The organism is Pseudomonas sp. BIGb0381, from assembly GCF_024809815.1.
Classification (GTDB): Bacteria; Pseudomonadota; Gammaproteobacteria; order Pseudomonadales; family Pseudomonadaceae; genus Aquipseudomonas.
Genome location: NZ_JANUEN010000001.1, coordinates 169,952 through 281,517 on the forward strand (window position 1 = coordinate 169,952; position 111,566 = coordinate 281,517).

112 protein-coding genes, 1 other RNA gene and 1 riboswitch (2 of these 114 running past the window's edge) are annotated in these 111,566 nt (G+C 59.9%); of the genes, 65 read left to right on the forward strand and 48 right to left on the reverse strand.

Features of this window, described 5'->3' with window-relative positions; translation table 11 throughout:
* The 8 genes from M2397_RS00845 to M2397_RS00880 all read right to left on the reverse strand — a co-directional run.
* On the reverse strand, nucleotides 1–767 hold the 5' portion of the coding sequence (locus tag M2397_RS00845) for an ABC transporter permease subunit (protein ID WP_131698460.1). 145 nt of this gene lie to the left of the window's left edge; only the first 767 of its 912 coding nucleotides appear in the window; the start codon lies at nucleotides 765–767; its stop codon lies beyond the left edge, outside the window.
* A 10-nt stretch (nucleotides 768–777) separates the two neighbouring features.
* Complete coding sequence (locus M2397_RS00850) at nucleotides 778–1,788, reverse strand: ABC transporter permease subunit (RefSeq protein WP_003171721.1); 1,011 nt, start codon at nucleotides 1,786–1,788, stop codon at nucleotides 778–780.
* Nucleotides 1,789–1,864: 76 nt separating this feature from the next.
* On the reverse strand, nucleotides 1,865–3,460 hold the full coding sequence (locus tag M2397_RS00855) for an ABC transporter substrate-binding protein (RefSeq protein ID WP_131698459.1): 1,596 nt from the start codon (nucleotides 3,458–3,460) through the stop codon (nucleotides 1,865–1,867).
* A gap of 80 nt (nucleotides 3,461–3,540) precedes the next feature.
* The gene (locus M2397_RS00860; protein WP_131698458.1) at nucleotides 3,541–4,938 is read right to left on the reverse strand and encodes an OprD family outer membrane porin; all 1,398 of its coding nucleotides are present in this window, start codon (nucleotides 4,936–4,938) and stop codon (nucleotides 3,541–3,543) included.
* A 171-nt stretch (nucleotides 4,939–5,109) separates the two neighbouring features.
* Nucleotides 5,110–6,714: an ABC transporter substrate-binding protein gene (locus M2397_RS00865; RefSeq protein WP_259242145.1), complete on the reverse strand. Its 1,605-nt coding sequence runs from the start codon at nucleotides 6,712–6,714 to the stop codon at nucleotides 5,110–5,112.
* A 304-nt stretch (nucleotides 6,715–7,018) separates the two neighbouring features.
* Nucleotides 7,019–8,647 carry an ABC transporter substrate-binding protein gene (locus M2397_RS00870; RefSeq protein WP_131698456.1) on the reverse strand — a complete coding sequence of 543 codons (1,629 nt, stop codon included), beginning with the start codon at nucleotides 8,645–8,647 and terminating at the stop codon, nucleotides 7,019–7,021.
* Between the two features lie 258 nt (nucleotides 8,648–8,905).
* Nucleotides 8,906–10,507: an ABC transporter substrate-binding protein gene (locus tag M2397_RS00875; protein WP_259242146.1), complete on the reverse strand. Its 1,602-nt coding sequence runs from the start codon at nucleotides 10,505–10,507 to the stop codon at nucleotides 8,906–8,908.
* Between the two features lie 92 nt (nucleotides 10,508–10,599).
* A complete protein-coding gene (locus tag M2397_RS00880; RefSeq protein ID WP_145335359.1) occupies nucleotides 10,600–11,313 on the reverse strand; it encodes an SIMPL domain-containing protein in 714 nt (237 codons plus the stop codon).
* Between the two features lie 204 nt (nucleotides 11,314–11,517).
* On the opposite strand from M2397_RS00880, the gene M2397_RS00885 reads away from it, so the two are divergent.
* The 3 genes from M2397_RS00885 to M2397_RS00895 all read left to right on the forward strand — a co-directional run bounded on the left by M2397_RS00885 (nucleotide 11,518) and on the right by M2397_RS00895 (nucleotide 15,158).
* Nucleotides 11,518–12,780: an ATP-binding protein gene (locus M2397_RS00885; protein ID WP_259242147.1), complete on the forward strand. Its 1,263-nt coding sequence runs from the start codon at nucleotides 11,518–11,520 to the stop codon at nucleotides 12,778–12,780.
* Complete coding sequence (locus tag M2397_RS00890; protein WP_003171731.1) at nucleotides 12,773–13,333, forward strand: response regulator transcription factor; 561 nt, start codon at nucleotides 12,773–12,775, stop codon at nucleotides 13,331–13,333. Before M2397_RS00885 ends, M2397_RS00890 begins: the two co-directional genes overlap by 8 nt.
* Before the next feature lie 100 nt (nucleotides 13,334–13,433).
* Complete coding sequence (locus M2397_RS00895) at nucleotides 13,434–15,158, forward strand: ABC transporter ATP-binding protein/permease (protein WP_145335357.1); 1,725 nt, start codon at nucleotides 13,434–13,436, stop codon at nucleotides 15,156–15,158.
* A gap of 68 nt (nucleotides 15,159–15,226) precedes the next feature.
* On the opposite strand, the gene M2397_RS00900 is transcribed toward M2397_RS00895, so the two are convergent.
* A complete protein-coding gene (locus M2397_RS00900) occupies nucleotides 15,227–15,664 on the reverse strand; it encodes a YhcB family protein (RefSeq protein WP_003171734.1) in 438 nt (145 codons plus the stop codon).
* Between the two features lie 147 nt (nucleotides 15,665–15,811).
* Between M2397_RS00900 and M2397_RS00905 the strand changes: the two genes are divergently transcribed.
* The 3 genes from M2397_RS00905 to zapE all read left to right on the forward strand — a co-directional run bounded on the left by M2397_RS00905 (nucleotide 15,812) and on the right by zapE (nucleotide 18,995).
* On the forward strand, nucleotides 15,812–16,441 hold the full coding sequence (locus tag M2397_RS00905) for an alpha/beta hydrolase (RefSeq protein WP_184744659.1): 630 nt from the start codon (nucleotides 15,812–15,814) through the stop codon (nucleotides 16,439–16,441).
* A 24-nt stretch (nucleotides 16,442–16,465) separates the two neighbouring features.
* Nucleotides 16,466–17,821 (forward strand): tryptophan--tRNA ligase, encoded by a 1,356-nt coding sequence (locus M2397_RS00910; protein WP_259242148.1) that lies wholly within the window; start codon nucleotides 16,466–16,468, stop codon nucleotides 17,819–17,821.
* Nucleotides 17,822–17,900: 79 nt separating this feature from the next.
* The gene (gene zapE / locus M2397_RS00915) at nucleotides 17,901–18,995 is read left to right on the forward strand and encodes a cell division protein ZapE (RefSeq protein ID WP_053131627.1); all 1,095 of its coding nucleotides are present in this window, start codon (nucleotides 17,901–17,903) and stop codon (nucleotides 18,993–18,995) included.
* Nucleotides 18,996–19,106: 111 nt separating this feature from the next.
* On the opposite strand, the gene M2397_RS00920 is transcribed toward zapE, so the two are convergent.
* Nucleotides 19,107–20,027: a GlxA family transcriptional regulator gene (locus tag M2397_RS00920; RefSeq protein ID WP_178116718.1), complete on the reverse strand. Its 921-nt coding sequence runs from the start codon at nucleotides 20,025–20,027 to the stop codon at nucleotides 19,107–19,109.
* A gap of 220 nt (nucleotides 20,028–20,247) precedes the next feature.
* Here M2397_RS00920 and M2397_RS00925 point away from each other — a divergent pair, with 220 nt between their 5' ends.
* Nucleotides 20,248–21,384 carry an acyl-CoA dehydrogenase family protein gene (locus tag M2397_RS00925; RefSeq protein ID WP_131698450.1) on the forward strand — a complete coding sequence of 379 codons (1,137 nt, stop codon included), beginning with the start codon at nucleotides 20,248–20,250 and terminating at the stop codon, nucleotides 21,382–21,384.
* Nucleotides 21,385–21,461: 77 nt separating this feature from the next.
* On the opposite strand, the gene M2397_RS00930 is transcribed toward M2397_RS00925, so the two are convergent.
* Nucleotides 21,462–22,502 carry an NADP(H)-dependent aldo-keto reductase gene (locus M2397_RS00930; RefSeq protein ID WP_131698449.1) on the reverse strand — a complete coding sequence of 347 codons (1,041 nt, stop codon included), beginning with the start codon at nucleotides 22,500–22,502 and terminating at the stop codon, nucleotides 21,462–21,464.
* A gap of 248 nt (nucleotides 22,503–22,750) precedes the next feature.
* On the opposite strand from M2397_RS00930, the gene rplM reads away from it, so the two are divergent.
* The 7 genes from rplM (at nucleotide 22,751) to M2397_RS00965 (ending at nucleotide 27,639) form a co-directional block, all read left to right on the forward strand.
* Nucleotides 22,751–23,179 (forward strand): 50S ribosomal protein L13, encoded by a 429-nt coding sequence (gene rplM / locus M2397_RS00935; RefSeq protein ID WP_003171742.1) that lies wholly within the window; start codon nucleotides 22,751–22,753, stop codon nucleotides 23,177–23,179.
* A 14-nt stretch (nucleotides 23,180–23,193) separates the two neighbouring features.
* A complete protein-coding gene (gene rpsI / locus M2397_RS00940) occupies nucleotides 23,194–23,586 on the forward strand; it encodes a 30S ribosomal protein S9 (protein ID WP_003171743.1) in 393 nt (130 codons plus the stop codon).
* Between the two features lie 266 nt (nucleotides 23,587–23,852).
* Nucleotides 23,853–24,446, forward strand: coding sequence for a ubiquinol-cytochrome c reductase iron-sulfur subunit (petA, locus tag M2397_RS00945; protein WP_027604843.1), 594 nt, complete (start codon nucleotides 23,853–23,855; stop codon nucleotides 24,444–24,446).
* A complete protein-coding gene (locus M2397_RS00950; RefSeq protein ID WP_003171746.1) occupies nucleotides 24,446–25,657 on the forward strand; it encodes a cytochrome bc complex cytochrome b subunit in 1,212 nt (403 codons plus the stop codon). Before petA ends, M2397_RS00950 begins: the two co-directional genes overlap by 1 nt.
* A complete protein-coding gene (locus M2397_RS00955) occupies nucleotides 25,657–26,436 on the forward strand; it encodes a cytochrome c1 (RefSeq protein ID WP_027604842.1) in 780 nt (259 codons plus the stop codon). Before M2397_RS00950 ends, M2397_RS00955 begins: the two co-directional genes overlap by 1 nt.
* Before the next feature lie 148 nt (nucleotides 26,437–26,584).
* Nucleotides 26,585–27,202: a glutathione S-transferase N-terminal domain-containing protein gene (locus M2397_RS00960; RefSeq protein WP_027604841.1), complete on the forward strand. Its 618-nt coding sequence runs from the start codon at nucleotides 26,585–26,587 to the stop codon at nucleotides 27,200–27,202.
* A 17-nt stretch (nucleotides 27,203–27,219) separates the two neighbouring features.
* Nucleotides 27,220–27,639 carry a ClpXP protease specificity-enhancing factor gene (locus tag M2397_RS00965; protein WP_131698448.1) on the forward strand — a complete coding sequence of 140 codons (420 nt, stop codon included), beginning with the start codon at nucleotides 27,220–27,222 and terminating at the stop codon, nucleotides 27,637–27,639.
* 60 nt (nucleotides 27,640–27,699) lie between these two features.
* On the opposite strand, the gene M2397_RS00970 is transcribed toward M2397_RS00965, so the two are convergent.
* The gene (locus M2397_RS00970; protein ID WP_259242149.1) at nucleotides 27,700–29,289 is read right to left on the reverse strand and encodes a glucan 1,4-alpha-maltotetraohydrolase domain-containing protein; all 1,590 of its coding nucleotides are present in this window, start codon (nucleotides 29,287–29,289) and stop codon (nucleotides 27,700–27,702) included.
* A gap of 278 nt (nucleotides 29,290–29,567) precedes the next feature.
* On the opposite strand from M2397_RS00970, the gene M2397_RS00975 reads away from it, so the two are divergent.
* Nucleotides 29,568–30,314: a FadR/GntR family transcriptional regulator gene (locus M2397_RS00975; RefSeq protein ID WP_259242150.1), complete on the forward strand. Its 747-nt coding sequence runs from the start codon at nucleotides 29,568–29,570 to the stop codon at nucleotides 30,312–30,314.
* A gap of 37 nt (nucleotides 30,315–30,351) precedes the next feature.
* Here M2397_RS00975 and M2397_RS00980 read toward each other — a convergent pair whose 3' ends face one another.
* Entirely contained in the window at nucleotides 30,352–30,594 is a 243-nt protein-coding gene (locus tag M2397_RS00980; protein WP_259242151.1) for a hypothetical protein, read from the reverse strand.
* A gap of 274 nt (nucleotides 30,595–30,868) precedes the next feature.
* Nucleotides 30,869–32,023, reverse strand: a complete 1,155-nt coding sequence (locus M2397_RS00985) for a phospholipase (RefSeq protein ID WP_259242152.1) — start codon at nucleotides 32,021–32,023, stop codon at nucleotides 30,869–30,871.
* 242 nt (nucleotides 32,024–32,265) lie between these two features.
* On the opposite strand from M2397_RS00985, the gene kdgD reads away from it, so the two are divergent.
* From kdgD to M2397_RS01010, 5 genes are all read left to right on the forward strand, one after another.
* Nucleotides 32,266–33,177, forward strand: coding sequence for a 5-dehydro-4-deoxyglucarate dehydratase (kdgD, locus tag M2397_RS00990; RefSeq protein WP_027604837.1), 912 nt, complete (start codon nucleotides 32,266–32,268; stop codon nucleotides 33,175–33,177).
* Between the two features lie 54 nt (nucleotides 33,178–33,231).
* Nucleotides 33,232–34,677 carry an aldehyde dehydrogenase family protein gene (locus M2397_RS00995; RefSeq protein ID WP_027604836.1) on the forward strand — a complete coding sequence of 482 codons (1,446 nt, stop codon included), beginning with the start codon at nucleotides 33,232–33,234 and terminating at the stop codon, nucleotides 34,675–34,677.
* A 98-nt stretch (nucleotides 34,678–34,775) separates the two neighbouring features.
* Nucleotides 34,776–36,140: an MFS transporter gene (locus M2397_RS01000; RefSeq protein ID WP_131698442.1), complete on the forward strand. Its 1,365-nt coding sequence runs from the start codon at nucleotides 34,776–34,778 to the stop codon at nucleotides 36,138–36,140.
* A gap of 11 nt (nucleotides 36,141–36,151) precedes the next feature.
* Nucleotides 36,152–37,705, forward strand: coding sequence for a galactarate dehydratase (garD, locus tag M2397_RS01005; RefSeq protein WP_065924307.1), 1,554 nt, complete (start codon nucleotides 36,152–36,154; stop codon nucleotides 37,703–37,705).
* Between the two features lie 163 nt (nucleotides 37,706–37,868).
* Entirely contained in the window at nucleotides 37,869–38,810 is a 942-nt protein-coding gene (locus tag M2397_RS01010; protein WP_131698440.1) for an AEC family transporter, read from the forward strand.
* On the opposite strand, the gene M2397_RS01015 is transcribed toward M2397_RS01010, so the two are convergent.
* From M2397_RS01015 to gatC, 6 genes are all read right to left on the reverse strand, one after another.
* On the reverse strand, nucleotides 38,807–39,187 hold the full coding sequence (locus tag M2397_RS01015; protein ID WP_065924306.1) for a carboxymuconolactone decarboxylase family protein: 381 nt from the start codon (nucleotides 39,185–39,187) through the stop codon (nucleotides 38,807–38,809). The genes M2397_RS01010 and M2397_RS01015 overlap by 4 nt on opposite strands.
* Nucleotides 39,184–40,230 carry a calcium/sodium antiporter gene (locus M2397_RS01020; RefSeq protein ID WP_145335656.1) on the reverse strand — a complete coding sequence of 349 codons (1,047 nt, stop codon included), beginning with the start codon at nucleotides 40,228–40,230 and terminating at the stop codon, nucleotides 39,184–39,186. Before M2397_RS01020 ends, M2397_RS01015 begins: the two co-directional genes overlap by 4 nt.
* 58 nt (nucleotides 40,231–40,288) lie before the next feature.
* Nucleotides 40,289–40,660 (reverse strand): septal ring lytic transglycosylase RlpA family protein, encoded by a 372-nt coding sequence (locus M2397_RS01025; protein ID WP_259242153.1) that lies wholly within the window; start codon nucleotides 40,658–40,660, stop codon nucleotides 40,289–40,291.
* A gap of 159 nt (nucleotides 40,661–40,819) precedes the next feature.
* Entirely contained in the window at nucleotides 40,820–42,265 is a 1,446-nt protein-coding gene (gatB, locus tag M2397_RS01030) for an Asp-tRNA(Asn)/Glu-tRNA(Gln) amidotransferase subunit GatB (RefSeq protein ID WP_131698438.1), read from the reverse strand.
* A gap of 10 nt (nucleotides 42,266–42,275) precedes the next feature.
* A complete protein-coding gene (gatA, locus tag M2397_RS01035) occupies nucleotides 42,276–43,727 on the reverse strand; it encodes an Asp-tRNA(Asn)/Glu-tRNA(Gln) amidotransferase subunit GatA (RefSeq protein WP_131698437.1) in 1,452 nt (483 codons plus the stop codon).
* Between the two features lie 16 nt (nucleotides 43,728–43,743).
* Entirely contained in the window at nucleotides 43,744–44,031 is a 288-nt protein-coding gene (gatC, locus tag M2397_RS01040; RefSeq protein ID WP_003171764.1) for an Asp-tRNA(Asn)/Glu-tRNA(Gln) amidotransferase subunit GatC, read from the reverse strand.
* A gap of 210 nt (nucleotides 44,032–44,241) precedes the next feature.
* Here gatC and mreB point away from each other — a divergent pair, with 210 nt between their 5' ends.
* From mreB to tldD, 8 genes are all read left to right on the forward strand, one after another.
* Nucleotides 44,242–45,279, forward strand: coding sequence for a rod shape-determining protein MreB (mreB, locus tag M2397_RS01045; protein WP_002555108.1), 1,038 nt, complete (start codon nucleotides 44,242–44,244; stop codon nucleotides 45,277–45,279).
* 138 nt (nucleotides 45,280–45,417) lie between these two features.
* Complete coding sequence (gene mreC, locus M2397_RS01050) at nucleotides 45,418–46,539, forward strand: rod shape-determining protein MreC (protein ID WP_145335341.1); 1,122 nt, start codon at nucleotides 45,418–45,420, stop codon at nucleotides 46,537–46,539.
* Nucleotides 46,539–47,027 carry a rod shape-determining protein MreD gene (gene mreD, locus M2397_RS01055; protein ID WP_131698435.1) on the forward strand — a complete coding sequence of 163 codons (489 nt, stop codon included), beginning with the start codon at nucleotides 46,539–46,541 and terminating at the stop codon, nucleotides 47,025–47,027. Before mreC ends, mreD begins: the two co-directional genes overlap by 1 nt.
* A 51-nt stretch (nucleotides 47,028–47,078) precedes the next feature.
* Nucleotides 47,079–47,675: a nucleoside triphosphate pyrophosphatase gene (locus tag M2397_RS01060; RefSeq protein ID WP_259242154.1), complete on the forward strand. Its 597-nt coding sequence runs from the start codon at nucleotides 47,079–47,081 to the stop codon at nucleotides 47,673–47,675.
* Between the two features lie 70 nt (nucleotides 47,676–47,745).
* Nucleotides 47,746–49,203 (forward strand): ribonuclease G, encoded by a 1,458-nt coding sequence (rng, locus tag M2397_RS01065; RefSeq protein WP_010213134.1) that lies wholly within the window; start codon nucleotides 47,746–47,748, stop codon nucleotides 49,201–49,203.
* Nucleotides 49,204–49,279: 76 nt separating this feature from the next.
* Nucleotides 49,280–53,095 (forward strand): YhdP family protein, encoded by a 3,816-nt coding sequence (locus M2397_RS01070; protein ID WP_259242155.1) that lies wholly within the window; start codon nucleotides 49,280–49,282, stop codon nucleotides 53,093–53,095.
* Between the two features lie 48 nt (nucleotides 53,096–53,143).
* The gene (locus M2397_RS01075; RefSeq protein ID WP_259242156.1) at nucleotides 53,144–53,992 is read left to right on the forward strand and encodes a carbon-nitrogen hydrolase family protein; all 849 of its coding nucleotides are present in this window, start codon (nucleotides 53,144–53,146) and stop codon (nucleotides 53,990–53,992) included.
* 16 nt (nucleotides 53,993–54,008) lie between these two features.
* Nucleotides 54,009–55,451, forward strand: a complete 1,443-nt coding sequence (gene tldD / locus M2397_RS01080) for a metalloprotease TldD (protein ID WP_131698431.1) — start codon at nucleotides 54,009–54,011, stop codon at nucleotides 55,449–55,451.
* Between the two features lie 45 nt (nucleotides 55,452–55,496).
* Here the strand turns inward: tldD and yjgA are convergent, their stop codons facing one another.
* Nucleotides 55,497–56,018, reverse strand: coding sequence for a ribosome biogenesis factor YjgA (gene yjgA, locus M2397_RS01085; protein WP_017138246.1), 522 nt, complete (start codon nucleotides 56,016–56,018; stop codon nucleotides 55,497–55,499).
* 108 nt (nucleotides 56,019–56,126) lie between these two features.
* Here yjgA and pmbA point away from each other — a divergent pair, with 108 nt between their 5' ends.
* The 6 genes from pmbA (at nucleotide 56,127) to M2397_RS01115 (ending at nucleotide 61,381) form a co-directional block, all read left to right on the forward strand.
* Nucleotides 56,127–57,473 (forward strand): metalloprotease PmbA, encoded by a 1,347-nt coding sequence (pmbA, locus tag M2397_RS01090; RefSeq protein WP_259242157.1) that lies wholly within the window; start codon nucleotides 56,127–56,129, stop codon nucleotides 57,471–57,473.
* 147 nt (nucleotides 57,474–57,620) lie between these two features.
* Nucleotides 57,621–58,016: a FagA protein gene (locus M2397_RS01095; protein WP_131698429.1), complete on the forward strand. Its 396-nt coding sequence runs from the start codon at nucleotides 57,621–57,623 to the stop codon at nucleotides 58,014–58,016.
* Complete coding sequence (locus M2397_RS01100; RefSeq protein WP_259242158.1) at nucleotides 58,009–59,385, forward strand: aspartate ammonia-lyase; 1,377 nt, start codon at nucleotides 58,009–58,011, stop codon at nucleotides 59,383–59,385. The genes M2397_RS01095 and M2397_RS01100 overlap by 8 nt, the downstream gene beginning before the upstream one ends.
* Nucleotides 59,386–59,412: 27 nt before the next feature.
* A complete protein-coding gene (locus M2397_RS01105) occupies nucleotides 59,413–59,841 on the forward strand; it encodes a hypothetical protein (protein ID WP_131698427.1) in 429 nt (142 codons plus the stop codon).
* Between the two features lies 1 nt (nucleotide 59,842).
* Nucleotides 59,843–60,454 carry a superoxide dismutase gene (locus M2397_RS01110; RefSeq protein WP_259242159.1) on the forward strand — a complete coding sequence of 204 codons (612 nt, stop codon included), beginning with the start codon at nucleotides 59,843–59,845 and terminating at the stop codon, nucleotides 60,452–60,454.
* A gap of 33 nt (nucleotides 60,455–60,487) precedes the next feature.
* On the forward strand, nucleotides 60,488–61,381 hold the full coding sequence (locus M2397_RS01115; RefSeq protein ID WP_259242160.1) for a ZIP family metal transporter: 894 nt from the start codon (nucleotides 60,488–60,490) through the stop codon (nucleotides 61,379–61,381).
* Nucleotides 61,382–61,417: 36 nt separating this feature from the next.
* On the opposite strand, the gene M2397_RS01120 is transcribed toward M2397_RS01115, so the two are convergent.
* The 10 genes from M2397_RS01120 to M2397_RS01165 all read right to left on the reverse strand — a co-directional run bounded on the left by M2397_RS01120 (nucleotide 61,418) and on the right by M2397_RS01165 (nucleotide 68,427).
* On the reverse strand, nucleotides 61,418–61,690 hold the full coding sequence (locus tag M2397_RS01120; protein WP_131698424.1) for an HPr family phosphocarrier protein: 273 nt from the start codon (nucleotides 61,688–61,690) through the stop codon (nucleotides 61,418–61,420).
* 16 nt (nucleotides 61,691–61,706) lie between these two features.
* The gene (gene rapZ / locus M2397_RS01125; protein ID WP_027604814.1) at nucleotides 61,707–62,564 is read right to left on the reverse strand and encodes an RNase adapter RapZ; all 858 of its coding nucleotides are present in this window, start codon (nucleotides 62,562–62,564) and stop codon (nucleotides 61,707–61,709) included.
* A gap of 2 nt (nucleotides 62,565–62,566) precedes the next feature.
* Complete coding sequence (ptsN, locus tag M2397_RS01130) at nucleotides 62,567–63,031, reverse strand: PTS IIA-like nitrogen regulatory protein PtsN (RefSeq protein WP_131698423.1); 465 nt, start codon at nucleotides 63,029–63,031, stop codon at nucleotides 62,567–62,569.
* A gap of 10 nt (nucleotides 63,032–63,041) precedes the next feature.
* Entirely contained in the window at nucleotides 63,042–63,347 is a 306-nt protein-coding gene (gene hpf / locus M2397_RS01135) for a ribosome hibernation-promoting factor, HPF/YfiA family (protein WP_090409416.1), read from the reverse strand.
* Between the two features lie 75 nt (nucleotides 63,348–63,422).
* Nucleotides 63,423–64,916, reverse strand: a complete 1,494-nt coding sequence (locus tag M2397_RS01140; protein ID WP_065924292.1) for an RNA polymerase factor sigma-54 — start codon at nucleotides 64,914–64,916, stop codon at nucleotides 63,423–63,425.
* 185 nt (nucleotides 64,917–65,101) lie between these two features.
* Nucleotides 65,102–65,827: an LPS export ABC transporter ATP-binding protein gene (gene lptB / locus M2397_RS01145; RefSeq protein WP_027604810.1), complete on the reverse strand. Its 726-nt coding sequence runs from the start codon at nucleotides 65,825–65,827 to the stop codon at nucleotides 65,102–65,104.
* The gene (gene lptA, locus M2397_RS01150) at nucleotides 65,827–66,360 is read right to left on the reverse strand and encodes a lipopolysaccharide transport periplasmic protein LptA (RefSeq protein WP_027604809.1); all 534 of its coding nucleotides are present in this window, start codon (nucleotides 66,358–66,360) and stop codon (nucleotides 65,827–65,829) included. Before lptA ends, lptB begins: the two co-directional genes overlap by 1 nt.
* Nucleotides 66,347–66,919, reverse strand: coding sequence for an LPS export ABC transporter periplasmic protein LptC (gene lptC / locus M2397_RS01155; protein WP_131698422.1), 573 nt, complete (start codon nucleotides 66,917–66,919; stop codon nucleotides 66,347–66,349). Before lptC ends, lptA begins: the two co-directional genes overlap by 14 nt.
* An 8-nt stretch (nucleotides 66,920–66,927) precedes the next feature.
* Nucleotides 66,928–67,452: an HAD family hydrolase gene (locus M2397_RS01160; protein WP_131698421.1), complete on the reverse strand. Its 525-nt coding sequence runs from the start codon at nucleotides 67,450–67,452 to the stop codon at nucleotides 66,928–66,930.
* Nucleotides 67,453–68,427: a KpsF/GutQ family sugar-phosphate isomerase gene (locus tag M2397_RS01165; protein WP_131698420.1), complete on the reverse strand. Its 975-nt coding sequence runs from the start codon at nucleotides 68,425–68,427 to the stop codon at nucleotides 67,453–67,455. It abuts the gene before it with no gap.
* A gap of 311 nt (nucleotides 68,428–68,738) precedes the next feature.
* Between M2397_RS01165 and M2397_RS01170 the strand changes: the two genes are divergently transcribed.
* The 10 genes from M2397_RS01170 to hisC all read left to right on the forward strand — a co-directional run bounded on the left by M2397_RS01170 (nucleotide 68,739) and on the right by hisC (nucleotide 76,769).
* A complete protein-coding gene (locus M2397_RS01170) occupies nucleotides 68,739–69,548 on the forward strand; it encodes an ATP-binding cassette domain-containing protein (protein ID WP_003171811.1) in 810 nt (269 codons plus the stop codon).
* Entirely contained in the window at nucleotides 69,548–70,345 is a 798-nt protein-coding gene (gene mlaE, locus M2397_RS01175; protein ID WP_131698419.1) for a lipid asymmetry maintenance ABC transporter permease subunit MlaE, read from the forward strand. Before M2397_RS01170 ends, mlaE begins: the two co-directional genes overlap by 1 nt.
* Nucleotides 70,345–70,812, forward strand: a complete 468-nt coding sequence (mlaD, locus tag M2397_RS01180) for an outer membrane lipid asymmetry maintenance protein MlaD (protein WP_131698418.1) — start codon at nucleotides 70,345–70,347, stop codon at nucleotides 70,810–70,812. Before mlaE ends, mlaD begins: the two co-directional genes overlap by 1 nt.
* Nucleotides 70,813–70,823: 11 nt before the next feature.
* Nucleotides 70,824–71,471 (forward strand): phospholipid-binding protein MlaC, encoded by a 648-nt coding sequence (locus tag M2397_RS01185; protein ID WP_131698417.1) that lies wholly within the window; start codon nucleotides 70,824–70,826, stop codon nucleotides 71,469–71,471.
* A complete protein-coding gene (locus tag M2397_RS01190) occupies nucleotides 71,468–71,773 on the forward strand; it encodes a lipid asymmetry maintenance protein MlaB (protein ID WP_259242161.1) in 306 nt (101 codons plus the stop codon). The genes M2397_RS01185 and M2397_RS01190 overlap by 4 nt, the downstream gene beginning before the upstream one ends.
* 114 nt (nucleotides 71,774–71,887) lie before the next feature.
* A complete protein-coding gene (locus M2397_RS01195) occupies nucleotides 71,888–72,127 on the forward strand; it encodes a BolA family protein (protein ID WP_027604803.1) in 240 nt (79 codons plus the stop codon).
* Nucleotides 72,128–72,150: 23 nt separating this feature from the next.
* Entirely contained in the window at nucleotides 72,151–73,416 is a 1,266-nt protein-coding gene (gene murA / locus M2397_RS01200; protein WP_024073479.1) for a UDP-N-acetylglucosamine 1-carboxyvinyltransferase, read from the forward strand.
* A gap of 213 nt (nucleotides 73,417–73,629) precedes the next feature.
* On the forward strand, nucleotides 73,630–74,265 hold the full coding sequence (gene hisG, locus M2397_RS01205; RefSeq protein WP_027604802.1) for an ATP phosphoribosyltransferase: 636 nt from the start codon (nucleotides 73,630–73,632) through the stop codon (nucleotides 74,263–74,265).
* Between the two features lie 128 nt (nucleotides 74,266–74,393).
* Nucleotides 74,394–75,713, forward strand: coding sequence for a histidinol dehydrogenase (gene hisD / locus M2397_RS01210; RefSeq protein WP_131698415.1), 1,320 nt, complete (start codon nucleotides 74,394–74,396; stop codon nucleotides 75,711–75,713).
* A 3-nt stretch (nucleotides 75,714–75,716) separates the two neighbouring features.
* On the forward strand, nucleotides 75,717–76,769 hold the full coding sequence (hisC, locus tag M2397_RS01215; RefSeq protein WP_131698414.1) for a histidinol-phosphate transaminase: 1,053 nt from the start codon (nucleotides 75,717–75,719) through the stop codon (nucleotides 76,767–76,769).
* 68 nt (nucleotides 76,770–76,837) lie between these two features.
* Here hisC and M2397_RS01220 read toward each other — a convergent pair whose 3' ends face one another.
* Both M2397_RS01220 and upp read right to left on the reverse strand, forming a co-directional pair.
* Entirely contained in the window at nucleotides 76,838–78,112 is a 1,275-nt protein-coding gene (locus M2397_RS01220) for a uracil-xanthine permease family protein (RefSeq protein WP_131698413.1), read from the reverse strand.
* Between the two features lie 2 nt (nucleotides 78,113–78,114).
* Nucleotides 78,115–78,753 carry a uracil phosphoribosyltransferase gene (gene upp, locus M2397_RS01225; RefSeq protein ID WP_027604798.1) on the reverse strand — a complete coding sequence of 213 codons (639 nt, stop codon included), beginning with the start codon at nucleotides 78,751–78,753 and terminating at the stop codon, nucleotides 78,115–78,117.
* Nucleotides 78,754–78,916: 163 nt separating this feature from the next.
* On the opposite strand from upp, the gene M2397_RS01230 reads away from it, so the two are divergent.
* The 4 genes from M2397_RS01230 to M2397_RS01245 all read left to right on the forward strand — a co-directional run bounded on the left by M2397_RS01230 (nucleotide 78,917) and on the right by M2397_RS01245 (nucleotide 80,886).
* A complete protein-coding gene (locus M2397_RS01230; RefSeq protein WP_131698412.1) occupies nucleotides 78,917–79,474 on the forward strand; it encodes a hypoxanthine-guanine phosphoribosyltransferase in 558 nt (185 codons plus the stop codon).
* A 3-nt stretch (nucleotides 79,475–79,477) separates the two neighbouring features.
* A complete protein-coding gene (locus M2397_RS01235; protein WP_259242162.1) occupies nucleotides 79,478–79,945 on the forward strand; it encodes a WbuC family cupin fold metalloprotein in 468 nt (155 codons plus the stop codon).
* A 35-nt stretch (nucleotides 79,946–79,980) separates the two neighbouring features.
* Nucleotides 79,981–80,466, forward strand: coding sequence for a hypothetical protein (locus tag M2397_RS01240; RefSeq protein WP_259242163.1), 486 nt, complete (start codon nucleotides 79,981–79,983; stop codon nucleotides 80,464–80,466).
* A 132-nt stretch (nucleotides 80,467–80,598) separates the two neighbouring features.
* Nucleotides 80,599–80,886 (forward strand): PA4642 family protein, encoded by a 288-nt coding sequence (locus M2397_RS01245; RefSeq protein ID WP_145335328.1) that lies wholly within the window; start codon nucleotides 80,599–80,601, stop codon nucleotides 80,884–80,886.
* Between the two features lie 130 nt (nucleotides 80,887–81,016).
* On the opposite strand, the gene mqo is transcribed toward M2397_RS01245, so the two are convergent.
* Complete coding sequence (mqo, locus tag M2397_RS01250; protein ID WP_131698408.1) at nucleotides 81,017–82,543, reverse strand: malate dehydrogenase (quinone); 1,527 nt, start codon at nucleotides 82,541–82,543, stop codon at nucleotides 81,017–81,019.
* 729 nt (nucleotides 82,544–83,272) lie between these two features.
* Nucleotides 83,273–83,506 carry a hypothetical protein gene (locus M2397_RS01255; RefSeq protein ID WP_131698407.1) on the reverse strand — a complete coding sequence of 78 codons (234 nt, stop codon included), beginning with the start codon at nucleotides 83,504–83,506 and terminating at the stop codon, nucleotides 83,273–83,275.
* Nucleotides 83,507–83,700: 194 nt separating this feature from the next.
* Between M2397_RS01255 and M2397_RS01260 the strand changes: the two genes are divergently transcribed.
* Nucleotides 83,701–84,288, forward strand: a complete 588-nt coding sequence (locus tag M2397_RS01260) for a YajG family lipoprotein (protein ID WP_131698406.1) — start codon at nucleotides 83,701–83,703, stop codon at nucleotides 84,286–84,288.
* Between the two features lie 57 nt (nucleotides 84,289–84,345).
* On the opposite strand, the gene M2397_RS01265 is transcribed toward M2397_RS01260, so the two are convergent.
* Nucleotides 84,346–84,555, reverse strand: a complete 210-nt coding sequence (locus tag M2397_RS01265) for a hypothetical protein (RefSeq protein ID WP_090409383.1) — start codon at nucleotides 84,553–84,555, stop codon at nucleotides 84,346–84,348.
* A 183-nt stretch (nucleotides 84,556–84,738) separates the two neighbouring features.
* On the opposite strand from M2397_RS01265, the gene M2397_RS01270 reads away from it, so the two are divergent.
* Nucleotides 84,739–84,996, forward strand: a complete 258-nt coding sequence (locus M2397_RS01270) for a hypothetical protein (RefSeq protein ID WP_131698405.1) — start codon at nucleotides 84,739–84,741, stop codon at nucleotides 84,994–84,996.
* Nucleotides 84,997–85,030: 34 nt separating this feature from the next.
* Here the strand turns inward: M2397_RS01270 and M2397_RS01275 are convergent, their stop codons facing one another.
* Nucleotides 85,031–86,194 carry a 1-acyl-sn-glycerol-3-phosphate acyltransferase gene (locus M2397_RS01275; protein WP_178116709.1) on the reverse strand — a complete coding sequence of 388 codons (1,164 nt, stop codon included), beginning with the start codon at nucleotides 86,192–86,194 and terminating at the stop codon, nucleotides 85,031–85,033.
* Between the two features lie 133 nt (nucleotides 86,195–86,327).
* Here M2397_RS01275 and M2397_RS01280 point away from each other — a divergent pair, with 133 nt between their 5' ends.
* The 4 genes from M2397_RS01280 (at nucleotide 86,328) to M2397_RS01295 (ending at nucleotide 88,408) form a co-directional block, all read left to right on the forward strand.
* A complete protein-coding gene (locus tag M2397_RS01280; protein ID WP_027604787.1) occupies nucleotides 86,328–86,510 on the forward strand; it encodes a CPXCG motif-containing cysteine-rich protein in 183 nt (60 codons plus the stop codon).
* Between the two features lie 11 nt (nucleotides 86,511–86,521).
* A complete protein-coding gene (locus M2397_RS01285) occupies nucleotides 86,522–86,782 on the forward strand; it encodes a putative signal transducing protein (protein ID WP_131698403.1) in 261 nt (86 codons plus the stop codon).
* A gap of 36 nt (nucleotides 86,783–86,818) precedes the next feature.
* Nucleotides 86,819–87,439: an SOS response-associated peptidase gene (locus tag M2397_RS01290; protein ID WP_184744637.1), complete on the forward strand. Its 621-nt coding sequence runs from the start codon at nucleotides 86,819–86,821 to the stop codon at nucleotides 87,437–87,439.
* Between the two features lie 150 nt (nucleotides 87,440–87,589).
* Nucleotides 87,590–88,408 (forward strand): M48 family metallopeptidase, encoded by an 819-nt coding sequence (locus tag M2397_RS01295; RefSeq protein ID WP_131698401.1) that lies wholly within the window; start codon nucleotides 87,590–87,592, stop codon nucleotides 88,406–88,408.
* Nucleotides 88,409–88,489: 81 nt separating this feature from the next.
* Here M2397_RS01295 and M2397_RS01300 read toward each other — a convergent pair whose 3' ends face one another.
* From M2397_RS01300 to M2397_RS01310, 3 genes are all read right to left on the reverse strand, one after another.
* On the reverse strand, nucleotides 88,490–89,074 hold the full coding sequence (locus M2397_RS01300; protein WP_092487038.1) for a TMEM165/GDT1 family protein: 585 nt from the start codon (nucleotides 89,072–89,074) through the stop codon (nucleotides 88,490–88,492).
* Nucleotides 89,075–89,163: 89 nt separating this feature from the next.
* Nucleotides 89,164–89,283, reverse strand: a riboswitch (yybP-ykoY riboswitch).
* Nucleotides 89,284–89,334: 51 nt separating this feature from the next.
* On the reverse strand, nucleotides 89,335–90,333 hold the full coding sequence (locus M2397_RS01305) for a class I SAM-dependent methyltransferase (RefSeq protein ID WP_184744635.1): 999 nt from the start codon (nucleotides 90,331–90,333) through the stop codon (nucleotides 89,335–89,337).
* Nucleotides 90,334–90,363: 30 nt separating this feature from the next.
* Nucleotides 90,364–91,329: a 2-hydroxyacid dehydrogenase gene (locus M2397_RS01310; protein WP_131698399.1), complete on the reverse strand. Its 966-nt coding sequence runs from the start codon at nucleotides 91,327–91,329 to the stop codon at nucleotides 90,364–90,366.
* 84 nt (nucleotides 91,330–91,413) lie between these two features.
* On the opposite strand from M2397_RS01310, the gene M2397_RS01315 reads away from it, so the two are divergent.
* From M2397_RS01315 to M2397_RS01335, 5 genes are all read left to right on the forward strand, one after another.
* Complete coding sequence (locus M2397_RS01315) at nucleotides 91,414–92,046, forward strand: LysE family translocator (RefSeq protein WP_131698398.1); 633 nt, start codon at nucleotides 91,414–91,416, stop codon at nucleotides 92,044–92,046.
* Between the two features lie 131 nt (nucleotides 92,047–92,177).
* Nucleotides 92,178–93,860 (forward strand): fatty acid--CoA ligase, encoded by a 1,683-nt coding sequence (locus M2397_RS01320; protein ID WP_131698397.1) that lies wholly within the window; start codon nucleotides 92,178–92,180, stop codon nucleotides 93,858–93,860.
* Nucleotides 93,861–94,190: 330 nt separating this feature from the next.
* Nucleotides 94,191–96,065: a DUF1302 domain-containing protein gene (locus M2397_RS01325; RefSeq protein ID WP_131698396.1), complete on the forward strand. Its 1,875-nt coding sequence runs from the start codon at nucleotides 94,191–94,193 to the stop codon at nucleotides 96,063–96,065.
* Between the two features lie 29 nt (nucleotides 96,066–96,094).
* Nucleotides 96,095–97,459 (forward strand): DUF1329 domain-containing protein, encoded by a 1,365-nt coding sequence (locus tag M2397_RS01330; RefSeq protein ID WP_131698395.1) that lies wholly within the window; start codon nucleotides 96,095–96,097, stop codon nucleotides 97,457–97,459.
* A gap of 242 nt (nucleotides 97,460–97,701) precedes the next feature.
* Entirely contained in the window at nucleotides 97,702–100,431 is a 2,730-nt protein-coding gene (locus M2397_RS01335; RefSeq protein ID WP_259242164.1) for a LuxR C-terminal-related transcriptional regulator, read from the forward strand.
* 12 nt (nucleotides 100,432–100,443) lie between these two features.
* On the opposite strand, the gene M2397_RS01340 is transcribed toward M2397_RS01335, so the two are convergent.
* From M2397_RS01340 to M2397_RS01355, 4 genes are read right to left on the reverse strand one after another with little or no spacing between them, the layout of a single operon-like run.
* Nucleotides 100,444–101,004 carry a membrane integrity-associated transporter subunit PqiC gene (locus tag M2397_RS01340; RefSeq protein WP_131698393.1) on the reverse strand — a complete coding sequence of 187 codons (561 nt, stop codon included), beginning with the start codon at nucleotides 101,002–101,004 and terminating at the stop codon, nucleotides 100,444–100,446.
* Between the two features lie 17 nt (nucleotides 101,005–101,021).
* Nucleotides 101,022–102,677, reverse strand: coding sequence for an intermembrane transport protein PqiB (locus M2397_RS01345; RefSeq protein ID WP_131698392.1), 1,656 nt, complete (start codon nucleotides 102,675–102,677; stop codon nucleotides 101,022–101,024).
* Nucleotides 102,658–103,302 carry a paraquat-inducible protein A gene (locus M2397_RS01350; RefSeq protein ID WP_131698391.1) on the reverse strand — a complete coding sequence of 215 codons (645 nt, stop codon included), beginning with the start codon at nucleotides 103,300–103,302 and terminating at the stop codon, nucleotides 102,658–102,660. Before M2397_RS01350 ends, M2397_RS01345 begins: the two co-directional genes overlap by 20 nt.
* A complete protein-coding gene (locus M2397_RS01355) occupies nucleotides 103,299–103,889 on the reverse strand; it encodes a paraquat-inducible protein A (protein WP_131698390.1) in 591 nt (196 codons plus the stop codon). Before M2397_RS01355 ends, M2397_RS01350 begins: the two co-directional genes overlap by 4 nt.
* Nucleotides 103,890–104,033: 144 nt before the next feature.
* Between M2397_RS01355 and M2397_RS01360 the strand changes: the two genes are divergently transcribed.
* Together M2397_RS01360 and M2397_RS01365 are read left to right on the forward strand one after the other, a co-directional pair.
* Nucleotides 104,034–104,678: an MBL fold metallo-hydrolase gene (locus tag M2397_RS01360; protein WP_167654741.1), complete on the forward strand. Its 645-nt coding sequence runs from the start codon at nucleotides 104,034–104,036 to the stop codon at nucleotides 104,676–104,678.
* Between the two features lie 215 nt (nucleotides 104,679–104,893).
* Nucleotides 104,894–105,667 (forward strand): OmpA family protein, encoded by a 774-nt coding sequence (locus tag M2397_RS01365; RefSeq protein ID WP_131698388.1) that lies wholly within the window; start codon nucleotides 104,894–104,896, stop codon nucleotides 105,665–105,667.
* A gap of 68 nt (nucleotides 105,668–105,735) precedes the next feature.
* On the opposite strand, the gene M2397_RS01370 is transcribed toward M2397_RS01365, so the two are convergent.
* The 4 genes from M2397_RS01370 to M2397_RS01385 all read right to left on the reverse strand — a co-directional run bounded on the left by M2397_RS01370 (nucleotide 105,736) and on the right by M2397_RS01385 (nucleotide 109,182).
* Nucleotides 105,736–106,317, reverse strand: coding sequence for a BON domain-containing protein (locus M2397_RS01370; protein ID WP_027604770.1), 582 nt, complete (start codon nucleotides 106,315–106,317; stop codon nucleotides 105,736–105,738).
* Nucleotides 106,314–106,907, reverse strand: a complete 594-nt coding sequence (locus M2397_RS01375) for a phosphoheptose isomerase (RefSeq protein WP_007904374.1) — start codon at nucleotides 106,905–106,907, stop codon at nucleotides 106,314–106,316. The genes M2397_RS01370 and M2397_RS01375 overlap by 4 nt, the downstream gene beginning before the upstream one ends.
* Before the next feature lie 92 nt (nucleotides 106,908–106,999).
* Nucleotides 107,000–107,371, reverse strand: coding sequence for a YraN family protein (locus M2397_RS01380; protein WP_074843924.1), 372 nt, complete (start codon nucleotides 107,369–107,371; stop codon nucleotides 107,000–107,002).
* Entirely contained in the window at nucleotides 107,371–109,182 is a 1,812-nt protein-coding gene (locus M2397_RS01385; protein ID WP_131698387.1) for a penicillin-binding protein activator, read from the reverse strand. The genes M2397_RS01380 and M2397_RS01385 overlap by 1 nt, the downstream gene beginning before the upstream one ends.
* Nucleotides 109,183–109,391: 209 nt before the next feature.
* On the opposite strand from M2397_RS01385, the gene rsmI reads away from it, so the two are divergent.
* The 4 genes from rsmI to rsmH form a co-directional block, all read left to right on the forward strand.
* Entirely contained in the window at nucleotides 109,392–110,264 is an 873-nt protein-coding gene (rsmI, locus tag M2397_RS01390) for a 16S rRNA (cytidine(1402)-2'-O)-methyltransferase (RefSeq protein WP_078731724.1), read from the forward strand.
* Between the two features lie 96 nt (nucleotides 110,265–110,360).
* Nucleotides 110,361–110,714, forward strand: an RNA gene (gene rnpB, locus M2397_RS01395) — RNase P RNA component class A.
* A gap of 354 nt (nucleotides 110,715–111,068) precedes the next feature.
* Nucleotides 111,069–111,524 carry a division/cell wall cluster transcriptional repressor MraZ gene (gene mraZ / locus M2397_RS01400; RefSeq protein WP_003171868.1) on the forward strand — a complete coding sequence of 152 codons (456 nt, stop codon included), beginning with the start codon at nucleotides 111,069–111,071 and terminating at the stop codon, nucleotides 111,522–111,524.
* Nucleotides 111,521–111,566 carry the 5' portion of a 16S rRNA (cytosine(1402)-N(4))-methyltransferase RsmH gene (gene rsmH / locus M2397_RS01405; RefSeq protein WP_010213048.1) on the forward strand. It continues 902 nt past the right edge of the window, so 46 of the gene's 948 nt are visible here — the first part of the coding sequence; its start codon is at nucleotides 111,521–111,523; the stop codon falls past the right edge of the window. Before mraZ ends, rsmH begins: the two co-directional genes overlap by 4 nt.

A 111,566-nucleotide genomic window follows, 5' to 3' on the forward strand; every position in this document is an offset into this window, starting at 1 on the left:
AGCATGGTGCCCCACTCAGGCGTTGGCGGTTGTACGCCCAAGCCGAGGAAGCCCAACGCGGCGGCATCGAGGATCGCGGAAGAGAAACTCAAGGTGGCCTGAACGATCAGCGGTGCCATGCAGTTAGGCAGCACGGTGATGAACATCAGGCGGGGCAGGCCGGCGCCGGCGAGGCGGGCGGCAGTTACGTAGTCGCGGTTCAGTTCGCCCATCACCGCAGCGCGGGTCAGACGTACATAGGACGGCAGTGACACGATAGCGATGGCGATCACGGTGTTGATCAGGCCAGGGCCGAGGATGGCGACAATGGCAACCGCCAGCAGCAGCGACGGCAGGGCCAGCATGATGTCCATCAGGCGCATGATGGTCGGGCCAAGCAGGCGCGGGAAGAACCCGGCGAACAGGCCCAGCAGGATGCCCGGGATCAGCGACATCACTACCGACGACAAGCCGATCAGCAACGAGAGGCGCGAGCCCTGGATCAGGCGCGAGAGCAGGTCGCGGCCCAGCTCATCGGTGCCGAGCAGGAACTGGATCTGCCCGCCTTCCAGCCACGACGGCGGGGTCAGCAGGAAATCACGGTATTGCTCGGTGGGGTTATGCGGCGCTACCCAGGGGGCGAAGATCGCGCAGAACACGATCAGCAACATGAACAGCAGGCCGGCAACCGCGCCTTTGTTCTTGGAGAAGGCTTGCCAGAATTCTTTGTACGGCGACGGGTACAGCAGGCTTTGATCGACTGCTGACACTTGAGTAGGTGTGGTCATGGTCATGATCTCAGCGCTGGTGACGGATGCGTGGGTTGGCGAAGCCGTAGAGGATGTCCACCACGAAGTTCACCAGGATCACCAGACAGGCGATCAGCAGGATGCCGTTTTGCACCACCGGGTAGTCCCGCGCGCCAATGGCTTCGATCAGCCATTTGCCGATGCCGGGCCACGAGAAGATGGTTTCGGTCAGGACCGCACCGGCCAGCAGGGTGCCGACTTGCAGGCCGACCACGGTGAGTACCGGGATCAACGCGTTACGCAGGCCGTGCACGAACACCACGCGCGCCGGCGACAGGCCTTTGGCCTTGGCGGTACGGATGTAGTCTTCACGCAGCACTTCGAGCATGGATGAACGGGTCATCCGCGCGATCACTGCCAACGGGATGGTGCCGAGCACGATGGCCGGCAGGATCAGGTGGTGCAGCGCATCCCAGAACGCGTCCGGCTCGTCAGCCAGCAGGGTGTCGATCAGCATGAAGCCGGTGCGCGGCTCAATGTCGTAGAGCAGGTCGATACGCCCGGAAACCGGGGTCCAGCCCAGGCTCACGGAGAAGAACATGATCAGGATCAGGCCCCACCAGAAGATCGGCATCGAATAGCCCGCCAGGGAGATGCCCATCACCCCATGGTCGAACAGGGATCCTCGTTTGAGTGCCGCGATCACCCCGGCCAACAGGCCCAGGATGCCGGCGAACAGCAGGGCGGCCATGGACAGCTCCAGGGTCGCCGGGAAGAGGGCGGTGAACTCGGTCCACACGCTGGTGCGGGTGCGCAGCGATTCGCCAAGGTCGCCCTGGGCGAGCTTGCCGACATAGTCCAGGTATTGCGCATACAGCGGCTTGTTAAGGCCAAGGCGTTCCATTGCCTGTGCGTGCATCTCGGGGTCGACGCGCCGCTCGCCCATCATGACTTCGACAGGGTCGCCAGGGATCATGCGTATCAACGCAAACGTGAGCAACGTGATGCCGAAAAACGTGGGGATCAATAACCCCAGTCGGCGGGCAATAAAACTAAACATCTTGTGGTGTACCTCAATCAGCCGGTTAGGCAGGTTCGGCACCGTCCTGGTGGGCGGTGCCGAGCGTTTCTCTTATTTACTTCACCTGGGTAGTGGCGAAGTTATTGTTCGTCAGAGGACTTTGGGTATAACCCTCGACGTTCTTGCGCATGGCGGTGAACATTTTCGGGTAAGCCATGGGAATCCATGGTTGGTCCTTGTCGAAAACGTCCAGTGCTTGTTCATAGAGTGCGGCGCGTTCAGTGGGTTCAGCGATAGCACGGGCCTTATCGATCAAGTCCTGAAACTCTTTGTTACACCAGCGTGCGTAGTTTTCGCCGTTTTTGGCTGCATCGCAACTCAGGTTCGGCGTGAGGAAGTTATCCGGGTCGCCGTTATCACCGGCCCAGCCAGCAGAAACCATGTCGTGCTCGCCGGCTTTGGCGCGCTTGAGCATCTCGCCCCATTCCATGACCTTGATGTTCACTTTCAGGCCGATTTGCGCCAGGTCCGCCTGCATGCGCTGGGCGCCGAGCATTGGGTTAGGGTTGGTCGGGCCGCCGCCGTTACGGGTGAACAGGGTGAACTCGGTGCCTTCCGGTACGCCGGCTTCCTTGAGCAGGGCACGGGCCTTGTCCAGGTCGCGCTCAGGGTTTTTCAGCTTGTCGTTGAAGCCCAGCAGGGTCGGCGGATACGGACCGGTGGCATCAACGGCGTTGCCTTTGCCATACAGGGATTCGTTGTAGCCTTTCTTGTCGAACGCGATGTTGATCGCGTGGCGCACCCGCGCGTCGCTCATGTACTTGTGGGTGGTGTTCAGGGCGGTGTAGGCGGTGGTCATCGCCGCCAGTTCGGCGACCTTCAGGTTCGGGTCTTTCTTGATGCTGGGAAGGTCATCGGGCTTGGGATACAGCGCGATCTGGCATTCGTTGGCCTTGAGCTTCTGCAGGCGCACGTTGTTGTCGACCGCAATGGCCAGGATCAACGGATCGGCCGGAGGCTTGCCACGGAAGTACTCCGGGTTGGCCTTGAAGCGCACCTGAGCATCCTTCTGGTAGCGCGTGAAAATGAACGGGCCGGTGCCGATCGGCTTGCTGTTGAGCTCTTCGGTCTTGCCAGCGGCGAGTAGCTTGTCGGCGTACTCGGCGGAGTGGATGGCGGTAAACGGCATCGCGACATCGGCCAGGAACGGTGCCTCAGGGCGGGTCAGGGTGAAGACCACGGTATGGTCATCGGTCTTCTCCACGCTCTTGAGCAGTTCCTTGAAGCCCATGCTTTCAAAGTACGGGTAGCCCACGTTGGATTTGTTGTGCCACGGGTGTTTTGGGTCCAGCTGGCGCTGGAAGCTCCAGAGTACGTCGTCGGCATTCATGTTGCGCGTGGGTTTGAAGTAGTCGGTGGTGTGGAACTTGACGTCGTCGCGCAGATGAAATGTATAGGTCAGGCCGTCGTCACTGATTTCCCAGGAAGTGGCGAGCGCTGGCACGATCTCGGTGGTGCCGGGCTTGAAGTCCACCAAACGGTTGAACATGGTTTCAGCGGCGGCATCGGCGGTGACTGCGGTGGTGTACAGGACCGGATCGAAGCCTTCCGGACTGGCTTCGGTGCAGACCACCAGGGGTTTGGCCGATACGCCGATAGCGACGCTTAACAGCGCAGCGGCAACGGCAGCTTGTAGCGGGAGCATTTTCATTCAGAGCCCTCTGCAATCGATGGGACCAGACAAGCGTAGACGGCGGGCTCGTCCTGAGCCCGCCGTCTACCTGGCGCTAATTAAAGAATGTTGAACGGGATGGTGGTGACCAGACGGAACTCTTTGATGTTGCCGTCAGCCTGTTGTGCGCTGGCGCGGTGAGTCACGTAGGTGCCACGGATGGTGGTGGCCTTGAGTGGGCCGCTCTGAATCGCGTAGGAGGTGCCAACGCCGTATTCCTGGTGTTTCTCACCGTCCATCAGGCGCAGGTCGCTGCGGCTCTCACCGGCAGTGCCGTAGGCGGTACCGTTGTAGTGAGTACCGTCGATGCCCCAGCCGCGCGCCGAGTAGACGTTGAACTTCAGGCCTGGCACGCCGTATTCGGCCATGTTGATGGCGTAGGCGACCTGGAAGGACTTCTCGTTCGGGCTGTTGAAGTCGGAGGTCAGGGAGTTGGCCAGGTAGATGCCGTTGGTTTCGTGCAGGTAGTCGAAGTACTCGTCACCGTTAACTTCCTGGTACGAGAAGGTCAGGCTGTGGGCCTGGTGGGTCAGCCCCAGGGACAACGAGTAAGTGTCGTTGTCGATGTTGCCCATCTTCTTGCTGCCGGTGTCGGTGGTTTTGTAGTAGTTCAGGCCGGTGGTCAGTGCCAGGGTCTGTGCATCACCCAATTCGTGGGTGGCACCGAAGTAGTACTGGTTCCAGAAGTCTTCGACGTTAGCGGCGAACACGCTGGTTTTCAGGCTCTTGAACGGCTGGTAGTTGAAGCCCAGGGTTTTGACCTTGTCGGTTTCCTGGCCATTACCGTACTCGGAACGGAATTTCGACAGGCTCTGCTCGGTACGCGGCGAAACGCGATCGAAAATACCGCCTTGGAACGACAGGTTGCTCAGCTCTTCGCTGTTGAAGCTCACACCTTCGAAGCTCGACGGCAGGGCACGGTTGCCGATGGTGTCGACGATGCCGCTGCTGAAGTTCTGGCGACCGGCGGTCAAGGTGGTGTTGGACACGCGGAACTTGACGTTAGCCAGGCCCAGCTTGCTCCATTGGCCTACTGCATCACCGTCGGAGTCAGCCAGGGTACGGTTGGAACCGCCCTTGATATCTCGCTTGCTGCGGTCCAGGACCACGGCGTTGTAAGCCGCGACTTCGGTCGCCACACCTACGGTGCCTTGGGTGAAGCCCGAGGAGTAGTTGAGGATGGTGCCTTGTACCCAGTTGGTGCGGTTTGCGTCGGTGCGCGTCTGATTGTGTTTCTCGTAGGAGAAACGCTGGCCACGGAATCTCTTCTCGGTGGAGTACCAGTTACGGGTAGTACCGCCCAGGCTTTGACCGTCGATAAAGCCTTTGGCCTCGCTTTGAGCGCTGGTGCCGGCCAACGTGGTAGGAACGAAGTCCTGACTTTGGGTTTCAGCGTAGGCGGTTGCCGTGATGGTGCTGATGGCCAGGGCCAGAAGCGCTTTGCTGCTCAGTTTCATGGGTTGAAGCTCCTTTGGTTCTCTTTTTAATGCCGGTCTTTTTTGGTGATCCGGCTATTGGGTGTGTAACTCGATCAAGCTGGTGCAAACGTTTGCTGTAGGAAAAATCCCAACAAAAGGCTGCGCGTTTGCGAGAGAGCCAACTTCGCTCCCTGCAATCCGGTTATTTTCTTATGGGGTAATACTGACGCCCGAGAACACGTTGCGGCCGAAGGGGCTTACTTTGAATCCTTCGACTTTGACGCTTAACGGCTGATTGACCGTCGAGTGGGCTACGGGCGTGATCGGCACCTGCTGCTTGAGCAGTTGCTGCGCCTGTTTGTACAGAACAGTCCTTTGTTCTCGGTCGGTGACGACCTTGGCTTGCTTGATCAGCTTGTCGTACGCCGGGTCACACCACATGGAGTAGTTGTTCCCACCGATGGCGTCGCAGCTGTAGAGGGTGCCCAGCCAGTTGTCCGGGTCACCGTTGTCGCCGGTCCAGCCGATCAGGCTGACATCGTGCTCACCGTTCTTGGTGCGCTTGATGTATTCGCCCCACTCGTAGCTGACGATCTTGACCTTCAGTCCGATCTTGGCCCAGTCGCTTTGCAGCATCTCGGCCATCAGCTTGGCGTTGGGGTTGTACGGCCGTTGCACCGGCATCGCCCACAGGGTGATCTCGGTACCTTCCTTCACGCCGGCGGCCTTGAGCAGTTCCTTGGCTTTTTCCGGGTTGTAGGCGGCGTCCTTGATGGTGTCGTCGTAGGACCATTGCGTTGGCGGCATGGCATTGACTGCCAACTGCCCCGCGCCCTGGTACACGGCGTTGAGGATGCTCTGCTTGTTCACCGCCATGTCCAGCGCCTGGCGCACTTCGAGCTGATCGAACGGCTTGTGGCGCACGTTGTAGGCGATGTAGCCGAGGTTGAAACCCGGCTTGGTCAGCAGTTGCAGCTTCGGGTCGGCCTTGAGCGCGTCGACGTCGGCCGGGCGTGGATGCAGGGTGACCTGGCATTCGCCGGCCTTGAGCTTTTGCACGCGCACCGAGGCGTCGGTGTTGATGGCAAAAATCAGCTGGTCCAGCTTGACCTTGCTCGGGTCCCAGTACTGTTTGTTACCCACATAGCGGATCTGCGAGTCTTTCTGGTAGCGCTGGAAGACAAAGGGGCCAGTGCCGATCGGCTTCTGGTTGATGTCGCTGGGCTTGCCTTCCTTGAGCAACTGCTCGGCGTATTCGGCCGACAGGATGGCGGCAAAGCTCATGGCGATGTTCTGCACGAACGCAGCGTCGACCGAGTTGAGCGTCATCACCACGGTATGCGGGTCGGTTTTTTCGACCTTGGCGATGTTCTTGTTCAGGCTCATCCCGTTGAAATACGGAAACTCGGTGGGGTAGGCCTTGCGAAACGGGTGGTCGGGGTCAAGCATGCGGTTGAAGGTGAACAGCACGTCGTCGGCGTTGAAGTCCCGCGTCGGCTTGAATTCCTTGTTGCTGTGGAATTTCACCCCTTCACGCAGGTGAAAGGTGTAGGTCAGGCCGTCTTCGGAAATATCCCACTTGGTCGCCAGTCCAGGTACGACGTTGGTCGCGCCCTTTTCAAACTCAACCAGGCGGTTGTAGAGCGGCTCGGCCACATCGTTATCGGTGGCGGTGGTGTATTGCGCGGTGTCGAACCCCGCCGGGCTGCCTTCGGAGCAGAACACCAGGCTCTTCTTGTCGGCCGCCTGGCCCATCGTGGCTATGGCCAGCAGGCTGGAGCCAAAAATTGCGGATAGAACGGTGGTATGGCGCATGACGATCCCGATCCTTGTTTGTAGTTGTCATCAGCAAGCAATCACCCTGGCGTATGGCCAGGGAGACATTACTGATCCCACACACAGCAAGTGCCTTTTCCAGGTTGGAGCCTCTGCTGTCCTACGACGGTATGGGTCGCTGACTTCGCAGTAAATGCGCCAAATCGGACTGACCTTGTAGGCAAAAGAGCTGCTTGTCGCAGTTCGCAGCTGTAGGACGCGGCGATTGCTAGCGTGGTCTATTTCCTACGGTCCAGGCGGATGCAATAACGGCGACGTTATGAAACGCCACCGTCATTGGTCCTTACTTGCCGCTTACGCTCACGCCATAGAAGGAGTTCAGGCCAAACGGGCTGATCTTGAAGTCCTGTACGGTGTTGCGCATGGGTTGATACACCGTCGAGTGCGCGATAGGTGTCATCGGGACTGCATCTTTGAGGATATGTTGCGCCTGCTTATACAGCTCGGTGCGTTTGGCGACGTCCGACGTAGCCTTGGCTTCTTTCACGACGCCGTCGAATTTCTTGTCGCACCACTTGGAGAAGTTGTTGCCGGCCAGCGAGTCGCAGCCGAACAGCACGTTCAGCCAGTTGTCCGGGTCACCGTTGTCGCCGCTCCAGCCAATGATCATGGCCTGGTTCTCGCCGCCTTTAGAGCGCTTGATGTACTCGCCCCACTCGTAGCTGGTGATCTTGACCTTCAGGCCGATCTTGGACCAGTCGTTTTGCAGCATTTCAGCCATCAGCTTGGCGTTCGGGTTGTACGGACGCTGAACGGGCATCGCCCACAGAACGATCTCGGTACCTTCCTTGACACCCGCTTCCTTGAGCAGCGCCTTGGCTTTCTCGGGATCGTACTTGGCGTCCTTGATGGTGTTGTCGTAGGACCATTGGGTTGGCGGCATGGCGTTGACCGCCAGTTGACCTGCGCCCTGGTAGACGGAGTCGATGATCTGCTGCTTGTTCACCGACATGTCCAGCGCCTGGCGTACGCGCAGGTCAGCCAGTGGGTTTGGCTGGTCGCTGCCCTTGATCTTGTCCATGACGTTGTAGGCGACATAGCCCAGGTTGAAACCGGCCTGGTGCGGCAGTTTCAGGTCCTTGTCTTCACCCAGCGCCTTGAGGTCGGCCGGACGTGGGAACAGGGTGATCTGGCACTCGTTTTTCTTCAGCTTCTGGATACGCACCGACGGGTCGGTGGTGATGGCGAAGATCAGGTTATCGATCTTCACGTCTTCAGGTTTCCAGTAGTCCTTGTTGCCGGTGTAGCGAATGTTCGAGTCTTTCTGGTAGCTCTTGAATACGAACGGGCCAGTACCGACCGGTTTCTGGTTGATGTCCGCAGGTTTGCCTTCCTTCAACAGTTGGGCTGCGTATTCAGCCGACTGGATGGAAGCGAAGCTCATTGCCAGGTTCTGGATGAAAGCGGCGTCCACGGTGCCAAGGGTGAACTTGACGGTGTGGGCATCGACCTTCTCGATGTTCTTGATGTTGGTGTCCATCCCCATGTCCGTGAAGTACGGGAACTCAGTGGGGTAAGCCTTACGGAATGGATCGTCTTTATTGATCATCCGGTTGAAGGTGAACAGTACGTCGTCAGCCGAGAACTCACGGGTGGGCTTGAAGTACGGGGTGGTATGGAACTTGACGCCTTCGCGCAGGTGGAAGGTGTAGGTCAGGCCATCCGGGGACACGTCCCAGCTGGTGGCAAGGCCAGGAACAACGGCGGTGCCGCCTCGTTCGAACTGGCTCAGACGGTTGAACATGGTTTCGGCCGAGGCATCGAAGTCTGTTCCGGTGGTGTACTGGCCTGGGTCAAAACCGGCCGGGCTCCCTTCGGAGCAGAACACCAGGTTAGTCGCCGCTTGGGCGAAAGGGGCCGCGGCCATAAGGCCAGCGCTCACTAATAACGGAAGGACTGCGTGTTTAAGCATGTTGGCCTCATGATTTGTTGTCATTTTTGGTGGTGAGGGCGACCTCGTGAGTCGGCCTGCGGATACTTATGCAGGCGCCATACCCATTGCAAGATGCTGAACCGTTGGAAGGTAGAAAGAGTGGTACGAACGTACAGGAATGTCGCAATTATGAAAGTTTTGACATATTTGAGCATATTTATAGGTTTTTTTCGGTGCATGGCGCGCACCATGAAGGGTCAACCGAGGCGTCTGGCGCACTCGGTTGGGGCGTTGCTGTTACTTATCTAGACTCACGCCGTAGAACGGTGTCAGCCCGAAGGGGCTGATCTTGAAGTCCTTCACTTCCCTGCGCAGCGGTTGGAAAACCGTCGAGTTTGCAATAGGCGTTATAGGTACTTGTTCCTTAAGGATTTTCTGTGCCTGTTGATACCACTTGATGCGCTGCTCACGGTCACTGCTGACTTTGGCCTGCTGCACCAGCTTGTCATAGGCGGGGTTACACCATTTGGCGTAGTTGCTGCCCTTGACCGCAGCACAACTGTAGAGCACACCGAGCCAGTTATCCGGGTCGCCGTTGTCGCCGGTCCAGCCATAAATCATCGCATCGTGCTCGCCATTTTTGGCGCGCTTGATGTATTCGCCCCACTCATAGCTGACGATATTGGCCTTGATGCCGACTTTCTCCCAATCCTGCTGGATCATTTGTGCCGACATGCGTGCATTCGGATTGGAGGCGCGTTGCACGGTCATCGCCCACAGGTTGATGGTGGTACCTGGTGCAACCCCTGCTTCTTTTAGTAGCGCGCGGGCCTTGGTCGGATCGTGCGGGGCATCCTTGATGGACGGGTCATAAGACCACTGCGCCGGTGGCAGTGCGTTCTGCGCCAATTGTCCGGCGCTCTGGTACACGGCCTTGATGATCGCCGGCTTGTCGATGGCCATGTCCAGGGCCTGGCGGACCTTGAGTTGATCCAGCGGTGGATGGGTCACGTTGTAGGCCAGAAAGCCCAGGTTGAAACCGGCTTGCTGCAGCACGCGCAGGTTGGGGTCCTGCTTCATCACCTCGATGTCCGACGGGCGCGGGTAGCCGCTGACCTGGCATTCGCCGGTCTTGAGCTTTTGCAGGCGCGAGGCGGCGTCCGGGGTGATGGCGAACACCAGGTTGTCGAGCTTCACATCCTCGGGTTTCCAATACTGTTTATTTGCCACGTAGCGGATCTGCGAGTCCTTCTGGTAACGCTTGAACACGAACGGCCCAGTGCCCACCGGTTTCTGGTTGATGTCTTCGGCCTTGCCTTCCTTCAATAGCTGGGCGGCGTACTCGGCCGATTGCACGGAGGCGAAACTCATGGCCAGGTTCTGCACGAACGAGGCATCGACGTTGTTCAGGTTGAAACGCACGGTGTGCTCGTCGAGTTTGTCGACGCTCTTGATCGTGGTGTTCAGGCCCATGTCGGTGAAGTACGGCGATTCGGAAGGGTAGGCCTTGCGGAACGGGCTCTCGGCATCCAGCAGGCGATTGAAGGTAAACAGCACGTCATCCGCGTTGAAATCGCGGGTGGGTTTGAAGAAGTCAGTGGTGTGGAACTTGACGCCATCGCGCAGGTGGAAGGTGTAGGTCAGGCCGTCTTTGGACACCTCCCAGCGGGTGGCCAGGCCTGGTTCCACTTCGGTGCCGCCACGCTTGAACTGGGTCAAGCGGTTGAACACGGTTTCGGCGGACGCATCGAAGTCGGTGCCGCTGGTGTACTGGCTGGGGTCGAAACCGGCGGGGCTGGCTTCGGAGCAGTAGACCAGGGTGCTGGCTGCGTGGGCCATCGGCATAAAGGCCAGCAGGCCGGCGGTAAAGAGGAGTGGTTTGAAGGTGGTTCTTTCCATGGAGACCCCTAAAAGTGGCAGGCATATAAAAGCTGCCCAAACAAAAACGGCGGTCACCGAGGTTACCGCCGTTCAGGTTTGTCGGGTAGGGGTTACGGCATCTGCACTTCGATCACCCCATCGGCGCTCATGCTGACCTGGCTGGTACCTGCCTCCACTTCCGGCGTCGGTGCTGAATCCATCATGGCCGCCTTCATCATCATTCCGCCACGGGCATAAGGTTGTGGGTAGCCATTGGTGTTGAAGTTCAAGTTGACGATCTTGTAGCCCTTGCCGCCTAACGCATCGGTGGCCAGTTGCGCGCGTGCTTTAAAGGCGGCAACCGCGTCCTTGAGCAGGGCGTCTTCGCTGGTCTTGCGCGTGGTGTCGGCGATGGCGAAGTCCATGTTTTCCATTTTCAGGGTGTTGAGCAACTCGCCGGTGAGTTTGGACAGCGCCGGGAAGTCCGCGCTTTCCAGGCGCAGTTCGGCGCGTTCGCGCCAGCCGGTGATCTTCTGGTTCTTGTTGTCGTAGATCGGGTAGCTGTTACGGCTGCCCTGGCGCAGGGTCACGCCTTGGACTTCGCGCGCCTGGCCCAGGGCCTTGTTCATGGTGGTGGTGATTTCGGCCGCGAGCTTGGCCGGGTCGGGGTTCTGGGACTCGGTGTAGAGGGTGACGATCATCTTGTCCCGGGCCACTTCCTGGCTGACCTCGGCGCGCAGGGATATCTGGTTGTAATTCAGTGCATCGGCGGCCAGTGCCGGAAGGCTGGCCAGGGCGCTGGCACTGAGGGTGAGAACAACTGCACTGCGAGTGAAACGAGACATGGAAGCTCCTTAGGGTGTTCGTATCGGTATGACTGTAGACGGTGGTATCGGGTTCTTCGGGTTTACATATTCGCTACACATCGTGCGGACGCCGACGAACGGTTGTTCGCTCGGCCTGCGGCAAAGAGCCACACGCGCCATGCCAGCGCGCTTGCTTCGTTTATACTCCTGCCGATCCGCCTGCAGCGCTCATCGGGAGAGCTCATGCTCGCCGCCGTAAAACTGACTTCCGCCACCCGCCAGAACCTTTGGCGCCTGACGTTCATCCGTACCCTGGTACTGGCCGCACAGGCCGGTTCGGTCGGGCTTGCCTATTGGTTCGACCTGCTGCCGCTGCCGTGGCTGCAATTGGGCGTGACCCTGGGTTTCTCCATCGTGCTGTGTGTATTTACCGCCATTCGGTTGCGTACCACATGGCCGGTGACCGAGCTGGAATACGCCCTGCAATTGGCCTGCGACCTGTTTATCCACAGTGTGTTGCTGTATTTCTCCGGCGGTTCCACCAACCCGTTCGTTTCTTATTACCTGGTGCCACTGACCATCGCCGCGGTGACCTTGCCGTGGCGCTACTCGGTGGTGCTGTCGGGCATCGCCCTGACCCTGTACACCTTGCTGCTGGCGCAGTTCTATCCGTTGCAAACGTTCCCCATCGCCCGCGAAAACCTGCAGATCTACGGGATGTGGCTGAGCTTTGCCCTGTCTGCCGCCGTGATCACCTTCTTTGCCGCGCGCATGGCCGAAGAGCTGCGCCGCCAGGAAGAACTGCGCGCCATTCGCCGCGAAGAAGGCCTGCGTGACCAGCAACTGCTCGCCGTCGCCACCCAGGCCGCCGGTGCGGCTCACGAATTGGGCACGCCGTTGGCGACCATGAGCGTGCTGCTCAACGAAATGACCCAGGACCACCACGACCCGGCGCTGCAAGAGGATCTCGGCGTGCTGCGCGAACAGGTCAAGCAATGCAAGCAAACCTTGCAGCAACTGGTACGCGCGGCTGAAGCCAATCGCCGCCTGGCGGTCGATATGCAGGACGTGACCCAGTGGCTCGACGAAGCCCTGAACCGCTGGCATTTGATGCGCCCCGAGGCCAGCTACCGTTTCCATCTGCTGGGGCAGGGCACTGTGCCGCGCCTGGCGCCACCGCCGGACCTGACCCAAGCCTTGCTCAACCTGCTGAACAACGCCGCCGACGCCTGCCCCGAAGGCCTGGAAGTCCGGCTGGATTGGGATGTGGATGACCTGACGATCAGCATCCGCGATCACGGCGCAGGCGTGCCGCTGGCCATTGCTGAGCAGATCGGCAAACCTTTCTTTACCACCAAGGGCAAAGGCTTCGGCCTGGGCCTGTTTTTGAGCAAGGCCAGCGTGACCCGCGCGGGCGGCTCAGTGAAGCTCTATAGTCATGAGGAAGGCGGCACGCTCACCGAGCTGCGCCTGCCCCGTGTCGCACGAGGAGATATCGATGAGTGACGAGATCCAAGTCGAAGGCGAAGAACTGCCGCATCTGTTGCTGGTAGATGATGACGCCACGTTTACCCGCGTGATGGCGCGCGCCATGAGCCGTCGCGGCTTTCGCGTGAGCACCGCAGGCTCCGCCGAAGAAGGCCTGACCATCGCCCAGGCCGACTTGCCGGACTACGCCGCGCTCGACCTGAAAATGGACGGCGACTCCGGCCTGGTGCTGTTGCCCAAACTGCTGGAGCTCGACCCGGAAATGCGCGTGGTGATCCTCACCGGTTACTCCAGCATCGCCACGGCCGTCGAAGCAATCAAGCGCGGTGCCTGCAACTACCTGTGCAAGCCGGCGGATGCCGATGACGTGCTGGCTGCGTTGCTGTCCGAGCACGCCGACCTCGACACCCTGGTGCCTGAAAACCCGATGTCGGTGGACCGCCTGCAGTGGGAACACATCCAGCGCGTCCTCACCGAACACGAAGGCAATATCTCTGCCACTGCCCGCGCCCTGGGCATGCACCGGCGCACCCTGCAACGCAAGCTGCAGAAGCGTCCGGTACGCCGCTGAACCTAAGCTGAACAACCCGCTTCAGGCCGCACGGAGCCCTGAACCGATCATCTATGATCGGTTCAAACGCCTGTCACCACCCTCCTATCGAGCCTGAACGATGAATCAGAACGCTGAGTATTCCGCGGTCAACGACGCGGTGCGTGGGCAGTTTTTTCGCCGAACGTGGGCGATGATCACGCCCTATTGGCGCAGTGAAGAGAAGGGCAAGGCCTGGTTGTTGCTCGCAGTCGTGATCGGCCTGTCGCTGTTCAGCGTGGCCATTTCCGTGTGGCTTAACCACTGGTACAAGGATTTTTATAACGCTCTGGAAAAGAAGGACACCGCCGCCTTCTGGCAGCAGATCGTTTATTTCTGCGGTATCGCCACGGTGGCGATTCTCGGTGCGGTCTACCGTCTCTACCTCACTCAGATGCTGACCATTCGCTGGCGCGCATGGCTGACCGAAAAACACTTCGCCCGCTGGCTTGGCAACAAGAACTACTACCAGCTGGAGCAGGGCGGCTACACCGATAACCCGGACCAGCGAATTTCCGAAGACCTCAATAGCTTTACCCTGAACACGCTGAGTCTTGGCCTTGGGCTGCTGCGCAATGTGGTCAGCCTGGTGTCGTTCTCCATTATCCTGTGGGGCGTGTCGGGCAGTATTGAAGTGTTCGGTATCACCATCCCCGGCTACATGTTCTGGTGTGCTTTGGTCTATGCCGGTGTCGGCAGTTGGCTGACCCATCTGATCGGTCGTCGTTTGATCGGTTTGAGCAACCAGCAACAACGCTTCGAAGCGGACTTGCGTTTCTCCATGGTGCGGGTGCGGGAGAATGCCGAGAGCATCGCCCTGTACAACGGCGAGCCCAATGAGAATCAGCGTTTGAGTGCGCGGTTCGGGAAGGTCTGGCATAACTACTGGGACATCATGAAGGTGTCCAAGCGCCTGACGTTCTTCACTGCCGGCTATGAACAGATTGCGATCGTCTTTGCGTTTATCGTGGCTGCCCCGCGCTACTTTTCCGGCACGATCGAACTGGGCGAGCTGATGCAAATCAACTCGGCGTTCGGCAACGTGCAGGGCAACTTCAGCTGGTTTATCAGTGCGTACGCTGACCTGGCCGGCTGGCGCGCGACCAGTGACCGTCTGCTGAGTTTTCAGCAGGCTATGAGTGAAAACGAGCAGCGCTCAGCCACCATCGACGTCAGCGCAGAGGGCGAGCGTCTTGTGGTGCAAGGGCTGGGCTTGAGCCTGGTGGATGGTCGCCACTTGCTGACCGACGCCAACATGATCGTTGAACCGGGTCAGCGCGTCATGCTCAGCGGCCGCTCCGGCAGCGGCAAAAGTACCTTGCTGCGCGCTATGGGCCATCTCTGGCCTGCTGGTCACGGCAGCATTCGCCTGCCGGCCAGGCGTTACCTGTTCCTGCCGCAGAAGCCCTACCTGCCGATCGGCACACTCAAGGCGGTGTTGAGTTATCCACAGGACGACAGCGTCTATTCGGCAGAGCGTTATGCACAGGTGCTGGAAACCTGTCGCCTGCCGCACCTGGTGGGGCGTCTGGATGAAGCCAACCATTGGCAACGCATGCTCTCGCCGGGCGAACAACAGCGCCTGGCCTTTGCCCGTGCCTTGTTGTTCGCGCCGCAATGGCTGTACATGGACGAGGCCACCTCGGCCATGGATGAAGAGGATGAGGCGACGCTGTATCAAGCGTTGATCGATGAGCTGCCGGGGTTGAGCATTGTCAGCGTCGGGCATCGCAGCAGCCTCAAGCGCTTCCATGGGCGGCATGTGCGGATCGAGGGCGGTTGGTTGCAGGAACAGACCATGTCCTGAAGAGTGAGGCCCAATAAAAAGCCCGGCTGATCATCGATCAGCCGGGCTTTTTATCGCTTGAAAATAACTTACTTCTTCAAGCCGTAATGCTCATCCAGCATGCCCGGGGCGTTTGGCGTTTTTGGCGCGTAGTCCCGTGGCGGCTCCTGGTTTTCCCGGGGTGGGGTCAGGCGTTCCCGTGGAGTTTGCGGTGCATCGGAATGCAGCGCGGCCAGCAGGCGTTGACGGGTGATGTCGTCGAGGGCCAGGCGGTTTGCGCCATCGGCGAGGTGATCCTGTACTTCCTGGTAGCTCTGGGTGAGTTTCTTGACCAGGGTCGCGGTGCTGTTGAAGTGGGTAACAACCTCGTTCTGATAACTGTCAAAACGTTCCTGAATGTCATCCAACTGACGCTGCGTGCGGTTAGGCGCGGCATTCGGCAGCAGGCGGGCAACCAGGAATCCAATGGCGACACCGGCAACCAAGGCGAGAGTCGGCAACAACCAAACTAAGAGCGAGTGTTCCACGAGTCCTTCCTCTATAAACGGCTTTGCTTTACGTTAACGGCTCAAACCTGCGCTGTATACCGCGATTAAGCTCGCAATGATGCCATGCACAGACTTTTAGCTAGACGAGTCGACCCTTTGAGAGGTCACGGAGTTCATTCCTTGCTCATGCGTGAAACCCCCGTTTTGATCGATGGCCCGGTAGGCCAATTGGAAGCACTGTACCTGGATCACCCCGAGCCACGTGGCCTGGCGCTGATCTGCCACCCTAATCCGGTGCAGGGCGGGACCATGCTCAATAAAGTCGTTTCGACCCTGCAACGCACAGCTCGCGATGCCGGGTTGATTACTTTGCGTTTCAATTACCGTGGCGTCGGCGCGAGTGCCGGCACCCACGACATGAGCACCGGTGAAGTGGACGATGCCGAAGCGGCTGTTACCTGGCTGCGTGAAAAACACCCCGACCTGCCGCTCACCCTGCTCGGTTTTTCCTTTGGTGGCTACGTGGCGGCAAGCCTCGGCGGCCGCCTGGAAGCCAAAGGCGAAAAGCTCGCGCACCTGTTTATGGTCGCGGCCGCCGTGATGCGTCTGAGCAATAACGACGTGCTGCCCCAGACCTGCCCATTGACCTTGATTCAACCGGAAACCGACGAAGTGGTCGATCCGCAATTGGTCTACGACTGGTCTGCCGCCTTGAAACGCCCCCATGAGCTGCTGAAAGTGGCAGAATGCGGGCACTTTTTTCATGGCAAGCTCACCGACCTCAAGGATCTGGTGCTGCCGCGCCTCTCGAATTGATAGCAGTCTGATAAGCGATTACCCATGACGACTCGTACCCGCATCCTCACCGGCATCACCACCACCGGCACGCCGCACCTGGGCAACTACGCTGGTGCGATCCGCCCGGCGATCCTTGCCAGCCAGGACGTCAATGCTGACTCCTTCTACTTTCTGGCCGACTACCACGCCCTGATCAAATGCGATGACCCGCAGCGCATCCAGCGTTCGCGTATGGAAATCGCCGCGACCTGGCTGGCCGGTGGCCTGGATGTGAACCGGGTGACCTTTTATCGCCAGTCCGACATCCCGGAAATCCCCGAGCTGACCTGGCTGCTGACCTGCGTCGCCGCCAAGGGCCTGCTCAACCGCGCCCATGCCTACAAGGCCTCGGTGGACAAGAACGTGGAAACCGGCGAAGACCCGGATGCGGGCATCACCATGGGCCTGTACAGCTACCCGGTGCTGATGGCGGCGGACATCCTGATGTTCAACGCGCACAAGGTGCCGGTGGGCCGCGACCAGATCCAGCACGTTGAAATGGCCCGCGACATCGGCCAGCGCTTCAACCACCTGTTCGGCAACGGTAAAGAATTCTTCACCATGCCCGAGGCGCTGATCGAAGAAAGCGTTGCCACCTTGCCGGGCCTGGATGGCCGCAAGATGTCCAAGAGCTACGACAACACCATCCCGTTGTTCACCAGCGCCAAGGACATGAAGGACGCCATCTCGCGGATCGTCACCGACTCCCGCGCGCCCGGCGAAGCCAAGGACCCCGACAACTCGCACCTGTTCACCCTCTACCAGGCGTTTGCCAGCAAGGCCCAGGAAGAAGAGTTCCGCGGCGAGCTGCTGCAAGGCCTGGGTTGGGGCGAGGCGAAGAGCCGTCTGTTCCAACTGCTGGACAGCCAACTGGGCGAAGCGCGCGAGCGTTACCACCAGTTGATGTCGCGCCCGTCGGACATGGAAGACCTGTTGCAGGTCGGGGCCAGGAAAGCCCGTGCCGTAGCCGCGCCATTCCTGGCCGAGTTGCGTGAAGCGGTGGGCCTGCGTTCGTTCGTCGAGCAGGCTGCAGCGCCGATCGCCACCAAGAAGAAGGCCGCCAAGGCCGCGCGTTTCGTGAGCTTCCGTGAAGATGACGGCAGCTTCCGCTTCCGCTTGTTGGCCGCCGATGGCGAGCAATTGCTGCTGTCGCGCAACTTTGCCGATGGTAAAGCGGCCGGCGCAGTCACCAAACAACTGCAAAGTGGCGCTGCGCTGGACGTACGCACCGAAGCCCTGAGCTTCAGCGTATGGCTGGACGGTGCCGCAGTAGCCGACAGCGCCGAGTTCGCCGATGGTGCATCGCGTGATGCCGCCATCGAAGCCTTGCGCACTGCGTTGACCCCAATCGAGGATTAACCCGACCAAGGGTTGATTGCCATTATCCAGGGCCGTCGTTACAGTGACGGCCCGTTTTTGTTGCCTTGCTAACGAAATTATGACGCCCCTAGAACGATACCAAGCTGATCTGAAACGCCCTGAATTCTTCCATGACGCGGCCCAGGAAACGGCGGTGCGTCATTTGCAGCGCCTGTACGACGACTTGGTTGCGGCCTCGCAAAGCAAGCCGGGGATGCTCAGCAAGCTGTTTGGCAAGAAAGACCACACGCCGGTCAAGGGCTTGTATTTCTGGGGCGGTGTAGGCCGGGGTAAGACCTACCTGGTCGATACGTTCTTTGAAGCGCTGCCGTTCAAGGAAAAGGTCCGCACCCACTTCCACCGCTTCATGAAGCGCGTGCACGAAGAAATGAAGACCCTGCCGGGTGAGAAAAACCCGCTGACCATCATCGCCAAGCGTTTCTCCGATGAAGCGCGGGTCATCTGCTTCGATGAATTCTTCGTCTCCGACATCACCGATGCCATGATCCTCGGCACCCTGATGGAAGAGCTGTTCAAGAACGGCGTGACCCTGGTCGCCACCTCGAACATCGTGCCCGACGGCCTGTACAAGGACGGCCTGCAGCGCGCTCGCTTCCTGCCGGCCATCGCGCTGATCAAGCAGAACACCGAGATCGTCAACGTCGACAGCGGCGTCGACTACCGTCTGCGTCACCTCGAGCAAGCGGAGTTGTTCCACTTCCCGCTGAACGAAGCGGCGCACGAAAGCCTGCGCAAAAGCTTCCGCGCCCTCACGCCGGAATGCACCCAGGCGGTGGAAAACGACAAGCTGATGATCGAGAACCGCGAGATCATCGCTCTGCGTACCTGCGATGACGTGGCCTGGTTCGAATTCCGCCAGTTGTGCGACGGCCCGCGCAGCCAGAACGACTACATCGAACTGGGCAAGATCTTCCACGCGGTGATCCTCAGCGGCGTGGAGCAGATGAGCGTCACCACCGACGACATCGCACGACGGTTTATCAACATGGTCGACGAGTTCTACGACCGTAACGTCAAGTTGATCATCTCGGCGGAAGTCGAACTCAAGGATCTGTATACCGGCGGGCGCTTGAACTTTGAATTCCAGCGCACCCTGAGCCGCCTGTTGGAAATGCAATCCCACGAGTTCCTGTCGCGCGGGCACAAGCCTTAAGAGCGATGTAGGTCAAATGTGGGAGGGGGCTTGCCCCCGATAGCGGTCTTTCAGTAACAGATGCACTGACTGATCCACCGCTATCGGGAGCAAGCCCCCTCCCACATTTGCTTACGCGGCTTGTTGGAACTGTTGCCGATATTGGTTTGGTGACAGCTCCGTGTGCTGCCTGAACAACCGCGCAAAGAAACTCGCATCGTCGTAACCCACCTCATAACTGATGGTCTTGATGCTCTTGCGGCTGCCCGAGAGCAGGCCCTTGGCCGTCTCGATACGCAAGCGTTGCAGGTAGTGCAGCGGCTTGTCGCCGGTGGCGGTCTGGAAGCGGCGCATGAAGTTGCGAATGCTCATGCCGTGTTCCCGGGCAACGTCTTCGAAGCGGAATTTGTCGGCGAAATGCTCTTCGAGCCAGTGCTGGATCTGCAGGATGATCACGTCCTGGTGCAGCTTCTGGCCGCCAAAACCGATGCGTCCGGGTGAATAGCTGCGCTGTACTTCGTAGAGGATGTCGCGGGCCACGGCCTGGGCGATGTTGGCGCCGCAGAAGCGTTCGATCAGGTAGATATACAGGTCGCACGCCGAGGTGGTACCGCCGGCGCAATACAGGTTGTCGGCGTCGGTGAGATGTTTGTCCTGATTGAGCTGGACTTTGGGGAAGCGTTCGCTAAAGGCGTTGAAGAAGCGCCAGTAGGTGGTCGCCTCCTTGCCGTCGAGCAGTCCGGCTTCGGCCAGCCAGAACACCCCGGTGGCTTCGCCGCAGAGTACCGCGCCGCGTGCATGTTGCTCGCGCAGCCACGGCAGCACTTGCGGGTAGCGCACACACAGGGCATCGAAGTCATCCCAGAAGGCCGGTAGCACGATGATGTCGGCGTCTTCCAGGCCGCCGTCCACCGGCATGATCACATCACTGAAGCTGCGCACCGATTTTCCGTCGGGGCTCACCAGGCGTGTTTCGAACGCTGGGGTCAGGCCCAGGCCTTGCTGTTTGCCATAACGCAGGCTGGCGAGATGGAAGAAATCCTTGGCTTGCATGAGGGTAGAAGCGAATACCCGATCAATGGCCAAAATGCTGACGCGCCGCAACGGCGTGGAGATTTGGTTAGACATAATTTCATTTATTCTTATAGGGGAAAGTGGTCACCAGACGGCTGGATCGTCTTATTTTTTGTCGCATGTGTCCAGTGTCCTGTGACGCCATCGGGGCATAGGCTCTGTGGGCTCGTCCTTGTCCGACAATCCACGCAGGTGACCCATGATTCCGAGAACCTTGTTCAGCCCGGAGCACGAACTCTTCCGTCAGAGCGTGCGCACCTTTCTTGAAAAAGACGCTGCACCGTTTCACGGGCAATGGGAGAAGCAGGGCTACATCGACCGTAACCTGTGGAGCAAGGCGGGGGAGGCGGGGATGTTGTGTTCCCATCTGCCGGAGGAATACGGCGGGCTGGGCGCGGACTTTCTCTACAGCGCGGTAGTGATCGAGGAGATCAGCCGCCTGGGCCTGACCGGCATCGGCTTTTCCCTGCATTCGGACATTGTCGCGCCCTACATCCTGCATTACGGCAGTGAGGCGCTGAAGCACAAGTACCTGCCCAAGTTGATCTCCGGTGAGAGGGTCACGGCCATCGCCATGACCGAGCCGGGTGCCGGGTCCGACTTGCAAGGGGTCAAGACCACAGCCGTGCTGGACGGTGATGAGTACGTGATCAATGGCTCCAAGACCTTTATCACCAACGGGTACCTGGCTGAGCTGGTGATCGTGGTCGCCAAGACCGATCCCAAGGCGGGGGCCAAGGGCACCAGCCTGTTTCTGGTGGACGCCGATACGCCCGGCTTCGCCAAGGGCAAGCGCCTGGAGAAGGTCGGCATGAAGGCCCAGGACACGTCAGAGCTGTTTTTCCAGGACGTGCGCGTACCCAAGGAAAACCTGCTGGGCCAGGCCGGCATGGGCTTCGCCTATTTGATGCAGGAATTGCCGCAGGAGCGTTTGACTGTCGCGATTGGCGCGCTGTCGTCTGCCGAGGCGGCGTTGCAGTGGACCCTGGAATACACTCGTGAGCGCAAGGCGTTCGGCAAGGCGATTGCCGACTTTCAGAACACCCGGTTCAAGTTGGCGGAGATGGCCACTGAGATTCAGATCGGCCGCGTGTTCGTCGACAAATGCATGGCGTTGCACCTGGAAGGCAAGCTGGATGTGCCCACTGCCGCGATGGCCAAGTACTGGGCCACGGACCTGCAATGTAAGGTGCTCGATGAGTGCGTGCAGTTGCACGGCGGCTACGGGTTCATGTGGGAGTACCCGATTGCACGGGCGTGGGCGGATGCGCGGGTGCAGCGGATTTATGCGGGGACCAACGAGATCATGAAGGAGATCATTGCGCGGGCGCTTTGAGTGCTGTGTTGTTTGTGAGGGCCCTATCGGGGCGGTGCGACGATTCGACTTGCCCCCGATAGCGGCCTACAGATCGATCAAGGCGCCGGATTCGGATGATCCTTCTGAATCGCCTCAATCCCTTCCAGTACTTCCTTCGACAGCTTCAGATCAGCACTGGCGATGTTGCTGTCCAGTTGCTCCAGCGATGTTGCGCCAATAATGTTGCTGGTCACGAACGGCTGTTGTGTCACAAACGCCAATGCCATCTGCGCAGGATCCAGGCCATGCTCCCGCGCCAGTGCCACATAACGGCTGCACGCCGCCTCCGACTGCGGGTTGAAGTAGCGGCTGAAACGGCTGTACTCCGTCAGGCGCGCCTTGGCCGGGCGTGCGCCACCTTCGTACTTGCCGCTGAGCATGCCGAATGCCAGGGGCGAGTAAGCCAGCAGGCCACACTGCTCACGAATGGCGATTTCCGCCAGGCCAACCTCAAAGCTGCGGTTGAGCAGGTTGTAGGGGTTCTGGATCGATACCGCGCGGGTCCAGCCGCGGGCTTCGGCCAGGGCCAGGAACTTCATGGCGCCCCACGGGGTTTCATTGGACAGGCCAATGTGGCGGATCTTGCCAGCCTTCACCTGCTCATCCAGCGCTTCGAGGGTTTCCTCCAGCGGGGTCAGGTCGTCTTCGTCCTTGTGTTTGTAGCTCAATTGGCCGAAGAAGTTGGTGCTGCGCTCCGGCCAGTGCAGCTGGTAGAGGTCGATCCAGTCGGTTTGCAGGCGCTTGAGGCTGGCGTCCAGGGCTTCGACGATGTGCTTGCGGTTGTGGCGCAGGTGGCCGTCGCGGATGTAGTCGATGGTGTTGCCGGGGCCGGCGATCTTGCTGGCGAGGATCCAGTCGGCACGGTCACCGCGGCTTTTGAAGTAATTACCGATGTAACGCTCGGTGGTGGCATAGGTGTCGGCCTTGGGCGGCACCGGGTACATTTCTGCGGTGTCGAGGACGTTAATCCCCGCCGCCTTGGCCCGTTCGATCTGCGCGAAGGCCTCTGCCTCGCTGTTCTGCTCACCCCACGTCATGGTGCCCAGGGCTATCGCGCTCACGTTCAGATCCGTACGGCCCAGCTGTCGATAATCCATCGGGTGCTCCTTCAGGGAAAACAATCATAAAAGCAGGTTGAATTTTTTTTCGCAATCTGCATAATTGCCCACCTCTTTCTGCAGTGGAAGTGATGCGCCGCCTGCCGAAGAATCTTGCCGTTGAACGGACGCGCCGACCCGAGCCCCCGATAGCGTCTGTATCCGGCTGCCTTTGACTTGTCAAAGTAAGCACTATTCAGTAAGATCCGCCGTCTAATTTACAGGGCGGCCCCTGAGGCTATTAAAGAATGACAACTTTTACTGCAAAACCGGAAACAGTTCAGCGCGACTGGTTTGTCGTCGACGCCGCTGGTCAGACCCTGGGTCGTCTGGCCACTGAAGTCGCCAGCCGTCTGCGTGGCAAGCACAAGCCTGAGTACACCCCTCACGTTGACACCGGTGACTACATCGTGATCATCAACGCTGAGCAGGTACGTGTTACCGGCAACAAAGCGCAAGACAAAATGTACTACCGTCACTCCGGTTTCCCAGGCGGTATCAAGTCTTCCAACTTTGAAGGCCTGATCTCCAAGAAGCCTGAAGCCCCGATCGAAATCGCGGTCAAAGGCATGCTGCCGAAGGGCCCACTGGGTCGCGATATGTTTCGCAAGCTGAAAGTCTATGCGGGCGCTGTACACCCTCATGCTGCTCAGCAGCCCCAAGAACTGAAGTTTTAACGGAATAGTTCATTATGTCGGCGACTCAAAATTACGGCACTGGCCGTCGCAAAACCGCAACCGCACGCGTTTTCCTGCGTCCGGGCACTGGTAACATCTCGATCAACAACCGCACTCTGGACAACTTCTTCGGTCGCGAAACTGCCCGCATGGTAGTTCGTCAGCCGCTGGAATTGACCGAGACTGTTGAAAAGTTCGACATCTACGTCACCGTTATCGGTGGCGGTGTAAGTGGTCAAGCTGGCGCAATCCGCCACGGTATCACTCGCGCTCTGATGCAGTACGACGAAACCCTGCGTGGCGCTCTGCGCAAAGCTGGCTTCGTGACTCGTGATGCCCGTGAAGTTGAACGTAAGAAAGTCGGTCTGCGTAAAGCGCGTAAGCGTCCGCAGTACTCGAAGCGTTAATTCGCTTTACGTTCCACAAAAACGCCCAGCCTCCTTACGGAGCTGGGCGTTTTTTATTGCCTGCGATTTATGCACATTTTTCACCGTGACAACTTGCCACATCCGTAGACCCCCTATACTACAAGGCTTGGAGGCGGAGCCCCGGGCAATTCCCTTGTCATACGTGGGGCTTTTCATTACCATTCGGCAAAATTTTTATAAGTTCAGATTTAATACTTAGTAGACGCCTGATTTAACAGGCCAAAAAGCTGATGGGAGAGGACTGAATGAGCAATGACGGCGTGAATGCAGGCCGGCGTCGCTTCTTAGTAGCAGCCACATCCGTGGTGGGTGCTGCAGGAGCGGTGGGGGCTGCGGTCCCGTTCGTGGGGTCATGGTTTCCCAGTGCCAAGGCGAAAGCCGCAGGTGCACCGGTGAAGGTGAATATCAGCAAGATCGAACCAGGCCAGCAGATGATTGCTGAGTGGCGCGGCCAGCCGGTATTCATTGTTCGTCGTACTGAGGAAATCCTGGGAAATCTGAAAAAGATCGAAGGCCAGTTGTCTGACCCCAAATCTGAGAAATCCGACCAACCCGCCTACGCCAAAAATGAAGCACGTTCGATCAAGCCAGAGATTCTGCTGCTGGTTGGCCTGTGTACCCACTTGGGATGCTCGCCCACCTTCCGCCCCGAAGTCGCCCCGGTCGATCTGGGTAAAGACTGGGTCGGTGGTTATTTCTGTCCCTGCCACGGCTCCCACTACGATCTGGCGGGGCGCGTCTACAAGTCCCAGCCCGCTCCCTTGAACCTGCCCGTGCCTCCGCATACCTACGAAACTGACGACCTCATTGTCATTGGCCTCGATAAGGAGAACGCGTGATGAGCAAGTTCATGGATTGGGTGGATGCACGCTTCCCCGCCACTAAGATGTGGGAAGACCATCTCAGCAAGTATTACGCGCCAAAAAACTTCAACTTCTTCTACTTCTTTGGTTCTCTGGCACTGCTGGTGCTGGTTAACCAGATCGTCACCGGTGTCTGGCTGACGATGAGCTACACCCCGTCGGCGGAAGAAGCGTTTGCCTCCGTCGAATACATCATGCGTGACGTCGAGTACGGCTCGATCCTGCGCCTGCTGCACTCCACCGGCGCTTCAGCGTTCTTTATCGTGGTCTACCTGCACATGTTCCGTGGTTTGCTCTACGGTTCGTACCAGAAGCCACGGGAGCTGGTGTGGGTGTTCGGTATGCTGATCTACCTGGCGCTGATGGCGGAAGCCTTCATGGGCTACCTGCTGCCATGGGGCCAGATGTCGTACTGGGGCGCCCAGGTGATCATCTCGCTGTTCGGTGCCATTCCCGTCATCGGCAACGACCTGACCCAGTGGATCCGTGGTGACTACCTGATCTCCGGTATCACCCTGAACCGCTTCTTCGCTTTGCACGTCGTAGCGCTGCCGATTGTGATCCTGGGCCTTGTGGTGCTGCACATCCTGGCGCTGCACGAAGTGGGTTCCAACAACCCGGATGGCGTGGACATCAAGAAACACAAGGACGAGAACGGCATCCCGCTGGATGGCATCCCGTTCCACCCGTACTACACCGTGAAAGACATTGTCGGCGTGGTCGTGTTCCTCTTCGTGTTCTGCTCGATCGTGTTCTTTTTCCCGGAGATGGGTGGTTATTTCCTCGAGAAGCCTAACTTCGAACAGGCGAACGCCTTCAAGACACCTGAGCACATTGCCCCGGTCTGGTACTTCACGCCGTTCTACGCGATCTTGCGGGCGATCCCCGACAAACTCATGGGCGTCATCGCCATGGGCGCGGCCATTGCGGTGCTGTTCGTGTTGCCGTGGCTCGACCGAAGCCCGGTCAAGTCCATGCGCTACAAAGGCTGGCTGAGCAAAATCTGGCTGTGGGTGTTCTGCATTGCATTCGTGATTCTGGGCGTGTTGGGCGTATTGGCGCCGACCCCTGAGCGTACGCTGCTGTCGCAGGTCTGCACCTTCCTGTACTTCGCCTACTTCATTCTGATGCCGTTCTACACCCGGCTCGAGAAGACCAAACCGGTTCCGGAAAGGGTGACTGGCTGATGAAAAAATTATTCGTTGCATTGATGCTTGCGGCGCTGCCGCTACTGTCCTTCGCTGCCGAGCACGGCGGCCCGGAACTGGAAAAAGTCGATATCGACGTGTCTGACAAGGCGGCTATGCAAGACGGCGCGCGTACGTTCGCCAACTACTGCATGGGCTGCCACAGCGCCAAGTTCCAGCGTTACGAGCGGGTGGCCGATGACCTCGGTATCCCCCATGAAATGATGCTGGAGAAGCTGGTGTTCACCGGTGCCAAGATCGGCGACCACATGAATATCGGCATGAAGCCTGCCGACGCCAAGACCTGGTTCGGCGCAGCGCCTCCTGACCTGACTCTGGTGGCACGTGTACGCGGCACCGACTGGCTCTACGGCTACCTGAAATCCTTCTACGAGGACCCGGCGCGCCCTTATGGCGTGAACAACCGTGTGTTCCCGAACGTCGGCATGCCTAACGTTCTGGTCGGCCTGCAAGGCAAGCAAGTGGTAGGATGCAAGCAGGTTCAGGTCGTCGAAGACGGCAAGAAGCAATATGATCCGTTGACCGGTACGCCTTTGACTCATGAAGCGTGCGATCAACTGAAGATAGAAACCCCTGGTTCGTTGACTGACGAGCAGTTTGACGAGAAGGTCAAGAATCTGGTGACCTTCCTGGCCTATTCCGCCAACCCGGTCAAACTGCAACACCAGCGCATCGGGACGTATGTCTTGCTGTATCTGGCTTTCTTCTTCGTATTCGCTTATCTGCTTAAACGCGAATACTGGAAGGATGTGCATTGATCCAACCGTAAGCAATTGCTGTTAATCTTGCGCGCCCAGCGGCATCTCTAACCCGTAGCGATCTGGACTTTCCAGAGGCTGCAGAGATGCTTTCTGGGCGCGCTCGTTTTTGAGCTTTCCATAATTTCAACAAGCGAGGAGGACCGCCATGGGCGTGACCAATCGGTTGGCCTGTTACTCCGACCCCGCCGACCACTATTCCCACCGAGTACGCATCGTACTCGCAGAGAAGGGTGTCAGCGCCGAGATCATCAGTGTGGAGGTGGGTCGTCATCCGCCGAAACTGATCGAAGTGAACCCTTACGGCAGCTTGCCCACCCTGGTCGATCGTGACCTGGCGTTGTGGGAGTCAACCGTGGTGATGGAATATCTGGATGAGCGTTACCCGCATCCGCCTTTGCTGCCGGTGTATCCGGTGGCCCGTGCCAACAGCCGCCTGCTGATCCATCGGATCCAGCGAGATTGGTGCGGGCTGGTGGATTTGATTCTGGATACCCGCAGCAAAGAAGCTGCTCGGGTGCAGGCGCGCAAGGAATTGCGCGAGAGCCTGACCGGTGTTTCGCCGTTGTTCGCCGATAAACCTTTTTTCCTCAGTGAGGAACAAAGCTTGGTGGATTGCTGCCTATTACCCATACTCTGGCGCTTGCCGATTCTGGGCATTGAACTGCCACGGCCGGCCAAGCCGTTGCTTGATTACATGGAGCGCCAGTTCGCGCGTGAGGCTTTCCAGGCGAGTCTGTCTGGTGTCGAACGCGATATGCGCTAAGGCTTAAGGAGCCGTTGATGAACTCCAGTCGACCTTACCTGGTCCGCGCGCTCTATGAGTGGATTGTGGATAACGATTGCACCCCGCACATGCTGGTCAATTCCGAATTTCCTGCGGTTCAGGTACCGCAGGGGTTTGCCAGTGACGGGCAGATTGTGTTGAACGTATCACCCAGTGCCGTGCGCCACCTGCACATGGACAATGAAGCGGTCAGCTTCGAAGGGCGTTTCGGCGGTGTGCCGCATACGCTGTTCGTGCCGATTGGCGCTATCCTCGGCATCTATGCCCGGGAGAACGGCCAAGGCATGGTGTTCGATCTGGAGTCGCCTTTCGAGGACGACGAAGCGATTGAAAACGAAGACGGCGATGATGTGCCGCCACCGGAGACCGAGCCGCCGCGTCCGAGCGGTCGGCCGAGCCTGAAAGTGGTGAAGTAAAGTGCGTAAGTCTTCGGGCCTACGTTAAAAAATGCCTCGGCTCTGCCGGGGCTTTTTTTGTCAAAAATTCCCCGCTGCTTCGCTGGCGGCCCCCGTGGTGAACTGATTGTTGAGGCCGTCTTGCCAGTAGACCTCGTTGATATTGCTCAGGCTGCGGATCAGGCATTTCCATTCGATGTGTTGCTGGGTCGGCCACACGACAGTACCGCTCCAGCGATTGGCTGCGCCGGGTTGCAGTGCGATGGCGTGGGCCGGGTTCCAGGCGCCGAGTTCGATAGGCGATCCCACTGCGTAGACTGCCTGGCCGAGCCCCGGCCTGACGTTGTCGCAGTGCAAAGTGGTGGTGGTGTCGGAAGGTGCCGGAGCGGCCTGCCACGAGCGGATGCGCTGCCCGTCCGCAAACAGCGCAGGGCTGAAACCGTCAGGCACCTTGGAGAGGTCGGAGTCCAAGGCGATCAGTAGGCGCTTGCGGCTGCCTTGGATGGCGGCAACCAATCCGGAATAGTGGGTCTGGAACCTGATCGGTGAGTCGGCACTGATACCGGCGTCCTTGCGCAGGCTGATCAGCTTGCGGATCAGGTCGCTCCGGCCCCAGTCGTACATGTCAGGCCAATACACAGTGGGCGTACCGGGGCTCAGCAGGATATAGGCATAGGCAATATTGCGTTGCGGATCGGCAAGGGACCAATGGTGCTGCCCGCCGTATTGCCCTGGCGAATAACCGGTGTCGTGGTTATCGACAAAGGTCACCGCGACCTGTCGCCATGCCGGGTCGGGGTTGCCATTCAAGCCATGGCGCCACTCGGCCAAGCTGCCATTTTGCATGCGCTCCTTGAGGGCGAAATCGAACACGCTGCAGTGGGACCGATCCGACCAGTCCTTCAACGCATCCTGCCAACTGGCCTGACTGCGCCAGTCGTTCGCCGGATACTCGCTGGGGCCTTTCCACAACTCGCCGACGCAGAACGCTTGGTCACCAAAGTTTTTCATCCACACATCGACCCGCTCCGGTGCGTAGCCGCGCGCAAAATCGAAGCGCAAGCCTTTGGCGCTGTAGTTGTCCCGCAGGTTCCTGAATTCCTGCATGAAGCGCTGCGAGACTTCCGAGTTGCTTGTGTTGAGGTCGGCCGAACCGCTCATGAACGCGTCGCCCTCATCACAGACGACGGGCGTTGTGCAGTCATCGCGCCACAGCTTGAGGTCCCTGGGGAAGCGTATCTGTTGACTCGGCAGCTTGTCGTTCATATGGTTGGGCACCACGTCGTATATTGCTTGCACGCCGGCCCCTGCCAAGGCGGCGACCGCCTGTTTGAGCTGGCTGTCACTGCCGTATCGGCTGTTCTTGTCGAAGTCGCTCCAGAAGTAACCTTCACCCCCACCGGACGTTCCCGACGCCGCGTCGCTCCAACTGGATTGATCGGTCCAGGCGGGTGGCAGCCAGATTTTGGTGAAGCCGTCCTGGCCGATAGTGGGGGCCATTTGTGCCAGCACCTCATACCATTTCTGCGGAGCATTGCGGCTGGAGTTCCAGTGGAAGCCTTGCAGCAGGATGTCTTCGCCACCGCCATTGCGCACAGTCGGCGGCGCCGCGTGGACGGTGCATGCCAGCAGCCAGACAATCGTTGTGCAATACCAGCCTATGCGTTTCATCACCCGTCACCTGTTTGCTGGAACAGGCTTTACTCTGCTACGAGGATGCAAACCCGTCTGCTGTCATAATTGCCAGGTGCGCGAGATCGTTTGGCACTAAGATTCAGGTGTGAAGTAGCCACGCGTTATGTTCGAGTTTGAACCCCTTTGCACGGGGGGGCATGTATGGCCGGGGCTGAAAGCTGCCGGCTTGTACATGAAAGTGCGGTACAAACGGTGATCGTACAACCGCCATGGGCTATGATGCTGTTTTAGTCCGCCGAGATAGATGATTCCACATGGAAAACGCCAGCACCGCCCCTCGTCTTCCCCGCAAGCGCCGCAGCCTTGCCCAGGAATTGGTCACGGTGTTGTCCGAGCAGATCCGCGACGGCCAACTCAAGCGTGGCGACAAGCTGCCCACCGAATCGGCGATCATGGACGCCCATGGCGTCAGCCGCACCGTGGTCCGGGAAGCCATCTCCCGCTTGCAGGCGGCGGGGCAGGTGGAAACCCGTCATGGTATCGGCACCTTTGTGCTGGACACGCCTAGCCCGAGCGGCTTTCGCATCGACCCGGCCACCGTCGTGACCCTGCGTGATGTGCTGGCGATTCTCGAACTGCGTATCAGCCTGGAAGTGGAGTCCGCCGGGTTGGCCGCACTGCGCCGTAGCGATGAACAGCTGGCCTCCATGCGCGCGGCCCTCGATGCCCTCAATGAAAGCGCGGCGCACGCCGGTGATGCAGTGGCCTCGGACTTCGCCTTCCACCTGGAAATTGCGTTGTCCACCGGCAACCGCTACTTCACCGACATCATGACCCACCTGGGCACCAGCATCATTCCGCGTACGCGCCTGAACTCGGCACGCCTGGCCCATGATGACCACCAGCACTACATGGGACGCCTGAGTCGCGAACACGAAGAGATTTATGAGGCGATTGCCCGCCAGGATTCGGATGCGGCGCGGGCGGCCATGCGTTTGCACCTGACCAACAGTCGCGAGCGGCTGCGCCATGCTCACGAAGAGGCTGAAAGGGCAGGCTGATAGGCCGCAGGTGGCTAATGTGCCGTTCAGCGTTTTTCTATGACGCTTGCATTGATTGGATGTAGGACGCTAACGAGTCTAGTGTCGCTTCCTTCGCCACGTCGTCAGGAAGGTTCAACTGAAGCACCTTCACGGACGTGTCAATCACACGACGCCTTTCGTTCTCGTCAGCAATCAGCTCGGCCAAAGGCATATCGGGATCAAAGTCTTGATCTTTTTTATCCCGATTGGCTTCGAAACTGGAGGCCAGTAGGCCGAAAATTTCATCAGTGGTTTTCATGACGCACCTCTCTCATCAACCTTAGTAAAAGAAGCAAAAATCAAGCACAGACCGAAGCTGGCGCAACGTTATGGCCCTTGATATTCAGTTGCATTGATTTTCATGGGGCCCGTTCCCTTGCCGGCCTATGATGTGGTGGCCTGAGGCTTCAGGCATCAGAAGGGCTGCAACAAATCGCCTCAGGAGACAATTCCTAAGCCCCTGAGGCGTGTTATCCGCCCTTGATGAGCGGTGCATAACTGTTAGAAATCACAGTATCGACAGGCGGTACCGCTTAAACCGGGGTATTCGGCTTGTAGTCCTTGAGCAACAAATACGTACTCCACCCCCACCAATCATTGGTCCAGTGCTTGTCGTTGAGGTCATTCACCTCCTTGCGTCGCAGCACCTTGTCGCCCTCCATCTTGAACAATGGCGAGAAGTTATTCGCCGGGTTCTGTGCCGCGTTCAAATCCGGCACATACAGCGGTGCCTTGAAGTCAGCCGGGGAGGGCGCAACGCCATTGATGAAGGTTTCGAAGATCTCATCAGCGGATGCCTGAACGGCGCGTTTGACCTGTGCCCGATTGGCTGCGTCGATACTGTCGAAATAGCGTTTGTCGCCATAGGCATGCCACTCGTCACCCATGGCATTGCGTACCTTGAGACCGAACTTGCTGTCTTCATCGTGCATGAAGCGGCTGATCAGAGAACCCAATTCGCCCGGTGTGACGACCGCTGCCAGCTGTTTGCGCGGCACCCGCAGGTGCCCGGCAGAAAACAGATCGGTCAAGAAGTGATCGGCAAAGCTGTTCATGGCGTAGGCCAGTTCCAATGCCTGGTCGGTGCCGGTTTGATGCGACACCACGGCCTGTTGCAATGCGGCTGCATGCCCCGCCAGGTAGGCCGCCAGCGCCGATTCGCCGAAGTGGTCGGCATTGTCCGCCGCCAGTTTCAGGTAGCGCCCCAATGGGACCAGTGCCGACACCGCGCTGCCGCCACCGGTGATGCGGTTCCATTCCTCGGACAACGTATCACCCAGGGCATCATAGGCTTCATGGGCTTGCTTGCCGTCCTTGATCGCCTGGTTGACCGCGCTGATCTCTTTTTGCATCACCGCCAGGATTTTCGGTGCTTCGTCCCGCGCGGCTGGCAGTACGGCCAGTGAGTTGAACGCTGCGCTAAAGCGTTGCACACGATCGGCAGGTGAGGTGCCCTCGTTGATAGGCTGGCCGGGGATGCCATAAAAGTCACCGCCCAGGGCGATCACTTGGCCGTAGGTCAGTGCCAGCCCGTTGGGCAGATGCAGTTCGACCTGTCGCGCGGGAATCGCCGGTGCGTCCTTACTAAAGCGCAACAACGTATCGTCGCCGATGGCGGTGTGTTCACCCCCTTCGAAACGTAGGACTGGCGGTTTCTTTTCGGGTGCTGCGAGTTCAAGACCTGACATGTTAGCTCCTTGCTATGTCGTAGGAATCTTCCTTGATTGCTGTATGGATATACAGTTAAGCCGAGCATAGAGGAATAATTTCCTACGTCAAGAACACCGCTGCCTGAGCCGTTCAACTCACTCAAATGCACAACGCCGATGAATTGGAGTTGACGAAATTATTTATAGTTGTACGATGACGTACGACATCAACAAAACCAACAACCTTTCAATAGAAAGTCTTCGCCCAGGGTGTTCGAATAATGAATCCACAAGAACTGAAGTCCATCCTCTCCCACGGTCTGCTGTCTTTCCCGGTGACCGATTTCAATGCCCAGGGTGACTTCCACCAGGCAGGCTATATCAAGCGCCTGGAATGGCTGGCACCTTACGGCGCCACTGCTTTGTTCGCAGCGGGCGGCACCGGTGAGTTTTTCTCCCTCGCCGCCAGCGAATATTCCCAAGTGATAAAGACCGCCGTTGATACCTGCGCCACCAGCGTGCCGATCCTCGCCGGTGTCGGTGGTTCGACCCGCCAGGCCATCGAGTACGCGCAAGAGGCCGAGCGCCTGGGCGCCAAAGGCCTGCTGCTGCTGCCGCACTACCTGACCGAAGCCAGCCAGGACGGCGTTGCCGCCCACGTTGAAGCCGTGTGCAAATCGGTCAAAATCGGTGTGGTGGTCTACAACCGCAACGTGTGCCGCCTGACCGCTCCGCTGCTGGAACGCCTGGCCGAGCGCTGCCCGAACCTGATCGGCTACAAAGATGGCCTGGGTGACATCGAGTTGATGGTGTCGATCCGCCGCCGTCTGGGCGATCGTTTCAGCTACCTCGGCGGCCTGCCGACCGCAGAGGTTTACGCCGCTGCCTACAAGGCCCTGGGCGTACCGGTGTACTCCTCGGCGGTGTTCAACTTCATCCCGAAAACCGCGATGGACTTCTACCACGCCATTGCCAAGGATGATCACGCCACCGTCGCCAAGATCATCGACGACTTCTTCCTGCCGTACCTGGACATCCGTAATCGCAAGGCCGGTTATGCCGTGAGCATCGTCAAGGCGGGTGCAAAAATCGTCGGCTATGACGCAGGCCCTGTGCGCACGCCGCTGACCGATCTGCTGCCGGAAGAATACGAAGCCCTGGCCGCGCTGATCGACAAGCAAGGTCCGCAATAAATTATCCACAAGGCCGCTGAGCAATCAGCGGCCTTTTGCGTCAGGAGAAGATTCGTGTCCCAAGTAAAGCGTTTTGAGAACTACATCAACGGTGAATGGGTTGCCGGCGCCGACTACTGCGTCAACCTCAACCCGTCGGAGTTGTCCGATGTCATCGGTGAATACGCCAAGGCCGACGTCACCCAGGTCAACGCCGCCATCGACGCTGCTCGCGCCGCATTCCCGGCCTGGTCCACTTCCGGGATCCAGGCTCGCCACGATGCCCTGGATAAAGTCGGCAGCGAAATCCTCGCCCGTCGCGAAGAACTCGGCACTCTGTTGGCCCGTGAAGAAGGCAAGACTCTGCCGGAAGCCATCGGCGAAGTGACTCGCGCCGGTAACATCTTCAAGTTCTTCGCCGGTGAGTGCCTGCGTTTGTCCGGCGACTACGTGCCGTCGGTACGCCCGGGCGTCAACGTGGAAGTCACCCGTGAAGCCCTGGGTGTGGTCGGCCTGATCACCCCGTGGAACTTCCCGATCGCCATCCCCGCCTGGAAAATCGCCCCAGCCCTGGCCTACGGCAACTGCGTGGTGATCAAACCGGCTGAACTGGTACCGGGCTGCGCCTGGGCCCTGGCGGAGATCATCTCCCGCGCCGGTTTCCCTGCCGGTGTGTTCAACCTGGTGATGGGCAGCGGCCGTGTGGTGGGCGACGTGCTGGTCAACAGCCCGAAAGTCGACGGCATCAGCTTCACCGGTTCCGTCGGTGTGGGTCGTCAGATCGCTGTCAGCTGTGTGTCGCGCCAAGCCAAAGTGCAGTTGGAAATGGGCGGCAAGAACCCGCAGATCATTCTCGACGACGCCGACCTCAAGCAGGCCGTCGAGTTGTCGGTACAGAGCGCGTTCTACTCCACCGGCCAGCGTTGCACGGCGTCCAGCCGCCTGATTGTCACCGCCGGTATTCACGACCAGTTCGTCGCGGCCATGGCCGAGCGCATGAAGTCGATCAAAGTCGGCCACGCGCTGAAAAGCGGCACCGACATCGGCCCGGTGGTTTCCCAGGCCCAACTGGACCAGGACATGAAGTACATCGACATCGGCCAAAGCGAGGGCGCGCGGCTGGTGAGCGGTGGCGGCCTGGTGACGTGTGACACCGAAGGCTACTACCTGGCGCCGACGCTGTTTGCCGACAGCGAAGCCGCCATGCGTATCAGCCGTGAAGAGATCTTCGGCCCGGTCGCCAACGTCGTGCGCGTGGCTGACTACGAGGCGGCACTGGCCATGGCCAACGACACCGAGTTCGGTTTGTCGGCGGGTATTGCCACCACATCGTTGAAGTACGCCAACCACTTCAAGCGTCATTCCCAGGCGGGGATGGTGATGGTCAATCTGCCGACGGCAGGTGTGGATTACCACGTTCCATTCGGTGGCCGTAAAGGCTCGTCCTATGGCTCGCGGGAGCAGGGTCGCTATGCGCAGGAGTTCTACACCGTGGTGAAAACCAGCTACATCGGTTCGTAATACGCAACACCCAGTGGGGGCCGGAGGCCTGCCGGTCCCCACGACAAAAATAGAAAACCATTACCCGCAAAAAAAATAATTAGTGGGAGTACTGCTACATGCAAGCGACCAAGCCGACCCATGTCCGCTATTTGATCCTGCTCATGCTGTTCCTGGTGACCACGATCAACTACGCCGACCGGGCGACCATTGCAATCGCGGGCTCCAGCCTGCAAAAAGACCTCGGCATCGACGCGGTCACCCTCGGTTATATCTTCTCCGCATTCGGTTGGGCCTACGTGGCCGGGCAAATCCCCGGCGGCTGGCTGCTGGACCGATTCGGCTCGAAAAAAGTCTATGCCCTGAGTATCTTCACCTGGTCACTGTTCACCGTGCTGCAAGGCTATGTCGGTGAGTTCGGTGTCTCCACCGCAGTGGTTGCGCTGTTCATGCTGCGCTTCATGGTGGGCCTGGCTGAGGCGCCGTCCTTCCCCGGTAACGCGCGCATTGTTGCTGCCTGGTTCCCGACCGCCGAACGCGGTACGGCTTCGGCGATTTTCAACTCGGCGCAGTACTTCGCCACCGTGTTGTTCGCGCCGTTGATGGGCTGGATCGTGTACAGCTTCGGCTGGCAGCACGTGTTTATCGTGATGGGCGTGATCGGCATCGTGTTCTCGCTGATCTGGCTGAAAGTTATCCACAGCCCGCGCCAGCACCCGATGATCAACGAAGCCGAGCTCAATCACATCGCCGCCAATGGCGCGATGGTCGATATGGATCAGGACAAGGGCAAGGGTAAGAAAACCGACGGTCCGAAGTGGGATTACATCCGTCAGTTGCTGACCAACCGCATGATGCTTGGCGTGTACCTGGGCCAGTACTGCATCAACGGCATCACCTACTTCTTCCTGACCTGGTTCCCGGTTTACCTGGTGCAGGATCGCGGCATGACCATCCTCAAGGCCGGTTTCATCGCCTCGTTGCCGGCGATCTGCGGGTTTATCGGTGGTGTGTTGGGCGGGGTGATTTCCGACTATCTGCTGCGCAAAGGCCATTCGCTGACGTTCGCCCGCAAGGCGCCGATCATTGCAGGCCTGCTGGTCTCCAGTAGCATCATCGCGTGTAACTACGTTGACGTTGAATGGATGGTGGTGGGTTTCATGGCTTTGGCCTTCTTCGGCAAAGGCGTTGGCGCACTGGGCTGGGCGGTCGTATCCGACACCTCGCCGAAACAAATCGCCGGGCTCAGTGGCGGCTTGTTCAACACCTTCGGTAACCTCGCGTCGATCACCACGCCGATTGTCATCGGCTACATCATCAGCACCACCGGCTCGTTCAAGTGGGCCCTGGTGTTTGTCGGCGCCAACGCACTGGTGGCGGTGTTCAGCTATCTGGTCATCGTCGGCCCGATCAAGCGTGTAGTACTCAAAGAGCCGCCAAGCAAGGGGCCTGAGTTGACCAACCTAACCGAAGCGCATTCCTGAGGGGCCCCGTGATGCAGTTGATTGAACATGCCGACTCGCCGCGCTCCATTCGCCTGCACGAGCGCGACAACGTGGTGATCGTGGTCAACGACCAGGGCGTACCGGCCGGGACCGAGTTCCCGGACGGCCTGGTGACCGTGGATTTCATCCCCCAGAGCCACAAAGTGACCCTGGAAGACATCCCCGAAGGCGGTCAGATTATTCGCTACGGCCAGACCATCGGTTACGCCCTGGCGCCGATTCCGCGCGGCAGTTGGGTCCAGGAAGATCAACTGCGCATGCCCACCGCGCCACCGCTGGACAGCTTGCCGCTGTCCACTGAGGTGCCTGAAGCCCAGGCACCGTTGGAGGGGTTTACCTTCGAGGGCTATCGCAACGCCGACGGTACTGTGGGCACGCGCAATATCCTCGGCATCACCACCACGGTGCAGTGCGTGACGGGCGTGCTGGACCATGCGGTCAAGCGCATCAAGGACGAATTGCTGCCCAAATACCCCCACGTCGATGACGTGGTGGCGCTGACCCACAGCTACGGCTGCGGGGTGGCGATTACCGCGACGGATGCCTACATCCCGATCCGTACCGTCCGTAACCTGGCGCGCAACCCGAACCTGGGGGGCGAAGCCCTGGTGATCAGCCTGGGCTGCGAGAAGTTGCAGGCCGGGCAGGTGATGCACGACAACGACAGCTCCGTCGACCTCAGCGAGCCGTGGCTGTATCGGTTGCAGGATTCCAGCCATGGCTTTACCGAGATGATCGAGCAGATCATGGACCTGGCCGAAGTGCGCCTGAAGAAGCTCGACCAGCGCCGCCGGGAAACCGTGCCGGCGTCCGAGCTGATCCTGGGCATGCAGTGCGGAGGCAGTGATGCGTTTTCCGGCATCACCGCCAACCCGGCGCTGGGCTATGCCTCGGATTTGTTGCTGCGGGCGGGGGCGACGGTGATGTTTTCTGAAGTCACCGAAGTGCGTGATGCCATTTACCTGCTGACTTCGCGCGCAGAGACGAAGGAAGTTGCCGAAGAGTTGGTCAGGGAAATGGACTGGTACGACCGTTACCTGGCCAAGGGAGAGGCGGATCGCAGTGCCAATACCACACCGGGCAACAAGAAGGGCGGGTTGTCGAACATTGTCGAGAAGTCCCTGGGCTCCATCGTCAAGTCCGGCAGCAGCGCGATCAACGGCGTGCTGGGCCCGGGCGAGCGCTTCAAAAGCAAGGGCCTGATCTTTTGCGCGACGCCGGCCAGTGACTTTGTCTGCGGCACCCTGCAATTGGCGGCGGGGATGAACCTGCATGTGTTCACCACCGGGCGCGGCACGCCATACGGGCTGGCGATGGCGCCGGTGGTGAAGGTCTCGACGCGTACGGAGCTGGCGCAGCGCTGGCCGGACCTCATCGATATCGACGCCGGGCGCATTGCCACCGGGCGCGCGACCATTGAGGAGTTGGGCTGGGAGTTGTTCCACTTCTATCTGGACGTGGCCAGCGGTAAGAAGCAGACCTGGGCGGAGCATCACAAGCTGCATAACGACATCACCTTGTTCAACCCGGCGCCGATTACCTGAGACCGAGTCGCCTGCATCGGAGCAAGCCCCCCTCTCACACTGAAGGTATTCACCATTCAAACTGTGGGAGGGAGCTTGCCCCCGATAGCGGTCTATCAGGCGCCGTTGGGCTGTATGGCTTATCATTAGCCACCTGACGACGCTCACCAAGGTTCTCCCCGGCATGCTGGCTATCTTCCTCACCACCCTCACCATCACCGCGCCGGTATTCGCCATGCTGTTCCTGGGTGTGCTGCTCAAGCGCATCAACTGGATCAACGACAACTTTATCCACACGGCTTCGTCCCTGGTGTTCAACGTCACCATGCCGGCGTTGCTGTTCCTCGGCATCCTCCACGCCGACCTGCACTCGGCGCTCAAGCCGGGTTTGCTGATCTACTTCTCCATTGCCACACTGGTGAGCTTTGCGCTGGCTTGGGGCTGGGCGATTTTTCGCTGCAAGCGTGAAGACCGGGGCATCTACACCCAGGGCGCGTTTCGCGGCAATAACGGGGTGATCGGCCTGGCCCTGGCCGCCAGCATGTATGGCGACTACGGCATCTCCCTCGGCGCGATCCTCGCGGCGCTGGTGATCCTGTTCTACAACACGCTGTCGACCATTGTGCTGGCGGTGTACAGCCCGGTGATCAAGTCCGACCCGTGGAGTATCTGCAAAAGTGTCGTGGCCAACCCGCTGATCATCAGCGTCATCGTGGCGGCGCCGTTCGCCTATTTTCAGATTGGCCTGCCCGGCTGGCTGGAAAAATCCATGCAGTACCTGGCGGACACCACCTTGCCGCTGGCATTGATCTGCATTGGCGGCACCTTGTCCCTGGCGGCGTTGCGCAAGAGCGGCAATATGGCGCTGAGCGCGAGCTTGATGAAGATGGTCTGGCTGCCGGTGGTCGCGACCTTAGGGGCGTGGCTGCTGGGCTTTCGCGGGCCGGAATTGGGGATTCTGTTCCTGTACTTCGGCGCACCGACCGCCGCGGCGAGCTTCGTGATGGCCAGGGCGGCCGAGGGCAATCATGAACTGGCGGCGGCGATTATCGTGATCACCACGCTGATGGCGGCAGTGACCACGAATATCGGGATTTTCGTGTTGCAGGCGGGTGGCTGGATCTAGCCTTCTTTCTGATAGGTGTCGATGACTTCCTGCGCCGCCCGAAACGCATCAATCGCCGCCGGTACGCCGGCATACACCGCGCAATGCAGCAGCGCCTCGCGAATTTCCTCCACCGTACAGCCGTTGTTCAACGCGCCACGCACGTGGCCCTTGAGCTCCTGCGGGCACTTGAGTGCGGTGAGGGCGGCCAGGGTGATCAGGCTGCGCGTCTTCAGCGGCAAGCCTTCGCGGGTCCACACGCTGCCCCAGGCATGTTCGTTGACGAAGTCCTGCAGCGGCTGGGTGAACTCGGTGGCGTTGCCCAGGGCGCGGTCGACGAACACATCGCCCATCACCTGGCGACGCATTTCAACCCCGGGCTTTTTCTGATCGGTCATTGCGATTCCCTCTTGTGTTGGCGGCGCCAGGCTCGCAGCGTGCTGAACAACAGGAAAGCCACCAGCACTGGCAGGACGTAATACAGCATCAGTTGTTCAAGCTTGTTGGCCAGGGGCATGCCGGTGGTGAATGACATCACGTGCAGCCCATACGCCAGGTACAGGCCCAGCAACACCAGGCCTTCGGCGCGGGTGACGCGGTAGCCGGTATAAAACACCGGCAGGCACAACACCACCACGCCAAGCATCACCGGCAGGTCGAAGTCCAGGGCGTTGGGCGACACCGACAGCGGCGAGGACGCGAGCAGCGCGGTCAGCCCCAATACGCCCAGCAGGTTGAACAGGTTGCTGCCGATCACGTTGCCCACGGCAATGTCCCGCTGGCCGCGCAGGGCGGCAATCAGTGAGGTGGCCAGGCATGGCAGGGAGGTGCCGACGCCGATCAGCGTCAGGCCGATGATGCGCTCCGACAGGCCCAGGTCAGCCGCCACATCCACCGCCGCACCGAGCAGCAAGTGCCCGGCCAGCACCAGGATCAACAGCCCGCCCAGCATCTGCAGCACACTGCTCAGCCAGGGCGCCCGGGCGACGGTATCCAGGGTGCGCGGGCGGCGCGAATGGCGAGTCTGGTAATGCAGCACGCCGAGGTAGGCCAGCAGGGCAATCAGCAGCAACAGGCCATCGACCGGCGTCAGTTCTTCATTGGCCGCCAGGGTAAACACCAGCAACCCGGCGAGGATCATCACCGGAATATCCACGCGCACCAGCTGTCGCGAGACGCGCAGGGGGATGATCAGCGCCGACAGGCCCAGGGTCACGAGGATGTTGAAGATGCTGCTGCCGATCACGCTGCCCACGGCAATGTCGGTATTACCGGCCAGGGTGGCCTGCAGGCTGACGGTCATCTGTGGCGCGCTGCTGCCGAACGCGACGACCGTAAGGCCGATGATCAGCGGCCGCACCTTGAGGCTGGCGGCCAGGCGCACGGCGGCGCGCACCAGAATTTCGGCGCCGATGATCAGCAGCAGCAGGCCGCTGACCAGTTCGAGCAGGCTCCAGGGCGAGAGGGCGGTTAATCCGAAAATGGCCAGGGCTCCGTCTTCAATTGCGCAGGGCTTGCACGCGAACGCGTGCGGTGCCACTGCTCAGCATACCCAGTTGCTCGGCAGCCTTGCGTGATAGATCGATCAAGCGCCCACGGGTATGCGGGCCGCGATCGTTGATACGGACCACGACGGATTTGTCGTTGTCGAGATTGGTGACCTTGACCTGGGTGCCGAAGGGCAGTCGCCGGTGGGCAGCGGTCAGGGCGTTCTGGTTGAAGGGTTCACCGCTGGCGGTTTTTTTTCCATGGTGCCTGGCGCCGTAATAAGAGGTGGTGCCGGTTTCGTCGTAGCCGTTGGGGTCGATGAGGCCGCTGGCGCAGCCGGCCAGCAGTGAGAACAGGGCCCATAGACCTAATAGACGCTTCATTATCAAGGTGCCCCCATCACAAATGTGGGAGGGGGCTCGCCCCCGATAGTGGTGATTCAGTCAAAACAGTAGTGACTGATACTCCGCTATCGGGGGCAAGCCTCCTCCCACAGGGGGTCCGAGTTAAGCGTGAATTCTCACCCGGACCCTTCATCGCAATCAGCCTTCGAGCTTGCTTTTCAGCAGTTCGTTCACCTGTTGCGGGTTGGCCTTGCCTTTGGAGGCTTTCATCGCCTGGCCGACAAAGAAGCCGAACATCTTGCCGCGCTTGGCTTCGTCTGCCGCACGGTACTGTTCGACCTGCTCGGCGTTGGCCGCCAGCATTTCATCCAGCACGGCCGAGATAGCGCCGCTGTCGGTGACTTGCTTGAGACCGCGCTTGTCGATGATCTCGTCGGCGCTGCCTTCACCGTTGGCCATGGCTTCGAACACGGTCTTGGCGATTTTGCCGGAGATGGTGTTGTCCTTGATGCGCAGCAGCATGCCGCCCAGTTGCTCGGCCGACACCGGCGCTTCATCGATCTCCAGGCCTTGTTTGTTCAACAGGCTGCCCAGCTCGACCATCACCCAGTTGGCCGCCAGCTTGGCGTCACCGGCAATGCTCACGACTTTTTCGAAGTAGTCGGCTTGCTCACGGCTCGAAGCCAGCACGCTGGCATCGTAGACCGACAGGCCGAACTGCGCCTGGAAGCGCTCGCGTTTTTGCGGTGGCAATTCCGGCAGGGTGGCGCGGATGTCATTGAGGAACGAATCCTCAAGCACCACTGGCAACAGGTCCGGATCGGGGAAGTAACGGTAGTCGTTGGCTTCCTCTTTACTGCGCATGGCGCGGGTTTCGTCTTTGTTCGGGTCGTACAGGCGCGTTTGCTGGATCACCTTGCCGCCGTCCTCGATCAGTTCGATCTGGCGACGCACTTCGGTGTTGATCGCTTTTTCGATGAAGCGGAACGAGTTGACGTTCTTGATCTCGCAGCGGGTGCCGTACTCGGCCTGGCCTTTTGGCCGCACCGACACGTTGCAGTCGCAACGCAGCGAGCCTTCGGCCATGTTGCCGTCACAGATGCCCAGGTAACGCACCAGCGCGTGGATCGTCTTGACGTAGGCCACGGCTTCCTTGGCACTGCGCATGTCCGGCTCGGACACGATCTCCAGCAGCGGGGTGCCGGCACGGTTCAGGTCGATACCGGTAGCACCGTTGAACTCTTCGTGCAGGCTTTTGCCGGCGTCTTCTTCCAGGTGCGCACGAGTCACGCCGACACGCTTGATGGTGCCGTCTTCAAGCGGGATGTCCAGGTAGCCCTTGCCGACGATCGGCAATTCCATCTGGCTGATCTGGTAGCCCTTGGGCAGGTCCGGGTAGAAGTAGTTCTTGCGCGCGAACACGTTGTGCTGGCCGATCTCGGCGTCAATCGCCAGGCCGAACATCACTGCCATGCGCACGGCTTCCTGGTTCAACACCGGCAGTACGCCGGGCATGCCCAGGTCTACCAGGCTGGCCTGGGTGTTGGGTTCGGAGCCGAACGTGGTGGCGCTACCGGAGAAAATCTTCGATTGGGTGGCGAGCTGGGTATGAATCTCCAGCCCGATCACAACTTCCCATTGCATAGTGTTCTCCTCAGAAGCCGGTAGGGGTGCGAGTGTGCCAGTCGGTGTTCAACTGGTACTGGTGCGCCACATTGAGCAGGCGGCCTTCCTGGAAATACGGGGCGAGCAATTGCACGCCCACCGGCAGGCCATCGACGAAACCGGCAGGCATGGACAAGCCCGGCAGGCCCGCGAGGTTGGCGGTGATGGTGTAGAGGTCTTCCAGGTACTCGGCAATCGGGTCGCCGGTCTTGGCGCCGATCTTCCAGGCCGGGTTCGGCGTGGTTGGACCGAGGATCACGTCGACTTCTTCAAAGGCCGCCATGAAGTCGTTCTTGATCAGGCGCCGGATTTTTTGCGCCTTGAGGTAGTACGCGTCGTAATAGCCGGCGGACAGGGCGTAGGCACCGACCATGATGCGGCGTTGAACTTCGGCACCGAAGCCTTCGCCACGGGAGCGTTTGTACAGGTCGGTCAGGTCCTTCGGGTTTTCGCAGCGGTAGCCGAAGCGCACGCCGTCGAAACGCGACAGGTTGGAGGAGGCTTCCGCCGGCGCGATCACGTAGTAGGCAGGAATCGCGTGCTGGTTGTTCGGCAGGCTGATTTCCTTGACCACCGCGCCGAGCTTTTCCAACTCTTTGACGCTGTTGTGCACCAATTCGGCAATGCGCGGGTCGAGACCGGCGCTGAAGTATTCCTTCGGCACACCGATGCGCAGGCCCTTGAGCGAAGTGTTGAGGCTGGCGCTGTAGTCCGGCACCGGTTCATCGATGCTGGTGGAGTCCTGCGTGTCGAAGCCTGCCATGCCTTGTAACAAAATCGCGCAGTCTTCGGCCGTGCGGGCCAGGGTGCCGCCCTGATCGAGGCTGGAGGCGTAGGCGATCATGCCCCAGCGGGAAACGCGACCGTAGGTCGGCTTCAGGCCGGTGAGGTTGGTGAAGGCCGCCGGCTGGCGGATCGAGCCGCCGGTGTCGGTGGCCGTGGCGGCCGGCAGGAAGCGCGCGGCAACGGCCGCAGCCGAACCACCGGACGAACCGCCGGGCACGTGTTCCAGATTCCAGGGGTTCTTCACCGCACCGTAGTAGCTCGACTCGTTGGCCGAACCCATGGCGAATTCGTCCATGTTGGTCTTGCCCAGGGTCACGGCCCCGGCAGCGGCCAGCTTGGCGACCACGGTGGCGTCGTAGGGCGCCTTGAAGTTGTCGAGCATCTTCGAGCCGCAACTGGTGCGAATGCCCTGGGTGCAGAACAGATCCTTGTGGGCGATAGGTGCGCCCAGCAGGGCACCGTTTTCACCGTTGGCGCGGCGTACATCCGCAGCCTTGGCCTGGCTCAGGGCCAGCTCTTCGGTGAGGCTGATGAAGCTGTTGACCTTGGGATCCAGCTCGGCGATACGCGCAAGCAGGGTCTTGGTCAGCTCTTCGGAAGAAAACTTTTTGTCGGCGAGACCGCGGGCGATCTCGGCCAGAGTCATGTGATGCATTGCAGGCTCTTTCCCTTTAGTCGATGACTTTCGGAACCAGGTACAGGCCGTTTTCGACCGCTGGCGCGATGGACTGGTAGGCCTCGCGATTATTGCGCTCGGTCACGACGTCTGCGCGCAGGCGCTGGCTGGCTTCCAGCGGGTGAGCCAGGGGCTCGATGCCGTCGGTATTCACGGCCTGCATTTGGTCAACCAGCCCTAGAATGCTGTTCAGGGCTGCGGTGGTCTGTGGAAGATCGGCTTCATTCAGGCCAAGCGAGGCCAGATGAGCGATTTTTTCCACGTCGGAGCGTTCAAGCGCCATGGGAATCTCCAGTGGAAAACAGAACGGAGGCTGTCCGTGTGTTAGATTGTCGGAACACTACCGCATTTCTACGGTCTTACGGCCGCGATTGTGGGGGTTGGTGCACAGAAAGTCGGCCAATTTAGCACATTGGCGCCTTGCCCAAAATCCCTGTCGTTGTTAGAGTTTGCCGCACTTTTTTACCCACGCGTTGCCTAGGGTCCTTTCCCCATGTTCAAGAAACTGCGTGGCATGTTTTCCAGCGATCTTTCCATTGACCTGGGCACTGCCAACACCCTTATTTACGTGCGCGAGCGCGGTATCGTTCTGAATGAGCCATCGGTTGTGGCCATTCGGACCCATGGTAATCAGAAAAGTGTCGTTGCCGTCGGCACCGAGGCCAAGCGCATGCTCGGTCGAACACCAGGCAATATTGCTGCCATTCGTCCGATGAAGGACGGCGTGATCGCCGACTTCAGCGTCTGCGAGAAGATGCTGCAGTACTTCATCAACAAGGTTCACGAAAACAGTTTCCTGCAGCCGAGCCCTCGTGTGCTGATCTGCGTTCCGTGCAAATCCACCCAGGTGGAGCGTCGTGCCATCCGTGAATCGGCCCTTGGCGCCGGTGCCCGCGAAGTGTTCCTGATCGAAGAGCCGATGGCTGCTGCGATCGGTGCCGGCCTGCCGGTTGAAGAAGCGCGCGGTTCGATGGTGGTGGATATTGGTGGTGGTACCACTGAAATCGCCCTGATTTCCCTGAATGGTGTGGTGTATGCCGAATCCGTACGCGTAGGCGGCGACCGTTTCGACGAAGCGATCATCACTTATGTCCGTCGCAACTACGGCAGCCTGATCGGCGAATCCACCGCCGAGCGCATCAAGCAGGAAATCGGTACCGCTTACCCGGGCGGCGAAGTTCGCGAAGTCGATGTTCGCGGTCGCAACCTGGCCGAAGGCGTTCCACGTGCCTTCACCCTGAACTCCAATGAAGTGCTGGAAGCTCTGCAAGAGTCCCTGGCCACCATCGTTCAGGCTGTGAAGAGCGCCCTGGAGCAATCGCCGCCGGAACTGGCTTCCGACATCGCCGAGCGAGGCCTGGTGCTGACCGGTGGTGGCGCCCTGTTGCGCGACCTCGACAAGCTGCTGGCGCAGGAAACCGGCCTGCCGGTGATCGTCGCCGAAGACCCGCTGACCTGCGTTGCCCGTGGTGGCGGTCGTGCACTGGAAATGATGGATAAACACACCATGGACCTGCTCTCCAGCGAATAAGATCGTTGGTTGCACCATGTTTCGCCCGCAGGCAGCACTTTGCAGTGCTGCCTGTTGGCGTTTATCGTCTTCAATCTGCATCCAGGCCGGTTAGATGCCGTATGAATAAAGAGAACATTTGCCTGGGAGGAGCGGCTTATTAAACCGCTTTTCGCCAAAGGCCCCTCATTGGGCGTGCGCTTATTGGTGCTGGTCGTGCTTTCGGTCGCATTGATGGTCGTCGACGCCCGCTTTGCGCTGCTCAAGCCGGTGCGTAGCCAAATGTCGCTGGTGTTGATGCAGACCTACTGGATCACCGACCTGCCGCAACGTCTCTACCAGGGCGTGGCCAGCCAATTTGGCAGCCGCACCGAGCTGGTTGCCGAGAACGAAAAACTCAAGACCGAAAACCTGCTGTTGCAGGGGCGCATGCAAAAGCTGGCGGCCCTCACCGAGCAGAACGTTCGGCTGCGCGAGTTGCTCAACTCTTCCGCGTTGGTCAACGAGAAGGTCGAAGTCGCCGAGTTGATCGGCATGGACCCCAACCCCTTTACCCATCGCATCATCATCAACAAGGGTGAGCGCGACGGCGTGGTGCTTGGTCAGCCGGTACTGGATGCTCGGGGACTGATGGGGCAGGTCGTAGAGTTGATGCCCTACACCTCGCGGGTCCTGTTGCTGACGGACACCACCCACAGCATTCCGGTGCAGGTGAACCGTAACGGCTTGCGCGCGATTGCCAGCGGTACTGGTAACCCCGAGCGCCTGGAATTGCGTCACGTCGCGGACACGGCCGACATCAAGGAAGGCGACCTGCTGGTCAGCTCCGGCCTGGGCCAGCGGTTCCCGGCGGGTTACCCGGTGGCAACGGTCAAGGAGGTGATCCACGACTCCGGCCAGCCATTCGCCATTGTGCGCGCCGTGCCCACTGCCGCCCTGAACCGCAGCCGCTACCTGCTGCTGGTGTTCAGCGACAACCGGACCCCGGAAGAGCGTGCCAACGATGCCGCCCAGGCCCAGGAAGCGGAAGACAAGAAGAACGGCACTGCGCCGATCATTCCTGCGACCGTGCCCAAGCCTCAGTCGACTACCCCCGTTGTACCGGCGGCAACTCCGGCAGCTACGGCGCCTGTGGCCACGCCGGTCAAGCCTGCAGCCCATAGCGCGCACCCGGTAAAACCGACGGCTGCGAAACCACCTGCCACCACACCTGCCACCACGACGCCTGCTGCGAAGCCTCCAGCCGCCGCCCCGGCAACCACACGGCAGAGGGAGGAATAATGGCCGGTACCCATTCGAGCAATGGCTGGATCGTCTGGCTGACATTCGCCATCGGCTTGCTGCTCAGCGTTTCGCCGCTGCCGCAATTCATGGAGATCCTGCGTCCGCTGTGGCTGGCATTGCTGCTGGCATTCTGGTCGCTGAACCTGCCGCATAAAGTGGGCATGGTTACGGCCATGTTCCTGGGCTTGGCGGAAGATGTGCTGTATGGCACCTTGCTGGGCCAGAACGCGTTGATCCTGACCCTGATTACCTTCCTGATACTGTCGTTGCAGCAGCGCCTGCGGATGTTCCCGATGTGGCAGCAATGCCTGGTGATCCTGGTGATCTTCGGCCTGGCGCAGTTGGTACAGCTGTGGCTCAGTGCCTTGACCGGTAACCGCCAGCCAACCCTGGCGCTCGTGTTACCGGCCCTGGTCAGTGCGCTGCTGTGGCCGTGGATCAGTTTTGGCCTGCGCGGGTTACGTCGCCGCTATAAAATCAATTGAATGGATTGCGAGGCTCTGCCTGGTTATCGAACCCCACAGGGAGAGTCTGCAATGAATTCGCTTTATCTGGCCTCGGGCTCCCCGAGGCGGCGTGAACTGCTGACCCAGATCGGTGTGCCTTTCACTGTGGTCAGCGCCGCGATTGATGAAACTCCCCTTACCGATGAATCGGCTGTTGCCTACGTTGAGCGTCTTGCGCGCGGCAAGGCGGCGGCGGGATTTGCTGCGCTTGGGGAAGAGCCAGGTGCTTGTGTGCTGGGCGCCGATACGGCGGTGGTTGTGGACGGCCAGATCCTTGGCAAGCCTGTGGACCAGGCCGATGCCCTGGCGATGTTGATGGCCTTGGCGGGGCGTGAGCATGAAGTCCTCACCGCCATCGCGCTCACTGATGGCCTGCGCTGTGAAACCCGATGTGTCTGTAGTCGTGTACTTTTTCGTGGGATTTCTGTCGAGGAGGCTACAACCTACTGGCACAGCGGCGAACCCCAGGACAAGGCGGGCGGCTATGCTATTCAAGGGCTTGGGTCGGTGTTTGTGGCCGGGCTCAATGGCAGCTATTCCGCCGTGGTAGGCCTGCCGGTGTGCGAAACCGCGCAACTGCTGGCCCAATTCGGCATACCCTGTTGGCAAAACCTTACCGTGCGCTGAGCGCGTGACGTCAGCGCCCAGCCTTAAGCGATCGGTCACTATTGTGAAAACGCCTGAACGAGACCCAGCCATGAGTGAAGAGATTCTGATCAATATCACGCCGATGGAATCGCGCGTGGCGGTGGTAGAGAACGGTGTTCTGCAAGAAGTGCATGTCGAGCGCACCCAGAAACGCGGGATCGTCGGCAATATCTACAAGGGCAAGGTGGTGCGGGTGTTGCCGGGCATGCAGGCGGCATTTGTCGACATCGGCCTGGACCGGGCGGCGTTTATCCACGCCTCGGAGATCTCCCTGCGCGAAGGGCCGGCAGTGGAAAGCATCAGTGCCTTGGTACATGAGGGGCAGAGCCTGGTGGTGCAAGTCACCAAGGACCCCATCGGTTCCAAGGGCGCGCGGCTGACGACTCAGCTGTCGATTCCGTCGCGCTACCTGGTGTATATGCCGCGCACCGCCCATGTCGGCATTTCCCTGAAGATTGAAGATGAAGCAGAGCGCGAGCGCCTGAAAAAGGTGGTCAGCGACTGCGTGGCCGCCGAAGGTATCAAGGAAGCGGGTGGTTTTATCCTGCGCACCGCCGCCGAGGGCGCCGGCGCTGACGAAATTCTCATGGACATTCGCTACCTGCGGCGCCTGTGGGACCAGATCGGCGCACAGATAAAGACCATCGGCGCGCCGAGCGTGATCTACGAAGACCTGGGCCTGGCCCTGCGCACATTGCGCGACCTGGTCAGCCCCAAGATTGAGAAAATTCGCATCGACTCGCGGGAAACCTTCCAGCGCACCACGCAATTTGTTGCCGAGCTGATGCCGGAAATTGCCGATCGCCTGGAGCACTACCCTGGCGAACGGCCGATCTTCGACCTGTATGGCGTCGAGGACGAAATCCAGAAAGCCCTGGAGCGCAAGGTGCCGCTTAAGTCCGGCGGTTACCTGGTGGTGGACCCGGCGGAAGCCATGACCACCATCGACGTCAACACCGGTGCGTTCGTTGGCCATCGCAACCTTGAAGAGACCATCTTCAAGACCAATCTCGAAGCGGCCACGGCCATTGCTCGCCAACTGCGCCTGCGTAACCTGGGCGGTATCATCATCATCGACTTCATCGACATGGAAGATGAAGAGCACCAGCGCCAGGTGTTGCGCACCCTCGAAAAGCAGCTGGAGCGCGATCACGCCAAGACCAATATCATCGGCATCACTGAGCTGGGCCTGGTGCAGATGACCCGCAAGCGCACCCGCGAGAGCCTGGAGCAGGTGCTGTGCGAGCCGTGCAGCAGTTGCCAGGGCCGCGGCAAGTTGAAGACCCCGGAAACGGTTTGCTACGAGATTTTCCGGGAAATCCTGCGAGAGGCGCGGGCCTATCAGGCCGAAGGTTATAGAGTGTTGGCCAACCAGAAAGTGGTTGACCGCCTGCTGGATGAAGAGTCCGGTAACGTGGCTGAACTGGAGGGTTTTATCGGGCGTACGATTCGCTTCCAGGTCGAAACCATGTATTCCCAGGAACAATATGACGTGGTGCTGCTCTGATCCCCATTCGCTTTCTCTTTACGCGACTCGCAGGCCTTGATCTGCAGTCCGTCTACTGCCTTGAGGGTCGCCTGACATGGAGCGTCTGATACGCTTTTTTGCCGCTTTGACCCGTTGGGGCCTTGGGCTGTGCGCCTTGCTGCTGGTGTTGGCGGCGGTGTATGTGAGCCTGGGGCGTGAATTGACCCCGCTGGTGGCCGAATACCGCGCGGAAACCGAAGCCAAGGCCCAGGCTGCGGTGGACATGCCTGTGCACATCGGCAGCCTTGAAGGCCGTTGGAGCGGCTTCGCGCCCATGTTGCTGGCCCACGACGTGATGGTCGGCGAGGGCAGCAGTGCCTTGCGCCTGGATCAGGTCGAAGTGGTGCCGGATATATGGGCGAGCCTGATGGCGCGCGAAGTGCGTATTGCGCACCTGGAAGTCAGTGGCCTGCAACTGACCGCCAAGGAAGACAAGGACGGCCATTGGGCCCTGCAAGGCTTGCCGATGCAGGATGACCAGCCGCTGGACCCGGAGCAATTGCTCAAGCGCATGCAGATGGTCAAGCGCGTGTCGCTGCTCGACAGCCAGGTCACCCTGCAACCGTTCGATCAGGCGCCGCTGACCTTGACGTATGTGGGCCTGAGCCTGCACACGGGCGTCACCCGCCAGCGCCTGGACGCTCGCCTGACCTTGCCCGACGGCCAGCCTCTTGCCCTGAGCCTGCGCAGTCGCATTCGAGCGAGCCAGTGGAAGGACGCTGAAGTCGAGGCCTACCTGAGCCTGCCCCAAAGCGACTGGGCCAAGTGGATTCCCGCCAGGCTGACCCAGCAGTGGAAACTCACGCAGTTCAAGGCCGGTGGTGAATTCTGGCTGAGCTGGGGTAAAGGCACTGTGCAAAGTGCGGTAGTGCGCCTCAACTCGCCGCAAGTGAAGGGCAGCTACGCCGAGCGCAAGCCGGTTCATATCGAAAACCTTGCACTTACGGCCTATCTGCAACGCAGTGATACCGGCTTGAAGGTGTTGTTTGATTCCCTGGCGATGAGCCTGGGCGAGACCCGATGGGAATCGCGCCTGCAATTGCAGCAGACACTGGCTACCGACAAGGCTCAGGAAGCCTGGAAGCTGCAGGCTGACCGCCTCGACCTGACCCCCATCACACCGTTGCTCAACGCCCTGGCGCCGCTGCCGGAAGGTGTCGCCAAGACCGTCGAGCATCTGAAGGCCACCGGCCTGCTGCGTAATGTGCTGGTGGATTTCCGTCCTCAAGACACTACCGATCAAAAAGTCAGCTTTGCCGCCAACCTGGAGCGGGTCGGGTTTGACGCCTACTTCGGTGCGCCGGCTGCGCGCAACGTTTCCGGCAGCATCAGCGGCGACCTGGGCCGTGGCGAGTTGCGCATGGACAGCAAGGATTTTTCCCTGCACCTCGATCCGATCTTCGCCAAGCCCTGGCAGTATCTCCAGGCCAATGCACGCCTGACGTGGAAGCTGGATAAAGAAGGCTTCACCCTGATCGCCCCGTATATCAAGGTGCTGGGGGAAGAAGGCAAGATCGCCGCCGATTTCCTGATTCGCCTGCATTTCGACCACAGCCAGGAAGACTATATGGACCTGCGGGTCGGTATGGTCGATGGCGATGGACGCTTTACCCCTAAATACCTGCCGGCCGTGCTGAGCCCCGCGTTGGATGAGTGGCTGCGCACGGCAATTCTCAAGGGCGCGGTGGATCAGGGGTTCTTCCAGTACCAGGGGTCGCTGAACCACGACGCGTTGCCAGCCGCGCGCAATATCAGCCTGTTCTTCAAGGTGCATGACGCAGAACTGGCTTTCCAGCCGGGCTGGCCCCATGTGAACAAGGTCAATGGTGAAGTGTTTGTCGAGGAGACTGGCGTACGCATCCTGGCCAGCAAGGGGCAGTTGCTCGACACCAAGGTCAAGGACGTCTACGTCAATATTCCCCACGCGCCGTCCGGCAAGGAAAGTCATCTGTTGCTTACCGGTGGTTTTGCCGGTGGCCTGGATGATGGGCTGAAGATCCTCCAGGAAGCGCCAATTGGCACGGCATCCACCTTCGCCGGCTGGAAAGGCGAAGGAGACCTGCAAGGCACGCTGGATCTGGACGTTCCGCTGGTCAAGGGTATCGAGCCCAGGATCGTGGTGGATTTCCAGACTGACAAGGCGCGCCTGCAATTGGCGGAGCCGCCCCTGGACCTGACGCAGCTCAAGGGCAGTTTCCGCTTCGACAGCGCCAAGGGCCTGAGCGGCGAAAAGATTACAGCCCAGGCATTTGACCGGCCGATCACCGCGCAGATCTTTGCCGATGGCAAGCCGGGCAATATCAGTACCCGTGTCGCCGCCAGGGGGCAGGTGACGGTCAAGCGCTTGACGGATTGGTTGAAAGTCAGCCAGCCGTTGCCGGTGTCCGGTGATATTTCGTATCAGTTGCAGCTCAACCTGGACGGTGCCGACAGCCAACTGATGGTCAGCTCCAATCTCAAGGGCGTTGCGGTGGATTTGCCTGCGCCGTTCGGCATGCCGGCCAGCCAGGGACGTGACAGCGTATTCCGCATGACCTTGCAGGGGGCTGAGCGCCGCTACTGGTTCGATTATGGTGAGTTGGCCAACTTCACCTTCGCCGCGCCGCCAGACAAACTCAATGACGGCCGTGGCGAGTTGTTCCTCGGCGATGGTGATGCCGTACTGCCAGGCGCCAAGGGTTTGCGCATCCGCGGCGTGCTCTCGGAACTGGATATCGACCCATGGAAAAAGCTGGTGAACCAGTATGCTGGCAATGACCCTGGTGGCAGTGCCAAGCAACTGCTGAGCGGTGCCGAATTCAAGATTGGCAAGCTCACCGGTCTGGGTACCCAGTTCGATCAGGTCAACCTGCTGCTGGATCGCAAGTCCGCTGCCTGGGGCTTACAGTTCGACAGCCAGCAGGCCAAGGGGGCCGTGAACCTGCCGGATGCCAAGGGCGCGCCGATTGCGGTCAACCTGCAATACGTGAAGCTGCCCGCGGTGGACCCGACGGTACAGGCTGATGAAAATGCACCGGACCCGTTGGCCAGTATTGATCCCAAGGATATTCCCGCGCTGGATATTGCCATTGACCAGCTGTTTCAGGGGCCGGACCTGATTGGCGCCTGGTCGCTCAAGATCCGACCAACTGCCAAGGGCCTGGCGTTCAATACGCTCGACCTGGGCCTCAAGGGCATGCAACTCAAGGGCGCCGGCGGATGGGAAGGGGCTCCGGGTGACAGCAGCAGCTGGTACAAGGGCCGCCTGGACGGCAAGAACATCGCCGACGTACTCAAAGGCTGGGGCTATGCGCCCACGGTCACCAGCGAGAACTTCCACCTGGATGTGGATGGGCGTTGGCCGGGTTCGCCGGCCTGGGTCGGGCCAAAGCGTTTTTCCGGCAGCCTGGATGCGGCGTTCCGTAAAGGTCAGTTTGTCGAGGTGGAAGGTGGCGCCCAGGCGCTGCGGGTATTCGGCCTGCTCAACTTCAACTCCATCGGGCGCCGCCTGCGCCTGGACTTCTCCGACCTGCTGGGCAAGGGCTTGAGTTATGACCGGGTCAAGGGGCAATTGGTCGCCAGCAATGGCGTGTTCGTGACGCGCGAGCCGATCACCATGACAGGCCCGTCGAGCAACCTGGAGCTCAATGGCACCCTGGACCTGGTGGCTGATCGTGTCGATGCCAAGTTGCTGGTGACGTTGCCGGTGACCAACAACCTGCCGATTGCCGCGCTGATCGTGGGCGCGCCGGCGATTGGTGGCGCACTGTTCCTGATCGACAAGCTGATCGGTGACCGTGTTTCGCGTTTCGCCAGCGTGCAATACAAGGTGGAAGGCCCATGGAAGGATCCAAAAATCACCTTCGACAAGCCCTTTGAAAAACCAAACTGAGAGCCTGTGGAGTAGCATGGCCCCATGCCTTTTACGGAGTATCGGCCCATGTCCTTTGCGGTAATTCAAATGGTCAGTCAGAGCGATGTGCTGGCCAACCTGGTCCAGGCCCGGCGCTTGTTGGAACAAGCGGCGGCCGGCGGTGCGAAGCTGGCGGTGCTGCCGGAAAACTTTGCCGCCATGGGCCGCCGCGACGCCGCGGATATTGGCCGCGCCGAGGCACTGGGCGAAGGTCCGATCCTGCCGTGGTTGAAACAGACCGCCCGTGACCTCACCTTATGGATAGTGGCTGGCACATTACCGTTGCCGCCCAAGGACCATCCACACGCCAAGCCCAACGCCTGCTCGCTGCTGATTGATGATCGCGGCGAAGTCGTTGCCCGTTACGACAAGCTGCATTTGTTCGATGTGGATGTGGCGGACGCCCGGGGTCGCTATCGGGAATCCGATGACTATGCTTTTGGAAGCAATGTGGTGGTGGCGGATACGCCGGTTGGCCGTTTGGGCCTGACGGTCTGTTACGACCTGCGCTTCCCTGAGTTGTACAGCGAGCTACGCGCAGCGGGGGCTGAATTGATCACCGCGCCCTCGGCCTTTACCGCCGTCACCGGCGCTGCGCACTGGGACGTGCTGATTCGTGCGCGGGCCATCGAGACCCAGTGTTACCTGCTGGCGGCCGCCCAGGGCGGTGTGCATCCGGGGCCACGGGAAACCTATGGACATGCTGCGATTGTCGACCCGTGGGGTCGGCTGCTGACACAACAGGATCAAGGCGAAGCGGTGTTGCTGGCCGAACGCGATAGCAGTGAACAGGCGTCGATACGGGCGCGCATGCCGGTGGTGAACCATCGGCGCTTTTTCTCGCAGGGTGCACAGCGACCTGCTTCAGAACGATGAATTTAAGGCCAAACCTATGAGCGAGTTGTTGTCCTCAGTCAGTGAACACCTCCTGGCGCCCGGTGGCGTGACCATCGAAAGCTTGCAAACCGTGCTTGGCGACCTGGCCGGGCCAGGCATCGATGCCGCCGACCTGTATTTCCAGGGGCAGATCTCCGAGTCCTGGGCCCTGGAAGATGGCATCGTCAAGGAAGGCAGTTTCAATCTTGACCAAGGTGTAGGCGTACGTGCGCAATCCGGTGAAAAGACCGGTTTCGCCTACAGTAACGCGATCACCCTGGAGGCGTTGGGCCTGGCCGCGCGTGCTGCGCGTTCGATCTCCCGTGCGGGCCAGAATGGCACCGTGCAGGCGTTCAGTACCCAGGACGTGGCGCAGTTGTATGCCCCGGACAATCCCTTGGAAGTGATCAGCCGCGCGGAAAAGGTCGAGCTGCTCAAGCGTGTCGACGCCGCCACCCGCGCCCTGGACCCGCGTATCCAGCAGGTCTCCGTGAGCATGGCCGGTGTGTGGGAGCGCATCCTGGTGGCGTCCACCGACGGTGGCCTGGCGGCGGACGTACGGCCGCTGGTGCGTTTCAACGTCAGCGTGATCGTCGAGCAGAACGGCCGCCGCGAGCGTGGCGGCCATGGCGGCGGGGGGCGTACCGACTACCGGTACTTCCTCACCGACGACCGTGCGATGGGCTATGCCCGTGAAGCCTTGCGCCAGGCGTTGGTGAACCTCGAAGCCATTCCGGCGCCAGCCGGCACGTTGCCGGTGGTGTTGGGCTCAGGCTGGTCCGGCGTATTGCTGCACGAAGCCGTGGGCCATGGCCTGGAAGGCGACTTCAACCGCAAGGGCAGTTCCGCCTACAGCGGGCGCATGGGCGAGATGGTTGCGTCCAAGCTCTGCACCATTGTCGATGATGGCACCCTGGCCGGTCGCCGTGGCTCGCTGAGCGTCGATGATGAAGGCACGCCGACCGAATGCACCACCTTGATTGAAAACGGTGTGCTCAAGGGCTACATGCAAGACAAGCTCAATGCCCGTCTGATGGGCGTGGCACGCACCGGTAATGGCCGTCGCGAATCTTATGCGCACCTGCCGATGCCACGCATGACCAACACCTACATGCTCGGTGGCGAAAGCGACCCGGCGGAGATCATCGCCTCGGTGAAGCGCGGTATCTACTGCGCCAACCTCGGCGGCGGCCAGGTGGATATCACCAGCGGCAAGTTCGTGTTCTCCACCAGCGAGGCGTACCTGATCGAAGACGGCAAGATTACCGCGCCGGTCAAAGGGGCAACGTTGATTGGCAATGGCCCTGAAGCCATGAGCAAGGTGTCGATGGTCGGCAACGACTTGGCCCTGGACAGTGGTGTGGGCATGTGCGGGAAAGATGGGCAGTCGGTGCCGGTAGGGGTCGGCCAGCCAACGCTGAAAATTGATGCGATCACCGTGGGTGGCACGGGGTCGTAAGGGGTGGAGCTTCGGGTGGCGAAGATCGCCACCCGGGGAAGGGCATCAACGCAGGCCGCGTTGAGTCTCGTCCAGCTCGCGGATGTATTTGAAGATTTTACGGCTGGTGGCCGGCGCCTTGTTGTGCGCCTGCTCGTGCTGGGCCTGACGGATCAGGGAACGCAGTTGCTGGCGGTCCGCGTCCGGGTAGTCCAGCACGAATTTCTCCAGCACCGCGTCATCGCCCGAGATCAGGCGGTCACGCCAACGTTCCAGGTTATGGAAACGTTCGTTGTACTGGCGAGTGGAGGCATCGGTTTGATCAAGCAAGGCGAGAATGGCGTCAGTGTCCTGATCGCGCATCAGCTTGCCGATAAACATGATGTGCCGTTTACGCGCGATATTCGCGGTGTGCTTGGGTGCGTCCGCAAGCGCCCGGCGCATTTCGTCGGTCAGTGGCAGTTTTGCAATCAAGTCTTTCTTGAGCGTTGTAAGGCGCTCGCCAAGGTCAACCAGAGCATGCAGCTCACGTTTGACCTGGGTTTTGCTTTTCTCCCCATCGAGGGAGTCGTCGTAAGAATCAACCATGGTGGCAGTCCGCAAAGAAACGCCGCCATGATAACCAGTCGGGGGCCGCTTGTCCGGCCCGGTCGCTCGATGGCCTTAACCGAAAGCAGAATTTGAGTGGAGAAAACCATGAGTGCAGCCCAAAGCGTCGGTCCGCAAGCGTTACCGGCCCTGCAGGAACAAGTCGAGCAGATCCTTGCCGAGGCCAAGCGCCAGGGGGCCAGTGCCTGTGAAGTGGCGGTGTCACTGGAGCAAGGGTTGTCGACCTCGGTGCGCCAGCGGGAAGTGGAAACCGTTGAATTCAACCGTGATCAGGGCTTTGGCATCACCTTGTACGTGGGGCAGCGCAAAGGTTCGGCCAGTACGTCGGCCAGCGGCCCGGAGGCTATACGCGAAACGGTTGCCGCCGCGTTGGCGATTGCCCAGCACACCTCCGAGGATGAAAGCTCGGGCTTGGCCGATAAGGCGCTGATGGCCAAGGACTTGAAGGATTTCGATCTGTTCCATGCCTGGGATATCACGCCCGAGCGGGCCATCGAGCTGGCGCTGACCTGTGAAGCGGCAGCGTTCGATGCCGATGCCCGCATCAAGAACGCCGATGGCACCACATTGAACACTCATCAGGGCTGTCGCGTATACGGCAACAGCCACGGGTTTATTGGGGGGTATGCGTCCACTCGCCACAGTTTGAGCTGCGTGATGATCGCCGAGGCCAATGGCCAGATGCAGCGTGATTACTGGTACGACGTAAGTCGTCAGGGTGAATTGCTCGCAGACCCGGCCAGCATTGGTCAACGTGCCGCACAACGTGCCGCGAGCCGCCTGGGCGCGCGCCCGGTGCCGACGTGTGAAGTGCCTGTACTGTTTTCGGCGGAGCTGGCGGGCGGTTTGTTCGGCAGTTTCCTGGGGGCCATTTCTGGCGGCAATCTTTATCGCAAGTCTTCGTTCCTTGAAGGGGCGATCGGCCAGACGTTGTTTCCCGAGTGGCTGACCATCGATGAGCGTCCGCACTTGATGCGTGCCATGGGCAGTTCGGCGTTCGACGGGGACGGCCTGGCCACGTATGCCAAGCCGTTCGTCGAAAACGGTGAGCTGGTGTCTTACGTACTCGGCACCTATTCAGGCCGCAAACTCGGCCTGCCAAGCACTGCCAACGCCGGCGGCGTGCATAACCTGTTCGTGACCCATGGCGACGAAGACCAGGCGGCGCTGTTGCGTCGCATGGGACGTGGTCTTTTGGTGACCGAATTGATGGGCCATGGCCTGAATATGGTCACTGGGGATTATTCACGTGGTGCGGCGGGTTTCTGGGTGGAAAACGGTGAGATTCAGTTCGCCGTCCAGGAAGTGACCATCGCCGGCAATATGCGCGATATGTTCAAGCAGATCGTTGCCGTGGGGAATGACCTGGAGCTGCGCAGCAATATTCGCACAGGCTCGGTGCTGATCGAGCGGATGACCGTCGCAGGCAGTTAATCCCGCTACAGCTTCACAAAAAGGCGCGCCTTCTTACGAATGGCGCGCCTTTTTTGTGGGCGTGTTTCAGGAGGTTTGAGGTGTCGCTCTTGTTTTGATTCTCAATATCATTTAATAATAAATATCATTACCGGATGAGTGTGGATCATGAGTTCTGTCCTGCATGAGGATCCTTACCTGGAAAGCTGGCGCTGGATGAGTCGCCAGATTCGCTGTGGTCTGGATCCCAATGAACCTCGCCTGATCGAACATTACCTCAACGAGGGCCGATATCTGGCGTGTTGTACCGCGACCCATCCGTGGACCATCGCTGAAACCTCATTCCGCCTGCTGATCGACACCGCCAGCGATATTGCACTGCCGTGGCATTGGCGCTCCATTTGCCTTGACCAGGCCTGGCGCCCATTACGCGACCTGGAAAAACTCTCTCACTGTGCCTGCCGCCTCAAGCGCTGGCAGACCTTTGCCTGGCAATTGGCGACCTGCGAATTGCTGCCATCAATCTCTCACTCCGACTTGGTGCAAGGATCTAACGATGAGTAACACCCGTATCGAACGCGACAGCATGGGCGAACTGCAAGTCCCCGCCGAGGCCTTGTACGGTGCGCAAACCCAGCGCGCGGTGAACAACTTTCCGATCAGCCACCAACGCATGCCGGCGCAATTCATTCGCGCACTGATCCTGGCCAAGGCGGCTGCTGCCAAGGTCAACGTCGACCTCAAGCAGATCAGTGAAGGGCAGGGCAAAGCCATCGTCGATGCCGCCCAAGGCTTGCTCGAAGGCGATTATATGCAGCACTTCCCGGTGGATATCTTCCAGACCGGTTCCGGCACCAGTTCGAACATGAACGCCAACGAAGTGATTGCGACGCTCGCCAGCCGTTTGCTTGGCGAAGCGGTCAATCCCAACGATCATGTGAACTGTGGCCAAAGCAGCAACGACATCATTCCGACCACCATCCACGTCAGTGCTGCGCTGGTGCTGCACGAGCAAACGCTGCCGGCCTTGCAGCATCTGGTGCAAGTGATCGAGCAGAAAGCCGAAGAGGTTCACCCGTTCATCAAGACCGGCCGTACTCATCTGATGGATGCCATGCCCGTGCGCATGAGCCAAGTGCTCAACGGCTGGGCGCAGCAACTCAAGGCCAATATCGGCCACCTGCAGGACTTGTTGCCGGCCCTGCAGGCTCTGGCCCAGGGCGGTACCGCTGTTGGCACCGGGATCAACGCACATCCGGAGTTTTCGGCACGTTTCAGCCAACAGTTGAGCAGCCTGACCGGCGTGAAATTCACCCCCGGCAAGAACCTGTTCGCATTGATCGGCTCCCAGGACACTGCCGTCGCCGTCTCCGGCCAGTTGAAGGCCACCGCCGTATCGCTGATGAAAATCGCCAACGACCTGCGCTGGATGAACTCCGGCCCGCTGGCCGGCCTGGGGGAGATCGAACTGGAAGGCCTGCAGCCGGGGTCCTCGATCATGCCAGGCAAGGTCAACCCGGTGATTCCGGAAGCCACGGCCATGGTAGCTGCACAAGTCATCGGCAATGACACGGTGATTACCGTTGCCGGCCAATCCGGCAACTTCGAATTGAACGTGATGCTGCCGATCATTGCCCAGAACCTGCTCAGCAGTCTCGAATTGCTGGCCAACGCCAGCCGCCTGCTGGCGGACAAGGCCATCGCCAGCTTCAAGGTCAACGAAGCCAAGCTCAAGGAAGCGTTGTCGCGCAACCCGATCCTGGTCACCGCACTCAACCCGATCATTGGTTACCAAAAGGCCGCCGAGATTGCCAAGAAGGCTTATCAGCAAGGCCGTCCGGTGATTGAGGTGGCCCTTGAGCACACCGACCTGCCCCGTAACCAACTGGAAGTCCTGTTGGATCCGGAAAAACTCACGGCTGGCGGCGTGTAATCACCGACCCTGCTTTGGAGGCTCACCATGGAGCACTGGAAACGCACGATCGAGCGCGCCAATCACTGCTTTATGCAGGGCGAGTTGGTTGACGCTCGCGAGGCCTATCTGCAGGCCCTGGCCCTGGCTCAAGTGCTGTTCGAACGCTGGGCGAATGCCGACGAAGCAGTCGCGGCTTGTGTCATTTCCCATCACAACCTGGCAGACCTGCACCTGCGCCTGAATCAGCCCGAGGAAAGTGCCGAATACCTCTGCGCTATTCACCAGCGCTTGCTGCAGGCCATGCAGGACGTGCGCCTGAGCCCGCAGCTGCGCGAAGCGGCCCTGCGCCAGAGCAGCAAGACTTACGTCGAACTGTTGAATTTCATCAGCGATCACGGTGAGTACCCGCGCACCCATCGCTTACTGGGCGGTGCTGCGGTGCAGCCGACCACGTCTCAATACGGAGCACATTGATATGACCTACACCTTGCCTGCCTTGCCCTATGCCTACGATGCCCTGGAACCGCATATCGATGCGCAAACCATGGAGATTCACTACACCAAGCACCACCAGACCTACATCAATAACCTCAATGCTGCGGTCGAGGGCACCGAATTTGCGGGCTGGCCTGTAGAGAAACTGGTGTCCAGCGTGCAGCAGCTGCCGGAAAAACTACGTGCGGCCGTCATCAACCAAGGCGGCGGCCACGCCAACCACTCACTGTTCTGGGCGGTTATGTCACCTAAAGGTGGCGGCAAGCCCGACGGTGCGTTGGGAAAAGCTGTTGAAGAACAACTCGGCGGTTTCGACAGTTTCAAGGAGGCCTTCACCAAAGCCGCCTTGACCCGTTTCGGCAGCGGCTGGGCCTGGCTGAGCGTCACCCCGCAAAAGAGGCTGATAGTGGAAAGCAGCGGCAACCAGGACAGCCCACTGATGAATGGCAATACGCCGATCCTCGGCCTGGACGTCTGGGAGCATGCTTATTACCTGCGGTACCAGAACCGTCGTCCTGAATACATCAATGCCTTCTACAGTGTTATTAACTGGCCGGAAGTTGCCGCACGCTATCAGGCCGCGTTGGCCTGACATTCCCTTCGATAACAAGATCTAAGGCCGACTATGGGCACTGAAACACTGGCGATCAGCAGCGTGCGAATGTTTCGTTATGCGTTTGGCTCGTTGCTGCTATTGGCAGGTACTGCATTGCTGGTGGCTCACGGGCTGGCCTGGCTGGATCTGGAGCCGCGCATCATGCGCGCCTTGCAGGGCGGGGCGATTTGCGCGCTTGGCACGGCGCTGGGGGCAGTTCCGGTCTTGGTGATTCGACGGATGCCGCTGGCGTTGAGCGATACCTTGTTGGGCTTCGGTGCTGGCGTGATGCTGGCGGCGACCGCCTTTTCGCTGGTCGTACCGGGTATTGCTGCTGCCGAAGCGATTGGTCTTTCGCCCTGGGGGGCAGGGGGGCTGATCAGCTTCGGCATCATGCTGGGGGCGTTCGGTCTGTATCTGGTGGATCGCAAGGTCTCCGGCGCCAGCCCGGAGATGTTGGTGGGTACGCCGGATAAACCGGTGATTCCACCGCGCATCTGGCTGTTCGTGTTTGCCATCATCGCCCACAACATCCCCGAAGGCATGGCGGTTGGCGTCTCAGCCGGCGGCGGCATGCCGGATGCCGACAGCCTGGCCATGGGCATTGCCTTGCAGGATGTGCCAGAAGGTCTGGTGATTGCGTTGGTATTGGCGGGGGCAGGGATGTCGCGGGTCAAGGCATTCCTGATCGGTGCCGCGTCAGGCTTGGTGGAGCCTGTGTTCGCCGTGCTTTGCGCCTGGCTGGTGAGCCTGGCCGAGGTGCTGTTGCCGTTAGGCCTGGCGCTGGCCGCTGGCGCGATGTTGTTGGTGGTCACCCACGAAGTGATCCCGGAGTCGCGCCGCAATGGTCACGAAAAGCTTGCGAGCCTGGGGTTGTGCATCGGGTTCTGCTTGATGATGGTGATGGATACCGCCTTGGGGTGAAGCCTCTGGCTTCACACCCGCCTCAACGGGTGAGTTTTACTCACCCTCATCAAAGAAGTTGTTGATCAGCGCCACCAGGGCGTCCATTGCTTCCTGCTCTTGCTCGCCCTCGGTGCTCAAATGAATCTTGGTGCCCTTGCCTGCCGCCAACATCATCATCGCCATGATGCTTTTGCCATCGACCATGCTCTCCGGTGTGCGCCCGGCGCGGACCTGGCAAGGGAACTGCCCGGCAATACCAACGAATTTGGCCGAGGCGCGGGCATGCAGGCCCAGCTTGTTGATGATTTCAATTTCCAGAGCGGGCATCGCGGGGGTGTTCCTTTCAGCTAAGGTCGCGGTGGCGAACCTGGACGTTCTTGAGGGTTTGTTGCAGCACCTGGCCCAGGCGCTCGGTCAGGTAGACGGAACGGTGGTGGCCGCCGGTGCAGCCGATGGCAATGGTGACATAGGCTCGATTGCTCGCGGCAAAACGCGGCAACCATTTGAGCAGGTAGCTGGAAATGTCCTGGAACATCTCCTCCACATCCGGTTGCGCGGCCAGGTAATCGGCCACTGGCTGATCCAGCCCCGATTGGTCACGCAGTTCCGGCTTCCAATAAGGATTGGGCAGGCAGCGCACGTCGAACACCAAGTCGGCATCCACCGGCATGCCACGCTTGAACCCAAAGGACTCGACCAGAAATGCCGTGCCAGGCTCCGGCTGGTTCAGCAGGCGTAGCTTGATGGCATCGCGCAACTGATACAGGTTGAGGCTGGTGGTGTTGATCTTGAGATCGGCGAGGTCAATGATCGGCCCCAGCAGCTTGGTTTCATCCTCGATGGCTTCGGCCAGAGAACGGTGTGGGCTGCTGAGGGGGTGACGTCGACGGGTCTCTGAGAAGCGCTTAAGCAGGGTTTCTTCGTCGGCGTCCAGATACAGCACATCGCAGTGAATGTGCTTGGCGCGCACTTCTTCGAGCAATTCCGGAAAACGCGTGAGGTGGCTCGGCAGGTTGCGGGCGTCAATCGAAACGGCGACCAGGGGTTGCGCCAATTCGGTATGGATCAGTGCCCGCTCTGCCAATTCCGGGAGCAGTCCGGCCGGCAAGTTGTCGATGCAATAGAATCCGTTGTCCTCAAGAACGTTGAGGGCAGTACTTTTACCCGAGCCGGAGCGGCCGCTGACGATGATCAAACGCATGATTACTGCCCGTTTTGCTCATCCAGGACAACTTGGTACAGCGCCTCGTTGCTACTGGCACTGCGCAGTTTGTCGCGTACTTCCTTGCGATCGAGCATGCTTGCGATCTGCCGAAGCAGTTCCAGGTGTGCATCGGTGGCGGCCTGTGGGACCAGCAGAACAAAAAGCAGGTCCACCGGGGCACCGTCGATCGCGTCGAAATCGATAGGTGCGTCCAGGTGCAGCAGGGCGCTGACAGGTGTCTCGCAGCCTTTGAGGCGGCAGTGAGGAATGGCGATGCCGTTGCCAAAACCGGTGGAACCGAGTTTTTCACGGGCGATCAGAGCCTCAAAGACATCCTGCATCTCCAGATCAGGCACTTGGCTGCTGATCAGGTTGGCAATTTGTTCGAGGGCTTTCTTCTTGCTGCCGCCCGGCACGTTCACGAGGGAACGGCCGGGGGTCAGGATGGTTTCAAGTCGGATCATGGGGGGAGAGTTAACGACCTGTGCCCTGAAGCAGGCTCAGATTCTTTTCCTTATGCTTTTTGAGTTGGCGGTCAAGCTTGTCTGTGAGCAAGTCGATTGATGCATACATGTCTTCATGTTCGGCATTGGCGACCACTTCTCCACCGGGTATCTGAAGTGTCGCTTCGATTTTCTGCTGAAGCTTGTCGACCTTCATGATGACCTGCACGTTGGTGATCTTGTCGAAATGGCCCTCAAGCTTCCTCAGCTTCTGCTCGACGTAGTCGCGTAGTGGAGGGGTGACTTCTATATGGTGTCCACTGATGTTGACTTGCATACAGCTTCTCCTTCGTTGCCAGTGCATAAAGCGGCGGGTAGGAATACCCGCCACTGGAACGCTGTGGCCCGCCCGTCACATCAAACGCTTACGCTCGCTGGAAGGCGCGATCCCAAGGGATTCGCGGTACTTGGCGACGGTTCGACGGGCGACCTGAATGCCTTGTGCTTCCAGTAAACCAGCGATCTTGCTGTCACTCAACGGCTTTTTCTGATTTTCCGCAGCAACCAGTTTTTTGATGATCGCGCGGATTGCCGTGGACGAGCATTCACCACCTTCCGAGGTGCTGACATGACTGGAGAAAAAGTATTTCAACTCATAAATACCCCGTGGGGTATGCATGAATTTTTGTGTGGTCACCCGGGAAATCGTCGATTCGTGCATACCCACTGCTTCTGCGATGTCGTGCAGGACCAGCGGCTTCATCGCCTCGTCACCATATTCCAGGAAGCCGCGCTGGTGCTCGACGATCTGGGTGGCCACTTTCATCAGGGTTTCGTTGCGGCTTTGCAGGCTCTTGATGAACCAGCGGGCTTCCTGCAACTGGTTGCGCATGAAGGTGTTGTCGGCACTGGTGTCGGCGCGGCGCACAAAACCGGCATATTGCGGGTTGACCCGCAGGCGCGGCACCGATTCCTGGTTCAGTTCCACCAGCCAGCGTTCGTTGTCCTTGCGCACGATCACGTCGGGAACGACGTATTCGGCTTCGCTGGACTCAATCTGCGAGCCTGGACGCGGGTTGAGGCTTTGCACCAGCTCGATGACCTGGCGCAGGTCGTCTTCCTTGAGCTTCATGCGCCGCATCAACTGGCTGTAGTCGCGGCTGCCCAGCAGGTCAATGTAGTCGGTGACCAGGCGCTGGGCCTCGGCGAGCCATGGGGTCTTGGCGGGCAACTGACGCAGTTGCAGCAGCAGGCATTCGCTCAGGGTGCGGGCACCGATGCCGGCGGGCTCGAATTGTTGGATGCGGTGCAGGACCGCTTCGATTTCGTCCAGCTCGATATCCAGTTCCGGGTCAAAGGCCTCGAGAATCTCTTCGAGCGTCTCGTCCAGATAGCCCTGGTTATTGATGCAGTCGATCAGGGTCACGGCGATCAGGCGATCGGTGTCCGACATCGGCGCGAGGTTCAGTTGCCACAGCAGATGGCTCTGCAGGCTCTCGCCGGCGGAAGTGCGGGTGGTGAAGTCCCACTCGTCATCGTCATTGCTGGGCAGGCTGCTGGCGCTGGTCTGGTAGACATCCTCCCAGGCGGTGTCCACCGGGAGCTCGTTGGGAATACGTTCGTTCCAATCGCCTTCCTCAAGGTTATCCACCGTGGGGGCGGTTTCCTGGTAGGAGGGTTCCTGTACGTCGGAATTGGGTTTTTGCTCGATGTTGTCGGCCAGTGGGTCTGCATTATCGAAGTCGTCGCCTTCTTCCTGGCGTTCGAGCATCGGATTGGACTCCAGGGCCTCCTGGATTTCCTGTTGCAGGTCCAGGGTCGACAATTGGAGCAGGCGGATGGCCTGTTGCAGCTGCGGTGTCATCGTCAGCTGCTGGCCCATTCTCAGGACTAGCGATGGTTTCATGGCAGGGGCTTAACACCTTATTCGCCGGCGCAATGCGCCATCCACGACAGGGCGCGTGAGCGCCAAACATAAGCAAATTATATGCCTGATATCGGGTGCTTTGCCTAGAGCGCGGTAACAATAAAAATCCGGAGGTTTTCATTGACTCCCGCGCGCTTTGGCGAGCGGCCGTGACACCACGGTGTTTACAGGCGGAACTCGTGACCCAGGTACACTTCCTTGACCAGCTCGTTGGCCAGGATGGTGGCAGAGTCGCCTTCGGCGATCAGCTGACCATCGTTGACGATATACGCGGTTTCACAGATGTCGAGGGTCTCACGCACGTTGTGGTCGGTGATCAGTACACCGATGCCCTTGGCCTTGAGGTGATGGATGATCTGCTTGATGTCGCCGACCGAGATGGGGTCGACGCCGGCAAACGGTTCGTCCAGCAGAATGAACTTGGGGGCGGTGGCCAGGGCGCGGGCGATTTCCACGCGACGCCGCTCACCACCGGACAGGCTCATGCCAAGGTTGTCTCGAATGTGGTTGATGTGGAATTCCTGAAGCAGGCTTTCCAATTCTTTGCGGCGGCCTTCACGGTCGAGTTCCTTGCGGGTTTCAAGGATGGCCATGATGTTGTCGGATACCGACAGCTTGCGGAAGATCGACGCTTCCTGCGGAAGATAGCCGATACCGGCACGGGCGCGCCCGTGCATTGGCTGGTGGCTCACATCCAGGTCGTCGATCAGTACGCGACCTTGGTCCGCCTGGACCAGGCCGACAATCATGTAGAAGCAGGTGGTCTTGCCGGCGCCGTTGGGGCCAAGCAAGCCGACGATCTGGCCGCTGTCGATCGACAGGCTGACGTCGCGCACGACCTGACGGCTTTTATAGGCCTTGGCCAGATGCTGGGCTTTCAGGGTTGCCATTACTCGGCCTTCTTCTTCGGCTGGATAACCATATCGATACGGGGGCGTGGCGCGGTGACCTTGCTGCCATTGGCGCGACCGGCGTTGGCAATCTGCTTCACGGTGTCATAGGTGATCTTTTCACCTTCCGTGGAGTTGCCATCGGGGCTGAGTACCTTGGCCTGGTCGATCAGCACGATGCGATTCTGCTGGGCGTGATACTGGATGGTCTTGCCGTAGCCCTTCATCGGGCCGGTGTCGGTAGCCGACTGCTTCTGTTCGAAGTAAGCCAGGTTGCCCACCGATGTCACCACGTCGATATCGCCCGCTTGAGTGCGCGTCAGTGTCACCGTGTTGCCGGTGATCTTCATCGAACCCTGGGTGATGATCACGCCGCCGGTATAGGTGGCGACGCCTTGCTTGTCATCCAGTTGCGCATCGTCAGCCGAGATGTGGATCGGTTGCTGGCTATCGTTCGGCAGAGCCCAGGCGCTCACGCTTCCCAGTGCTGCGCCCAGGCCGAGCAAAATAGGGAGAGTTTTAACGAGCCTCATACTGTCCTCTTACGTTCGATAGCAGGTGTATCCTGCTTTCTTTCAAATACGCTTTCATTCCCTTGCCAGTCGATACACCGCCAGCGCCGTCGATTCTAACGTCTTGCTCGGTCTGCGCATATTGCTTCTGTGGGAATACGGTCATGCGACTGCTGGTAATCACGGTGTCACGGTTTTTGGCGTCAGTACGCGCAACGCGTACCGAGTCAATCAGTTCTACCTCGGTGCCGTCCGGGTTCACCTCGCCACGCTTGCTCGTGACATGCCACGGAAACTCGGTGCCGCGGTACAGGTTCAGGTCCGGGTTGGTCAGCAGGGTGACTTCCGTGGCCTTCAAGTGCTCGACTTTGTCCGACGTCATTTCGTACTGCACCTTGCCGTCGGGCAGGAACTGCACGCTATAGGCATTGGTGGCGTAATAGTCGATGGCCCCGTCGTCAACCTGCGCGGCAGGCTGGTCGAGGAAGCGCCCCGGGCTGATATTCCAGTAGCCCACCGCAAGGAACAGCGCGGCGATGACTCCGAATAGCAGGAAGTTGCGAATCTTTTTGCTCAGCATAAAACGCTCTATAGGTAGGCGGCGTGGGCCGCTTCAAGACTGCCTTGGGCTCGCAGGATCAGTTCACAGAACTCGCGGGCGGCACCTTCGCCGCCGCGGGCGGTGGTGATGCCGTGGGCGTGCTCGCGAACAAATGTCGCCGCATTGGCGACGGCCATGCCCAGGCCTACTCGGCGAATGACCGGCAAGTCAGGCAGATCATCGCCCAGATAGGCGACCTGCTCATAGCTTAGGTTGAGTTTGCCAAGAAGCTCGTCCAGAACCACCAGTTTATCCTCGCGGCCCTGATACAGGTGAGGAATACCGAGGTTTTGTGCGCGGCGTTCCACAACCGGGGTTTTTCTGCCGCTGATAATCGCCGTTTGCACGCCCGAAGCCATCAGCATCTTGATGCCCTGGCCGTCGAGGGTATTGAACGTCTTGAATTCGCTGCCGTCTTCGAGAAAGTACAGGCGGCCATCGGTCAGTACGCCGTCAACGTCGAAAATCGCCAGTTTGATGTGTTTGCCGCGTTGCAACAGGTCGCTGGTCATTTACATCACTCCCGCACGCAGCAAGTCGTGCATGTTCAGGGCGCCAATCGGGTGGTCGTCGCTATCGATCACCACCAGTGCGCCGATCTTGTGGTCTTCCATGATCTTCAATGCTTCGGCTGCCAGCATTTCAGGGCGTGCAGTCTTGCCATGGGGGGTCATCACGGCGTCGATGGTCGCGGTGCGGATATCGATGGTGCGGTCCAGGGTGCGGCGCAAATCACCGTCAGTGAATACCCCGGCTAGGCGCCCATCGGCTTCCAGGATCACGGTCATACCCAGGCCCTTGCGGGTCATTTCCATCAGCGCGTCCTTCAGCAGGGTGCCGCGCTGGACGTGGGGCAATTCCTCGCCCGAATGCATGACATTTTCCACTTTCAGCAACAGACGGCGGCCCAGGGCACCACCTGGGTGGGAAAACGCGAAGTCTTCAGCGGTGAATCCGCGGGCTTCCAGCAGCGCTACGGCCAAGGCGTCGCCCATGACAAGGGCTGCGGTGGTGGAGGAGGTCGGCGCCAGGTTCAGCGGGCAGGCCTCGTGGTCCACGTGAACATTCAGGTTCACGTCGCCGGCCTTGGCCAGCGTTGATTCCGGGTTGCCGGTGACGCTGATCATCTTGATGCCCAGGCGCTTGATCAGCGGCAGCAGGGTCACGATTTCGTTGGTGGTGCCGGAGTTGGACAGCGCCAGGATGATGTCATCCTTGGTGATCATGCCCATGTCGCCGTGGCTGGCTTCGGCCGGATGTACGAAAAATGCGGTGGTCCCGGTGCTGGCCAGGGTGGCGGCGATCTTGTTGCCGACGTGGCCCGACTTGCCCATGCCGACCACGACAACACGGCCCTTGCTGGCCAGAATCATCTCGCAGGCGCGTACGAAATCTGCGTCGATATGGGCCAGCAAGCCTTCTACGGCTTCAACTTCGAGGCGGATGGTGCGTTGCGCGGATTGAATAAGGTCGCTGGATTGGCTCATGTCTGAAGTCGTATAGCCTGACGAAAAGTCGGCGATTATAGCGGTAATGATCAATTCCCTCACGCAAGTTCGTCAGGCTTTATTCAACGAATACCTGAGATCGATCCTCAGTAACATAGCCAGCAACCTTTTTTCCCTGTCCCTAAACTGAACTAGCGCTGTTCCGGCCTTGGGCGCCCTGTACCAGCAGTGATATAGTTCGCCGCCAGTTCAGTCCGCCCAGCCCATGAGGCTATCTATATGCGTCACCGTTGCAAACGTTTGTCGCATGCATGGTGTCTGAGTGAGAGGCTGCATCCCAAGGAGTTTAGATGAGTGCCGATAACGCCTACGCGGTCGAGCTGAAGGGACTGACCTTCAAGCGCGGGACGCGCAGCATCTTCAATAACGTCGATATTCGCATTCCCCGCGGCAAGGTCACGGGCATCATGGGGCCGTCCGGTTGCGGCAAGACCACGCTGTTGCGTCTGATGGGCATGCAATTGCGCCCCAGCGCCGGTGAAGTGTGGGTCAACGGCCAGAACCTGCCGACCTTGTCGCGCAGCGATCTGTTCGATGCTCGCAAGCATATGGGCGTGCTGTTCCAGAGCGGTGCGCTGTTTACCGACCTCGATGTGTTCGAGAACGTGGCGTTTCCGTTGCGGGTGCATACCCAGCTGTCCGACGAAATGATTCGTGACATTGTGTTGCTGAAATTGCAGGCCGTAGGCCTTCGTGGTGCCATCGACCTGATGCCCGACGAACTGTCCGGCGGCATGAAGCGCCGTGTGGCTCTGGCGCGTGCCATCGCCCTCGACCCGCAGATCCTCATGTACGACGAGCCTTTCGTCGGCCAGGATCCGATTGCCATGGGTGTGCTGGTGCGCCTGATTCGTCTGCTCAACGATGCGCTGGGTATCACCAGCATCGTGGTCTCTCACGACCTTGCAGAAACCGCGAGCATTGCCGATTACCTCTATGTAGTCGGCGATGGCCAGGTGCTGGGGCAGGGTACGCCTGAAGAACTGATGAACGCCGACAACCCGCGTATTCGCCAATTCATGACCGGCGATCCCGATGGCCCTGTGCCTTTTCACTTTCCGGCAGCGGATTACCGCTCAGACCTTCTGGGGAAGCGCTGATGCGCAAGACATCTCTCATCGAGAAGGTTCGCCTTTTCGGTCGATCCGGTATCGACATCGTCGAAGTGCTGGGTCGCTCGACAATTTTCCTGTTTCACGCCTTGCTCGGCCGCGGTGGCATTGGTGGCGGCTTCGGCCTGTTGATCAAGCAACTGCATTCGGTGGGCGTGATGTCCCTGGTGATCATTGTGGTCTCCGGGATGTTCATCGGGATGGTGCTGGCGTTGCAGGGCTTCAATATCCTGTCCAGCTACGGTTCGGAGCAGGCGGTGGGGCAGATGGTTGCCCTGACGCTGCTGCGTGAGTTGGGGCCGGTCGTGACCGCGTTGCTGTTCGCCGGACGAGCGGGTTCCGCGTTGACTGCCGAAATCGGCAACATGAAGTCCACCGAGCAGTTGTCCAGCCTGGAAATGATCGGCGTGGACCCGCTCAAGTACATTGTTGCCCCGCGCCTGTGGGCCGGCTTTATTTCCCTGCCTTTGCTGGCGATGATCTTCAGCGTGGTCGGTATCTGGGGCGGCTCCTGGGTGGCAGTGGACTGGCTGGGCGTCTACGACGGCTCCTACTGGGCCAACATGCAAAACAGCGTGACTTTCAGCGGTGACGTGCTCAATGGCGTCATAAAGAGCATCGTCTTCGCCTTTGTAGTGACCTGGATCGCCGTATTCCAAGGCTATGACTGTGAGCCCACTTCAGAAGGGATCAGTCGCGCCACCACCAAGACCGTTGTGTACGCCTCACTGGCGGTACTGGGCCTTGACTTCATTTTGACCGCCTTGATGTTTGGAGATTTCTGATGCAAAACCGCACTGTGGAAATCGGTGTCGGCCTTTTCTTGCTGGCTGGCATCCTGGCTTTACTGTTGCTGGCCCTGCGAGTCAGTGGCCTTTCCGCCAGCCCGACCGCCGATACTTATAAACTTTACGCTTACTTCGACAATATCGCTGGTTTGACTGTCAGAGCTAAAGTGACCATGGCCGGTGTCACCATCGGCAAGGTCACGGCAATCGATCTGGATCATGACAGCTTCACGGGTCGAGTGACGATGCAGCTGGATAAGAAGGTAGATAATCTGCCTACCGATTCCACTGCATCTATCCTCACTGCGGGTCTGCTGGGCGAGAAATACATCGGTGTCAGCGTGGGCGGGGAAACAGCCCTGCTCAAGGATGGCTCGACAATCCACGACACACAGTCGTCGTTGGTGCTTGAAGACCTGATCGGTAAATTCCTGCTCAATACGGTCAATAAAGACGCTAAATGAGGAATCTGTACATGATCTCTACCTTGCGACGTGGTCTCCTGGTACTGCTTGCAGCGCTGCCGTTGATGGCCAACGCAGCAGGTTCTGCGCACGAACTGGTGCAGGACACTACCAACAGGATGTTGGCTGACCTGACTGCCAATAAAGAGCAGTACAAGCAAGACCCTTCCAAGTTTTATGAAGCGCTCAACACTATTGTTGGTCCCGTGGTGGATGCTGAAGGTATCTCCAAAAGCATCATGACGGTCAAATATTCGCGCAAGGCCACTCCTGCGCAAATGCAAACGTTCCAGGAAAACTTCAAGCGCGGCCTGTTCCAGTTTTATGGCAACGCTTTGCTTGAGTACAACAACCAGGGCATCACCGTCGCTCCTGCCGGGGATGAGTCGGGTGACCGCACCAGTGTCAACATGAGCGTCAAGGGCAACAATGGTGCCGTTTACCCGGTGCAGTACACGCTGGAGAAGATCAGTGGCGAGTGGAAACTACGCAATGTGATCATCAACGGTATCAACATCGGCAAGCTGTTCCGTGACCAGTTCGCCGACGCCATGCAGCGCAATGGCAACGACCTGGACAAAACCATCAATGGTTGGGCCGGTGAAGTCGCCAAGGCCAAGGAAGAGACCGATAAAACTGCAGGGAAGCCTGCGCAATGACCGAGTCGGCTGTTCGTCTCGGCGACGCTGGCGAGTTGTTCCTCAGCGGCGTGCTGGATTACCGCACCGGGCCTGACCTGCGCAAGCAGGGCCAAGCGCTGATCAAGAGCAGCACTGCCCCTGCGTTGGTGCTGGATTGCTCGGCGGTAACCAAGTCCAGCAGCGTCGGCTTGTCGTTGCTGCTGTGCTTCATGCGTGATGCTGAGGCGGCCAAAAAACCGGTCAGCATCCGTGCATTGCCTGAAGACATGCGTGAAATCGCCGAAGTTTCCGGTTTGACCGAGCTGTTGGTGCATCCTTAATACACATTATCGATGAAGCCCCCCGTCAGAGTCCTGCTATGCGGGGTTCGCAGGCGCGGGGCTTTTTTGTATGATGTGCGACCCGTGCGCACTGGGCGCCGATAGAGGTTGATCATGCAGGCCCTAGAAGTTAAGAGCTTTCTCGAAGGAAAGCTGCCGGATACGAACGTAGAAGTTGAAGGCGAAGGCTGCAACTTCCAGCTGAACGTGATTAGCGATGAACTGGCGGCACTCAGCCCGGTCAAGCGTCAGCAGCAGATCTATGCCCATTTGAACCCGTGGATCACCGATGGCAGCATCCACGCGGTCACTATGAAATTTTTCAGTCGCGCGGCCTGGGCCGAGCGCACCTGAGCCCCCAAGGCGTCGAGATTCTTATGGATAAATTGATTATTACCGGCGGTGCCCGCCTCGATGGCGAGATTCGCATTTCCGGTGCGAAAAACTCTGCCTTGCCGATCCTGGCCGCGACCTTGCTGTGCGATGGCCCGGTAACCGTAGCCAACCTGCCGCACCTGCACGACATCACCACCATGATCGAGCTGTTTGGTCGCATGGGTATTGAGCCGGTAATCGACGAGAAGCTGTCCGTCGAAATCGATCCGCGCACCATCAAGACCCTGATCGCCCCGTACGAACTGGTGAAAACCATGCGTGCGTCGATCCTGGTATTGGGCCCGATGGTCGCCCGTTTCGGCGAGGCCGAAGTCGCATTGCCTGGCGGTTGCGCCATTGGCTCGCGTCCGGTGGACCTGCACATCCGTGGCCTTGAAGCCATGGGCGCGACCATCGACGTCGAAGGCGGCTACATCAAGGCCAAGGCGCCGGAAGGCGGCCTGCGTGGCGCGAACTTCTTCTTTGATACCGTCAGCGTGACCGGTACCGAAAACATCATGATGGCCGCTGCCCTGGCCAACGGCCGCAGTGTGCTGCAAAACGCTGCGCGCGAGCCTGAAGTGGTCGACCTGGCCAACTTCCTGATCGCCATGGGTGCCAACATCACCGGCGCCGGCACCGACACCATCACCATTGACGGTGTGAAACGCCTGCACCCTGCCACCTACAAAGTGATGCCGGACCGTATCGAGACCGGTACCTACCTGGTTGCTGCCGCCGTCACCGGTGGTCGCGTCAAGGTCAAGGACACCGATCCGACCATTCTGGAAGCGGTCCTGGAAAAACTGCGCGAAGCCGGTGCCGAAATCACCACCGGTGAAGACTGGATCGAGCTGAACATGCACGGCAAGCGGCCAAAAGCCGTTAACGTGCGTACCGCTCCGTACCCGGCGTTCCCGACCGACATGCAGGCGCAGTTCATCTCCTTGAACGCCATTGCCGAAGGCACGGGTGCAGTGATCGAGACCATCTTCGAAAACCGCTTCATGCACGTGTACGAACTGCACCGCATGGGCGCGAAGATCCAGGTTGAAGGCAACACTGCCATCGTTACCGGCACCGAGAAGCTCAAGGGCGCGCCAGTCATGGCCACCGACCTGCGCGCTTCGGCCAGCCTGGTGATCTCGGCGCTGATCGCCGAAGGCGATACCCTGATCGACCGCATCTACCACATCGACCGTGGTTACGAGTGCATCGAGGAAAAACTGCAGATGCTCGGCGCGAAAATCCGCCGCGTACCGGGCTAGTCCTCACTGCATTGTAGGAGCGAGCTTGCTCGCGAAGAACTCGTGGGCACCGCGTTGAGTCTGAATAAACGCGTTATCGTTGACGTTTTTCACGAGCAAGCTCGCTCCTACATACACTGATTTGTTTCAAGTCGAGGCTGTCATGGCCTCGATCTGTGTCTGGCGCCGTTTGCGACCGGACAGCAATAGCCTGATGAAGGATTGACGTTTCCCATGTTGACCATCGCACTGTCCAAGGGCCGCATCCTTGACGACACTTTGCCGCTTCTGGCTGAAGCGGGCATCGTGCCGACCGAGAATCCGGACAAGAGCCGCAAGCTGATCATCCCTACGACCCAGGACGACGTTCGCCTGCTGATCGTACGGGCTACCGACGTGCCGACTTACGTTGAACATGGCGCGGCCGACCTCGGCGTCGCCGGTAAAGACGTGCTGATGGAATACGGCGGCCAAGGCCTGTACGAGCCGCTGGACCTGCGCATTGCCCTGTGCAAGCTGATGACCGCCGGCCGTGTCGGTGATGTCGAGCCTAAAGGCCGCCTGCGCGTGGCCACCAAGTTCGTCAACGTTGCCAAGCGTTACTACGCCGAACAAGGCCGTCAGGTCGACATCATCAAGCTCTACGGCTCGATGGAGCTGGCGCCGCTGATCGGCCTGGCTGACAAGATCATCGACGTGGTCGACACCGGCAACACCCTGCGTGCCAACGGTCTCGAACCACAGGATTTTATCGCCGATATCAGCTCTCGGCTGATCGTCAACAAAGCGTCGATGAAGATGCAACACGCCCGTATCCAGGCGTTGATCGACACCCTGCGCCAGGCAGTGGAGTCTCGACACCGCGGTTGACTCACCTGCGTAGCTGAAAAGCTGCGCCCGTCTATCCGCCTCATAGCCAGAATTCTCAGGTGCCCAAGCGGAAACGACTGCTAGTTTAGGGCGCCTGAGTTTTTGCCAATTCTATTGAGGCCCTCGCTATGACCACGTCCACTGCAATTGCCCGACTCAACGCTGCCGACCCGGATTTCGCCCATCATCTGGATCATCTGCTGAGCTGGGAAAGCGTGTCCGACGACTCGGTCAACCAGCGGGTGCTCGACATTATCAAGGCCGTGCGCGAGCGCGGTGATGCGGCGTTGGTGGACTTCACCCGCCAGTTCGACGGTCTGGACGTCAAGTCCATGTCTGACCTGATCCTGCCCCGCGAACGCCTGGAGCTGGCCCTGACGCGCATCACCGCGCCACAGCGCGAAGCCCTCGAAGTCGCCGCGAGCCGAGTGCGCAGCTACCACGAAAAACAGAAGCAGGACTCCTGGAGCTACACCGAGGCCGACGGCACCGTGCTGGGCCAGAAGGTCACGCCGCTGGACCGTGCTGGTCTGTACGTACCGGGCGGGAAAGCTTCTTACCCGTCCTCAGTATTGATGAACGCGATCCCGGCCAAAGTGGCCGGCGTGACCGAAGTGGTCATGGTGGTACCGACCCCGCGCGGTGAAATCAACGAACTGGTACTGGCTGCCGCCTGTATTGCCGGTGTCGACCGCGTGTTCACCATCGGCGGTGCCCAAGCGGTTGCCGCCCTGGCTTATGGCACCGAAAGCGTGCCGAAGGTCGACAAGGTGGTCGGTCCCGGCAACATCTACGTCGCCACTGCCAAGCGCCATGTGTTCGGCCAGGTCGGTATCGACATGATCGCCGGCCCTTCGGAAATCCTCGTGGTGTGCGACGGCCAGACCGACCCGGACTGGATCGCCATGGACCTGTTCTCCCAGGCCGAGCACGACGAAGACGCCCAGGCGATTCTGGTCAGCCCGGACGCCGAGTTCCTCGACAAGGTCGCCGCCAGCATCAATAAGCTGCTGCCGACCATGGACCGCGCCGAGATCATCGAGAAGTCGATCAATGGTCGTGGTGCGCTGATCCTGGTGCGTGACATGGAACAGGCCATCGAAGTGGCCAACCGTATCGCGCCGGAGCACCTGGAGCTGTCCGTGGCCGATCCGCAGGCCTGGCTGCCGTCGATTCGCCATGCGGGTGCGATCTTCATGGGCCGCCACACCAGCGAAGCGCTGGGCGACTACTGCGCCGGCCCTAACCACGTGCTGCCGACTTCCGGCACCGCGCGCTTCTCGTCGCCGCTGGGGGTGTATGACTTCCAGAAACGTTCGTCGATCATCTTTTGCTCTCCACAAGGCGCTTCCGAATTGGGCAAGACCGCCTCGGTGCTGGCCCGTGGTGAATCCCTGAGCGCCCACGCCCGTAGTGCTGAGTATCGAATCCTGGAAGAGGGGAAATAACCCATGAGCAAATTCTGGAGCCCCTTCGTCAAGGACCTCGTGCCTTACGTGCCCGGCGAGCAACCGAAGCTGACCAAACTGGTCAAGCTCAACACCAATGAAAACCCCTACGGCCCGTCTCCCAAGGCGCTGGCGGCGATGCAGGCCGAGTTGAACGACAACCTGCGCCTGTACCCGGACCCCAACAGCGACCTGCTCAAGCAGGCCGTGGCCAAGTATTACGGGATCGACGCTGGCAAAGTGTTCCTCGGCAACGGTTCCGATGAAGTCCTGGCGCACATCTTCCACGGCTTGTTCCAGCACGAGCTGCCGCTGCTGTTCCCGGATATCAGCTACAGCTTCTATCCGGTGTACTGCGGTCTCTACGGCATCAAGTCCAACCCGGTGCCGTTGGACGAGCAGTTCCAGATCCGCGTCGCGGACTACGCCAAGCCCAACGGCGGGATCATCTTCCCCAACCCGAACGCGCCCACCGGCTGCGTCCTGGCGCTGGACGCCGTGGAGCAGATCCTCAAGGCCAGCCCGGATTCGGTGGTGGTGGTCGATGAGGCCTATATCGACTTCGGTGGCGAAACCGCCATCAGCCTGGTGGACCGTTACCCGAACCTGCTGGTGACCCAGACCCTGTCCAAGTCGCGCTCACTGGCCGGTTTGCGTGTGGGCCTGGCCGTGGGCCACCCGGACCTCATCGAAGCGCTGGAGCGGGTCAAGAACAGCTTCAACTCCTACCCGCTGGATCGCCTGGCGATTGTCGGCGCGGCAGCGGCCTTCGAGGATCGTGAGTACTTCGAGAAGACGTGCCAGTTGGTTATCGATAGTCGCAACCAGCTGGTCGCGCAACTGGAAGGTAAAGGCTTTGAAGTGTTGCCGTCAGCGGCCAACTTTATCTTTGCCCGCCACCCACGGCACGACGCTGCCGGCCTGGCGGCCAAGTTGCGTGAGCAAGGGGTGATTGTGCGGCACTTCAAGCAGGAGCGGATTGCCCAGTTCCTGCGGATCAGCATCGGTACGCCGGAGCAGAACCAGGCGCTGATCGATGGGTTGGGTGAGCTCTAAGCCACACTGAAGATCAAAAAATGTGGGAGGGGGCTTGCCCCCTCCCGCATTAGGTTCTGCCATATGTGTTAGATCAGCGGCTCTTCCGGCTTCTTGTTCTTCCAGCCATCATTGCCCGGCAGCAGCAGGTTCAAGCCAATCGCTACCACCGCACACAGTGCAATGCCCTTCAGGCCGAAGTCATCCGGACCCGTACCGGTCCCCACCAGCACACCGCCAATGCCGAACACCAGGGTCACCGACACAATCACCAGATTGCGCGCTTCACCCAGGTCGATCCTGTGGCGGATCAACGTGTTCATCCCCACCGCAGCAATCGAGCCGAACAGCAGGCACAGGATCCCGCCCATCACCGGCACCGGGATGCTTTGCAGCAGTGCACCGAACTTGCCGATGAACGCCAGGCTGATGGCAAACACTGCCGCCCAGGTCATGATCTTCGGGTTGTAGTTCTTGGTCAGCATCACCGCGCCCGTTACTTCGGCGTACGTGGTGTTCGGTGGGCCGCCAAACAGGCCGGCGGCGGTGGTGGCAATGCCGTCGCCGAGCAAAGTGCGGTGCAGGCCAGGCTTCTTCAGGTAGTCGCGACCGGTCACGCTGCCTACTGCAATCACACCGCCGATATGTTCGATCGCCGGCGCCAGCGCTACCGGGACGATAAACAGGATCGCCTGCCAGTTGAACTCCGGCGCGGTGAAGTGGGGCAGGGCGAACCACGGTGCGGCGGCGATTTTTGCCGTGTCGACCACGCCAAAGTAGAAGGCCATGGCAAAGCCCACCAGCACGCCGGAGATGATCGGCACCAGGCGGAAGATACCCTTGCCGAACACCGCCACGATCAACGTGGTGAGCAGCGCAGGCATCGAGATCATCATCGCCGTCTGGTAATGAATCAGTTCGGCGCCATCGCCGGATTTCCCCATCGCCATATTCGCGGCGATCGGTGCCATGGCCAGTCCGATGGAAATAATCACCGGGCCGATGACCACCGGAGGCAGCAGGCGGTCGATGAAACCGGTGCCTTTGATCTTCACGGCCAGGCCGAGGAAGGTATAGACAAACCCGGCTGCCATCACCCCGCCCATGGTCGCTGCGAGGCCGAACTGGCCCTTGGCGAGAATAATCGGGGTGATGAAGGCAAAGCTCGACGCCAGGAAGACCGGCACCTGCCGCCCTGTCACCACCTGGAACAACAGCGTGCCCAGGCCGGCGGTGAACAGTGCGACGTTTGGATCAAGACCTGTGATCAGTGGCATCAACACCAGCGCGCCAAATGCGACGAAGAGCATCTGTGCGCCAGACAGGATCTGGCGCCAAAGCGGGTCGTTGAATTCATCCTGCATGCTCACGCGTCCTTCTGCTTGGTGCCGAAGATCTTGTCACCGGCATCGCCCAGGCCTGGGATGATGTAACCGTGTTCGTTCAGGCGCTCATCGATGGAGGCGGTGTAGATCTGCACGTCCGGGTGGGCTTTCTCGACGGCGGCGATGCCTTCGGGCGCGGCCACCAGCACCATGGCGCGGATGTCCCGGCAACCGGCTTTTTTCAGCAGGTCGATGGTGGCAACCATGGAGCTGCCGGTGGCGAGCATCGGGTCGATGATCATGGCCAGGCGCTCGTTGATTTCCGGTACGAGTTTTTCCAGGTAGGTGTGGGCCTGCAGGGTTTCTTCGTTGCGGGCTACGCCGACGGCGCTGACCTTGGCGCCCGGAATCAGGCTGAGCACGCCTTCGAGCATGCCGATACCGGCGCGCAGGATCGGCACCACGGTGATTTTCTTACCGGCGATCTTCTCGACCTGGACGGTGCCTGCCCAACCTTCGATGTCGTAGGTTTCCAGAGGCAAATCTTTGGTGGCTTCGTAAGTGAGCAGCGCTCCAACTTCCTGAGCAAGCTCACGGAAATTCTTCGTGCTAATGTCGGCACGGCGCATAAGGCCGAGTTTGTGTCGGATCAGCGGGTGGCGGATCTCGCGAGTGGGCATGGGAAAGGCTCCGGCGGCGGGCAAAAAAACCGGCCTAGATTAATCTATCCGAGGGTGTTGTCCTATAGACATCTAGTACGTTAGTCCATTAAGGCTTGATCGTTGCGCCTCACATGCGTACCTTTGCCCGCTTTTCTTGCCACAGCACCCCTTGGAGAGCGCCATGTCCGCTGATCTCGAGCATATCCGTCAAATCATGCGCGAGGCTGACTGCCTGTACACCGAAGCGCAAGTCGAAGCAGCGATCGCCAAGGTTGGCGCACACATCACCCGCGAAATGGCCGACACCAACCCGGTGGTCTTCTGCGTGATGAACGGTGGCCTGATTTTCGCCGGCAAATTGCTGACTCACCTGCAATTCCCGTTGGAAGCGTCTTACCTGCACGCCACTCGCTATCGCAACGAAACCACCGGCGGCGACCTGTTCTGGAAAGCCAAGCCGGAAGTCTCGTTTATCGACCGCGACGTGTTGATCATCGACGACATCCTCGATGAGGGCCACACCCTGGGTGCGATCATCGACTTCTGCAAACACGCTGGCGCACGCAAAGTGCACACCGCCGTGCTGATCGACAAAGACCACGACCGCAAGGCCCGTCCCGAGTTGAAAGCCGATTTCGTCGGCTTGCCATGCATCGATCGCTACATCTTCGGTTACGGTATGGATTACAAAGGCTACTGGCGCAACGCCAATGGAATCTACGCCGTCAAAGGTATGTAACGTATGACGCGCTTTCTTGATCAGACGCTGTTTGCCGAGCTGGCCGAGAAAGCGGGCGCCAGCCCGCGTGGTCGGCATCATCACAACTTCCATCAAATGGAAGAGCCGTGCCATCGCCTGGCCGTGGGTCTGCAGCCCAACACGTATGTGCCGCCACATCGGCACCTGAGCGCTGACAAGGCGGAAACCTTGCTGGTCCTCCAGGGGCGCTTGGGCTTGCTGGTGTTCAGCGATACCGGCGAGGTGCTCGCCAAGCGGGTGATGCAGGCCGGCGGCGAATGCTCGGGCGTCGACCTGCCGCCCGGCGTGTTTCATGGCCTGGTGGTGCTCGCGCCCGACACGGTGATGTTCGAGTGCAAGGCCGGGCCTTATCGGCCGGTGGGCGAGGGCGAACTGGCCGATTGGGCGCCCCGCGAAGGCGACGCCGGCGTGGCCGAGTATCAACGCTGGATGCTTGCCCAGTTCGATTGAGCTACAGTGCTGGGCCACCTCTTGCGGAGCGGCCCATGAGCCTGTTGATACGCACCTGCGCCGCCCTGGCGTTGACCCTCAGTTTGCCCCTGGCGGCTGCTCCTGCACCGATGCACAACCAATTCCTGCCGGCCGACGACCTTGCCCTGCGCGCCGAGGCGCCTGACCAGCAGCAGTTGCTGCAAGTCACCGAGTACACCGTGGTGGTGGGCAACCAACGTCAATCCAACCAGCAACCGATCCCCGTGACCTCACCGCTGATGATCCGCCTCAAGGGCAAGTCCCTGAACAAGGGCGCGACCATCAACCAGGTGGTGCTCAACTTCGATGCCGAAAGCAAAAGCCTGAAAAAGCCGGCATACGATGAGAAGAGTAAAACCTTGATCCTGTCGTACCCGGTGGCCCAGTACCGAGTGATTGTCGACTTGCTGCGCAATGACACGGTGTATGTGCAGTTCCTCAGTTACGCCAACGGGCATATCTGGGCGGATTTGCATACCGGTGCTGTTCGTAGCAAATAGCAAAAACACTGAAGATCCAAGTGTGGGATGGGGGCAAGTCCCGTCCCGCATTGGTCCTCGAGCGCTTTCGAAGCCTGTGTTGCACAGGTAGACTTCAAACCCCGTGTAAATGTCTGCTGGCTGGAGTCGGTAATGCGTAAAGATAAGAAACAGGTGATTGGTGACGAGATCGGCGACGATCAGATCAAGTTGTTCCTGGACTTCGAGCCGGTTGACGCGATTTCCCCGTCCTTGCACAAACTGATCAAGGCCTACCGTGGCCTGCGTATCGACGACTTCGAGCGCTTCCTGGTTTTCTTCAAGGAAGCCGGTTTGGACCTGGATGGCAAGGATGAGCACGGCCAGACCTTCGTCGACCTGATCAAGGACCAGCGTAACGCCGCCGAGTACATCGAGCTGATCGACAACGCCCGCGGCTGATGCTTCCTGGCCATAAAAAACGCCCCGTTCTCATCGCGAGAACGGGGCGTTTTTGCTTTTTACTGTAGGAGCGAGCTTGCTCGCGAAAAACCAGAGAACGCCGCGTTAAACCAGATGCGCGGCGTTATCGTTAACGATCTTCGCGAGCAAGCTCGCTCCTATCGGTTTCGGCGGCAGGTTCAACCAGCTCCAGGCTGATGTTGTTCTGCGCGTTGATCTTGCGATACAGCTCAGCATCAGTCTCCAGGACCTTCTCCCGAGCCGGGAAGATCTCGTGCAGCTTGGTCGCCCACTCACCGGCAGCTTTCTGCGGGAAGCAACGCTCGATCAGGTCCAGCATGATCGACACCGTCACCGAAGCGCCTGGGGAGGCACCCAGCAGCGCTGCCAGTGAACCGTCCTTGGCCGCGACCAGCTCGGTGCCAAATTGCAGCACGCCGCCTTTCTTCGGGTCCTTCTTGATGATCTGCACCCGTTGGCCGGCCACTTCCAGGCGCCAGTCTTCAGCTTTGGCTTCCGGGTAGAAACGACGCAGGGATTCCAGGCGCTGCTCCATCGATTGCATCACTTCGCTGACCAGGTACTTGGTCAGGTCCATGTTATCGCGGGCCACAGCCAGCATCGGGCCGATGTTGCCGGCGCGAACCGACAGCGGCAGGTCGAGGAACGAGCCGTGCTTGAGGAACTTGGTGGTGAAGCCGGCGTATGGCCCGAACAGCAGGGATTTCTTGCCGTCGACTACGCGGGTGTCCAGGTGCGGCACGGACATCGGCGGCGAGCCCACGGCAGCCTGGCTGTAGACCTTGGCCTGGTGGTGCTTGACCACTTCCGGGTTGTCGCAACGCAACCACTGGCCGCTGACCGGGAAACCGCCAAACCCTTTGCTTTCTTCGATACCCGAGGCTTGCAGCAGCGGCAGGGCCGCGCCACCGGCGCCGAGGAACACGAACTTGGCGTCCACTTCGCGGCTGTTGCCGCTGTTGACGTCCTTGATGCTCACGGTCCAGCCCGCACCGTTACGCTTGAGGCCGGTCACGCGCTTGCTGTACTTGACCTGGGCGTCCGGGGAGCTGGTCAGGTGAGCGAGCAACTGGTTGGTCAGGGCGCCGAAGTTGACGTCGGTGCCGTTCATCACGCGGGTGGCCGCGATTTTTTCGTCAAGCGGGCGGCCCGGCATCATCAGTGGCATCCACTCGGCCATCTCGTTGCGGTCTTCGGTGTAGTGCATGTCCGAGAACGCATGGTGCTGGCTGAGGGTTTCAAAGCGCTTCCTGAGGAACTCCACGCCTTTTTCGCCCTGCACGAAGCTCAGGTGCGGCACCGGGCTGATAAAGGACTTGGACGAGCCAAAGGTGCCCTTCTTGGTCAGGTAGGCCCAGAACTGCTTCGACACCTCGAACTGGGTGTTGATGTGTACGGCTTTCTTGATGTCGATGGAGCCATCGGCGGCCTGGGGCGTGTAGTTCAGCTCACACAGCCCGGCGTGGCCGGTACCGGCGTTGTTCCACGGGTTGGAACTCTCCGCGGCACCCGAGTCCATCAGCTCAACGACTTCCAGCTTGAGGCCGGGGTCGAGCTCTTTGAGCAGTACGGCCAGGGTGGCACTCATGATGCCGGCCCCTACCAGTACTACGTCGACTGCTTCGTTATGCGCCATTTAACGCGTCTCCAAAATCTGCAGCACCAAATTGACGGCATGGCTGCCAGGAGTGACGGGGCGGTTCACGTGTTGCCCCAGGGTACCCATGGCCAGGATCGCCATGTCCGTTTCGCAATTCTTTGCAACTTCAGCGCACGCTTCCTGCCCGGCCTGATCTGCCTATGAACGCATTCATGGGCGGCTGTGGCAATTCGACTTATGGTCAAAGCGTGCGATTCGTGCAATCAATCCGTAGCGGACAGGCTCAAGCTCCGGTGTTTGCGGAGTACTCGGGCCTGTGTGGTTGGGCTGTTCCAGACGCTGATGGTGCTTGTACAAACGCCAAACTATTCATTTGCTCGCCACACTCTTGTGAAGTTGTGAAAACCCGTTTTTTTCACGCTCTTTTGAAGACGTGAACCTCAAAAAAGGGCTACCCCGGCCTGGCACCTGGCCCGCAAACCTCTGCCGACACGCGGCAAAACGGGCAAACAACTCAAGTGGCCGAGCGCAATGGCAGCTCTGGCAGATTCGGTAAAGGCGGGTGGTTTGCAAAGGAAACAGCAAGCGCGCCAGCTTCACTCGATCTGTGTGGGCGGCTCTCTGTGGGCGATTCTTGGGGGTTAATACCGAGGCATTAACGATGCTGCGAGGCCCGATCAGGAGACGTCCTTATAATCGGGGGGAGATTGTAGCGAAGAACGTCAGGGAAATGGACGTGTTTTATGACTTTTATTAGGCGTTCGGTCAGGCGGCCAACGCCTGGTGGCGGGACGACCGCGCCGGGCGTGGGCTTACACGGGCGCGGGCTGGCAATGGATGATGCATCCAGCTCAGGCGAATTTCTTCGATTTCCACCCAGCCTTCGCCGACGGGAGGCTGGCAGCACTCTTTGAAGGCCTGGCAACGGCCTTGCGCATCGAGCAGGGCAAACTGGCGAAGGGCGGGCTTGCGCGTAAACAGCGACCAGAGAAAATGCATGGCGATAGACCTCCTAAGATTGGGGCCAAGCATGCCCGTCGGGGATGACGAGCGGATGTAACGGCTATTACATATCGGTGACAACGAACCGCCGCCGGGGCGACCGGTCATAGGTTGTAACTGACGCTAGTTCCCTGCGGGCGCGCCCCGCTATACTGCCCGCCTGTCGGTACCTGATTTCTGGAGAGAAGCGCATGTTGCAACGCCTGTTGTTCGGTTTGATCACTGTGACCAGCTTGACCCTGGTTGGCTGCGCCAACAGCCCGCAGCAACTGAGCCCGGAACCGAAAATCACCACGCAACTGGCCCCGGTGGGCCACGGCCAGCCGGTGTCGGTACGGGTGGTGGACGGTCGTCCTTCGCCGACACTCGGTTCGCGCGGTGGCCTGTACCCGGAAACCGCCCTGGTGTCGGTGAACGCTCAAGACGTGCTGCCCAAGCTGCAAGCCCAGGCCGAAGCAGCTGTGCGCCTGCTGGGGTTCACCCCCAGCCCCAACGCGCCGGGCGCTCCGCAGTTGACGATCACCCTGGCCGAATTGAAGTATCAGTCGCCTAAAGACGGTCTTTACGTGACCGAGGCGTCCATTGGCGCCACCTTCAAGTCCGACGTCACCGCCGGCACTCGTCGCTACAGCGGCCGTTACGGTGCTTCGCTGAACCAGCGTTTCGGCATGTCGCCTAACCAGGAAACCAACACCAAGCTGGTCAGCGACGTCCTGAGTGACGCCTTGACCCGCCTGTTCAAGGACCCAAGCATCGGTTCATTGCTCAGCGCGCAGTAACCGCTCAAACAAAAAACCGGGCTCAGCGATGAGTCCGGTTTTTTTATGCCTTCAGTTTCACGCGGCCGTGTCGATACAAAAGTCCAGCATGCTCACCCCCGTCAACAGATCGGCCTCCGGCAAGTCCGCATGCTGGTGCCCGCCAAGGGCGCAATACACCAGCCAGTGGCGGTCCTGCACGTTGAACGCCAGGCCGCCGATCAGCGCCTCTTGCTCGTCGCTTGGGGCTATCAGATACAGCCGATCCTGGTTGTGCGCGTGCAGCATGACAAGCTCCTGAATGTTCGAAGGGCAACAGAGTGGCTTGTTAAGGTGACGTTCAGGTGACGCCGTAAATTACTGGATACATTAGCCGTCCATGGGAGAGGGAGCGGTTTGGCGCTGGCTGCCACTACCGTTCAGGTTGATATCTGAACCGATACCCAGACACCGTTTCACCCGAGGTTTGCGATGGCGCTGCCCGCACTGTTGATCAATGTTGTGGCTTTATTGGTGGCCTGCCCAGGCGCAGCGCTGCTGTTCATCACCCGTCTGCGCCAGCAACGCGCCATGGCTGATCTGGCTGCGCAAAGTGAAGAGCGCGCAATTGACCAGCCCATGCTGTTCCTGGATGTGCGCACCGAGCGGGCGAATCGTGTGGCTTACCGCATTGGGTTCGCCTGCCTTGGGTTGGCGCTGGCTATTTCCTGGCTCAGCACCCGAATCTAAAAAACCGCCGCTCCCACATTTTTTTGATCGGTGGTTACAGCGGGATTCCAGCCTTGACCCGATACTGATTGCGCACTGGCGTTGCGTATTGCACCACCAGGAACGGCCGGTGCTCGGCCGGGCATTCGCTCAGGCGCCGCTCCCACTCTGCCTTTGCCTTGGCCAGTTCGTCCGCCGGGAACACGTCGGCCGCCTTTGGCACCTGCAACTGCGGGTCGGCATCGCTCCATTGGGCGTAGGCCAGGTAGTGCACCGGGAACAGCCGATAGCCGCCGAGAATCTGCCGATCCATTTCCACGGCCAGCACTTTGGTGTCTTCAAAGCGCTCGGTAATCGGCGGTGCAAAGTTGATATGTACACGGCCTTTGTAGCCAGTGATGCCCAGGGCAATACTGACGTCATCTTCGCCCGGTGCCTTGACGTAGGTGCCGGTGGTGGCGCGAATATACAGCTCACGTGCTTTGGCGGCATCGCACGGGTCATACTCGTAGCTGATGGACACCGGCGTCAGGTTAAGTGACTGGATCACCTCAGCAAACGGCTCGTCCTTGCGGCTGACATGGAACATCTTGAGGATCGCCGACTCGGTGCGGTCATCCCCATCCTTGGCGCGGCCTTCGGCCTGGGCGATCCAGATCGACTGGCAGTCGTTGCGGATCGAATGGTTGATATAAGCCGACAGCAGGTTGAACGCCGCCATCTTCTCCTTTCGCCCGGTGATCGAGCGGTGCACGATGAAGCTCTTGTTCAGGCGCATCAGGTCGCTGACAAACGGCTTTTGCAGCAGGTTGTCGCCGATGGCGATGCGTGGCGTCGGCAGGCCGGCGTGGTAGACGGCATAGTTGACAAAGGCCGGATCCATCACGATGTCGCGGTGGTTGGCCAGAAACACATAGGCAGTGCCCGATTTGAGCTGTTCCACGCCGGTATAGGTCACGCCGTCGGTCGCCCGGTCAATGGTGTGGTCGACGTAATACTCGACTTTGTCCTGCAGCGTGGCCACGGTGGTGACACCGGCGAACTCACGGCGCAGTTTGCGCGCGATCATCGGCTTGAGCAGCCAGCCAAGAGTGCCGGCAAAGCGCGGGAAGCGGAAGTGGGTCAGGATGTCCAGAAAGGCCTTGTCACTGAACAGCCGTGCCAGCACTGCCGGGACTTCGCTGTCGTTGTAAGGTCGGATGGTATCGAATTCGCCCATCATGCTCTCTTGTTAGAAACGGCTAGGGTAAGTAAAGGAAATACCAGGGTGTGGCCCAGGTAATTGACCCGGCCGGAAAATAGCCCTGTAAATAGACCGGCGATTATACGCACAAGTCACTTGGGAGACTGCGATGCTGGAAACTGCGCTGTACGATTGTCCTTATTGTGGTGAAGCGGTAGAGACCGCGGTGGATCTATCCGGCGGTGATCAGACGTACATAGAAGACTGTCAGGTGTGTTGCCGACCGATTATTTTCAACCTACAGGTCCATGGTGAAGAGTGGATGCTCGAAACCCGCAGTGAAAACGAATAACAGGTACGCCCATGCAGCGAATCTACGAACCGGAAAACCTGATGGAAGGCGAGCTGTTGCAACAAATGCTTGCCAGCGAGGGCATCGAGGCGCACCTGGTAGGGCGCCATTTGCTCGGCGGTACGGGGGAGTTGCCGATCTTTGGCCTGCTGGGGCTGGAAGTGGCTAACGACCGGGCGGCTGAAGCCCGCGAGCTGATTACCGCCTATATCGGCGCGCAACCCCTGCCCGGCGATGAACCCGACAGCTTCCCCGACGTATTGGTCTGTTAGGCTGTCGGTCGGTTTACCCAAGAGTCGTGTTACCCCATGTGTGGACGTTATGCCCTGTTTCGCTGGAGCCCTACCTTTGCTGCCTTGCCTGGCTTCCCGGCCGACCAGCAGGCCCAGTGGAACATCTCCCCGAATGATTCGGTGCTGATCCAGCGCCAGAACGAAGGCCAGCGCACCCTGGCCCGGGCGCGCTGGGGCCTGACGCCGCCCTGGCTGACGGACCTTTCCCGCACGCCGGCCCATGCCCGTGCCGAAACCCTGGCCGAACAACCGATGTTTCGCGAAGCGTTTCGCCAGCGCCGTTGCCTGCTGCCGGCCAACGGTTTCTATGAATGGCGCGGCACCCAGCGCAAACGCCCGTACTGGCTGACGCCGGGGGAGGGCTCCACCTTGTTTTTTGCCGCGATCTGGGAGGCATACCCGGTGCAGGAGCAGGTGTGGCTGAGCACGGCAGTGGTGACCCAGGCCGCCCAGAGTCAGCGCCGGCCGTTGATTCTGGATGCGGCGGGGCAGGCCGCCTGGCTCGATCCCGAGACGCCCTTGCATGTGTTGCAAGGCTTGTTGGCCAGTGAGCCGGTCGCGTTGCGCGAGCGGGTCCTGGCCAACATGGTCAATGATCCCAAGCTCAACGGGCCGGAGTGCCTGACCCCGGCCTGAGCCTGAGGCCGATTGCTCGCTGAATTGTCGGATGTGTGAGATGTATCCGAAATTCATCGGTTACGCGTCTGGTGTATCTGGCGCCGATACAAATGAGCGCCTACGATACGCGCCATGTTTTCAGGGCGTCTTTTCAGGGAGAGTGTATTGATGAAGAAATCATTGGCGGTAAGTGTATTGGCTGCGGCGATGCTGCTGGCCGGGTGTCAGTCGGTCAACACCACCAGCGGCGGCGCCGTCGGGGTTGAGCGCAAGCAATATATGTTCAGCATGCTGTCGAGCCAGGAAGTCGACCAGATGTACGCCCAGTCCTACCAGCAGACCCTGGGCGAGGCCAGTAGCAAAGGCCAGCTGGACAAGACCAGCGCAAATGCCAAGCGCGTGCAGGCGATCGCCAATCGCCTGATCGCCCAGGCGCCCACCTTCCGCCCGGATGCGGCGCAGTGGAAGTGGGAAGTGAACCTGATCAAGAGCGATGAGATGAACGCCAACTGCGGGCCTGGCGGCAAGATTTTCGTGTACAGCGCGTTGATCGACAACCTCAAGCTCACCGATGATGAACTGGCTGCGGTGATGGGCCATGAAATCGCCCACGCCTTGCGTGAGCACGGCCGCGAAGCCATGTCCAAGGCCTACGGCATCGAGATGGCCAAGCAGGGCGCCGGTGCGCTGTTCGGCCTGGGCCAGGACAGCCTGGCGCTGGCCGATACCGTGGCCAACTACGGCATGACCTTGCCCAACAGCCGCAGCAATGAAAACGAAGCGGACCTGATCGGTCTGGAACTGGCGGCTCGCGCCGGCTACAACCCGAACGCGGCCATCACGCTGTGGAACAAGATGGCCAAGGCTTCGGAAGGCGCGCCGCCTGAATTCATGAGCACTCACCCGGCCTCCGACAGCCGGATCGCCTCGTTGCAGGCGGCGATTCCGAAGGTGATGCCGCTCTACCAGAAGGCCAAGAAGTCCTAAGACTTCAACTACAAGTAGCAAGCTTCAAGCTGCAAGAAAAAGCACTGCTTCTTCCTGCAACTTGAGGCTTGAAGCTTGCAGCTAGATCCAGCCACTGCTCTGCATGGCCTTGTACACCGCCACGATGGCCAGGACAAAAAACGCCGTAGCCGCCAGTCGACGAATCAACGTCAGCGGCAGTTTCTCCGCCGCAAAATTCCCCGCCAGAACCACCGGTACGTTGGCAATCAGCATGCCCAGGGTGGTGCCGATAATTACCAGCCACAGCTCCGGATATTGCGCCGCCAGCATCACCGTGGCGATCTGGGTCTTGTCCCCGATTTCCGCCAGGAAGAATGCAATCAGTGTGGTCAGGAACGGCCCGAACTTGCGGGAGGTGCTGGCTTCGTCATCGTCGAGTTTATCTGGCACCAGGGTCCACAGCGCGGTGGCGCAGAAGCTGGCCGCGAGAATCCAGTGCAATACCGCATCCGAGAAGAAACTTCCGAACCAGGCCCCCACGGCACCGGCCGCCGCATGGTTGGCCAGGGTCGCGGCAACGATGCCGGCGATGATCGGCCAGGGCTTGCGAAAGCGTGCGGCAAGGATGAGCGCGAGCAGTTGCGTCTTGTCGCCGATTTCGGCCAAGGCAACGATTGCGGTAGGAACGAGTAATGAATCCAGCATCAGGTAGGCTTCCAGGGGCGGGTCGACACGGCTATGACACGTACAACCTTCCCGCCCCGGGTAAGGTGTGCGTGTCATAGGTCTTGTCAAACCCCGGTCCGTCTGTGCGGACTCCTGGGTCGCATACGCCATGGCCTGTTGACCAAGTATGTTGACGTATGCCGGACGAGCGTGGCGCTCGTGGGAGACTACTCCCCTAGGACGGAGCGGATTCTGCCTAGGCAAAATCCATTCGGCAAGCCTTCTTTTTCAAATAGCCATCAGCCTCGCTTGGCGCGGTAGATGCGAAAACCATTGCCCTCGGCCTTGACTGCACACACGCCCAGGTGCTCCTCGATCAACGGCTGGTACTTAAGGAAACTGTTGGCAACCAGGCGAAGTTCGCCACCTTTTGCCAGATGTTTCGCCGCTTTTCGCAGCAGGTTCTCGGTGGCGAAATAGTCGGTGTGCACGCCGACATGGAACGGTGGGTTGCTCAAGATTGCATTCAACCCCATCGGCGCGGCGTCGATGCCGTCACCGGTCAATACCTCCGCTTCCAGGCCGTTGGCGGCCAGGGTCAAGCGGCTGCTGGCGGCGGCGAAAGCATCCACATCCAGCATCGTCACGGTATTGTGCGGGTAGCGACGTTTGACCGCCGCCCCCAGTACACCAGCGCCGCAACCGAAGTCGAGCAAATGGCCGCTCGGCAGTTTGTCCAAGTGCTCCAGCAATAACTCGGTGCCGCGATCCAGACGGCCGTGGCTGAACACGCCCGGCAGGCTCACCACCTTCAGCGGTCCCTCCGCCAGGGGCACCTCAAACACCTGCGCCAGGCTCTCCAGCTCGACCGCTTGCGGCGCGTTGGCCACGGTGATTTGCCACAGCTGGCAATGCCGCGCGCTGTCGAGCTTGCGTGGTTTGCCGAAGGGAATCATCTGTTTGGCGGCACTTTCGATACCGCCTTTTTTCTCCCCCACCAGGAACAGCTCGGCGCCGGGCAGGCGTGCGGCCACGGCGTTGAGCAGGTAGTCGGTGAGCTCCTTGGATTTGGGCAGGAAGATCACCGCTGCATCAAACCCACGCTCGGGCACGTTCACGCCGAATTGGCTGCGCTCCGGGAAGCGTGCTTCGAGCGCCGCCTGGTCGCCGGCATGCCAGCACCAGCCGTGGGCGTTGGGCAGCCGACCCAGCAGGTCATCGGCGGGCAAGCCCACCAGCAGCAGGTTGCCTTGAAAAAGTTCGGCCTGACGAAGCAGTACTTCACTGCGCGGATCCATGGTCTGCTCCTTGAAAAGGGGCGCAGTTTATCAACTGACGACGCGCAGCGGGGCGCCGCTGAAAAAGCCCCGGGCGTTTTCTGCCAGTTGGCCGACGATACGCTGGCGCGCTTCACGGCTGCCCCAGGCATTGTGGGGCGTGACGATCAATCGAGGAATATCGCCGGCCAGCAACGGGTTGCCATTGACCGGAGGCTCAACACTCAGCACATCGGTCGCTGCGCCGCCCAGGTGGCCGCTGCGCAAGGCATCGACCAGGGCTTGTTCGTTGATCAAACCACCACGGGCGGTGTTGACGATAAACGCGCCGGGCTTGAGCAGCGCCAATTCACGGGCGCCGATGAAGTCACGGGTGTGTTCATTGAGCGGGCAGTGCAAGGTGAGTGCGTCCACCTGCGCCAGCAATTCATCCAGCGGCACGCGGTCGGCACGGGCAGGGCGCCCGGGAATCGCGCCGAGTAGCACGCGCATCCCGAAGGCTTCGGCCAGGCGCGCCACGGCACTGCCCAACTCGCCATGGCCCAGCAGGCCGAGGGTCTTGCCTTCCAGCTCGACAATCGGGTGGTCCAGCAGGCAGAACTGCTTGGCCTCCTGCCATTTGCCGGCAGTCACATCCCGCTGATAGTCCTTCAGCCGCGTCGCCAGGTTGAGCAACAGCATGATCGTGTGCTGCGCCACCGACGGTGTGCCGTAGCCCTGGCAGTTGCTCACGGTGATGCCATGGGCGCGGGCGGCTTCCAGGTCAATGTTGTTGGTGCCGGTGGCCGAAACCAAGATCAACTTGAGTTCCGGGCAGGCCGCCAGGGTTTCGCGATTGAGTGGGATTTTGTTACTGATCGCCACCTGCGCGCCTTGCAGGCGCTCGACCACATTCTGCGGCGTGGTGCCCGTCAACAGCTGCAAGTCGCTGAAACTGTCCCGCAACTCGCTGAGGTCGAGGTCGCCCAGATCCAGGGAGGGGTGATCAAGGAAGACGGCGCGGCGATTGTTCGTCATCAACTGTACCTTTTGCGACAGGGTTCGAAGGCGTAATCTGCCGAGCCTATCAGATGAAATAATCCGTTACTTAATGGAGTGAGTATGTACGCCGCCGAGTTTTTGACCGTAGCCCTGATTCACTTGCTGGCGGTGGCCAGCCCCGGCCCGGATTTCGCGGTGGTAGTGCGCGAGAGTGTGACCCACGGCCGCCGCGCCGGAACCTGGACTGCGTTGGGCGTGGGCTCGGCGATTTTCCTGCACGTGGGCTATTCGTTGCTCGGCATCGGCCTGATCGTGTCCCAGTCCATCGTTTTGTTCAACGCACTGAAATGGGCGGCGGCCGCCTACCTGCTGTACATCGGCTTCAAGGCCCTGCGCGCCAAACCAGCCAAGCCTGCCGCCGAGGGCGAGTTGCACCGCGAAGCGGGCGAGCGTACCCCGCGTGGCGCGTTTACCGCAGGCTTCGTCACCAACGGCCTGAACCCCAAGGCGACGTTGTTCTTCCTGTCGCTGTTCACCGTGGTGATCAACCCGCACACGCCGCTGGCGATCCAGGCCGGTTACGGCGTGTACCTGGCGGTGGCGACGGCGTTGTGGTTCTGCCTGGTGGCCATGCTGTTCAGCCAGCAACGCGTGCGCGCGGGTTTTGCGCGGATGGGGCATTGGTTTGATCGGACCATGGGAGCGGTGTTGATTGCGATTGGGGTGAAGTTGGCGTTTACCAGCGTGAAATAGGGCGGATGCTGGCGCAAAGCTAGCATTTGCGGCGGTCTGCAAATCATTCCTTTGGCTGATTTAGCTGAAACATAACCTCTCTACAGTGCAGGTCTTCAAGCCAAGACCGTGCAGTCATAAAAGGGATTCGTATGTTGCAGACCCGTGTTATTCCGCCCGCCGAAGGTGCGTATCAATACCCGCTGTTGATCAAGCGCCTGTTGATGTCCGGTACCCGTTACGAGAAGACCCGGGAAATCGTCTACCGCGACAAGCTGCGCTACACCTACCCGACCTTGATCGAGCGGGTCGCGCGCTTGGCTAACGTGCTCACCGAAGCCGGAGTCAAGGCCGGTGACACGGTGGCGGTGATGGATTGGGACAGTCATCGTTACCTGGAATGCATGTTCGCCATCCCGATGATCGGTGCGGTAATCCACACCATCAACGTGCGCCTGTCGCCGGAACAGATTCTCTACACCATGAACCACGCCGAGGACCGCTTCGTACTGGTCAACAGCGAGTTCGTGGGGCTCTACCAGGCCATTGCCGGGCAGCTCACCACCGTCGACAAGACCCTGCTGCTCACTGACGGCGAAGCCAAGACCGCCGAGCTGCCCAACCTGGTGGGTGAGTATGAAACCCTGTTGGCTGCCGCCAGCCCGAAGTACGACTTCCAGGACTTCGACGAACACTCCGTCGCCACCACCTTCTACACCACCGGCACCACCGGTAACCCCAAGGGCGTGTACTTCACCCATCGCCAGCTGGTGCTGCACACCATCGGCGTGGCGACCATCATGGGCAGCGTCGACAGCGTGCGCCTGCTGGGCACCAACGACGTGTACATGCCGATCACGCCGATGTTCCACGTGCATGCCTGGGGCCTGCCGTATGTGGCGACCATGCTCGGCCTGAAACAGGTCTACCCCGGCCGCTACGACCCGGAATACCTGGTGGAGCTGTGGCGCAAGGAGAAGGTCACCTTCTCCCACTGCGTGCCGACCATCCTGCAAATGGTGCTCAACGCCAAGGCCGCCCAAGGCGTGGATTTTGGCGGTTGGAAAATCGTCATCGGTGGCAGCGCCCTCAACCGTACGCTGTATGAGGCGGCAAAGGCCCGTGGGATTCAACTGACCGCCGCGTACGGCATGTCCGAGACCGGTCCGCTGGTGTCCTGCGCCCACCTCAACGAAGAACTGATGGCCGGCACCGAGGACGAGCGCATCACCTACCGCATCAAGGCCGGTGTGCCTGGGCCATTGGTGGAGGCGGCGATCATGGACGCTGAGGGTAACTTTCTGCCCGCCGACGGCGAGTCCCAGGGCGAGTTGGTCCTGCGCGCGCCGTGGCTGACCGAGGGTTATTACAACGAGCCGCAGAAGGGCGCCGAGCTGTGGGCGGGCGGCTGGATGCACACGGGCGACGTGGCCACCCTCGATGCATTTGGCGTGATCGATATTCGCGATCGCATCAAGGATGTGATCAAGACCGGCGGCGAGTGGATCTCCTCCCTGGCCCTCGAAGACTTGGTAAGCCGTCACCCGGCGGTACGCGAAGTAGCGGTGGTGGGCATCGCCGACCCGCAGTGGGGCGAGCGCCCGTTTGCGTTGCTGGTGGTGCGTGATGGCCATGAGATTGGGGCTCGCGAGCTCAAGGAACATCTTAAGCCTTTTGTCGAATTGGGCCATTTGAGCAAGTGGGCGATTCCGAGCCAGATTGCCGTTGTTACGGAAATTCCCAAGACCAGTGTCGGCAAGCTCGACAAAAAACGTATCCGCGTTGACATCATTGAATGGCAGGCCAACAACAGTACCTTCCTGTCCACCCTCTGAGCTGATTTGCCGTGCCCTCGTGGCACGGCGATGCTCTATCTCGCGCCTTCACTTGTGATTTGCCAATTTTCAGCCATCCTTGCCGCGTCGGCCTTCGCCGACATGGCGAAAGGACTGTGGCAGACGGGTTGGTGATGCAAATCACACTTTAGAGGGATCAAGCGGTACCCCCTGCTGGCTATAGTCCCACCCAGAGTTTTTCAAGGATGCGTCGCTTCGGGCCATGGAGGTTCAGTTGCCAGGCGGCATTGGAATCGTTGTATTCCGGCCGTTACAAGCATCACAGAAAGAACTCACTGCCATAACAATAATGCACATGGAGTAGCGTCGATGACCTCAGTAAACCAGTTCTGGCGCCGGGCAAGACTGCCCCTGGCCGTCAGTCTCGCCTCTACGCTCGCCGGGCCCGCATTCGGCGTCAGTTTCAATATCGGTGAAATCGAAGGGAGTTTTGACTCGTCGCTGTCTGTGGGGGCGAGCTGGTCGACAGCCAAGCCCAACCGTGACCTCATTGGCGTCAACAATGGTGGCAAGGGATTGTCCCAGACCTCCGATGACGGCCACTTGAACTTCAAGCGTGGGGAAACGTTTTCGAAGATATTCAAGGGTATCCACGATCTGGAACTGAAGTACGGCGATACCGGTGTGTTTGTGCGCGGCAAGTACTGGTATGACTTCGAACTCAAGGATGAAAGCCGTGAGTTCAAGGACATCAGCGATAACAACCGCAAAGAGGGCGCCAAGTCTTCTGGTGGGCAGATTCTTGATGCGTTTATCTACCACAACTATTCCATTGCCGATCAGCCCGGCAACGTGCGGTTCGGCAAGCAGGTAGTGAGCTGGGGTGAAAGCACCTTCATCGGCGGCGGCATCAACTCCGTCAACCCGATCGACGTGTCCGCATTCCGTCGTCCGGGTGCCGAAATCAAGGAAGGCTTGATTCCGGTCAACATGTTCTATGTGTCGCAAACCCTGACCGATAACTTGTCGGCAGAAGCGTTTTATCAGTTGGAATGGGACCAGACCGTTACGGATAACTGCGGGACGTTCTTCTCTCAGCCTGATGTTATTTCCGATGGCTGTACGGACAACCTCCGACTGCTCAGCAAACGTTCGTTCCTCGCGACTCAGCCTGGCGCGTTACCGCTGCTGAACAACTTTGGGGTCAACGTTAACGAAGAGGGCGTGCTGGTCAAGCGTGGGCCTGATCGTGATGCGCGCGACAGTGGTCAATTCGGCGTGGCGTTTCACTATAACTACGAACCGCTGGACACCGAGTTCGGCGCCTACTTCATGAACTATCACAGCCGGGCTCCGATTTTCAGTGCGCGGGGGGCGTCGGCTGCGACTTATGCAGCGGCCAACTCTCTGACACCTACGCCGGCGGTGGGCCTGCGTCCGCTCATTGTCGCGGGTAACTCCAGCTACTTTGTCGAGTACCCAGAGGATATCCGCCTTTATGGCTTGAGCTTCTCCACGACGTTACCTACCGGTACGGCATGGAGCGGAGAACTCAGCTACCGACCAAACGCTCCGGTGCAACTCAATACCACTGACATCCTCTACGCGGGCGTCACGCCGCTGATTGGTCTGGGCGCTGCTTCTCCGCTCAAGGGTGCTGCCGACACGGACCTGAACGGCTATCGCCGTAAGGAAATCACTCAGTTCCAGACAACCTTCACGCACTTTTTCGATCAGGTCATGGGTGCCAGTCGTCTTACGCTGGTCGGCGAAGTGGGCGTGACGCATGTGGGGGGCTTGGAAAGCCGCGACAAAGCGCGTTACGGGCGTGACCCTGTGTACGGCCCTGGACAAGGTGCTCTCTGTGCAACGCTTAACTCCGGCACGATCACCGGTGCCGGTCCTGGTGCCGATGCCAGCAACCGTACGGCTAACTGCAACAATGATGGCTTCACCACCTCCACTTCCTGGGGCTACCGTGGCCGCGCAATCTGGGAATACCCGGATGTCTTTGCCGGTGTGAATCTCAAACCTAACGTGGCGTGGTCCCATGACGTGAGCGGTTATTCGCCAGGTCCTGGTGGCAACTTTGAAGAGGGTCGCAAAGCGGTGAGCCTGGGGTTGGATGCTGAGTATCAGAACACCTACACAGCGAGCCTTGCCTATACCAACTTCTTTGGGGGCGACTTCAATACCTCGAGTGACCGCGACTTCGTCGCCCTGAGCTTCGGCGCCAACTTCTAAGCACACTGTATTTTCAGGAAGACCAGAACATGAAAATAACCAAAAGTCTGTTGCACGTGGGTGTGCTTGGACTGTCGATCCTGGCGAGCAATGTCATGGCGGCAGTGTCGGCGGATGAAGCCGCCAAGCTGGGCACGACCCTGACACCGATGGGTGCGGAAATGGCCGGTAACGCCGCCGGCACCATCCCGAAATGGTCGCCGATGCCGACCAACGCCGGCGCCGTGGATGCCAAAGGTTTCCTCGCCAACCCTTACGCCAGTGAGCAGCCGCAGTTCACCATCACCGCGCAGAACGTCGAGCAGTACAAAGACAAGCTGGCACCGGGGCAGTACGCGATGTTCAAGCGTTACCCGGAAACCTTCAAGATGCCGGTCTACCCAACTCATCGCGGCGCTACCGTGCCGGCCGATGTGTTCGCATCCATCAAGAAGAACGCCACCACCACCAACCTGGTGTCTGGCGGCAACGGCCTGGAGAACTTCGAAACCGCCATACCGTTCCCTATCCCGAAAAGCGGTGTGGAAGTGATCTGGAACCACATCACCCGTTATCGCGGGGGCAGCGTGACTCGTCTGGTGACCCAGGCCACGCCGCAAACCAACGGTTCCTACAGTCTGGTGTACTTCCGCGACCAGTTCGTGTTCCGCGACAAGATGAAGGACTTCGACCCGAAAAACCCAGGCAACATCCTGTTCTACTTCAAGCAGCAAGTGACCGCGCCGGCACGTCTGGCCGGTGGTGTGCTGCTGGTGCACGAAACCCTGGACCAGGTGAAGGAGCCGCGTTCGGCGTGGGTCTACAACGCCGGCCAGCGCCGTGTGCGCCGGGCACCGCAAGTGTCCTATGACGGGCCGGGTACCGCCGCCGATGGCCTGCGGACCTCCGACAACCTCGACATGTACAACGGTGCGCCGGACCGCTACGACTGGAAACTGGAAGGCAAGAAGGAAATCTACATCGCCTCCAACAGCTACAAGATCGACGATCCGAAGCTCAAGTACGCCGACATCATCAAGGCCGGCCACATCAACCAGGACCTGACACGCTACGAGCTGCGCCGTGTCTGGCACGTGGTCGCCACCTTGAAGGAAGGCCAGCGCCATATCTATGCCAAGCGTGACTTTTACATCGACGAAGACACCTGGCAAGCCGCAGTGATCGACCACTACGACGGCCGTGGCCAACTGTGGCGCGTTGCCGAGGCCCATGCCGAGAACTACTACGACAAGCAAGTACCGTGGTACGCCCTCGAAACCCTCTACGACCTGCAGTCCGGCCGTTACCTGGCACTGGGCATGAAGAACGAAGAGAAACAGGCCTATGACTTCGGCTTCACCGCCACCACCAGCGACTTCACCCCAGCGGCCCTGCGCCAGGAAGGTGTTCGCTAAATTCCACTAGCGCCTCAATGTGGGAGGGGGCTTGCCCCCGATAGCGATGTGACAGTCAGCGCATGCATTGACTGATCCGCCTCTATCGGGAGCAAGCCCCCTCCCACTTTTTGTTTGTGGCGATATTTCTTGTCTCAGTTCTTTTTCAGGCAAATGTTGCAAAGATCTACAAACTCGCCGCTTTTACCGCTAGTCTGCGGTCATCTGCAATGCCGACAACAGCCTTCTACAAGAGCCCGGCGATGACTGATCTGTCCCGAATCCAAGGGCCCGCCAGTGCGGTAATCCCGACCCTGGAAGGCCGCTTCTACAGGCCTCCTCTACCCGACGGCTACGTGCTGCGCCCGCGGCTGTGTGAACGGCTGAGCGCCGGCCTGGAAGGGCGGTTGCTGCTGGTCAGCGCACCGGCCGGGTTCGGCAAGAGTTCGTTGGCGGTGGAGTTCTGCCAGGGCCTGCCGGCTCACTGGCAAAGCCTGTGGCTGGGCCTGAGCCCCCGGGACAACGAGCCCGGGCGTTTTCTTGAGCGTCTGCTCGAAGGGTTGCAGCACTACTTCCCGTCACTCGGCACCCAATCCCTGGGCCTGCTGAAAATGCGCCAGCGGCACCAACCCTTTGCATTTGAAGAATGGCTCGATGGTCTGCTCGATGAGCTGACCGTGCACCTGTCCACCTGTGCGCCTTTATTGCTGGTGCTGGATGACTACCATCTGGCCCAGGGACCGGTGCTGGACCGTTGCCTGCAATTTTTCCTCAACCATTTGCCCGATGGCCTGGTGCTGCTGGTCACCAGCCGCCAGCGCCCGGACTGGCATCTGGCGCGCTTGCGGTTGTCACGGCATTTGCTGGAGTTGCACGAGCAAGACCTGCGCCTGACCCATGCCGAATCCCAGGCCTTGCTGGATCGCCACAGCAATTCCTTGAGTGGTGAAGCCCTCGACAACCTCATCCGCCGCAGCGAAGGCTGGGTGGCCGGCCTGCGCTTTTGGTTGCTGGCGGCCTCCGAAGCCGGCAACGAGGACGCCCTGCCGCAAAGCCTGCACGGTGGGGAAGGGCTGATCCGCGACTACCTGCTGGAAGAAGTGATCGACTGCCTGCCACCCGAAGTGCAAGCGTTCCTGTTCGACACCGCGCCCCAGGACCGTTTTTGCAGCGAGTTGTGCGATGCCGTGCGCGAAGCTCATGACAGCGCCGAGATCCTGCGTTACCTGCAAGCCCACCAGGTGTTCCTGGTGCCCTTGGACGAACAGGGGCATTGGTACCGTTATCACCATTTGTTCTCCGACCTGCTGCGCACCCGCCGCGCGAGCAGCAATGTATTGCCGGCCGCCAGCCTGCACCTGCGCGCGTGCCGTTGGTTCAACGCCCAGGGCTTGATCGACGAGGCGGTGGAGCAAGCATTGCGCGCCGGGCACCTCGACGTGGCGGCCAACCTGGTGCAGAACCTGTCCGAAGAACAACTGCTGGCCGAGCAGAATGTCGGCATGTTGCTGCGCTGGAAAATGGACTTGCCCGACAGCCTGCTGATCAGCACGCCGCGTCTGATTGTGCTGTACAGCTGGGCATTGGGGTTGGCCTGCCAGTTGGATGCGGCGGAGGAGTTATCCGCGTACCTCAGTCGCTTCCTGCCGGCGCCCTCGGCCACTGCACAGCGCTCGATGCTGGCCCAGTGGCTGGCGCTGAGCGGGATTATCGCCCGCGGCCGAGGTGAGCGTGAGTTGACTCAGCGCTATTGCAGCGAGGCGTTGGAAAGCCTGCCGCAACGGCGTTACGGCCAGCGCCTGGTGTGCCTGTCGACCCTGTCCAACCTGGCCATCGCTGATGGCGATTTGTGGCGTGCCCGTGGTCTGAACCGTGAATCCCTGGAACTGGCGCAGCGCGTCGGCAACCCATTGTTCGAAGCCCTGGCCCATTACGACCGTGCACGGGTGTTACAGGCCCGTGGCGAAATCCTGCGCGCCCTCGATGAGGTGCGCCAGGGCCAGCAGCGCCTGCACGGCCTGGCACCGCAGCGACTGTATGCGGTGCGTGCGCGGCTGTCGCTCTACGAAGGCTACTTGCTGTTGGTGCGTAACCAGTCCGAAGCCGGCATCGCCCACCTGCGCGCGGGCGTGGCCGAGGCGCGGGCCTGTCGCGATATCAGCGTGCTGATCGGCCATTGCGTGATCGCCAGCTTCGAAGGGCGGCGCCATGACTTTCCCAGAGCCTTCGCCGAACTCGCCGAAGCCGAGCGTTTGATGCATATCTGGGATGTGCCGCCGATCTACTACCTGGCGATGATTACCCTGATCAAATGCGAACTCTGGCTGGCCCAAGGCCGCACCGACCTGGCGGATGCCTGGCTGACGCGGCTGGGCCAGACCTACAACGGCGAAAAAGCCGCCGCTGCACCGGAATTCCACCCGCACCTGCCGCAACATATCGGGCTGCAACAAGCCGCCCTCGATGCCGTGCGCCATCAGCCCCAGGCGGCGCTGGAGCGGCTTGAAGAATTGGCGCAACAGGCCCGCAACAGCGGGCGCCAGATGATTGCTCTGATGGCGCTGACCCAGCAGGCCCAGTTGCTGCTCGAGTGCGGTCAGGAAGCCAGGGCGCGGCCGGTGCTGGCCCAGGCGTTTGAGGCGGGCGCAGGGGGCGCGTTACAGCCGTTCCAACGCTTGTTGGACGGGTATCCGGACTGGATGCGCGAGCAATTGGGCAAAGACCCGCAAGGTCCGCTGCACCAGAGCCTGCTCGCACTTCTCCCGGCGGTTGTGACGCCCGAGGTCACGACCAGCCACGAAACCCTGAGCACGCGCGAGCTGGCGGTCTTGCAACTGATCGCCCAAGGCTGCTCTAACCAGGAGATCAGCAACCAGCTGTTTATCTCCCTGCACACCGTCAAGACCCACGCCAGCCACATCAACAGCAAACTTGGGGTGGAGCGGCGCACCCAGGCCGTGGCGCGAGCCAAGGCGATGGGCTTGCTGGCGTAAGTGCTGGGCGGTTTACGGTGCCGTCGGGCACTGTCCGGCTGACCTGTCGACCGCCTGCCTGACCTGCGCGGCAAAGCGCTTGATATTGTTTTGATGGGCGAGCACTACGTCGTCGATGCTCGGCCCGGCGGGCGACTGCAATGTGGTCCGGCAGGTCAGCGGCGGGCGCTCGGTGCCACCGGCCGGGCGTAGGCGCCATTTGACGTCGAGCAGCGCGTACTGGCCGGGTACGGAGTCAAAGCGCTGTACTTCAAGACGCAGCAACATCGATTGCCGAGGTTTGCTGTTGGCCAGTTGGTCCACCAGCGCACTCCTCAACTCATCCGCGAGGCTCGCGGCCCACCACTGGGTTTCCAGGATCGCCACGCCACTGTCGCCCTGGCGGATCACAATCTGCGGTCGGTCGACCTGGGGTGGAACGGTGATGCTTTCAATCCGGAGGGTGCCTGCGTCGGCTCCAGTGGCCGTATTCCAGTGCGCCGGGGTCAGCGTATGAAAGGTAATCGGAGTACTGCTGCACGCCGCCAGCAACATGAACATGCCGATCAAGGTGATTTTCAACGGAAACGTCATGGCGCTTGCTCCAGGGGTCATTTGCGCGGAGGTCCTTGCAGGTCCAGGGGCGCGGCGTTGTCGGGGCGACCGCGTATCAGCGATTCCGGGTGACGGCCCAGGTAGTCCGACAGTTCGCGCAGCGAGCGCGACATACGGCCCAGTTCATCCAGGGTCTGGGTCAGCTGCTCGCGCTGCGGTGAATCCTCGGCCAGGGTCGAGCTGGCCGATTGCAGCGTCTTGCTCACGTCAGCCAGGGTGTTCTGAACGCCGGGCAGGGTTTTGGCGTTGAATTGGGTCAGGCCTTTGCGCAGCTCGACCAGGTTGCTGTCGAGGTTGCCGGCGATGCGTTCGATCGGCAGTTGGTTGATCTTGTTGACGATGCTCTCGAGTTTTTCCTGCAACTGCTCCAGGTTGCCGGGAATGGTTGGAATGCTGACTGGGCGCAGGCTGGGGTCAAATTTGACCTTCTCGGCTTTCGGGTAGAAGTCCAGCGCGATGTATAACTGGCCGGTCAGCAAGTTGCCACTGCGCGCCTGGGCGCGCAGGCCATTTTCGATGAACGAACCGATCAGCCGTACGCCGGCGGCCTCGTCGTTGGGATTATGGTTCATGACCTTGAGCAGCTTGGTGTGGGCCTGCCCGAGCAACTGTGGATAGATCACGATGCCGACGTTTAGTGGGAAGCTGCGTTTATTGGCATCGAAGTCCAGGTTGATCGACACCACTTTGCCAAACTCGACACCGAGGAATTCCACTGGCGCACCGACCTTGAGCCCGCGTAAAGCCTGGTCGAATCGCAGGACCATGTATTGGCCCTCGCCGCTGGGTGGGGCGAGGGCGCTGTCTTGATCGTCGAAGAGCTCAAAGGTACGTGCTTCGTCGGCCGGTTTGTCGTTCGGGCTGTACGGCGGCGCCCGAAAGGCGATGCCACCGACCAGCATGGACGAGAGCGATTCGGTCTTCAGCGCAAAGCCATTGGCGCCCACGCTCAGGTCAACCCCGCTGGCATTCCAGAAACGCGTGTTTTCGGTGACATAGGCATCATTGGGCGCATGCACGAACACCTCGACATTGACACCCTTGCCTTCGGCATCCAGCTCGTAGGCCACCACCTGGCCGACCTCGATTTTGCGGTAGTACACCGGTGAGCCGATATCCAGCGAACCAAGGGTCTGCGTGTGCAGCGTGAAACGCTTGCCCGGTTCGCCGTAGGTGATGGGCGGCGGGTTTTCCAGGCCTTTGAACTGCTTGGCACGTGTCTCCGATTGGCCTATGTCGGCACCGATGTAGTCGCCGGAGAGCAGGGTGTCGATGCCGGATACCCCGCCGGCGCCGATACGCGGGCGCACCACCCAGAACTGCGAGTCGGCGCGGGTGAAGCTTTCGGCCTGCTTGGCCAGTTGAACGGTGGCGTTGACGCTTTTCTGGTCGTCACTCAAGGCGACGTCGGTCACCTGGCCGATCACCACGTTGCGGTACTTGACCTCGGTTTTATTCGCGGTCAAACCGCTGCCGGTCTTGAAATTGAGGGTGATGGTCGGGCCCTGCTGGAGGACGCTGTGTACCACCAGCGAAATCCCCACCAGCACCGCGACGATCGGCACGATCCACACCAGCGAAACGCTGAAGCGCCGTGTCTTGATCGCAGGTGACCCTGGGGCTTGGGGGGTGTCAGTGGGATGTGACGTCATCCGAGGTCTCCTTGTTGTGCGGGTTTTCCCAGATCAGCCTCGGATCGAAGCTCATGGCGGCCAGCATGGTAAACACCACCACCAGGCCGAAAAACAGGATGCCCAGGCGCGGCTCGATGGTGCCCAGGGCCTGGAACTTCACCAGTGCGGCCACCAGCGCAACCACGATGACATCCAGCATGGACCAGTAACCAATCAGTTCGACGAAGCGGAACAGCTTCGAACGTTCCTTGCGCGCCCAAAGGCTATTGCGCTGCACGGTGACCAGCAGCAGGGTCAGGGACACAAACTTGATGCCGGGCACTGCGATGCTGGCGATGAAAATAATCAGCGCAATGTCCCACGCGCCATGCTGCCAGAACTCCAGGACCCCGCTCATGATGGTGCTGTCCGCCCCTGAGCCGAGCATGGTGGTGTTCATCACCGGCAGGAGGTTGGCCGGCACATAGAACGCCAGCGCGGTGAGCATGTAGGCCCAGGTGCGTGTCAGGGAACTGACCTTGCGCCGGTGCAAGGGCGCACCGCAGCGTTCGCATTCGGTCGGCCCGGCGCGCATTTCGCAGGACAATCCGCAGCTGTGACAGAGGCACAGATCGAGCTCACTGGCCGTCGGTGGTGTGTTCATACGGTGTCCCATAGGTCGCGCACATCACGTCCGGCAATGCGGATCAGCAACAGGCTGAGCACGGCCAGGGCAAACAGGCCGGTGCCGGGTATCACATCAAGCATGCCGGCCAGCTTGAACACCGCCACCATCGCCCCGAGCAGGCACACCTCCAGCATGCTCCAGGGCCGGAGCGCCTCCAGCCAACGCATGCACAGCCGGAACGCCGGTGAGCGCTTGCCCGCGAGGGCGAAACTCAAGACCCACGTCAACAGCAGCAACTGGAACACGGGCGCGATGATGATGGAAATGGCCGCCACCAGCGCGATAAAGGTGATCGGCCCCAGGCTCAGCGCTACTACCGAATCCCATAGCGTGGCGCTGCTTTTCAGGCCTTGCAGGCTGATACTCATCACGGGATAGAAATTGGCGAAAGTCCACAGCACCGCAGCCGTCAGCGTCAGGGCGAGGCGCTGTTGCACCGACAGGCCGTTGTAGCGCTGGAGTACGCCGGCGCACCGTATGCAGTGGGCTTTTTGATGTCTGGCGAGCGTGACTTTTTCGTAAACACAGTCGCAGTGCTCGCAGATGATCAGTTGATTCGCCATGGAGATCGCTCCAACGCGGCACAGTGGCGGGGGGCTGGGTTGTTTTTCGATGGTGTGGGCAAGCTTAGCAGTCGCTGCTCTTCAGGTCTGGCACCTCGTCAACCATACTGTGCGGAATATGCCATAGAGCCCGCAGGAGCACCGATGAATATTGAAAAAGCCGCGCTGATCCGCGAAACCTTCCCGGTCGGCCCGTTGCAGTGCAACTGCACGATCATTGGCGACCCCGTCACCAAAAAGGCTATCGTGGTCGACCCGGGTGGCAATCATGAATTGATCCTGGCACGTCTCGATGCACTGGGCCTGAAAGTGGTGAGCATCATCCACACCCATGCCCATCTCGATCACTTCCTGGCCTCGGGGCGATTGAAGGAGAAGACCGGTGCCACCCTGCACCTGCACAAGGAAGACCAGTTTCTCTGGGACAACCTGGAGATGCAGTGCCAGATGTTTGGTGTGCCCTACACTCCGGTGCCGTCGCCGGATCGCTGGCTGGCCGATGATGAAGAGTTGGCCTGTGGGTGCGGTGTGGCGCTGCATACACCGGGGCATACGCCAGGCTCGATGAGCTTCTGGTTTGCCGATGCCCAACTGCTGATTGCCGGGGACACGCTGTTTCGGCGCGGGGTAGGGCGTACGGATTTGTGGGGCGGGGACCAGGCGACCATCGTGCGTTCGATCAAGCAACGGCTCTACACGCTGGATGAAGGCGCGACGGTGGTGACCGGGCATGGCCCGGACACGCGCCTGGGTGACGAGATGCGTGAGAACCCGTTTGTGCGGGCGTGAAGCGATGGTTCAAACGGCAATCCGCTGTAGCAAAAACACAGGCCGCGTTCAGCATGTGTCTGCTACGGTTTCTGTAGCAACGCAAGTCCCGAACGTTTTGTTACAGGTCGGGGCGTGTACACGGAATTTTTACCGTTTGTCGCGTTCCAAACTCGGCACGGGTCCATTGCCAATGTCCTTTGCACCACAGAATGCAAAAAGTAGGAGCTCCCTTCATGTTCACTCCGCGTCGTCTGCTTGTTGTCGCTACCGCCGTAGCCTTGTTGTCCGGCTGCGCTTCACCTAATCCTTATGACGGCAGCAGCCAGGGACAGGCGAATAATGAATCCAGCGGTATGAGCAAGACCGCCAAGTACGGTGGCCTGGGTGCCCTGGCCGGTGCATTGGCGGGGGCTGCCATCGACCATAACAACCGTGGCAAGGGCGCGCTCATTGGCGCAGTGGTTGCGGGTGCCGGCGCCGCGGGCTATGGCTACTACGCCGACCAGCAGGAAAAGAAACTGCGCGAAAGCATGGCCAATACCGGGGTTGAAGTTCAGCGCCAGGGCGACCAGATCAAGCTGATCATGCCGGGTAACATCACCTTCGCCACCAACTCGGACGCGATCTCCAGCAGCTTTTACCAGCCGCTGAACAACTTGGCCAACTCCCTCAAGCAGTTCAACCAGAACACCATCCAGATCGTGGGTTACACCGATAGCACCGGCAGCCGCCAACTGAATATGGACCTGTCCCAGCGCCGTGCCCAGAGCGTGGCCAACTACCTGACTTCCCAAGGCGTCAATGGTGCGAACCTCAGCGCACGCGGTGCCGGCCCGGATAACCCGATTGCCAGCAACGCCGACGTCAATGGCCGTGCCCAGAACCGTCGGGTAGAAGTGAACCTCGGTCCGATCCCGGGCCAGCAGTACGGCCAACCTGGCGCGCAGCAACAAGTGCCGCAGCAGAACAACCAGTTCCAGGGCAACCCGTACCAGCAGTACCAATAAACGCTGCTCACTAAAAAGGGCGCCATGCAGTGAATGCATGGCGCCCTTTTTTATAGCTGCCGCTTACATCAATCGATGTATTCGAACACCTTCACGATCTTCTGCACGCCGGACACGCCCTGAACCAGGTTGGCTGCGCGCGTGGCTTCCGCCTGGGTCAGCAGGCCCATCAGGTAGACGATGCCGTTATCGGTAACGACTTTGATCCGCGAGCCGGGAATCGCGTTGTCGGTCAGCATCTGCGCCTTGATCTTGGTAGTCAGCAGGGCGTCGTTGCTGATGGCCAACAGGGTGATCGGGTCCATCACCTGCAATTCGTTGTGGACCTTCTTGACTCGTTGTACGGCCGAGGCGGCTTGTTCGGCCTGGGCCTTGAGGTCGGCGCGTGGCGTTTGGCCTGCGAGCAGTACCACGCCGTTGAAGCTGGTCACGACGATACGTGAAGCACCGTTGCCCAGGTCCGTGGCGGCTTTGGCAATGTTGACTTCGACCTTGGTTTCGATCAGCGAGTCGTCAATCTTGCTGCCGAAGGTGCGGGTGCCCTTGTCATCCTGAATAGGGGTGTCACGTGTTGCAGTGATTGCCGTGCTGCAGCCGCTGATGCCGAGGCACAACGTAATGGCCAAAAGGCCGAGGCGGTTAACGGTCATTCTTCACTCCCAAACAGTTGGCTGTCGATCAGATCGCACAGGCAGTGGATCGCCAGCAGGTGGACTTCCTGAATACGTGCGGTGACATTGGCCGGGACGCGAATCTCCACATCTTCGGGCAGCAGCAGCGAGGCCATGCCGCCACCGTCGCGTCCGGTCAATGCTACGACAATCATTTCGCGATCATGTGCGGCCTGGATCGCTTGAATAATATTCGCCGAGTTGCCGCTGGTGGAAATCGCCAGCAGCACATCGCCTGGTTGGCCCAGGGCGCGGATCTGCTTGGAGAAAATTTCGTTGTAGCTGTAGTCGTTGGCGATCGAGGTGATCGTCGACGAATCGGTGGTCAAGGCGATGGCCGGCAGGCTCGGGCGCTCACGCTCGAAGCGGTTGAGCAACTCCGACGAAAAATGCTGGGCATCGCCGGCCGAACCGCCGTTGCCGCACGAAAGCATTTTGCCCTCGTTGAGCAAGGCATTGACCATGACCTGACTGGCTTGCTCGATGTGCGGTGCAAGTACGTCCATCGCCTGTTGCTTGGTGTCGATGCTGGCCTGGAAAAGCTGGCGAATTCGGGATTGCATGTCCATCTGTGTGACCTTAAGTAGCGCGGCTGTTTGGCACAGAAATGTGCAGCCCGCAAAGCAAAGAGCAAAAGTGTGTGATGAAGGTGTCCGGCGAATCAGCTGTCGAAGGCATTTTGCAGCCAGTTCAGATCAACTTGACCAGACGGTGTGCTTTCCATGGCAACCACATCGAAACGGCAGGGGGCGTCGGCCCAGCGATGCTCTTTTTGCAGGAAAAACTGCGCAGCGAGTATCAGCTTCTGACGCTTGCGCCCGTCGATACTGGCGAGCGCGCCACCCCATTGTGCGTGTTTTCTGTAGCGGACTTCGACGAATACTACTGTATCGCCGTCAAGCATGACCAGATCAAGCTCGCCGCGTTTACACAACCAGTTCTGCGCCAGCAGGCGCAGACCCTGTTGTTGCAAGTGTTTCAGCGCTTGAAGTTCGGCATCCTTGCCGCTTTGTGCAGTGGACCGCTCCGGCATCAGCGCGGGGTGTCCGGCAGGCGTTGGATCTCGCCACCGACGAACTTCGCCCATGGCATCTGGCGATCGACGCGCTGGTTGGTGCTGATGCCCAGGTTGCCCGAGAGGCCGTCAACCCGTGTATCCGGTAGTGCCTTCAACTGGCCCAGGCGCGGTGCCAGGCGGTAGGCGTCGACGCCCATCGCGTACAGGCGGCCAAGGCTGCCATTGGCTTGCGGCCATTGTGCGGCAACCTGGTTGCGCAGCGGGTCAGTGGTGTTGAGCAGCCAAGGGGTTTCGCAGAACATCACGTTGGTCATGTCCAGGTACTGGTTCTTGTCGCCGCTGGCGCTGAATACATGGGACGTGGCGTACACCGGCACATCACCGGCGTACTGGAAGTTCAGGGTCGGCTTGATCTGCTGGGCCAGCTGCGGGGTAACGGCCAGGAAGATGAACTCGATGTCCTGGCGACGTGACGGCTGTGCCGCTACGTCTGTGCCCACTGTGCTTTGCAGGCTCTTGGCGCGACCTTCGCTTTTACGCAGTTGGAACAGGTCGGCGATTTGCTGGGCGAGGGCGACCGGCTGGTCGACATACTCAACACCGACAACCGTGCCACCGTTGGCTTCCCAATCCTGGCGGAAGGCCTTGTAGACACGCTCGCCCCATTCGCCACGGGGCACCATGGCAGCAGCGCGGTGCAGCCCATCGGCACGGGCGCGGCGCGACACTTCGCGGGCTTCGTCTTCAGCGGCCAGGCCGAACTGGAACAGTTGCGGTGGGCTCTGGTCGGTTTCGCTGTAGTTCAGCGCGAGGGTGGTGATCGGCAATTGAGGGCGCGCACTGAGTTGTTTGACCAGCGGCTTCTCCAGCGGGCCGACCACCAGTTGCACGCCGGCGGCCTGGGCCTTGGCGTAGAAGTCGTCGATGGAGGTCAGGCGCGAACTGTCATAGAACTCGATGGCCGGTGGCTTCTGCCCGGCTTGTTCAGCCTGGTAGTGCGCCGCCATGAAGCCTTCGCGCAGCGCCTTGCCGACGGAGGCCAGTGGGCCTTCCTGCGGCAGTAGCAGGGCGATCTTGTTCAAGGGCTGGCTGGCCAGCTCCTTGAGCTTGGTCAGCGGGGTTGGCAGTTGCACGGCGGCCGGGTGGCCTGGGTTCTGTGCGCGCCAGGTGTCGATAGCGGCCTGTTGTTGCTCGAGCGTACCGGCGCCCTTGACCGCCTGGGCCAGGGTGATCCAGCCGTCCAGGGTCGGGTTGCCGCTGGCTTGCAGTTGTTCTGCAGGCAGTGCGGCAATCAAGGTCCAGATGGCGTCGTGATTGCTTTTAGCCGCATCGCCGCTGAGCAGTGACGCCATGGCAACGCGCTCGCGAGCAGCGGCCAGGGTCTGGCCATCGGCTTCATAAGCGCGGGCGTGCACGGTGCCGGTGCGGATCTGCTGTTCGGTCGGCAGTTCCTTCAGGCTTTGCAGGCTCGGATGGTTCAAGGCGGTCAACGCGGCCTTGGGCTGGTTGCGCGTCATGGCCAGTTCGGCGGCCAGGGTGCTGGCAAATACTTGCGCGGCTGGCTTGAGGACATCCAGGGACACTTGCGCAAGAATCTGCGACGAGCGGCCGGGGTTGTTCTGGCGGTAGGCCATGTCTGCCGCACTCAGGCGCAGCAATGCGGCCTTTTCTGGTGTCTTGGCGGTGGTGGCCTGTTCGAGCAGTTGCTCGATACTGGCGTCCGGGGTCCGTGGAAGGTCGCCAAGGCTGGACGAGGGCGAGCTGGCGCAAGCGGCCAGTAAGGCAGCGAGGCAGAGGGCGGAGAGCAGCCGCAGGCAAGCGATCATGTAAGTGTTCCTGATACCGATCAAATTAGCGTGGAATTGTACCCAAGCACTGGCCCAGGCGCGATGTTACTGGCGTGAAACCTTTGATTTAGGTCGTGCAAATGTTGCTGTTGGCAATTGATGGCAGAAAAGGCATCGGCCGTGATGGCATATTTTCAAGGCGCCTACGCGCTACAATATGGCTTTTGCCAACCATCGAGGTGTGCGCTTTGACTGCTCCAGGTCCTTTGAATTCCACTGCAGGCTCGCTTTTTGTCGTGGCGACGCCCATTGGCAACCTGGACGACATCAGTGCCCGAGCACTGAAAGTGTTGCGCGAGGTTAAATTGATCGCGGCCGAAGACACCCGGCACTCCCAGCGCTTGATGCAGCATTTTGGTATCAGCACACCACTGGCGGCCTGCCACGAACACAATGAGCGCGAAGAAGGCAGCCGCTTTATTGTCCGCCTGTTGGCCGGTGACGATGTCGCACTGATCTCCGATGCGGGTACGCCGCTGATCTCCGATCCGGGCTATCACCTGGTTCGCCAGGCACGGGCCGCAGGTATCAATGTAGTACCTGTTCCCGGGGCGTGCGCGCTGATAGCGGCGTTGTCGGCGGCGGGCCTGCCCTCGGATCGCTTTATCTTCGAAGGTTTCCTGCCGGCCAAGGCGGTGGGGCGCCGTGCCCGTCTCCAGGCGGTAAAGGAAGAACCGCGCACCCTGATCTTCTACGAAGCCCCGCACCGTATCCTCGAATGCCTGCAGGACATGGAGCTGGTGTTTGGTGGCGAGCGTCTTGCGTTGCTGGCGCGTGAACTGACCAAGACGTTCGAAACCCTCAAGGGCTTGCCGCTGGAAGAACTGCGCGCGTTTGTCGAAGGCGACAGCAATCAGCAGCGTGGAGAGTGCGTGGTGCTGGTGGCAGGCTGGACAGCACCGGAGGCGGAAGACGCAGTCGGCAGCGAGGCCATGCGTGTCCTCGACCTGTTGCTCAAGGAGATGCCCCTCAAGCGCGCGGCGGCGTTGGCGGCGGAAATTACCGGCGTACGCAAGAATGTGCTGTATCAAGTTGCGCTGGATAAACAGAAAGCCGAATAGTTCCGGGGTTAAACCGGTATTCCGTCCGAACGTGATGGCAATGCTGCACTTTTAATACTTGTCCTGAGGCCGCCGTGCCGTTAACCTGCGCGGCGGAGAGTCGATTGGACAGTCGCTGCCCTCTATGAAAATTAGGGGGGGGAGGAAAGTCCGGGCTCCATAGGGCGAAGTGCCAGGTAATGCCTGGGGGGCGTGAGCCTACGGAAAGTGCCACAGAAAATAACCGCCTAAGCATTTCGGTGCCGGTAAGGGTGAAAAGGTGCGGTAAGAGCGCACCGCACGACTGGCAACAGTTCGTGGCTAGGTAAACCCCACTTGGAGCAAGACCAAATAGGGTCCCAAGGCGTGGCCCGCGCTGGGACCGGGTAGGTTGCTAAAGATGTCCAGTGATGGCCATCGTAGACGAATGACTGTTCAAGACAGAACCCGGCTTATAGATCGACTCTCCACCTTTTTCCTTCTGTGCGAATCTCGGACAGAAAACCGGTAGTAACGCAAGAAACCCTCCCTGCCAAATCATTGGCAGATGCATCTTCGTAATACCAAAAAAATCTTACTCTTAATAAATTACTTTAACTTTGAGCTGTAGCTCTTTGAGCTATTTGTGCTTATCGAGCCAAAAACACCGCCGAACTCTGGTTTCTCCTCCTTTTACGCTCCTAAATCTCCGATCTGTAAGGCTTTTCCTTGAATCCGCGCCTTGACGGTGTGGTGGGCGCATTCCTATAGTGTGCGCAAGTGGCGGAAAGTGGCACAAAGTGGGTTTTTTGAACGTAAAACGCTAAAATTTGGAGAAACGCATCTGTGTTTCGCGGAGCTAACGCTATCAGTCTCGATGCAAAAGGCCGTCTCGCCATGCCGAGCCGGTATCGTGACGAGCTGATTTCGCGAAGTTCCGGGCAGTTGATCATCACCATTGATGCCGTTGACCCTTGTTTATGTGTTTACCCCCTCGATGAGTGGGAGTTGATTGAGACCAAGTTGCGTGCCCTGCCTTCATTGCGTGAAGAAAACCGCCGCCTGCAGCGTTTGCTGATTGGTAATGCCGTCGACCTCGAGCTCGATGGCAGTGGTCGTTTCCTGGTGCCCCCGCGCTTGCGCGAGTACGCCAAGCTGGATAAGCGCGCGATGCTGGTCGGCCAACTGAACAAGTTCCAATTGTGGGACGAAGATGCCTGGGATGCTGTTTCTGCAGCTGACCTGGCTGCTATTCAACAACCGGGCGCCATGCCTGATGAACTGCGTGATTTGATCCTGTGACTATTGATAGCGGCTTTAACCACATCACCGTACTGCTTGACG

Coding starts and splice junctions, on each gene's coding strand:
- M2397_RS00850 (WP_003171721.1), bottom strand. CDS start 1,788: ATGTTTAGTTTTATTGCCCGCCGACTGGGGTTATTGATCCCCACGTTT.
- M2397_RS00855 (WP_131698459.1), bottom strand. CDS start 3,460: ATGAAAATGCTCCCGCTACAAGCTGCCGTTGCCGCTGCGCTGTTAAGC.
- M2397_RS00860 (WP_131698458.1), bottom strand. CDS start 4,938: ATGAAACTGAGCAGCAAAGCGCTTCTGGCCCTGGCCATCAGCACCATC.
- M2397_RS00865 (WP_259242145.1), bottom strand. CDS start 6,714: ATGCGCCATACCACCGTTCTATCCGCAATTTTTGGCTCCAGCCTGCTG.
- M2397_RS00870 (WP_131698456.1), bottom strand. CDS start 8,647: ATGCTTAAACACGCAGTCCTTCCGTTATTAGTGAGCGCTGGCCTTATG.
- M2397_RS00875 (WP_259242146.1), bottom strand. CDS start 10,507: ATGGAAAGAACCACCTTCAAACCACTCCTCTTTACCGCCGGCCTGCTG.
- M2397_RS00880 (WP_145335359.1), bottom strand. CDS start 11,313: ATGTCTCGTTTCACTCGCAGTGCAGTTGTTCTCACCCTCAGTGCCAGC.
- M2397_RS00885 (WP_259242147.1), top strand. CDS start 11,518: ATGCTCGCCGCCGTAAAACTGACTTCCGCCACCCGCCAGAACCTTTGG.
- M2397_RS00890 (WP_003171731.1), top strand. CDS start 12,773: ATGAGTGACGAGATCCAAGTCGAAGGCGAAGAACTGCCGCATCTGTTG.
- M2397_RS00895 (WP_145335357.1), top strand. CDS start 13,434: ATGAATCAGAACGCTGAGTATTCCGCGGTCAACGACGCGGTGCGTGGG.
- M2397_RS00905 (WP_184744659.1), top strand. CDS start 15,812: ATGCGTGAAACCCCCGTTTTGATCGATGGCCCGGTAGGCCAATTGGAA.
- M2397_RS00910 (WP_259242148.1), top strand. CDS start 16,466: ATGACGACTCGTACCCGCATCCTCACCGGCATCACCACCACCGGCACG.
- zapE (WP_053131627.1), top strand. CDS start 17,901: ATGACGCCCCTAGAACGATACCAAGCTGATCTGAAACGCCCTGAATTC.
- M2397_RS00920 (WP_178116718.1), bottom strand. CDS start 20,027: ATGCAAGCCAAGGATTTCTTCCATCTCGCCAGCCTGCGTTATGGCAAA.
- M2397_RS00925 (WP_131698450.1), top strand. CDS start 20,248: ATGATTCCGAGAACCTTGTTCAGCCCGGAGCACGAACTCTTCCGTCAG.
- M2397_RS00930 (WP_131698449.1), bottom strand. CDS start 22,502: ATGGATTATCGACAGCTGGGCCGTACGGATCTGAACGTGAGCGCGATA.
- rplM (WP_003171742.1), top strand. CDS start 22,751: ATGACAACTTTTACTGCAAAACCGGAAACAGTTCAGCGCGACTGGTTT.
- rpsI (WP_003171743.1), top strand. CDS start 23,194: ATGTCGGCGACTCAAAATTACGGCACTGGCCGTCGCAAAACCGCAACC.
- petA (WP_027604843.1), top strand. CDS start 23,853: ATGAGCAATGACGGCGTGAATGCAGGCCGGCGTCGCTTCTTAGTAGCA.
- M2397_RS00950 (WP_003171746.1), top strand. CDS start 24,446: ATGAGCAAGTTCATGGATTGGGTGGATGCACGCTTCCCCGCCACTAAG.
- M2397_RS00955 (WP_027604842.1), top strand. CDS start 25,657: ATGAAAAAATTATTCGTTGCATTGATGCTTGCGGCGCTGCCGCTACTG.
- M2397_RS00960 (WP_027604841.1), top strand. CDS start 26,585: ATGGGCGTGACCAATCGGTTGGCCTGTTACTCCGACCCCGCCGACCAC.
- M2397_RS00965 (WP_131698448.1), top strand. CDS start 27,220: ATGAACTCCAGTCGACCTTACCTGGTCCGCGCGCTCTATGAGTGGATT.
- M2397_RS00970 (WP_259242149.1), bottom strand. CDS start 29,289: ATGAAACGCATAGGCTGGTATTGCACAACGATTGTCTGGCTGCTGGCA.
- M2397_RS00975 (WP_259242150.1), top strand. CDS start 29,568: ATGGAAAACGCCAGCACCGCCCCTCGTCTTCCCCGCAAGCGCCGCAGC.
- M2397_RS00980 (WP_259242151.1), bottom strand. CDS start 30,594: ATGAAAACCACTGATGAAATTTTCGGCCTACTGGCCTCCAGTTTCGAA.
- M2397_RS00985 (WP_259242152.1), bottom strand. CDS start 32,023: ATGTCAGGTCTTGAACTCGCAGCACCCGAAAAGAAACCGCCAGTCCTA.
- kdgD (WP_027604837.1), top strand. CDS start 32,266: ATGAATCCACAAGAACTGAAGTCCATCCTCTCCCACGGTCTGCTGTCT.
- M2397_RS01000 (WP_131698442.1), top strand. CDS start 34,776: ATGCAAGCGACCAAGCCGACCCATGTCCGCTATTTGATCCTGCTCATG.
- garD (WP_065924307.1), top strand. CDS start 36,152: ATGCAGTTGATTGAACATGCCGACTCGCCGCGCTCCATTCGCCTGCAC.
- M2397_RS01010 (WP_131698440.1), top strand. CDS start 37,869: ATGCTGGCTATCTTCCTCACCACCCTCACCATCACCGCGCCGGTATTC.
- M2397_RS01015 (WP_065924306.1), bottom strand. CDS start 39,187: ATGACCGATCAGAAAAAGCCCGGGGTTGAAATGCGTCGCCAGGTGATG.
- M2397_RS01025 (WP_259242153.1), bottom strand. CDS start 40,660: ATGAAGCGTCTATTAGGTCTATGGGCCCTGTTCTCACTGCTGGCCGGC.
- gatB (WP_131698438.1), bottom strand. CDS start 42,265: ATGCAATGGGAAGTTGTGATCGGGCTGGAGATTCATACCCAGCTCGCC.
- gatA (WP_131698437.1), bottom strand. CDS start 43,727: ATGCATCACATGACTCTGGCCGAGATCGCCCGCGGTCTCGCCGACAAA.
- gatC (WP_003171764.1), bottom strand. CDS start 44,031: ATGGCGCTTGAACGCTCCGACGTGGAAAAAATCGCTCATCTGGCCTCG.
- mreB (WP_002555108.1), top strand. CDS start 44,242: ATGTTCAAGAAACTGCGTGGCATGTTTTCCAGCGATCTTTCCATTGAC.
- mreD (WP_131698435.1), top strand. CDS start 46,539: ATGGCCGGTACCCATTCGAGCAATGGCTGGATCGTCTGGCTGACATTC.
- M2397_RS01060 (WP_259242154.1), top strand. CDS start 47,079: ATGAATTCGCTTTATCTGGCCTCGGGCTCCCCGAGGCGGCGTGAACTG.
- rng (WP_010213134.1), top strand. CDS start 47,746: ATGAGTGAAGAGATTCTGATCAATATCACGCCGATGGAATCGCGCGTG.
- M2397_RS01070 (WP_259242155.1), top strand. CDS start 49,280: ATGGAGCGTCTGATACGCTTTTTTGCCGCTTTGACCCGTTGGGGCCTT.
- M2397_RS01075 (WP_259242156.1), top strand. CDS start 53,144: ATGTCCTTTGCGGTAATTCAAATGGTCAGTCAGAGCGATGTGCTGGCC.
- tldD (WP_131698431.1), top strand. CDS start 54,009: ATGAGCGAGTTGTTGTCCTCAGTCAGTGAACACCTCCTGGCGCCCGGT.
- yjgA (WP_017138246.1), bottom strand. CDS start 56,018: ATGGTTGATTCTTACGACGACTCCCTCGATGGGGAGAAAAGCAAAACC.
- pmbA (WP_259242157.1), top strand. CDS start 56,127: ATGAGTGCAGCCCAAAGCGTCGGTCCGCAAGCGTTACCGGCCCTGCAG.
- M2397_RS01095 (WP_131698429.1), top strand. CDS start 57,621: ATGAGTTCTGTCCTGCATGAGGATCCTTACCTGGAAAGCTGGCGCTGG.
- M2397_RS01100 (WP_259242158.1), top strand. CDS start 58,009: ATGAGTAACACCCGTATCGAACGCGACAGCATGGGCGAACTGCAAGTC.
- M2397_RS01105 (WP_131698427.1), top strand. CDS start 59,413: ATGGAGCACTGGAAACGCACGATCGAGCGCGCCAATCACTGCTTTATG.
- M2397_RS01110 (WP_259242159.1), top strand. CDS start 59,843: ATGACCTACACCTTGCCTGCCTTGCCCTATGCCTACGATGCCCTGGAA.
- M2397_RS01115 (WP_259242160.1), top strand. CDS start 60,488: ATGGGCACTGAAACACTGGCGATCAGCAGCGTGCGAATGTTTCGTTAT.
- M2397_RS01120 (WP_131698424.1), bottom strand. CDS start 61,690: ATGCCCGCTCTGGAAATTGAAATCATCAACAAGCTGGGCCTGCATGCC.
- rapZ (WP_027604814.1), bottom strand. CDS start 62,564: ATGCGTTTGATCATCGTCAGCGGCCGCTCCGGCTCGGGTAAAAGTACT.
- ptsN (WP_131698423.1), bottom strand. CDS start 63,031: ATGATCCGACTTGAAACCATCCTGACCCCCGGCCGTTCCCTCGTGAAC.
- hpf (WP_090409416.1), bottom strand. CDS start 63,347: ATGCAAGTCAACATCAGTGGACACCATATAGAAGTCACCCCTCCACTA.
- M2397_RS01140 (WP_065924292.1), bottom strand. CDS start 64,916: ATGAAACCATCGCTAGTCCTGAGAATGGGCCAGCAGCTGACGATGACA.
- lptB (WP_027604810.1), bottom strand. CDS start 65,827: ATGGCAACCCTGAAAGCCCAGCATCTGGCCAAGGCCTATAAAAGCCGT.
- lptA (WP_027604809.1), bottom strand. CDS start 66,360: ATGAGGCTCGTTAAAACTCTCCCTATTTTGCTCGGCCTGGGCGCAGCA.
- lptC (WP_131698422.1), bottom strand. CDS start 66,919: ATGCTGAGCAAAAAGATTCGCAACTTCCTGCTATTCGGAGTCATCGCC.
- M2397_RS01160 (WP_131698421.1), bottom strand. CDS start 67,452: ATGACCAGCGACCTGTTGCAACGCGGCAAACACATCAAACTGGCGATT.
- M2397_RS01165 (WP_131698420.1), bottom strand. CDS start 68,427: ATGAGCCAATCCAGCGACCTTATTCAATCCGCGCAACGCACCATCCGC.
- M2397_RS01170 (WP_003171811.1), top strand. CDS start 68,739: ATGAGTGCCGATAACGCCTACGCGGTCGAGCTGAAGGGACTGACCTTC.
- mlaE (WP_131698419.1), top strand. CDS start 69,548: ATGCGCAAGACATCTCTCATCGAGAAGGTTCGCCTTTTCGGTCGATCC.
- mlaD (WP_131698418.1), top strand. CDS start 70,345: ATGCAAAACCGCACTGTGGAAATCGGTGTCGGCCTTTTCTTGCTGGCT.
- M2397_RS01185 (WP_131698417.1), top strand. CDS start 70,824: ATGATCTCTACCTTGCGACGTGGTCTCCTGGTACTGCTTGCAGCGCTG.
- M2397_RS01190 (WP_259242161.1), top strand. CDS start 71,468: ATGACCGAGTCGGCTGTTCGTCTCGGCGACGCTGGCGAGTTGTTCCTC.
- M2397_RS01195 (WP_027604803.1), top strand. CDS start 71,888: ATGCAGGCCCTAGAAGTTAAGAGCTTTCTCGAAGGAAAGCTGCCGGAT.
- murA (WP_024073479.1), top strand. CDS start 72,151: ATGGATAAATTGATTATTACCGGCGGTGCCCGCCTCGATGGCGAGATT.
- hisG (WP_027604802.1), top strand. CDS start 73,630: ATGTTGACCATCGCACTGTCCAAGGGCCGCATCCTTGACGACACTTTG.
- hisD (WP_131698415.1), top strand. CDS start 74,394: ATGACCACGTCCACTGCAATTGCCCGACTCAACGCTGCCGACCCGGAT.
- hisC (WP_131698414.1), top strand. CDS start 75,717: ATGAGCAAATTCTGGAGCCCCTTCGTCAAGGACCTCGTGCCTTACGTG.
- M2397_RS01220 (WP_131698413.1), bottom strand. CDS start 78,112: ATGCAGGATGAATTCAACGACCCGCTTTGGCGCCAGATCCTGTCTGGC.
- upp (WP_027604798.1), bottom strand. CDS start 78,753: ATGCCCACTCGCGAGATCCGCCACCCGCTGATCCGACACAAACTCGGC.
- M2397_RS01230 (WP_131698412.1), top strand. CDS start 78,917: ATGTCCGCTGATCTCGAGCATATCCGTCAAATCATGCGCGAGGCTGAC.
- M2397_RS01235 (WP_259242162.1), top strand. CDS start 79,478: ATGACGCGCTTTCTTGATCAGACGCTGTTTGCCGAGCTGGCCGAGAAA.
- M2397_RS01240 (WP_259242163.1), top strand. CDS start 79,981: ATGAGCCTGTTGATACGCACCTGCGCCGCCCTGGCGTTGACCCTCAGT.
- M2397_RS01245 (WP_145335328.1), top strand. CDS start 80,599: ATGCGTAAAGATAAGAAACAGGTGATTGGTGACGAGATCGGCGACGAT.
- mqo (WP_131698408.1), bottom strand. CDS start 82,543: ATGGCGCATAACGAAGCAGTCGACGTAGTACTGGTAGGGGCCGGCATC.
- M2397_RS01255 (WP_131698407.1), bottom strand. CDS start 83,506: ATGCATTTTCTCTGGTCGCTGTTTACGCGCAAGCCCGCCCTTCGCCAG.
- M2397_RS01260 (WP_131698406.1), top strand. CDS start 83,701: ATGTTGCAACGCCTGTTGTTCGGTTTGATCACTGTGACCAGCTTGACC.
- M2397_RS01265 (WP_090409383.1), bottom strand. CDS start 84,555: ATGCTGCACGCGCACAACCAGGATCGGCTGTATCTGATAGCCCCAAGC.
- M2397_RS01270 (WP_131698405.1), top strand. CDS start 84,739: ATGGCGCTGCCCGCACTGTTGATCAATGTTGTGGCTTTATTGGTGGCC.
- M2397_RS01275 (WP_178116709.1), bottom strand. CDS start 86,194: ATGGGCGAATTCGATACCATCCGACCTTACAACGACAGCGAAGTCCCG.
- M2397_RS01280 (WP_027604787.1), top strand. CDS start 86,328: ATGCTGGAAACTGCGCTGTACGATTGTCCTTATTGTGGTGAAGCGGTA.
- M2397_RS01285 (WP_131698403.1), top strand. CDS start 86,522: ATGCAGCGAATCTACGAACCGGAAAACCTGATGGAAGGCGAGCTGTTG.
- M2397_RS01290 (WP_184744637.1), top strand. CDS start 86,819: ATGTGTGGACGTTATGCCCTGTTTCGCTGGAGCCCTACCTTTGCTGCC.
- M2397_RS01295 (WP_131698401.1), top strand. CDS start 87,590: ATGAAGAAATCATTGGCGGTAAGTGTATTGGCTGCGGCGATGCTGCTG.
- M2397_RS01300 (WP_092487038.1), bottom strand. CDS start 89,074: ATGCTGGATTCATTACTCGTTCCTACCGCAATCGTTGCCTTGGCCGAA.
- M2397_RS01305 (WP_184744635.1), bottom strand. CDS start 90,333: ATGGATCCGCGCAGTGAAGTACTGCTTCGTCAGGCCGAACTTTTTCAA.
- M2397_RS01310 (WP_131698399.1), bottom strand. CDS start 91,329: ATGACGAACAATCGCCGCGCCGTCTTCCTTGATCACCCCTCCCTGGAT.
- M2397_RS01315 (WP_131698398.1), top strand. CDS start 91,414: ATGTACGCCGCCGAGTTTTTGACCGTAGCCCTGATTCACTTGCTGGCG.
- M2397_RS01320 (WP_131698397.1), top strand. CDS start 92,178: ATGTTGCAGACCCGTGTTATTCCGCCCGCCGAAGGTGCGTATCAATAC.
- M2397_RS01325 (WP_131698396.1), top strand. CDS start 94,191: ATGACCTCAGTAAACCAGTTCTGGCGCCGGGCAAGACTGCCCCTGGCC.
- M2397_RS01330 (WP_131698395.1), top strand. CDS start 96,095: ATGAAAATAACCAAAAGTCTGTTGCACGTGGGTGTGCTTGGACTGTCG.
- M2397_RS01335 (WP_259242164.1), top strand. CDS start 97,702: ATGACTGATCTGTCCCGAATCCAAGGGCCCGCCAGTGCGGTAATCCCG.
- M2397_RS01340 (WP_131698393.1), bottom strand. CDS start 101,004: ATGACGTTTCCGTTGAAAATCACCTTGATCGGCATGTTCATGTTGCTG.
- M2397_RS01345 (WP_131698392.1), bottom strand. CDS start 102,677: ATGACGTCACATCCCACTGACACCCCCCAAGCCCCAGGGTCACCTGCG.
- M2397_RS01350 (WP_131698391.1), bottom strand. CDS start 103,302: ATGAACACACCACCGACGGCCAGTGAGCTCGATCTGTGCCTCTGTCAC.
- M2397_RS01355 (WP_131698390.1), bottom strand. CDS start 103,889: ATGGCGAATCAACTGATCATCTGCGAGCACTGCGACTGTGTTTACGAA.
- M2397_RS01360 (WP_167654741.1), top strand. CDS start 104,034: ATGAATATTGAAAAAGCCGCGCTGATCCGCGAAACCTTCCCGGTCGGC.
- M2397_RS01365 (WP_131698388.1), top strand. CDS start 104,894: ATGTTCACTCCGCGTCGTCTGCTTGTTGTCGCTACCGCCGTAGCCTTG.
- M2397_RS01370 (WP_027604770.1), bottom strand. CDS start 106,317: ATGACCGTTAACCGCCTCGGCCTTTTGGCCATTACGTTGTGCCTCGGC.
- M2397_RS01375 (WP_007904374.1), bottom strand. CDS start 106,907: ATGGACATGCAATCCCGAATTCGCCAGCTTTTCCAGGCCAGCATCGAC.
- M2397_RS01380 (WP_074843924.1), bottom strand. CDS start 107,371: ATGCCGGAGCGGTCCACTGCACAAAGCGGCAAGGATGCCGAACTTCAA.
- M2397_RS01385 (WP_131698387.1), bottom strand. CDS start 109,182: ATGATCGCTTGCCTGCGGCTGCTCTCCGCCCTCTGCCTCGCTGCCTTA.